This window comes from Stenotrophomonas sp. SI-NJAU-1 (assembly GCF_020883215.1).
Lineage (GTDB): Bacteria > Pseudomonadota > Gammaproteobacteria > Xanthomonadales > Xanthomonadaceae > Stenotrophomonas > Stenotrophomonas indicatrix.
This window is the reverse complement of sequence record NZ_CP086598.1, coordinates 1,571,896-1,686,117: the sequence shown is the minus strand read 5'-3', so window position 1 is coordinate 1,686,117 and position 114,222 is coordinate 1,571,896. Positions and strand designations below refer to the sequence as shown.

Sequence of the window (114,222 nt, the reverse complement as noted above, 5' to 3'; positions counted from 1 at the left end):
GTAGTCGCCAACCTTGGTTGGCGCCTGGCCGGCCGCTCAGACGTCGGCGTGGGCCAGCGCGTGCAGGCGCCCTTCGCGCAGCTCCAGCACCCGGTCCAGGCGTCGTGCCAGCGAGCGGTCATGGGTCACCAGCACCAGGCTGGTATGCCGCGCACGGTTGAGCTCCAGCATCAGCTCGAACACGGTCGCAGCAGTGCGGTCATCCAGGTTGCCGGTCGGCTCGTCGCCCAGCACGCAGGCCGGATGATTGACCAATGCACGCGCCACCGCGGCACGCTGGCGTTCACCGCCGGACAGTTCGCCGGGCTTGTGGTCCAGGCGATGGCCGAGGCCGACCGATTCCAGCAGCGCAGTCGCACGCGTGCTGGCCTCGGCCACCGCAGTACCGGCCAGCATCACCGGCATCATCACGTTTTCCAGCGCGGTGAATTCCGGCAGCAGGTGGTGGAACTGGTAGACGAAACCCAGCGCCTGGTTGCGCAGCAGGCCGCGCGAGGTGTCCGACAGCGCCGACATGCGCTGGCCGGTGACATACACCTCGCCCGCAGTCGGCGTATCCAGCCCGCCCAGCAGGTGCAGCAGCGTGCTCTTGCCGGCACCGGAGGCACCGATGATCGCAACCGTCTCACCTGCAGTCACCGTCAGGTCCAGCCCGTCGAACACCGGGGTCTGCATGCGCCCTTCGGCGTAGGTCTTGCCCAGCCCTTCGGCACGGATCACTTCATCGCCGCGGTTGAAGACCTTATTCATAGCGCAGGGCCTCCGCCGGCTGGGTGCGTGCTGCCCGCCAGGCGGGATACAGAGTGGCCAGGAAGCTCATCAGCAACGCGACCAGGGTGATCACCACGATGTCGCTGGTCTGCATGTCGGTCGGCAGGCCTGTGATGTAGTACACATCCTCCGGCAGCAGCTTGACGTTGAACACCGACTCGATGGCGCCGAGGATGCGTTCCAGGTTCAGGGTCAGGGTGATGCCGCCGATCAGGCCGGCAAGGGTGCCGAAGATGCCGATCAGCGAGCCCTGCACCATGAACACCTGCATCACCCCGCCCGGGGTCAAGCCAAGGGTGCGCAGGATCGCGATATCGGCCTGCTTGTCGGTCACCAGCATCACCTGCGAGGACACCAGATTGAACGCGCCCATGGCGATGATCAGCGAGAGCAGGATGCCCATCACCACTTTTTCCATGCGCAGCGAGTGGTACAGGTTGGCATTCTGCTGGGTCCAGTCGCTGACCCGATAGGCACCGCCGAGGTTCTGCGCCAGGTCCACGCCCACCTCCAGCGAGCGGTCCATGTCATGCAGTTTCAGGCGCACGCCGGTGGCGCCATCCGAACGCAGCACGCGCTCCAGGTCTTTCATGTTGGCAAAACCCACACCGCGATCGACCTCGTTGTAACCGGCCTCGAAGATGCCGCTGACGGTGAAGCGCTTCATCCGCGGCACCGCGCCGGCTGGCGTGCCCTGCACTTCGGCGAAGGTCACCAGCACCTGGTCGCCGACGTCCACGCCCAGCCAGACGGCCAGTTCCTTGCCCAGCAACAGGTTGAAGCTGCCCGGGGTCAGGCTGCCGTAGCTGCCCTTGGTGACCTTCTTGTCGATCACCGACACCTTCGGTTCCAGTGCCGGGTCGATGCCCTGGATGATCGCACCCTGCACGCGCGGGCCGCTGATCATCGACTGGATCTCGATATACGGCGCAGCACCGGCCACGCGCGGATCCTTGCTGGCCACATCGACCACGCGCATCCAGTCCGGCATCGGTTCGCCGTCGCGGCTGATGGTGGTGTGCGCGGTCATCTGCAGCAGGCGGCTGCGGATTTCCTTCTGGAAACCGCTCATGACCGCCAATGTGGTGATCAGCACCGTCACCCCGAGCGCGATGCCCAGGATCGATGCCATCGAAATGAAGGAGATGAAGCCGTTGCGGCGCTTGGCGCGCAGGTAGCGCAGGCCAATGGCCACGGGAATGGGTTTGAACATGCAGGCACGCCGGTCGATTCAGCCTATGGTGCCACCGACCGGGGCCGACGGGAAACGCTTCGTGCGGCCACGGCCAGTCGCAGTTCACGTCGTTGTGCACGATCGAGTACGTCCGGCCAGAACAACAGGCGTCTGCGACGCCAACCCTCGCGCCAGTGCAGCAGCAGCCAGGGCCCGCGCACCACCAGCCGGGGCTCGGCAATATCGCCGCCGTCCAGCCGCAGCAGCGCTGGCAGGGGCGACAGCTGCAGCACGACAGGGCGCCGCCGCAGGCGCCAGGCCAGTTCAGCCAGGCCAAGCGCCCAGACCGCGATCAACGCCGGAAGCAGATGCGCGGACGGCAGATCCGAAGCGCGCAGCAGCCATGGCGCGGCCAGCAGTACCGCCAGCTGGGCGCCGGCCTGCAGCCGCGACGGGCGCCACTCAAGGCTTGAGGGCGAGGATCCTGTGCATGAGGGGGACGGCGTGTGCATGCGGGCAGGCCTCGTAGCCCATGAACCAGCGCCACAACTTATCGTCCTCGCAATCGAGCAGGAACAGGAAAACCTCGCGGTCTTCGGTCGGCGCACTGCTCCATTCGCGGTCCAGGTAGCGACCGAACAACTGGTCCAGTTCACGCATGCCGCGCCGGCACCGCCAGCGCAGCTTCTTCAGCAGGATTTCTTCATCCATTGTGTTTCTCCAGATACAGCAAAGCCACGCATGGCGTGGCTCTGCTGGGGTCATGCAACTACCCGGCACCGTATCAGGCGCGGCGTTCCATCATCAGCTTCTTGATCTCGGCGATCGCCAGCGCCGGGTTCAGGCCCTTCGGGCAGGTCCGGGCGCAGTTCATGATGGTGTGGCAGCGGTACAGCTTGAACGGATCTTCCAGATCGTCCAGGCGCGCACCGGTGTCCTCGTCGCGCGAATCGATGATCCAGCGGTAGGCCTGCAGCAGGATCGCCGGGCCCAGGTAACGCTCGCCGTTCCACCAGTAGCTCGGGCAGCTGGTCGAGCAGCACGCGCACAGGATGCACTCGTACAGGCCATCGAGCTTCCTGCGGTCTTCCGGCGACTGCAGGCGCTCACGGTCCGGCGGTGCCGGGGTCTGGGTGCGGATCCACGGCTTGATCGAGGCGTACTGCGCGTAGAAGTGGGTCAGGTCCGGAACCAGATCCTTGACCACGTTCATGTGCGGCAGCGGGTAGATCGGCACTTCCTTCTTGCCGCAGTCCGAGATGGCCCGGGTGCAGGCCAGGGTGTTGGTGCCGTCGATGTTCATCGCGCACGAACCACAGATGCCTTCGCGGCACGAGCGGCGGAAGGTCAGGGTCGGGTCGATCTCGTTCTTGATCTTGATCAGCGCGTCCAGGACCATCGGACCGCAGGCGTCCAGATCGACGTCATAGGTGTCGGTGCGCGGATTGCTGTCGTCGTCCGGACTCCAGCGATAGATCTTGAAGGTGCGCACGTTCTTGCCGCCGGTCTTGGCGGGGAAGTGCTTGCCCTTCGTGATCTTGGAATTCTTGGGGAGTGAAAACTCGGCCATGGCTGCTCTCGTTGGCTCAGGCGGCCCGCGCCCGAGGGCGCGGATTGCATGTTAGGCGGGGTCGGATCAGTACACGCGCGGCTTCGGCGGCACCACGGACACGTCATCAGTCAACGTGTACATGTGCACCGGACGGTAGTCGAAGCTGCACTTGCCCTTCTCGTCCACGCTGACCAGGGTGTGCTTCTGCCAATTGACGTCGTCGCGGTCCGGGAAGTCCTCGTGCGCGTGTGCGCCGCGGCTTTCCTTGCGCTGCTCGGCCGAGTTGATCGTCGCCACTGCATTCAGCAGCAGGTTGTTCAGCTCGTAGGTCTCGATCAGGTCCGAGTTCCAGACCAGCGAACGGTCGGAGACCTTCACGTCCTGGAACGAATCGAAGATCTTGTCCATCTTCTCGCAACCTTCCTTCAGCGTCTGGCTGGTACGGAAGACCGCCGCGTCGGCCTGCATGGTGCGCTGCATGCGATCGCGGATGACCGAAGTCGGGGTATCGCCGTTGGCGTGGCGCAGCTTGTCCAGCAGGCCCAGCGCCTTGTCGCAGGCGTCGGCCGGCAGGGTCTTGTGCGCCGCGCCCGGGGTGATCGTCGCCGCGCAACGGTTGGCCACCGCACGCCCGAACACCACCAGGTCCAGCAGCGAGTTCGAACCCAGGCGGTTGGCACCGTGCACCGAAACGCAGGCCGCTTCGCCGATGGCGTACAGGCCCGGCACGACCGCATCGGGGTTCTCGCCGTCCTTGCGCACCACTTCACCGTGGTAGTTGGTCGGGATGCCGCCCATGTTGTAGTGCACGGTCGGAATCACCGGGATCGGCTGCTTGTGCACGTCGACGCCGGCGAAGATGCGCGCGCTTTCGGCGATGCCCGGCAGCTTGTCGTCGATCACGCCCGGGCCGAGGTGGGTCAGATCGAGCAGGATGTGGTCCTTGTGCTCGCCCACGCCGCGGCCTTCGCGGATCTCGATGGTCATCGAACGGCTGACCACGTCGCGCGAAGCCAGGTCCTTGTAGTGCGGTGCGTAACGCTCCATGAAGCGCTCGCCGCTGCTGTTGCGCAGGATGCCGCCTTCACCGCGGACACCCTCGGTGATCAGGCAGCCGGCGCCGTAGATGCCGGTCGGGTGGAACTGCACGAACTCCATGTCCTGCATGGCGATGCCGGCGCGCATTGCCAGGCCGCCACCGTCGCCGGTGCAGGTATGCGCCGAGGTGGCGCTGAAGTAGGCGCGGCCGTAGCCGCCGGTGGCCAGCACCACGCCCTGGGCACGGAACAGGTGCAGCGTGCCGTCGGACATGTCCAGCGCGAGCACGCCGCGGCAGGCACCTTCGTCGTCGAAGATCAGGTCGAGCGCGAAGTACTCGATCATGAAGCGTGCGTCGTGCTTCAGCGACTGCTGGTACAGCGTGTGCAGCATCGCGTGGCCGGTACGGTCGGCCGCCGCGCAGGTACGCTGCGCCGCCGGGCCTTCGCCGTACTTGGTGGTCATGCCACCGAACGGACGCTGGTAGATCTTGCCTTCGGCGGTGCGGCTGAACGGCACGCCGTAGTGCTCGAGCTCGATGATCGCCGGAATCGCTTCGCGGCACATGTACTCGATGGCGTCCTGGTCGCCCAGCCAGTCCGAACCCTTGATGGTGTCGAAGAAGTGGTAACGCCAGTCGTCCTCGCCCATGTTGCCGAGCGCGGCGGAGATACCACCCTGGGCAGCAACCGTGTGCGAACGGGTCGGGAAGACCTTGGTCAGGCACACGGTCTGCAGGCCCTTGGCGGCCAGGCCGAACGTGGCACGCAGGCCGGCGCCGCCGGCACCCACCACGACCATGTCGTACTTGTGTTCGGTAATCTTGTAAGCGGACATCTAGTCTGGATTCCTGTCTTGGCGCCTGGGCTCAGGCAACGCCGAGGGCGATGCGGCCCACCGCAAACACACTGACGATCATGCCGAGCACGGCAACGAACTTCACCGCGGTCTGCAGCACCAGGGCCAGCAGCGATTCGTGGATGTAGTCCTCCAGCACGACCTGCAGGCCGAGCTGGGCATGCCAGAACATGGCGATCAGCAGGCCGATCAGCGGAACGGCGTTCCACGGCTTGGCGATCGCGGCGGTGGCGGTCACGTAATCCGAGCCCAGCAGGCCCAGCACGAACACCAGGAACCAGATGCCCAGCACCACCAGCGCGGCGGCGGTCAGGCGCTGATGCACGAAGTGCTCGGTGCCGGTCTTGGCCGAACCGAGACCGCGCACGCCCTTCAACGGGGTACGGAACTTGCTCATGCGGCACCTCCGAACAGCACATAGGCCCACACCGCCAGGGTGATCAGCAGGCTGCCGATCACCGACATCCAGCTGCTGCGGATGAAGGTGGCAATGCGGAATCCGATCGCGAAGTCCTGCACGATATGGCGGATGCCATTGCACAGGTGATAGGCGAACGACCATGTCCACGCGAACAGGAACACGCGGCCATACCAGGCCCCGGCATGACCGGTGAAGCAGTTCCAGGATTCGGGCCCCATCATCAGAGCCAACAGGCCTCCGGCGATGATGAGGGCACCAACAGACAGAAAGACGCCAGTGGCTCGATGCAGGATCGAGGTGGCCATCTGAATCTGCCAGCGATACACCTGAAGGTGCGGAGAAAGGGGACGTTGTCTGGTCGCCATTCGCTGGGCTCGTTGTCTCGGCTGGGCGGCACAAGGCCGCGTTGGCTCAATGCTGATCAAAAATCGATGCAGCGTCCGTTTTTTTCCCAATCGCCATACCGCACCGGATCAAGTCCGCCGCGGCCACCGAATTCCTCTTCCACCTCTGGTTGTTCCACGGGCACAGGGACCGGGGGGACCAGCGGGGCTTCAGCTTCGGCGTCGGGAGTGGGGGTTGTTTGGCCTATCATGATGGGTCTCGCAACGCACAAATTTTAGACCTCGTTCACGTGCCTGACAACCTTCCTCCTGCTTTCGTCGCATATCCGCGCCTGCCCGGCCATCAATTGCTGAGCCTGCAGGGCGTGGATGCAGTGGCTTTTGCCCATGCCCAGTTCAGCAGCGACGTGACCGCCCTGCCCCTGCTGCACTGGCAGTGGAGCGCGTGGCTGAGTGCCAAGGGCCGCACCCTGGCGGTGTTCCAGCTGCTGCGCCTGGCCGATGACCATGTGCTGCTGGTGCTCGCCGACGGCGATGCCGATGCGATTGCGTCGCAACTGCAACGCTTCGTGTTCCGCCGCAAAGTGAAACTGCAGGTACATGCAGACCTGGCCGCGGCCGGTGCCTTTACTGCGCCGGAAGCCGCCGCTGGCGCCGCCATCGCGCTGGCCGGCAGCCAGGGTTGGGAGCTCGATCTGGGCAGCGACGCACTTCCCCGTACGCTGCGCATCGGCCCGGTCGAGGCCTTCCCGGCCGGCGACGCAGCCGAAGATGCCGCCTTCGCCCTGGCCTGGCGCCAGACCGACCTGCGCTTTGGCCTGCCACGCTTGGCAGAGAGCCAGCGCGAGGTGTGGACCCCGCAGCAGCTGGGCCTGGACCGCCTCAATGGCTACAGCGTGAAGAAGGGCTGCTACCCCGGCCAGGAAATCGTCGCGCGCACCCATTTCCTCGGCAAGGCCAAGCGCGCGGTGCAGCTGCTGCATACCGCTGCACCTGCGCAGGCGGGCGATGGCGTGCAGCAGGACGGCATCGCGCTCGGCACCCTGGCCAGCGTGGCCGGCGATCTGGCACTGGCCGTGCTGCCGCTGGAGACCGGCGACAGCGAACTGCAGGTGGGCAACGCGGTCGCGCAGCGGATGCCACTGCTGGACGGCCTGGCGCGCTGAGGCGCCCGCCGGACATGGTCCGGCGCTACCACTGACCTTGTGGGTGCGGAACGTTGATCCGCACCGGATGGGTAGTGCCGGCCGCTGGCCGGCAACCACGCCGGGTTGATGTTGCCGGCCAGCGGCCGGCACTACCGGTTACAGGCGCTCGCCGGTTTCCGGGTTGAAGAAATGCAGGCCCTGCGGGTGGATCGCCACCCGGATGTCCTCGCCCACGCCCGGCAGCGACTGCGGCGCCACGCGCATGGTCAGCGCGTGCTGGCCGCTGCTCATGTTGACGAAGATCTCGTTGCCGACCGGCTCGATGCCCTCGATGCGTGCGGTGAACGCATGCGTGTCTTCGCTGCCTGCCGGCTGCAGGTGCTCGGGGCGCACGCCCACGGCGATCGGCTTCTGCAGCCACGCCGGATCGATCGTCGCCTGCCCCAGCGGAGCACGCCATTGGCCATCGACCACGGTCACGCCACCGGCGTCGCCCTGCAGCGTGCCGCGCAGCACGTTCATCGCCGGGCTGCCGAGGAAGCCGGCCACGAACAGGTTGGCCGGGCGGTCGTACAGCGCCATCGGCGTATCGATCTGCTGGATGATGCCGTCCTTCAGCACCACGATGCGCTGGCCCAGGGTCATCGCCTCGACCTGATCGTGGGTCACGTAGATCATGGTGGTGCCCAGCTTGCGGTGCAGCTGCGCGATCTCGGTGCGCACACTGTGGCGCAGCTTGGCATCCAGGTTCGACAGCGGCTCGTCGAGCAGGAACACCGCCGGCTCACGCACCAGCGCACGGCCCAATGCAACGCGCTGGCGCTGGCCACCGGACATCGCCTTGGGCAGCTTGTCCATCATCTCGGTCAGGCCCAGCGTCTGCGCGGCTTCGCTGATGCGCTTGTCGATGGTCGCCTTGTCGTGCCCGCGCAGCTTCAGGCCAAAGGCCAGGTTCTCGGCCACGGTCATGTGCGGATACAGCGCGTAACTCTGGAACACCATCGCGATGTCGCGATCCTTCGGCGCCACGTCGTTGACCACGCGATCGCCGATGGTCAACGTGCCGCCGCTGATCTCTTCCAGCCCGGCCACCATCCGCAACAGGGTCGACTTGCCACACCCCGACGGACCGACCAGCACCATCAGTTCGCCATCGGCGACCTCGAAGGTGGCGTCCTTCACTGCAACCTGGCCGTTGTCGTAGACCTTGCGCACACCCTGCAACTGCACTTTTGCCATTTCACTCATCCAGTGCGCCCGACGCCGGGCTGTCTTTTGGGACTGCCTCGGCCCTCCCGATGGCAGTGATGATTGCGCGGTCGCCGCATGACGGCGACCACTGCAATCGAATACAGTTGCCCATTCTGCCATGTAAACGTTTTCACGTGGCACTATCCGACTGTCGGTGCGCACCGACCTGCATCGTCGACCGAACGAAGGGTTGCCGCTGTAGTGGTTTCGATTGGAACGGTGCTCCGCCAACCCGGAAAACCGATCCAGATGAGCCTCGGACAGGCAGTTGCGCGGATGTCCCCCGAACCCAGCCATGAAGCGATTGACAACGATGTCACCCGGATCTGAAACTCGAGCGATGCACGACACACTCTTCCTGTTTGGTGCCACAGGTGATCTGGCCCAGCGCTACCTGTTCCCTTCGCTGCTGCGCCTGCTCGGCGACGGCCTGCTGCCGGAGGATTTCCGCATCCGTGCGCTGGCCCTGTCGGGCCACGACACCGAAGCCTTCCATGACATCCTGCGCCCACGCCTGCAGCAGGCCATGCCGATGGCCAGCCAGGAGGACATCGCCTCCCTGCTGCGCCGCATCGACTACCGCTCGGTGGACCTGCGCGACGTCGACTCGGTCGCCGCTGCCGTGTCCGACCTGGTCGACCGCCGCTGCGTGAGCTACCTGGCGATCCCGCCGGGCCTGTACATCTCCACCTGCGAAGGCCTGGCCAAGGGCGGCGCGCTGGCCGCACCCGCGCGCCTGATGCTGGAGAAGCCGATCGGCAGCGACAGCGAAAGCGCCGAGGAGATCATCACCACCATCGGCCAGTGGATCGACGAAGACCGCGTGTTCCGCCTCGATCACTACCTGGGCAAGGCAGCGGTACAGAACCTGATTGCGCTGCGCTTCGGCAACACGCTGCTGGAAGCGGTGTGGAACCGCAATTACATCGAATCGGTGCACATCCTGGTCGCCGAAAGCGAAGGCGTGGATGGCCGCGATGCCTACTACGCACGCTCCGGCGCCCTGCGCGACATGGTGCAGAGCCACATCCTGCAGCTGCTGTGCATGGTGGCGATGGAGCCGCCGGCGTCGCTGGAAGCCGACCGCATCCGCGATGAGAAGGTCAAGGTGCTGCGCGCACTGCGCCCGCTGGATGCCAAGCACGCCGCGCGTGACAGCGTGCGCGGCCGCTATACCGCCGGCAGCATCAACGGCCAGCCCGCACAGGCCTACCAGCCGCCGGAAGGCAGCGACGTGGAGACCTTCGCCGGTGTCACCGCGCACATCGACAACTGGCGCTGGAGCGGCGTGCCGTTCCACCTGGTCACCGGCAAGCGCCTGCCCGAGCGCACCACCCGCGTGGTGGTGACCCTCAAGCCGGTCACGCATTGGTTGTTCGAGCGTCCGCAGCGTGCGCAGGCCGCACCGAACCGCCTGGTGTTCCAGCTGCAGCCGCAGGAGAACATCGAGCTGGGCCTGATGAGCAGCCTGGCCGGCCCGGAATGGGGCGCGCTGGAACTGCAGCCGCTGGAGCTGGAGCTGTCGGTGCCGACCGGCCTGCATCGCCGTATCGCCTACGAGCGCCTGTTCCTGGACGCCTTCAATGGCAACCACACCCTGTTCGTGCGCGATGACGAGGTGCGTGCAGCCTGGGCCTGGATCGACAGCGTTGCCGACGCCTGGAAGGCGGCCAACCTGCCGCTGGAACCCTACCCTGCCGGCCAGTGGGGCCCGGCCAATGCGGTCGATTTCCTGCCGCAGGGCGTGGATGCACCGGACAGCGGAGCGTCGGAATGACTGCCAGCCCGCAACCCGTGCTGGTCGCCGACATCGGTGGTACCAATGCCCGCTTCGCCCTTGCCGACACCTCGCAGGACGCCCCGCTGCTGAAAGAGAGCATCCGCGAGTACGCCGTGGCGGAGTTCCCGTCGCTGGGTGATGCCGCGCGCCACCATCTGGAGCAGATCGGCGCCACCGCAAGCCGTGGCGTGTTCGCAGTGGCCGGTCGTGTCGATGGTGACGAAGCCCGCATCACCAACCATCCGTGGGTGATCTCGCGCAGCCGCACAGCCGCGATGCTCGGTTTCAACGAACTGCACCTGATCAACGACTTCGCCGCGCAGGCGATGGCGATTTCGCTGCTGCAGCCCGATGACGTGGTCCAGGTCGGCGGTGCCGCCTGGGTTCCGGGCAAGCCGGGTCAGCCGCGCAACTACGCAGTGATCGGCCCAGGCACCGGCCTCGGCGTCGGCGGCCTGATCCTTCGCCACGGCCGCTGTTACCCGCTGGAAACCGAGGGCGGCCATGTCAGCTTCCCGCCGGGAACGCCGGAAGAGATCCGCATCCTGGAGATCCTGTCCGAGCAGTTCGGGCGCGTCTCCAACGAGCGGCTGATCTGCGGCCCCGGCCTGGTCAACATCCATCGCGCCATCTGCGAGATGGCGGGTATCGACCCGGGCCAACTGCAACCGGTGGACGTGACCGCCCGCGCCCTGCACGGCGATCCACAGGCGATGCGTACCGTGGATGTGTTCTGCGCGGTGTTCGGCGCCATTGCCGGTGATCTGGTGCTGACCCAGGGCGCCTGGGATGGTGTGTTCCTGACCGGTGGGCTGACTGCGAAGATGCTCGATTCATTGCAGCACTCCGGTTTCCGCCAGCGCTTCGAACACAAGGGCCGGTTCTCTTCGATCATGGCGCGGGTGCCGTCGCTGGCCGTGATGCATCCCCACGCCGGACTGCTGGGCGCCGCTGCCTATGCTGCCGACGCCGAACGTGACGCACCAGGAGTTGCCGCATGACCCCCATTTTCCAGGACGACCGTATCGACTTCATCAACCATGGCGATGCCGATGGCTGGATCGAAGCGGTTGCAGCCGAAATGGCCCAGGCGATCAACCACGACATCACCGAACTGGGCCGCGCACGCATCCTGCTGTCCGGCGGTACTACGCCGGCACCGGTGTACCAGGCGCTGGCCGAGCTGGACGTGCATTGGGACCGCGTTGAAGTGAGCCTGGCCGACGAGCGCTGGTTGTCGCCGCAGGATCGCGACAGCAATGCGTGGCTGGTGCGCGAGAACCTGCTCACGCGTGCCGAAGGTGCGCACTTCGATCCGCTGGTGCGGATCGGCAAGCCGCTGCCCGAATGCGTGTACACCGCCAACCTGCAGGCCCAGCACAGCCAGGCGCCAAGCCTGGTCGCACTGGGCATGGGCAACGACGGCCATACCGCCTCGCTGTTCCCGGGCTCGAAGGACCTGACCCGCGCGCTGGAAAGCACCCTGCCGTACGCCGCGCTGGATGCCACCGGATGCCCCGGTGCCAACCAGTGGCCGCTGCGCATCACCCTGACCCCGCGTGGCCTGGCCCAGTGCCGCCAGCGCCTGCTGCTGCTGCGCGGCAAGCAGAAGCTGCAGGTGCTGCGCCAGGCATTGGACAGCAACGACCCGCAGCAGTATCCGATCCTCAACGCGATCAACCTGGAGGGCGCGCGCCTGCGCGTCCACTGGGCTGATTGATGTCGGCGGCGGCGCCCTGCCGCCGCTTGCCTCTCGCCACCTCGAACGCCGGTAGCCCATGAGCCTCCATCCGCAACTGCAAGCCATCACTGAGCGCGTCATCCGTCGCAGCGCCGCCTCGCGCGCCGCCTATCTGGCAGCGATCGACGCCTCGCTGCGCGATGGCCCGTTCCGCAGCCGCCTCAGCTGCGGCAACCTCGCCCACGGTTTCGCCGCCTGTGGCGGCACCGACAAGAGCCGCCTGCGTGGCGGCGTGACGGCCAACCTGGGCATCATCACCGCCTACAACGACATGCTGTCGGCGCACCAGCCGTTCGAGACCTATCCCGAACAGATCCGTGCGGTGGCCCGCGAACTGGGCGCGACGGCACAGGTGGCCGGCGCTGTGCCGGCGATGTGCGACGGCGTCACCCAGGGCCGTGGCGGCATGGAGCTGTCGCTGTTCTCGCGTGATGTCATTGCCCAGGCCACCGCGATCGGGCTCAGCCACGACATGTTCGATACCACCGTGTACCTCGGTGTGTGCGACAAGATCGTGCCGGGCCTGCTGATCGGCGCCCTCGCCTTCGGCCATCTGCCGGCGGTGTTCGTACCGGCCGGCCCGATGACGCCGGGCATTCCCAACAAGCAGAAGGCCGAAGTGCGCGAGCGCTACGCTGCCGGCGAAGCCACCCGCGAAGAACTGCTGGAAGCCGAATCGGCGTCCTACCACGGCGCCGGCACCTGCACCTTCTACGGCACCGCCAATTCCAACCAGGTGCTGCTGGAAGCGATGGGCGTGCAGCTGCCGGGCGCATCGTTCGTCAATCCGGACACGGCGCTGCGCGATGCACTGACCCGCGAAGCCACCGAGCGCGCACTGGACATCACCGCGCTGGGCGACGACTTCCGTCCGCTGGGCCGGATCATCGACGAGCGCGCGATCATCAACGCGGTCATCGCGCTGATGGCCACCGGCGGCTCGACCAACCACACCATCCACTGGATCGCGGTGGCGCGTGCGGCCGGCATCGTGCTGACCTGGGACGACTTCGACGAGCTGTCGCAGCTGATCCCGCTGCTGGCGCGCGTCTATCCGAATGGCGAGGCCGACGTGAACCGCTTTGCTGCGGCGGGTGGTCCGGCGTTCGTGTTCGGCGAACTGATCAAGGCTGGCCTGATGCATGGTGACCTGGTCAGCGTCGCCCGTGGCGGCATGGCCGACTACGCCCGCGAGCCGCAGCTGCGCGATGGCAAGCTGGTGTACCTGCCGGGCCTGGAGCGCAGCGCCGATGAAGAAGTGGTGCGCAGTGTCGACAACCCGTTCGAGAGCCAGGGCGGCCTGCGCCTGCTGCGCGGCAACCTCGGCAAGTCGCTGATCAAGCTGTCGGCGGTGAAGCCGCAGTACCGCACCATCGAAGCGCCGGCCGTGGTGGTTGATGCGCCGCAGGTGCTGAACAAGCTGCACGCCGGCGGTCTGCTGCCCGAGCATTTCGTCGCGGTAGTGCGTTACCAGGGTCCGCGTGCGAACGGCATGCCGGAACTGCATTCGCTGGCGCCGCTGCTGGGCCTGCTGCAGAACCAGGGCCGGCGCGTGGCGCTGGTCACCGATGGTCGCCTGTCCGGTGCGTCGGGCAAGATTCCCGCCGCCATCCACGTGACGCCGGAAGCTGCACGCGGTGGTCCGCTGGGCAAGGTGCGCGAGGGCGACATCATCCGCCTGGATGGTGAGGCCGGCACGCTTGAAGTGCTGGTGGACGCAGCCGAATGGGCCGCGCGTACACATGCGCCGAATACCGCGCCGGCCGCCAATGACCTGGGCCGCAACCTGTTCGCGATCAACCGGCGTGTGGTGGGTCCGGCCGATCAGGGCGCGATCTCGATTTCGTGCGGTCCGGCGGCGGCTGACGGTGGGCCGTGGGACTACGACGCGGAGTATGAGCTGGGGCACGATGCTGCTGCGGCGGCGGCGCCGCATGAGGCGAAGGACGCCTGAAGCGAAAAGCTGCGGCAGGTTTCCTGGCTTGGGCAGTAGAGCGCCCTGGCCGGGACACGCCGTAAACCCATCCATGGGGGCTCGATCGCGGCATCCACGCCGCTCACGGTCCCGGCCAGGGCGCTCTACTGCCCTTGGATAATTTGCGGCGCTTCATTTGCGCTGCAGCCACTGAATCAAGAAGAGCAAAGGCAAAGGCAAAAGCATGGGTATCGAACAACATCAGGTGCGGGCGGCGGAGTTGTTGCATGCGGCCGGCATCCTGCCGGTGGTGACGATTCATACGCTGGACCAGGCACGTGCGGTCAGCGCGGCGCTGCTGGAAGGCGGATTGCCGGCGATCGAGCTGACGCTGCGTACGCCGGTGGCGATGGAAGCGCTGGCGATGCTCAAGCGTGAGCTGCCGGATGTGGTGGTCGGCGCGGGTACGGTGCTGACGGTGGAGCAGATGCAGCGGTCCATCGATGCGGGCGCCGATTTCCTGGTGACCCCGGGCACGCCGCCACTGCTGGCCGATGCGCTGGCCGCCGCACCGCTGCCGGTAGTGCCGGGTGCGGCGACGCCGACCGAACTGCTGGCGCTCTACGCGCGCGGTTTCCGCGTGTGCAAGCTGTTCCCGGCCACGGCCGTGGGCGGCCTGGCGATGATCAAGGGCGTAGCCGGCCCGATCGCCGACCTCAAGCTGTGCCCGACCGGTGGCATCACCGAGAACACCGCCGCCGAGTACCTGGAGCAGAAGAACGTGGTCTGCATCGGTGGCTCGTGGATGGTGCCGGGCAGCTGGATCGACGCCGGCCAGTGGGACAAGGTGCGCGAAAGCGCCGCGCAGGCCGCGAAGATCGTCAAGCGCGTACGCGGTCACTGACGCACTGCGGGGTCAGAGCCCTTTCCCGCCGGGAAAGGGATCCGCCCCCAAGCGCGCAAAGCGCGCGACCCGCTCCTTCCGTTCCCTTCTTCATTCCGCGGTGGCGACGCACGGAACCTGTCCGTGGCCCTGCGGAGGGATCGCGAAGGGGCGTAAGCGCCATGGATGGCGTGCCCGAGCCTCCAGGGATGGATTCACGGCGTCCCCTGCGCGATCCCTCCGCAGGGCCAACCCCACGAACTCCGTCGCACCACCGCGAGGGGCTGCGCCGTTGGCTGAAATCCTTACAGCGGCCGCGCCGGATCCACCAGCCCGTACTGGCTGGCCATCCGCGCCAACGCGATGTTGTCGTGGATTCCCATCTTCTCGAACAACCGCGCCTTGTGCGTGTTGACCGTCTTCGCGCTCAGGCTCAGACGACGGGCGATATCTTCCTGGCGCAGGCCCTGGGTCAGCAGCAATGCCACTTCCAGCTCACGCGGCGACAGGTTGTCGAACGGCGAGCCATTGCCTTCCACGGTGGACAACGCCAGATTCTGCGCGATGCTCGTGCCCAGGTAGCGCCGTCCGGCAGCTACGTCGCGCACCGCACGCAGCAGTTCCTGCGCATCACAGCCCTTGCCGATGTAACCGGCGGCCCCGGCTTCGAGCAGGCGCTTGGGCAGCGGACCGTCTTCCAGCACCGACACGATCACCACCCGCGTGCTGCGGTGGCCACGGACGATGCGCTCGGTCACTTCCATCCCGCTCACGCCGGGCAGGTGCAGATCACACAGCACCACGTCCGGTTGCAGCTGGCGGATCGCGGGCAGCGCGTCTTCGCCCGTTTCGGCCTCGCCCACCACTTCAATGTCGGTTTCACTCGACAGTATCATTTTCATCCCGGTGCGGACCAACGCATGGTCATCCACCAGGTAGACTCGAATCGTCATTCACGTACCTCTTCGAATGCGGCCAATACGGGTCAACCTAGGCAGGAGCACCTGACCACTGCAAGCGCGGAAGTTGCGCAAATCCGGCGTTCTGCCTTGCGCATCACATTCTTCACGCACTGATCGTGCCCCTTGCCCTGCAGAACCCGTTACAACGAAACAACCCGTCCCTCAGGCAGACGCCCTTGGGAGGGCATCCACGTCACTCCCCTTGCGTGATCGCTTCGCTGGCCGTCGCTGGCGGCGAACCGTGCCGTCGCCATGGATGGCGGCGGCTGAACATGACCAGGTAGCACCCTACCACCCAAACCAGCGCGGCACACCACCCGGCCAGGATGTCGGACGGATAATGCACCCCCAGATAGACCCGGGAAACGCTTACCAGCAGGCTGAACGACGGCGCCAGCAGCAGCACCGGCCAGCGCCAGCGGGTATTCCAGGCCAGCAGCACCAGGGTGACCGCCAGGGTCATCGAGCCCATCGCGTGGCCACTGGGGAAACTGAACGTGGATTCCGGCGCGATCGATTCCCACAGGCTGGGCCGGTCGCGCTGGAAGAACTGCTTGCTGCCCATGTTGAGCAGCGCCGACCCTACGAAGCTCACGGCCACGAAGGTCGCTTCACGCCAACGCCGGTGCCAGGCCAGTGCACCGACAATCAGCACATCGGCCGGGATCAGGAACCACTCGTAGCCCAGCTTCGACAGCAGCACGAACACATGGTCCAGCCACGGCGAATGCAGGCCGTGCATCTGCCACAGCAGCGGCGCATCGAAATGGAAGGATTCGAACTCGTGCACCTCGTCGGCCAGGGCGACGAATCCGGCCAGCGGCAGCAGCACGCCGGCAAACAGCAGCAGCAGCCGCCAGGCATTGCGCGCCATCCAGTGGCGGAAGCCGGAGGCGGGCTCCGGTGCAGCGAGGATCGTCGGCTTACCCGGCGCTTCGGACATAGGTGCGTTCAACGTAATCATCGATCAGGGCGACGAATTCCTGGGCGATGTTCTCGCCACGCAGGGTCACCTTCTTCTCGCCATCGACGAATACTGGTGCCGACGGTGCTTCGCCGGTACCCGGCAGCGAGATACCGATGTTGGCATGCCGCGACTCACCCGGCCCATTGACCACGCAGCCCATCACCGCCAGGGTCATGTTCTCCGCACCCGGGTGCTGGATCTTCCACAGCGGCATCTTTTCGCGCACGTGGTTCTGCACCACCTTGGCCAGCTCCTGGAAGAACTCCGAGGTTGTACGGCCGCAGCCCGGACACGCCGTGACCAGCGGCGTGAAGGCGCGCTGGCCGGTGGTCTGCAGCAGTTCCTGGGCGACGATTACTTCCTGCGTGCGCGACTGGCCCGGTTCGGGCGTCAGCGAAATGCGGATGGTGTCGCCGATGCCTTCCTGCAGCAGCACGCTCAGTGCGGCCGCCGAGGCGACGATGCCCTTGCTGCCGATACCGGCTTCGGTCAGGCCCAGATGCAGGGCGAAGTCCGAACGCTGGGCCAGGTCGCGGTAGACTGCGATCAGCTCCTGCACGCCGCTGACCTTGGCCGACAGGATGATGCGATCACGCGGCAGGCCGATGTCCACGGCCTGCTCGGCCGAATCCAGCGCCGACCGGATCAGCGCCTCGCGCAGCACGCGGCCGGCGTCCCAGGGCTGTTCGCGGTGGTTGTTCTCGTCCATCAGCTTCGCCGCCAGGGCCTGGTCAAGCGAGCCCCAGTTTGCACCGATGCGCACCGGCTTGTTGTAGCGGATGGCGAACTCGATCAGCTGGGCGAACTGCAGGTCCTTCTTCTTGCCGAAGCCCACGTTGCCCGGGTTGATGCGGTACTTGGCCAGTGCTTCGGCACAGGCCGGTTCGGCCGTCAGCAGCTGGTGGCCGTTGTAGTGGAAGTCGCCGATCAGCGGTACGTCGACGCCCATCATCGCCAGCTTGTCGACGATGCGCGGGATCGCCGCGGCCGCTTCGACCGTGTTGACGGTCAGGCGCACCATTTCCGAGCCGGCACGCCAGAGCTCAGCGACCTGCTTGACGCTGGACGCCACGTCGGAGGTGTCGGTATTGGTCATCGACTGCACCACGACCGGCTTGCCACCGCCCACGGTGACTCCACCGATCTGGACCGCTTGGGTCAGGCGACGGGGCCAGGAAGTGGCATCGGAGGGAGCTGTAGGGCGGGTGACGGCGTCATGCATGCGGGCATTCTAACGCCCGCCCCGACCTTCTGGGTGTGTCCCATTCAGGCGACAGTCCGGCTGCGGCCGATTGTCGCAGGCAGCCATCCCCGCGAACGCATACGATGGGCGCGAATGACCGGTCCCGACGCCCCGTTTCTCCGAACCCTGTGCAGCCTGCGCTGGTTGGCCGTGGCTGGCCAGGCGGCGACCATCCTGGTTGCGACCTGGGTGCTGGGACTGCCCTTGCCGCAACTGCCGCTGTGGTCGGGCGTGGCCGTGCTCGCCGTATTCAACCTGTATACGCAGCTGCGCCCGGAGCCGGCCGATACCGCGCCGCTGACCGCCTTCGGCCACATCCTGGTGGACGTGATCATCCTCACCTGGATGGTCAGCTGGAGCGGCGGCATCGCCAATCCGTTCGGCTCGCTGTTCCTGATCCTGATCGCCCTGGCGGCCTTCGCCCTGCCCCTGCGCTGGGCCCTGGCCGTGGCCAGCGCCTGCCTGCTGGGCTACGCCGCCAGCGGACTGTTCGGGCAACCGCTGCCGGCGGGCTATTTCGACGCACTGGACCTCAACCGCTGGGGCGTGATCGCCACCTTCCTGCTGTCCGCTGCGGTCGTCCTGATTTTCTCTACCCGGCTGGCGATCGCGCTGCGCGAGCGCGAGCTGGAACTGTCGGCACTGCGCGAACGCTTCGCGCGCAACGAGGGCATCGTCGCCCTGGCCACGCATGCGGCCTCGGTGGCGCACGAACTGAACACACCGCTGGCGACGATGACCCTGCTCGCCGACGACGTGGCCGAGCGCAGCGAAGAACCGGAAGTGCGCGAGGACATGGAAACCCTGCGCGAACTGCTGGTGCAGTGCCGGGAGCGCGTGCTGGCCCTGGCCGCGCCGGCCTCCAATGACGGCCCCGGGCGCACCCACTCCACGGCCCAGCAGGTGCTGGAGCAATGGCGGCTGGTGCGCCCGACCATCGACCTGCACCGCAACGACGACGCACCGCTGCGCCTGCCGCTGGACCCGGGCGTCGGCCACCTGCTGATGGTGCTGCTGAACAACGCGGCCGATGCCGGCGAGCAGGCCGGCCGACCGCGCGTCGATCTCAGCCTGCGCATCGAAGGCGACAACCTGATCGGCGAAGTACGCGACTACGGCCATGGCTTCAACGCCCGCGCCGCCGTGCTGCCGGGCAAGCTGTTCGGCAGCAGCAAGAGTGAAGGCATGGGCGTCGGTCTTGCCCTGTCCCATGCCACCATCGAACGCCTGGACGGCGAGATGTGGATGCGCCCGGCCCAAGGGGCCGGTAGCCGCGTCGGCTTCCGCCTGCCGTTGGCCCCCCGCGAGGAATGACCATGACTGCTTCCACCCTTGGCCTGCTGGTCGACGACGACGAACTCTACCTGCGCACCCTGCAGCGCAGCCTGGCCCGCAAAGGGCTGGAGACGCAGACCGCGCAGGATGCGGCCAGTGCGCTGGCACTTGCCCGCCAGCACCCACCGGCGTTCGCATTGATCGACCTGAAGCTGGGCAGCGATTCCGGCCTGGCCCTGATACAGCCGCTGCGCGCCCTGCGCGCGGATATGCGGATCCTGCTGGTGACCGGCTATGCCAGCATCGCCACCGCAGTGGAGGCGATCAAGCTGGGCGCCGACGACTACCTGCCGAAGCCATCGACGGTGCCGATGATCCTGCGTGCGCTGGGCGAGGAAGACGATGGCCCCGCCGATGACGGCGAGATGGAAGTGCCCGATGCGATGACCCCGATCAGCCGCCTGCAGTGGGAACACATCCAGCAGGCGATGCATGAAACCGGCGGCAATGTGTCGGCGGCCGCGCGGCTGCTCGGCATGCACCGGCGTTCGCTGCAGCGCAAGCTGGCCAAGCGGCCGAGCCCGGAACGCGATCCGAGCCGGTGATGCGTCGTCGTGTTCGCCGGGCATGGCCCCCGGCGCTTCCGGCATGACGAAGGGTAGCGCCGGGCTATGCCCGGCATTCCCCGCCCGCGTCAGCCCTTCAGCTGAGCCAGCAGCTCACGGGTCAGCGGATCATTGATCTGGACATCCTCGCCCTGCAGGGCCGGCAGCAGGCCACTGGCCAGCTGCTTGCCCAGTTCGACACCGAACTGGTCGAAAGCGTTGATGTTCCAGATCACCGACTGCACGTACACCGCGTGCTCGTACATCGCGATCAAGGCGCCCAGCGCCTGCGGGGTGAGCGCGTCGAGCAGGATCATCGTGCTCGGGCGGCCGCCCGGGTAATCGCGGTGCGGATCGTCGCTGCCCTGGCCATTGGCCAGCGCCTCGGTCTGCGCCAGCAGGTTGGCCATCAGCGCCTGGTGGTTGACCGTATAAGGATCATCGTTGTGCACGCAGCCGATGAAATCGGCCGGGATGATGCTGGTGCCCTGGTGCAGCGCCTGGAAGAAGCTGTGCTGCACATCGGTGCCCGCACCGCCCCACCACACCGGCACGGTGTCGGTGGTGACCGGCTGGCCATCGCGCTGCACGCGCTTGCCCAGGCTTTCCATCACCAGCTGCTGCAGGTAGGCCGGCAGCAGCGCCAGGCGCTGGTCGTAGGTCATCACCGCATGCGTGGCGTGGCCCAGCAGATTGCGGTTCCAGATGTCGGTCAGGCCGTGCAGCACCGGCAGGTTGCGCTCCAACGGCGCGTCCAGTGCATGCGCATCCATCTGCGCGGCACCTTCCAGCAGCTGCTCGAAGCGCTCGAAGCCGATGGCCAGTGCGATCGGGAAACCGACGGCCGACCACAGCGAATAGCGGCCGCCCACCCAGTCCCACATCGGCAGCACGCGCTCGGCGGCAATGGCGAAGGCCTTGGCGGCGCGTTCCGGATTGGCGCTGACCGCGTACAGACGGTCGCTGCCGCCCAGCCAGTCATGCAGGATCTGGCCGTTGAGCAGGGTTTCCTGGGTACCAAAGGTCTTGGAAATGAGGATGCCGGCAGTCTTCGCCGGATCCAGCGTGGCCAGCGTGCGCTGCATGGCGGCGCCGTCCACGTTCGACACGAAATGCACGCGCAGGCGTGCGCCTGTGACCGGGCGCAGCGCATCGGCGACCAGTCGCGGGCCGAGATCGGAACCGCCGATACCGACGCTGACCACATCGGTCACGCCGCTGTCTTCCAGCGCGCGCACCAGCACGCCCATGCGCTGGCGGATGCCGCGCGCGGTGGCATAGGCCTCGGCCGCTACCGGCGCATCGACTACATCACCGCGCAATGCGGTATGCAGCGCAGCGCGGCCTTCGGTCAGGTTGACCTGCTCGCCACGGAACAGGCGCGTGATGGCGCCGCCGACATCACGTTCGGCAGCCAGCGCCAACAGCGCCTGCAACGCTGCGGCATCGTATTTCTGCCGGGCGAAGTTGACATACAACGGACCGACCCGCAGCGCCAGGTCCTGTACACGGCCGGGTTCGGCGGCGAGCAGGCCGGGAATGCTTGCGCCCTTCAGGCGCTGGGCGTGGGAATGCAGCGAGTCGAATCCGTTGTTCGTTGTCATGCGGCCTGGGTCGGGATCGTGTCGTTGGTGTGGGAGATCTGGTTGTTGCCATCCACGTACACCAGCTTCGGCTTGAAGCTGTCGGCTTCCTGCTCGGTCATGCTGGCGAAGGCGGCAATGATGATGATGTCACCGACCTGCACGTGGCGCGCAGCGCCACCATTGAGCGAGACGACACCGCTGCCGGCTTCGGCGCGGATCGCATAGGTCGAGAAGCGCGCACCGTTGGTCACGTCCCAGATGTGCACCTGCTCGAACTCACGGATGCCGGTGGCAGCCAGCAGGTTGTCATCGATGGCGATGGAGCCTTCGTAGTTCAGCTCGGAATGGGTGACGGTGGCGCGGTGGATCTTGGTCTTGAGCAGGGACAGGTGCATGGGGGCGCTGCAACGGCAAAGGAAAGAGCGGATTCTAGCACCCACGCGGCAACCGTCAGGTAGCGGCCGCAGGATGCTGAAGACCGTTCAGCCGGTACGCTGCTGTGCGCCCGGCGATGGCGCCGCGGCACCGGCCAGCACGGCCCGGAACACGGCATGGAACGCCAGTCCGGCCATCAGGCCGAATCCGGCCGCCACCAGTACCGAGAAGGCATAGCTGGCCCAGTCGAAGTTGCCCGCAGAGGACAGCTGGCTCATCAGAGCACCGCCAGAGCCGTCGGGCCAGGCACAGGTGGCCATGGCCAGCGCGCCCAGCCCTGCCCCGACCAGCGCGAACCACACCCAGCGCAGGCGGCCGGAAGACAGCAGGACCAAGTCCATCGGCAGCAGCACCGCCACGGCGTGGGCGAAGGCCAGCACGAACATCAATGCGGCCGCCAGCGCGGCCGTGGCCACTTCCTGGCCGAGACTGAGACCGGCAATCAGGCCACCGATCACCAGCGAAGGCAGCAGCGCGGCGGCGAACACCGCCAGGATCGCCGCCACGGCGCGGCGGCCGGGGCTGGCTGGAAACGAGGTCATATCGGCAGGTCGTCCTTGTCCGGCGAACACCGGGCGCCCACTGCGGGCGCCCTGCACAACCGCGCGGGGCGGTTCAGAACTCCAGGTTGTCGATCAACCGGGTGGTGCCCAGGCGCGCGGCGATCAGGGCCACGCGGCCGCCGCCATCGAAACTCGGCTCGGCCAGCTCCGGAGTGCGCAGTACCGCGTAATCCACCTGGAAGCCCGCTGCCTGCAGCGCAGCGACGGCGTCGGCCTCGATGCGTTCACGCGCGTGCCCGGCCACATAGCCTTCGCGCATGCCCAGCAGGGTGCGGTGAAGGGTGGTCGCCAAGGGGCGCTGATCGGCGCTGAGATACTGGTTGCGCGAGCTCTTGGCCAGGCCATCCTCATCGCGCACGATCTCGGCACCGACGATCTGGATCGGGAACGACAGCTCGGCCACCATCTGCTTGATGACCGCCAACTGCTGGTAGTCCTTGCGGCCGAACACGGCCACATCCGGCTGTACCTGCAGGAACAGCCGCGCCACCACCGTGCACACGCCATCGAAATGGCCCGGGCGGCTGGCGCCTTCCAGCACCTCGCTGACGCCGGGCGCATGCATCTGCGTGGTCTTGTCCACGCCCAGCGGGTACATCGCTTCGACGCTGGGCAGCCACACCGCATCGCAGCCCACCTGCTCCAGCCCGGCCACATCGGCTTCGGGGGTGCGCGGATAGCGGCTGAAATCCTCGTTCGGCCCGAACTGTGTCGGGTTGACGAAGATGCTGGCCACCACCTTGTCGGCGTACTGCTTTGCCAGGGTGACCAGCGCGTGGTGCCCGCCGTGCAGGTTGCCCATGGTCGGCACCAGCGCCACGCGCAGGCCCTCGCCCTTCCACTGCGCGATCTGCGCGCGCAGCGCACCGAGTTCGTTGAAGGTCTGGATCATTGGGCGTACGCGTGTTCTTCGTCGGGGAAGCTGCCATCGCGCACGGCATCGGCGTAGGCACGGGTGGCGCCGGCCACCGAACCGCCTTCAGCCAGGAAGTCCTTGACGAACTTCGGGCGCCGGTGGCCGCTGTCCAGGCCGAGGAAATCGTGCAGCACCAGCACCTGGCCGTCGCACTGCGGACCGGCACCGATACCGATGGTCGGCACAGGCACTGCGGCGGTGACGGCGGCGGCAACCGGGGTCGGTACGCATTCGAGCACCATGATGCTGGCACCCGCTTCAGCCACGGCCTTGGCATCGTCCACCAGCTGGCGCGCGGCATCGCCACGGCCCTGGATCTTGAAGCCACCCAGGCGCAGCACCGATTGCGGGGTCAGCCCCAGGTGCGAACAGACCGGGATCTCGCGCTCGACCAGGTAGCGGATGATGTCGACCTTGAAGCCGGCGCCTTCGATCTTGACCATCTCCGCACCCGCCTGCAGCAGCTGCAGCGAAGCATCCAGCGCGCGTTCCGGGGTGGCATCGGCGCCGAACGGCAGGTCGGCGATCAGCAGCGCACGCTGCAGCACGCGGGCGACTGCGCGGGTGTGGTAGACCATGTCGGCGACGGTCACCGGCAGGGTCGAATCGTGCCCCTGTACGACCATGCCCAGCGAATCGCCGATCAGGATCAGGTCGACGCCATTGGCATCGAAGGTGCGGGCGAAGCCTGCGTCATAGGCGGTCAACATGACCAGCTTCTGGCCATTGCGCTTGGCCTCGGCCAGGGCGGGAACGGTCCAGGGCTTGCTGTCTGCGTGGGTGCTCATGTGCTGATAACCGGGGGAGATAACCCGGGCATTATCACCCTAACGGCGCGATCCCGCAGGCATCCACCCGCATCACTGCATCCCGCACGCGACCGTGGCCGGGAATGGCCAGATCGGCGGCAATCTCGGCCAACGGCACCAACACGAAGGCACGCTCGTGCAGGTAGGGATGCGGCACCTTCAACTCGGGCAGGTCCAGCACCTGCTCGCCGAACAGCAGCAGGTCCAGATCCAGCGCACGCGGCCCCCAGTGCACGGCGGGGTCGCGTACGCGGCCGAAGCGCTGCTCCAGCGCGAGCAGGGCCTGCAGCAGCTCGACGGCGGGCAGATCGGTGTCGACCGAGGCCACTGCGTTGACGAACGGTGGCTGGTCCTGGTTGCCCCATGCCGGCGTCGCGTACAACCGCGATTCCTGCGTCAACCGGGTCCCGGGCAGCTCGTCCAGCGCGGCAATGGCCGCGCGGACGGTGTTGGCTGCGTCGCCAAGATTGGCGCCCAGCCCGATCCAGGCACCGGTCATGGATTACTCGGCAGCACCGGCAGCTGCGCCATCGGGACGACGACGGCGCCGGCGACGCTTGCGCGGCGCTCCACCCTCTTCATCGCCGGCCTCGCTGTGCAGGGAATCCAGCGACGAATCCAGCTCATGCCCGGACTGCGCCTGCGCTTCGCGCCAGAATGCGACGTCGGCTTCGTGCTCTGCCGATGCCGCCTGGCGCAGGGCCAGGAAATCGAAAGCGGCACGGAAACGGGGGTGGCTGAGCGTGCGCATCACACGCTTGCGCTGGCGCGAACTGAAACGCGCCTGCAGCAGCCAGATCTCCTGCATCGGCAGCGAGAAACGGCGCGGCAATGCAATGGTGCTCAGCTGCTGCACGGTGACACGGTCGGCGGCACGACGCTGTGCCTCTTCCGGCGCCACGCCCTGCTTGAGCAGCGTTGCCTGTGCGCGGCAATACGCCGGCCACAGGAGCAACGCGAACAGGAAGGCTGGCGACACGGGCTCGTCATTGGCCACGCGTGCATCGGTGTTGGCCAGGCCCTCGACCAGCATGCGGCGCAGCGCGCCGGTGCGGTTCGACTTCAGCGCCTTGGCGCTTTCCGGGAACAGCACGTCGAACAGGCCGTAGCGTTCCAGTCCTTCGAAGCTGGCAACGCCATGCCCGGACAGGAACAGCTTCAGGACTTCCTCGAACAGGCGCGCCGGTGCGGCTTCGTTGAGCAGGCCGGCCAGCTGCGGGATCGGTGCGGCGGTGCCCTCTTCGATCTGGAAGCCGAGCTTGGCCGCCAGGCGGACCGCACGCAGCATGCGCACCGGATCTTCCTGGTAACGCTGCACCGGGTCGCCGATGAGCTTCATCAGGCGTGCCTGCACGTCTTCGAAGCCGCCGGTGTAGTCACGCACCGAGAAGTCCTCGATGGCGTAATACAGGGCATTGCAGGTGAAGTCGCGGCGGATGGCGTCGTCTTCGATGCTGCCGTACACGTTGTCGCGCACGAGCATGCCGTTTTCCATTTCGCGGTCGCCGCTGCCGTCATCGATGTTGGCACGGAAGGTGGCGACTTCGATGATCTCGCGGCCGAACACAACATGGGCCAGGCGGAAACGGCGGCCGATCAGGCGGCAGTTGCGGAACAACTGCTTGACCTGTTCGGGCGTGGCATCGGTGGCCACGTCGAAATCCTTGGGTTGGCCATTGACCAGCAGATCGCGCACCGCGCCGCCGACAAGGTAGGCGCCGAAGCCGGCATCGCGCAGTCGATAAAGCACGCGCAACGCGTTCGGGCTGATGTCCTTGCGGGAGATCGTGTGCTGGTCGCGCGGGATGACGCGCAGGCTGAACGGTGATGTAGCAGAGGAAATGATGTTGGCGCTTCCGGTTGAAGTTTCGGGATTGCCCAATGGCATCGAGGTGCATATACTAGCGCTCCTGCACCGGCAGCGACACACTGCTCCCTTCGTCTAGTGGTTAGGACGTGGCCCTCTCAAGGCTAAAACAGGGGTTCGAGTCCCCTAGGGAGCACCAGTCGCCGCAGCAGGAACCGAAAAAGCCCGCCTTGTGCGGGCTTTTCTGTTTTCCGGAATCGTGTCGCCGACTGGGCTGGTCGCTTGAGCGCCTCCCTGCTTTCGGCTTGAGCCGGCGGGGTCACCCAGGGCAGGACACGCCGTGAACCCATCCATGGGGTCTCGATGGCGCCATCCATGGCGCCAACGGTCCTGCCCTGGGTGACCCCGCCGGCTCTGGACGGTTTCCCGCGCGCTGCAGCAACAGCCGACCAGCGCTTCAGTGCATCCGCTGGCACCATGAAACTGTCAGGAGGGGGCAGGCCGCCCTCTCCAGGACCGTTGGCGCCATGGATGGCGCCATCGAGCACCATGGATGGGCTTTTGCGTGTCCTGGAGAGGGCGGCCTGCCCCCTCACACCGTGGACAATCAGGCGCCGACGAAATGCAACCGAAGCCAGGCACACGTCAGCCTTCCATCTGCTCCAGTTCCTTGCCCTTGGTCTCGCGCACGTAGCGGATGACGAAGATGATCGAGAGGATCGCGGCCACGGTGTAGATGCCGTACGCACCGGCCAGGCCGATGCCGGCCAGCAGCATCGGGAAGGTCACGGTGATCGCGAAATTCGACGTCCACTGCGCCGCACCGGCCACGGCCAACGCCGGGCCGCGGATCTGGTTCGGGAACATCTCGCCCAGCATCACCCACATCACCGGGCCCCAGGACATGTTGAAGAACACCACATAGACGTTGGCCGCTACCAGCGCCAACCGGCCCATGCCGTCGGACAGCTGCAGGCGCCCCTCGGCCAGGCTGCCGCTGGCGAAGGCCACCACCATCAGCACCAGGGCCACCGACATGCCGACGGAACCGACCCACAGCAGCGGCTTGCGGCCGATGCGATCGATCAGCACCACCGTCAGCAGGCAGGCGCCGATGCTCAGCGCGCCGGACAGGACGTTGATCAGCAGCGCATCGCTTTCCGAGAAACCCACCGCCTGCCACAGCACCGCGCCGTAATAGAACACCACATTGATGCCGACCAGCTGCTGGAACATCGCCAGGCCGATGCCGACCCAGACGATTGGGCGCAGCTTGCCGGTGGCCTTGTTGAGCAGGTCGCCGAATCGCGGCTTGTGCTGGTCCTGGGCCAGGCTTGCTTCGATCTCGGCCTGCTTGTTCACCGCGGCACGTTCGCCGTACAACCGGCCAAGCACCGCCCTCGCCTGCGCCTGCCGGCCCTTCATCACCAGGAAGCGCGGGCTTTCCGGGATCACCAGCAACAACAGCAGGAACAGCAGCGACGGCAGTGCCTGCATCCAGAACATCCAGCGCCAGGCTTCCTGCCCCAGCCAGAGCGGCTCGGTCGACGCACCCGCCGCCCGGGCCAGCAGATAGTTGCTGAGGAACGCGGCGAACAGGCCGCAGATGATCGCCATCTGCTGCACGGTCGCCAGCCGGCCGCGATAGCGCGCAGAGGCGACTTCGGCGATGTAGGCCGGCGACATCACGCTGGCCGCACCGACAGCGAACCCGCCGAGCACGCGTGCGCAGACGAACAACCAGGAGGCATGTGCAGCGCCGGCGCCCAGCGCCGACACCAGGAACATCACGGCCGCCACGATCAGCACGCCGCGACGTCCCAGCCGATCGCCAAGCCAACCGGCCACGAACGCCCCGATCGCGCACCCCAGCAGCATCGAGGCGACCTCGAAGCCGAGCGCGGCCTCGCTCGAGTTGAAGGCCTGGCGCAGGCCGTCGACGGTGCCATTGATGACGCCACTATCGAAGCCGAACAGGAACCCGCCGAGGGTGGCGGCGCAACTGATCAGGACGATGAAGGCAGTGTTCTCACCGCCATTGGAGGCGGCACCGGGCTGGACTGGCGACATGAAGGATCCTGCAAGGAAGGGGGCCGACCGAAGCGGGCCGGCGGCCCTGGCAGCGTCGCACAGGGCGGGCACGCCGCCAAATGGGCCTGCGGGCCACCCATCCGCCCCACTTTCACACGGCAACCGACACCGGGGGCCAACCTGTTCTAGAATTGGCAGGTTCAGAAAGCGATTCGCCCTCTACCCATGCCATTTGTCGTCACCGAAAACTGCATCAAGTGCAAACACACCGATTGCGTGGAAGTGTGTCCCGTGGACTGCTTCCACGAAGGCCCGAACTTCCTGGTGATCGACCCGGACGAGTGCATTGACTGCACCCTCTGCGAACCCGAGTGCCCGGTCAACGCGATCTTCCCGGAAGACGATGTTCCCGCCGGCCAGGAAGGTTTCGTCGCCCTCAATGCAGAACTGGCGAAGGAATGGCCGGTGCTGACCGTGCGCAAGGACCCGCCGGCCGATGCCGGTGAGTGGGATGGCAAGCCGGACAAGCTGAAGCTGCTGGAGCGCTGAGGCGCAGGCACCATGCCCTGGTAGCTGTCAACCTTCGTTGGCACAAAGGCGCCGACCAGGGTCGGCGTCTACCACGGCAGGTACGAACCAGCAGGCAATGAAAAGGGCGCCCAGGGCGCCCTTTTCCGTTCTGGCCCTGGTAGCCGCCAACCTTGGTTGGCACAAAGGCGCCGACCCGGGCCGGCCTCTACCACGGCAGGTGCGAACCAGCAGGGTCCGCACCCGCCCAACCGGCCATTACGGGGCCAGTTTGGCCTTCAGCGCGGCAATCAGCTTCACCGGGGCTTCGGCGGTGGCCGGCAGGCCACGCGGGTCGACCGCGGAAATGTAGGCACCGGCGTCGACGGCGACCACGCGGACCAGGAAGTTGCTGCCTTCATAGGCCACGTCGTACGAACCCAGCAGCTGCGCGCGGGTGGCGATGGTCAGGCCTTCCACGCCTTCCAGCGCGGTACCGACCTTGGCGAAGGCTTCATCCTTGCTGCCGGCAATGGTGAAACCGGTGGCGCTGACGGCGGGGGCAGCGGCGGCCGGGGTGGCCGGCTTGGTCGCCGAGCTCAGGGTCGGCACCTGGTTGTTGCCGGCGCCTGCCGGCAGGTTCAGGTCCGGCGGCACTTCCAGCGGACGCACTTCCGGGGCCAGAGCGTAGTCGCCCTTGACGCCGCGCTTGAAGCAACCGGTGGTGCCGGCTGCGGTGGCCACGGCAAGGAGCGCGAAGGACAGCACGCGGACGGCGGAAACGGATTGGCGCATGTGAATCTCCTGGATCAGACCAAGACGGAAGGTCAGTGGCTGGAAAGGGCTTCGAGGGCGGCGATGTCGCCGGCAAGATGGTCGGCGGCAGGCGCGTGTGCGGGCGAAAGCGGCAGCAGCGGCAGGCGCAGATCGTGACCGATGCCGATCCGACGCAACAGCGCCTTGACCGGAATCGGGTTGGATTCGACACCGCAGAAGTCATGGAACGGCTGCAGGCGCGCGTCCCAGGATTCGACGGCTTCATGGTCGCGGGCAGCGGCCAGGTCGCACATCCGGCGATAGGCGCCGGGCAGCACGTTGGAACCGACCGAGATCAGACCGTCCATGCCGGCCTGGATCGAACGTGCGGCCGTGCCGTCATCGCCGGTGAGCACGGCAAAGGTCGGGCTGCGCAGGTCAAGCAGTGCCCGCACGCGGCCGGTATCGCCCACCGCTTCCTTGATGCCGACGATGTTCGGATGGCTGGCGAGCTCGGCCACGGTCTCCGGCAGCATGTCGCAGCCGGTGCGGCCGGGCACGTTGTACAGCACCACCGGCACTCCGGCCTGGTCGGCGACCGCGCGGTAATGCGCGATCAGGCCAGCCTGGGTCGGCCGCACGTACGGCGGGGTGACCACCAGCGCGTGGGTGGCGCCAAGCGCGGCAGCACGGCGGGTCTGCTCGATGGTTTTGGCGGTGCCGGACAGGCCGGTACCGGCCAGGACCGGAACGCGGCCGGCGATGCGTTCGACCGCGCTGGCCAGCAGCTGGTCGTACTCCGCATCGGACAGGGTGGCTGCCTCGCCGGTGGAGCCGGCAACGACAACGCCTTGGACGCCGCCCTCCAGCTGCAGGTGCAGCAGGCGCTGCCAACCGTCGGGGTCGAGTGCGCCGTCGGCCCGGAAGGGGGTCGCCAGCGCGGTGATGAGGCCGGAAAGGGACAAGGACGTGCTGCTCTTGGCTGGGGAGGGAAAACGTCCGCCACGGAAGGGCGCGGGCGTTCTGAATGTTACTTGCGGCGCGAAAGCACGGGCAAGTATGCTGGACACCGGTGGATCCCCGCCTCTGGCGGGCATTCAGACTAACGCATGCATTACCCGGAATCGCCTTGACCGACACCACCCCGCGCCCAGCGCCGAGCGAAAACCACCTCCTGATCAACGCCTATACGACGCATCCGGAGTCCCCCCTGTTGTCCGTCACCCGCCGCATCGCCGACAGCGGGTGCAATCTGGTGGATGCACGCTTGGCCACCGTGGGCCGCGATGTCTCGGTGACCGCGCTGGCCACCGGCTCCTGGGATTCGGTCGCCAAGCTGGAAGCGATGCTGACCCGGCTCGAGCGCGAGGAAGGCCTGAAGCTGGTGTGGTATCGCACCGAAGCCAAGCAGGCGCAGTCCAACCTGCTGCCGTACATCGTCGAGGTCATCGCCGCCGACAAGCCGGGCATCCTGTTCCAGCTGGCCGATTTCTTCGACCGCCAGGGCATCACCATCGAAACCCTGCAGAGCACGCGCTACCGCGCCATGCAGACCGGTGCGGAAATGTTCAGCGCACAGGTCACCATCGGCGTGCCGGCCAACATGCATATCGCCGCCCTGCGCGATGATTTCCTCGAGTTCTGCGACCACTTGAACCTGGACGCGATCATGGACCCGATGAAGTTCTGATTGAAACCCTGATTCTTCGCGCGCTCCTCACGGGCGCGTGGCGTTTCATGCAATTGTCGTAGAAAGAACCCAGGCTCGACAGAAGGACCTCATGAACAACGGCGATACCCTGGACAGCACCACCCTTTCCCTGCCGCTGGCGCTGTCCGGCGGCGCCCAGGCCACCCTCGGCGATTACGCCGGCCAGTGGCTGGTGTTGTACTTCTACCCCAAGGACAGCACCCCGGGCTGCACCACCGAGGGCATCGACTTCAACGCACTGCTGCCCGACTTCCAGAAGGCGGGCGCGGTCGTGCTTGGCGTCTCCCGCGACTCGGTGAAGTCCCACGACAACTTCTGTGCCAAGCAGGGCTTCGCGTTCCCGCTGGTCAGTGATGCCGACGAAGCGCTGTGCAGCGCCTTCGACGTGATCAAGATGAAGAACATGTACGGCAAGCAGGTACGTGGCGTCGAGCGCAGCACCTTCCTGATTTCCCCCGACAGCCGCATCGTGCAGTCATGGCGCAAGGTCAAGGTCGCCGGCCATGCCGACGCCGTCCTTGCCGAACTGAAGGCCAATCAGTCCAAGTGAGTCCCATCGCCCACTTTGTCCGCCACCACCCTGCCCTGCAGCAGGTCGTGGTGGTTTTTCCCTGTCCGTAACCAGGAACCGATGATGACCCGAGGCAAGCGCATCTACGTGCTGGATACCAACGTGCTGATGCACGATCCCACCGCGCTGTTCAAATTCGAGGAGCACGATGTCTACCTGCCCATGCAGGTGATCGAGGAGCTGGACAACGGCAAGAAGGGCACGACCGAAGCGAGCCGCAATGCGCGCCAGGTCAGCCGCTTCCTCAACGAGCTGGTGCAGGCTTCGGGCCTGGACAACCTGGCCGAGGGCATTCCGCTGCAGCGGCCGCAGGGCCTGCAGCTGCGCGGCAAGCAGAGCGTGGGCCTGCTGCGCTTCCAGACCAGCCATTTCGACGCGGGCAAGAGCTTTGGCAAGGTCATCCCGGACAACGCCATCCTCGGCGCGATCCTGGCGCTGAAGGAAGAAACGCCGGAGATCCCGGTGGTGTTCGTCTCCAAGGACATCAACCTGCGCATCAAGGCGGCCATCGCCGGCATCGTCTCGGAAGACTACGAGAACGACCGCGCGCTGGACGATTTCAGCCTGCTCTACACCGGCGCCACCGAGCTGCCGGAAGACTTCTGGAAGCGCCACGGCGAGGATCTGCGCAGCTGGAGCGACAAGGGCCGCACGCACTACGAAATCCTCGCCCAGGACGGCGAAGAGTGGTACCCGAACCAGTACGTGTACCTGCCGGGCGAAGACGAAGTCGAGCTGCGCGTCAGCAGGATCGTCGGCGATGGCAAGGTGGTGTTGTCGCTGGTCGATGACTTCCGCCACGGCAGCCATGCCGTGTGGGGCATCAGCGCGCGCAACCGCGAGCAGAACTTCGCACTCAACGCACTGATGGATCCGGAGATCGACTTCGTCACCCTGCTCGGTACCGCCGGCACCGGCAAGACCCTGCTGGCACTGGCCGCCGGCCTGGCGCAGACGATGGACCAGCAGCGCTACCGCGAGATCATCATGACCCGCGCCACGGTCAGCGTCGGCGAGGACATCGGCTTCCTGCCGGGTACCGAGGAAGAGAAGATGACGCCTTGGATGGGCGCGCTGACCGACAACCTGGAAGTGCTGACGCACAACCAGGAAGGCGGCACCTGGGGCCGCCAGGCCACCAACGACCTGCTCGCCAGCCGCATCAAGATCCGCTCGATGAACTTCATGCGCGGCCGTACGTTCCTGTCGCGCTACCTGATCCTGGACGAGGCGCAGAACCTGACGCCCAAGCAGATGAAGACGCTGATCACCCGTGCCGGCCCCGGCACCAAGATCGTCTGCCTGGGCAACGTCGAACAGATCGACACCCCGTACCTGACCGAAACCACGTCGGGCCTGACCTACGCCGTGGACCGCTTCAAGAACTGGCCGCACAGCGCGCACATCACGCTGCGCCGCGGTGAACGCTCGCGGCTGGCCGATTACGCCTCGGAGGTGTTGTGAACCGCTGCACCCGTCTGCTGCTGCCATCGTTGGCAGTCGCCATTGCCACGCTGCTCGGAGCCTGCGCGACCACGCAGGGACCGGCCAGCGTGCCGACCACAGAACGCAGTGGCCAGTCCTGGGTGGTCACCCGCCCGATCATCGCCGCGCAGGTGCTCGACACCTGCTCGCGCCCCAGCCCCGGCCGCGAGGCCGGGCGGGTCAGCGGCTACTGGGCACCGAGCCGGCAGCAGGTGGACCAGCTGGAAGCGAAGCTGGCATCGCTGGAAGCGCAGGTGCCACACGTGCTGGATTTCGACCGCCAGTACGTCGGCATCGAGCTGGACGGAAAGCAGGTGATCTACATCAACGCGTTCCATCTGCCTGAAAACAACAGCCTCCGGCCCGCCCGCGAGGCGGTGCGGGCCTGCGATGGCGGCACGCAGTTCTGGGGCGCGGTCTTCGACCCGGCCAACGGGACCTTCAGCGAGCTGCAGTTCAACGGCGGCTTCGGCGGGCCCTGAGGGGCCTGCCATGGGAATCCGCCTGCCCACCTGGGTCTGGATCGGCGCGGTCGCCCTGTCGTGCGTGGCCGGCATGGTCAATGTGGTTGGCTTCCTCGGTTTTGAACACCAGGCGGTCAGCCACATGACCGGCAGCACCAGCCAGCTTGGCATGGCACTGGCGCAAGGTGACTGGCGCGCGGTCGGCCATCTGTGGGGGCTGCTGATCGCGTTTTCGCTGGGCGCGATGGTCAGCGGACTGCTGATCCAGGACAGCGCACTGCAGCTCGGCCGGCGCTACGGCGTGGCGCTGGCATTGGAATCGCTGTTGCTGCTGGCGGCCATTCCGCTGTTCAAGCAGCATCAGATATGGGGCGCATTGGCGGCCGCGATGGCCTGCGGACTGCAGAACGCGATGGCCACCACCTTCAGTGGTGCCGTCGTACGCACCACCCATCTCAGCGGCATGTTCACCGATCTCGGCATCGGCCTGGGCCACCTGCTGCGCGGGCTGCCGCTGCAGGTACGACGCCTGACCCTGAGCGGCCTGATCATCAGCGGCTTCCTTGCTGGCGGCGTGATCGGCGCCTGGCTGTTCGTGCGCTGGCAGTACGACGCCCTGCTGGCCCCTGCCCTGCTGACCGGACTGACCGGGCTGGGCTATGTGTCCTACCGGCAGTGGGCGCGCTGGCGGCGTTGAGCATGGCGTCATCCACGCATGGCGTGGATCTACGTTGTCCATCCGATCTTTTCCGCGATATCCACGCATGGCGTGGATCTACTGACCGTCACCAGGAAGCTATCGAAGGCGGGGCGGTGTCGGATTGCGGGGTGTCCGCGCCATGGATGGCGCGGCCAAGCCTACAAGGACGTACTTGCGGCGTCCCCGCAATCCGACACCGCCCCGCCTCCCCCGCAGAAATCCAGAGCCGCTGTTGCTGTTGCCCCGGCTTCTGCCGGTGCCGGGCGCAGCCCGGCCGGCACTACCCCCTGGCAAGGCAGCACGGCACAATCGCTGCATGAGCCCGACCACCCCCGTTTCCGCCCTGACCATCGCCGGCTCCGATTCCGGCGGCGGCGCCGGCATCCAGGCCGACCTGAAGGCCTTCGCCGCGCATCGCGTGCATGGACTGTCGGTGATTGCCGCACTGACCGCGCAGAACACCCGCGGTGTGCGCGCCGTGCACGTGCCACCGATCGACTTCCTGCGCGCGCAGATCGAAGCCTGCTTCGACGACTTCGACATCCACGCGGTGAAGCTGGGCATGCTGGCCAACGCCGAGGTGATCCACGCGGTGGCCGATGCACTGGAACGCCATCGACCACCGCACGTGGTGCTCGACCCGGTGATGGTGGCCACCAGCGGTGCGCGCCTGCTGGAGGACAGCGCGCTGCAGGCAATGCGCCAACGGCTGCTGCCACTGGCCACCCTGGTCACCCCCAATGCACCCGAAGCGGAGCTGCTGGTCGGCCGCAGCATCGCCGATGGCAACGATGCAGAGCGGGCCGCCGCCTCGCTCCTTGATCTGGGCGCCGGTGCAGTGCTGTTGAAGGGGGGGCACCTGCACGAAGGCAACCGCGTGGTCGACCGCTACTTCGACGGCGTCAGCAGCGAAGAATTCATCCATGCCCGCCTGCCACTGGATGCGCATGGCACCGGCTGCACGCTGGCCTCGGCCATCGCCGCGCAGCTCTGCAACGGGCTGAGCCTGGCCAATGCCTGCGAAGCCGGCATCGACTACGTAGCGCGCGGATTGCAGCAGGGCTATGCGCCCGGCCGCAGCGAGGTGCTGGTACTGGACCACTTCGGCGCGGCGCCCCACGCATGAGCGATTCGCCACGCGCGCTCACCGTGGACAGCGGCGATGGCCACCGTTTCGACGTGATCGCCTGCGTGCCCGCACAGCCGCTGGCACGGGTGTTGTGGCTGCCGGCGCTGGGCGTGGCCGCGCGCCACTACGTACCACTGGCGCAGGCACTTGCAGCCAGGGGCGTGGCGGTCTACCTGCACGAATGGCGTGGCAATGGCAGCAGTTCGCTGCGCCCGTCGCGCAGCCAAGATTGGGGCTACCGGCAGATTCTCGACCACGATCTGCCGGCCAGCCAGGCCCTGCTCGCCGATGCCGATGACGCGCAGGAGGTACTGCCATGGATCATCGGTGGCCACAGCCTGGGCGGGCAGCTGGCCTGCGTGCATGCCGGACGACGGCCACAGGCGTTCGATCGATTGTGGCTGGCCGCCAGCGGCACACCGTTCTGGCGCACGTTCCCGCCACCACGCGGTTGGCTGCTGCCACTGTTCTATCGCTTCCTGCCGTGGATCGCGCGGCGCCAGGGCGTGCTGCACGGGCGCCGGCTCGGTTTCGGCGGCACCGAAGCACGCGGACTGATCGCCGACTGGGCACGCGTAGGGCTGAGCAATCACTACGCCGCCGCAGGCATGGACGAGGAACTGGATGCGCAGATGGCGCGCGTGCACGGCAGTGCGCAGGCGGTGCTGATGGAAGACGATTGGCTGGCGCCAAGCGGATCAATGCAGGCGCTGCTGGCGAAACTGCCGAATGTCGCCTCGGAATTACGCGTGCTTTCTGCGCAGGAGCTGGGTACGCAGGCCGATCACTTCGCGTGGATGAAACACCCGGAGGCTGTCGCAGAGGCGTTTTTCATTCAGTTGGGTGAAAATTTTCACAAAAGCGTTGACGACTCGCGCCGACATCCGCATAATTCCGCTCCTGTCGCAGGGCGCCCGTAGCTCAGTTGGATAGAGTACCTGGCTACGAACCAGGCGGTCGGGAGTTCGAATCTCTCCGGGCGCACCACTCGACAGACCTTCAGCATCCGCCGCTGGAAGTGCAGTAAAATTTGATTGTGTACCGCGCGCCCGTAGCTCAGTTGGATAGAGTACCTGGCTACGAACCAGGCGGTCGGGAGTTCGAATCTCTCCGGGCGCACCACACACGATCAACACAACAAGTTTATGTAATTGGCGCCCGTAGCTCAGTTGGATAGAGTACCTGGCTACGAACCAGGCGGTCGGGAGTTCGAATCTCTCCGGGCGCACCATTACACCGAAACAGCAGGCCTCGGCCTGCTGTTTTTTTATGTGTGTTTTTCGGCAGGGCTGCGCCCTGCACCTGCAGAAGCAACGGCCGGAGCAACAGCAACAGCTGGCATTCCGTGGGGTGGCGGGGCGGTGTCGGACTGCGGGGACGCCGCAAGTACGTCCCTGTAGGCTTGGCAGCCGCATCCATGCGGCTGACACCCCGCACTCCGACACCGCCCCACCTCTGACAGATTCTCGCGATCCGATGGATCCACGCCATGCGTGGATGACTCCATTGAATTCGAATATTTCGACAGTTGAACGAAGGACATCCATGCTTGGCGTGGATCTACGTGTCGACCAAGGTCGACACCCACCAAGAGCAGGCCAAGAGCAGGCCAAGCCATTCCGGCAGATTGCGCAGATCTGTCGAAGGCGGGGTGGGTCCGGTTGCGGGGGCGTGAGCGCCATGGATGGCGCGACCGAGCTTACATGGACGTACTTGCAGCGTCCCCCGCAACCGGACCCACCCCGCCATCCCACGGAATGCCCGCTGTTGCTTTGGCTTTGGCTGTTGCCATTGCCGTTGCCATTGCCGTTGCCGTTGCCGTTGCCGTTGCCGTTGCCGTCGATTCTGCAGGTGCAGGGCGCAGCCCTGCCGAACCCTACCCCTCTGCCATCGCCTGCCACCATTGCGCCAGCAGCTCCGGCCGCCGCAGGCGCTCGCGCCACCAGCGCAGGGCCGCGCCATCCTCGCCCGTGCGCCAGGCCAACCAGAAGGTCTCTTCCGGCTTGTGCTCCTCGACCTCGCGGATCACCAGCTGGCCGCGCGCCACCGCCGCGCGCGCGCAGGGCTCGGGCAGGAAGCCGAATCCCAGCCCCTGGCACTGCAGCTTTAACTTGCTGGCCATGTCCGGCACGGTCAACGTCTCCTGGCCCATCAACAGGCCCACCGTTCGTGGCAGCAGCCGCCGCGCCGAGTCGGACACGGCGATCGCGCAATACGGCGCCAACTGCTCGCGGCCCAGCACACCCGGCACGGACGCCAGCGGATGCCCGGGCGCCACCGCAAACACAAAATCAACGCTGCCCAGCGGCTCGACCACGTAGCCCCCGCCACTGGGACCCTCACCGGGAGCCGCGACCAACAGGTCGGCGCGCCGGTCCAGCAGCGCTTCCCAGGTACCGGACAGTGCTTCGCCAAACAGGCGCAGCCGGGTGGGCGCCGCCACCTCGCGGAACGCGGCAATATCCGGCCCCAACAGCCAGGTCGGAAACACCGAATCCACCGCCAGGGTCAATTCCGCCTCCCAGCCCGAGGCCACCCGCCGCACCCGCAGCTCGAGCTCCCGGGCCGCACGCAGCAGGTGCCTGCCCTCCTCCAGCAGCGCGCGCCCGGCCTCGGTCGGCTCCGCCCGCGGGCCGATCCGGTCGAACAGCTGCACCCCCAGATCCTCTTCCAGCTTGGCCACGGTGTAGGAAATGGTCGAAGGCACCTTGTGCAGGGCCTTGCCGGCGCCGGCAAAGGAGCCTCGGCGGTCGATCGCATCCAGGATCTGCAGGGCATCGAGGCTGAGCTTGAGCATTCGAAATTTTCGATGATGGCTGTCAAAACTATCCGTTTTTCAAACCCAAGGTGCAAGCGGATACTTCTCTTCAACGGGGAAACACAGCGGCTACCCGCCCACCCCGCCCCATCGAAACCATCGAACAAGGAGATTCCATCATGCTGCAGATCCGCAAGAGCGCTACCCGTGGCCTGGCCGAGCATGGCTGGCTGTCCTCGCGCCATACCTTCTCGTTCGCCAGCTACTACGACCCCCGCTATGTGAGCTTCGGCCCGCTGCGGGTCATCAACGAAGACAAGGTGATCGGCGGCCAGGGTTTCGGCACCCACAGCCACAGCAACATGGAGATCGTCTCCTACGTGCTGGGCGGCGCGCTGGAACACAAGGACTCGATGGGCACCGGTTCGGTGCTGCGCTACGGCGACGTGCAGCGCATGAGCGCAGGCAGCGGCGTCAGCCACAGCGAGTTCAATCATTCGGCCAGCGATCCGGTGCATTTCCTGCAGATCTGGATCTTCCCGGAGGCCGAGAACATCGCGCCGTCGTATGAGGAGACCCACTTCACGCCGGAGAGCAAGCGTGGCCAGCTGCGCCTGATCGCCTCGCCGGATGGCGCCGATGGTTCGCTGCACATCCATCAGGATGCGCGCATCTTCGCCACCATCCTCGATGGCGAGCAGAAGCTGCACCACGCCTTGGCTGCCGGCCGCGGCGCGTATGTGCAGGTGGCGCGTGGCCAGCTGCAGGTCAACGGCATCACCCTGGAAGCGGGTGATGCACTGCAGGTCAGCGACGAGGCACAGCTGACCCTGGAAAACGGCAACGACGCCGAAGTGCTGGTGTTCGACCTGAAGCTGTAACCAGCATGCCCGCGATGCCATCCGGCATCGCGGGCATGTCCTGTTGCAACGCGATCAGAACCTGTACGTCACTGCCAGCCGCACGTTGCGCGGCTCGCCCCAGGTGTAGGTGCTGTACCAGCTGAAGATCGTGTAATAGCGCTTGTCCAGCAGGTTGTTGACGTTGACCGTGGCCGACAGGCGATCGTTGAACTGGTACCGGGCCATGGCATCCAGCAGCCAGTATGGCTCGGTGCGATAAACCACCGACGTGCCACTGGCCGGGTTGGTGATGTCGCCGAACGTGGAGTCCTGCCAGCGCGCACCGCCACCGACAGTCAGGCCCTGCCAGTCGCCGCGCAGGCGGTAGCTGGTGTGCAGGCTGAACTGGTTTTCCGGCTCCAGCGTGGTCACCTTGCTGCCGGCCTGGCGGGCGATCTTGTGCGCAAAGCCACCCTGCACCTGCCAGCCCTCGGCCAACTGCCCGGACATCTCCAGTTCGTAGCCCTTGGTGCGTACGCCCATCAGTGCGCGATAGGCGTCTTCTCCGTTGGGCGTTTTGCCGCCTGTAGGCTGGGCGAAATTGTCCTGGTCGAGCTGGAACAGTGCCGCGCTGGCATTGAAGCGGCCGTCGAGGAACTCCGCCTTCAGGCCCATTTCATAGCTGCGGCCTTCCAGCGGATCCAGTGCCTTGCCCTGTTCGTCGCGTTCGCTGTGCGGCTTGAAGATGGTGCTGTAGCTGGCGTACACCGAATAGTGCTGGCCAAGGTCGTAGACCACGCCGGCATACGGCACGAACACGCCGGTCTCGCGCGTCTGCGGCGAACGGTAGCTGGCCAGGCGGCTGCCGACGATCACCTTCAACGGGTCGGCCACGTCGAAGCGACCGACCACGTACAGGCCGTTCTCGCGGGTCACCTCATTGTTGCCATAACCGCGCTGCCATTCCGGCTCCGGGATGTCACCCTTCCAGCTGTTGTAGTCGGCAACGGCGGTCGGGTACCCGGGCTGCGGCGAATAGCCGGTGTTGGTCCAGCGCTTGCGCGAGGCACTGCCGCCGACCACCAGTTCATGCTGGCGACCGAACAGGCCGAAATTGCCGCTCAGATAGAAGTCGGCCGCGTTGCTGACCGTCTTGCCGACATACTTGCCCAGCCACAACGAGACGCCTTCGCCGGTGACCGGATCGGGATTGCCACCGGCCGCACCGGCCAGTGCCGCATCGTAGCCGTTGACCTGATGGTTGAGCTGCAGCTTGGCTACCCAGTCGTTGTCGAAGGTATGTTCCAGCGTGGCAAAACCGGTGCGCACGTATTGGCGCCAACCGCTCCAGTGGGTGCCGTTGTTGAACGAGCGCGGCATGTCGTTGAAATTGCCCTGGCTGTCCAGCAGCGGAATACCGCCCCAGGTCGAGCCCTTGGGATCGCTCTCCAGCACGTCGCCACCGACTGTCAGCAGCGTGCGTTCGCCCAGATCGGCTTCCAGCACGGCATAGCCGACCTTGCTGGTGCGCTGGTAGAAATCCAGAGTGGAATGCTTGTCCTGCCAGGCACCTACCGCACGCCCGCGCACGCGGCCATCGGCAGTCAGCGGGCCGCCGACATCGACTTCGGCACGGTAGTCGTCCCAGCGGCCGACGCCCAGCGTCGCACTGCCAGCAAATTCCCTGCCCGGCTTCTTGCGCACCAGGTTGATGGTCGCGCCGGGGTCGCCCATGCCGGTCAGCAGGCCGGTGGCGCCCTTGAGCACTTCGATGCGGTCGTAGATCGCGGTATCGCTGAGGGTATTGCCGGCCGAGTAGGCCGAGTCGCGCGACATCGGAATGCCGTCGTACTGGAAGTTCTGCACGGCAAAACCCCGTGCGTAGTACTCGGTGCGCTCACTGTCGTAGGTGACGATGCTGATGCCCGGGGTCACCCGCATCACGTCATCGATGCCATCCAGACCGAAGTCGTCCATCTGCGCGCGGGTGATCACACTGATGGTCTGCGGGGTCTGCCGCGGAGTCAGCACCAAGCGGGTGGCGGTGGCGATGGTACCCGGCGTGTAGGCGCCGCTGCCCTCGGTGATGGTGCCCAGCTGGTTGGCGGTGACCTGCACGGTCTGCAGGGTCTGCGAGGCTGTCCTGCCCTCTTCTTCAACCGGCGCCGATTGCGCCGAGGCGGCACCGGCAGTGGCCACTGTGGTCAGCAGAAGACCATTGGCAAGGGCCCTCGCCAATGGGCGGCGACGCAGGGACAGCGGGGAAAAACGAACAGGCACAGACGACACGACGGGACCTCCACGATGGGGTGGGATCCTCTGGCGGCGGCTGGAGGGGACGGGGAATGGCGGCCAAGGGCCGCAGGCGCAGGAGTTTACTCTGCCGGCCCCGGGCTGTCGTCGGTTGCGACCCGATCGGCACCTCTCCGCGCGATGGCCAGCCGCTGACGGCAGCCACCGCTTCCCGGATCAGTGCAACCACGCGGTCGGTGTGATCGATGGCATTGATCAACGGTGACGCATCCGGACCACTGCATTCGTATGCGTCGCCCGATGTCATCCATGGCACTTGCCGATGGCTTCTGAAAACGTTTTCATGAAGAGGATCTTCTGGAGCCTTCCTCGCGCATGACGCCCTCTTCTCCCCGCGCCCAGCAGCACGCGACCCGCGCTGCGTTCTTCATCCCCGGCTTTGCCACCGCTGCCTGGGCGCCGATGGTGCCCTTCGCCAAAGCCAAGGCCGGGTTGTCCGACGCCAGCCTGGGCGGGCTGCTGCTTTGCCTTGGCCTCGGCTCGCTGCTGGCGATGCCGCTGGCCGGTGCGTTGACCGCGCGCCTGGGCTCGCGCCGCTTGATGATCGCGACCACGGCCCTGATCCTGCTCGCCCTGCCACTGCTGACGCTCGCCCCCACGCCGCTGGCACTGGGAGCAACGCTGTTCGTGTTCGGCGCGGGTGTGGGGGCGATGGACTGCACGATGAACATGCAGGCGGTGGCCGTCGAGCGCGATGCAGGGCGGCCGATGATGTCCGGCTTCCACGCGTTCTACAGCATCGGCGGCTTCATCGGCGCCGGCTGCATGACCGGGCTGCTGGTTCTCGGCACGCCCCTGTGGCTGGCGTCATTGGTTGCCGTGGCGGCGATGCTGCTGGTGGCCCTGTTGTCGGCACCGCACTGGCGCCCGCAGCGCATTCTGCATGACGGCCCAATGCTGGCCCTGCCGCACGGCGTGGTGCTGTTCATCAGCGTGCTCGCCTTCGTGGTGTTCCTGGCCGAGGGGTCGATGCTGGACTGGAGCGCGGTGTTCCTGGCCGAAATACGCCACGTGCCGCGCGACCAGGCCGGTGCCGGGTTTGCCGTGTTTACGCTGGCGATGACGGCGATGCGCCTGTTCGGCGATGGCATCGTCGAGCGCCTCGGCCGAACCCGTACCATCGTCATTGGCGGCATCACCGCTGCGGCCGGTTTCGCGCTGGCCACGCTGGTGCCCTCCTTCGCCATGGCGCTGGTCGGCTACGTGCTGGTGGGCCTGGGCTGCGCCAACATCGTGCCCGCCCTGTTCTCGATGGCCGGCCAGCAGCGCGCGATGCCGGAGAGCATTGCGATCACCGCAGTCACCACCCTGGGCTATGCCGGCATTCTTGCAGGCCCCGCCGCGATCGGCGCGCTCGCCCATGCCACCAGCCTGGGCTTTGCCTTCCTGTGCGTGTCAGCGATGCTGCTGGGTGTAGCGGCATCTGCACGTTCGCTGGCCCGCCGCCTGCCCTGAAGCTCAGCCGCGTGCTGGGGTTTTTGCGGGTGTGTCGACGCCATGCACCAGCCATTCGGCCTGGGCCGGCAACTGCGGTGCCGGACACGCGGCTTTCGGATGGTGCTCGTCGCGCGCCATCCAGTCATCGACCACCCCGGCCAGCAGGTCCAGCCGCAGCGGCAGGGTGATGTGATCTTCGCCGCGCATCTCGATGTAGTGCGCACGCGGATTGGCCTGCGCCAGCGCACGCCCTTGGCTGACCGGAATGTGCTGGTCGCCCTGCCCGTGCAGCAGCAGCACGCAGGCGCGGGTATCGGCCAGCGCGCGGGCAACATCCACCTTGTCCAGATCCACGTCGATGCGGCGGCTGGCGGCGGCCACCACCTGGTTGATGTCCTGGCTGCCGTAGCGCCAGCGTGCATACGAAGCGATGGCCTGTGCCTTCAACCCTTCCGGCTGCAGGGCCATCAGATGCGGAATCATGGTGCGGATCGCAACCCCGGCATTGGCGAACGATTCCATCGCCACCACGCCGGCGACCTGGTCGCCCAGCTTGTCGGCGGTGAACAATGCGGTGGCAGCGCCGTAGGAAACACCGAACAGGTACAGCGGGCCGGTCACTTCGCCGCGCGCGCGCAGTTCGGCGATGACATCCACGACATCGTCCGACTCATAGGTGCCGTAGCCGGAGGGACCGGCGCCGGACTGGCCATGGTTGCGCAGGTCCAGGGTGATCACGCGGTAGCCCGACTCGGCCAGCTGCAGCGACCATGGCAGCATCGAATCACCGTTCATCATCCAGCCGTGCAGCAGCACCACGGTGCCGCGCGGTGCCTGCGCGCGGAACGGCTGCGGTACGGACAGGCTCAACCCGGTATCCAGCGGCAGGCCGTTCTGGTGCTGCTGCGGCAGGTAGTGGTAGCGCGCACCGTAGTCGCCCGGATCGAAAGCACGCCAGAAGATCGGCACGCCATCACGGCCCGGGGCGAAGCCATGCCGGTTCGGCAGCGCGGCCACAGCTGCGGCGATGCGCGGTTGATCAAGCAGGGTCGAGACGCCACCGGGCGCGATCAGGCGGTCGCTGAGCGAGGTGGACGAGGCCGTCATCGAGGAAGAGCATGCAGCCAGCCACAGGCCGGCGCACGCCAGCAAAAGCAGCAGCAGGCGCTTCATGGGCAGTCAGGGGAAAAGTGCGACAGCGTGGCAGGTTAGCGGCCACGCCCGGCGCCATCTATCGCAGCTGGATGACGGGTTGATGACAGCGCAGGATCGATTCAGCTTGTCACAATGTCGCGACCGGCCAAAGCATTGATCCGGATCAATGAACGCCATCGCATGAATGGCCACAGTGCCGGCATGCGCACCCCGTTCAAGCTCGCCATTGCCCTGGCCGCCACCTTGGCCGCCGCTTACGGCATCGCCCGCAGTACACCGTATTGGTTCGCCCCACCGCAACAGGCCGAGGTCGACATCCACGACCCGGCCCTGATCGAACAGGGCCGGTACCTGTCGCGTGCTGCCGACTGCGCCGCCTGCCATACCGCACCGGGCGGCAGGCCGTTCGCCGGCGGCCTTGGCATGCAGACCCCGATGGGCACGCTGTACTCGACCAACATCACACCGGACACGGAGACCGGCATCGGCGCATACGACTACGCCGATTTCGAGCGCGCGGTGCGGCGTGGCATCCGCCATGACGGCCAGCCGCTGTATCCGGCCATGCCCTACGCCTCGTACGTGATCGCCAGCGATGCCGAGATCAAGGCGCTGTATGCCTACTTCATGGGTGCGGTGCAGCCGGTCCGGCAGGACAACGCCGACAGCACGATTCCGTGGCCGGCAAACATGCGCTGGCCGCTTGCCTGGTGGCAGCTGTTGTTCGCACGCCCGCGCAGCTTCAGCCCTGATCCCACCCTGGATGCCGGCCAGCAGCGCGGCGCCGAACTGGTTGAAGGCCTGGCCCATTGCGGCGCGTGCCATACCCCGCGCGGGCTGGCCTTCCAGGAAAAGGCGATGGCCGACGATGGCAGCCGCCAGTTCCTGTCCGGCTCGGTGCTGGAAGGCTGGTACGCGAAGAACCTGCGCAATGAACAGACCGGCCTGGCCAGCTGGAGCGAAGCCGAAATCGTCGAGTTCCTGCGCACCGGCCGCACCGATCGCTCCGCGGCTTTCGGCGGCATGGCCGATGTGGTCGAGCACAGCACGCAGTACTTGTCCGACGCCGATCTGCTGGCGATGGCGCGGTACCTGAAGCAGCTGCCGGCCCGCGAAGGGCGCAGCGCGCAGTGGACGCCGGGCACCGACACCACGACCGCCGCACTGCGCGGCGGCGACTACCGGGTGGCCGGTTCGCTGGCCTACGCCGAACACTGCCAGGCCTGCCATCGCGCAGATGGTCGCGGCATGCCACGGGTCTACCCTGCCCTGGCCGGCAACTCCATCGTGTTCGCCGATGATCCCAGCTCGCTGGTGCAGGTAACCCTGACCGGCGGGCGCACGCCACATACCGCGCACGACCGCATGGCATTCACCATGCCGGGCTTCGAGCAGCTGCCCAATGCGCAGCTCGCCGACATCCTCACCTTCATCCGCAACAGCTGGGGCAACCAGGCCAGCGCGGTCACTGAACTGGACGTAGCGCGCATGCGCCGGGTGGTGCGTGACAAGCCGGCGCATGTGGTCCCGCAGGAGACGGCGCAATGAGGCGTTCGAAGAAGCGTTCGACAGCGTTGATCGCCAGCGCGGTCGTTGCGGTGCTGCTGGCCGGTGCTGGCACGCTGCTGTACCAGCACCTGTACCCGGACCTGGACGCGGAAGTCGCGAGGACCCTGGACATCCTCGACAGCCACGGCCAGGTGGTGGGCCAGTACCACGTGCCCAGTGCCGAGGAGATCGCCAGCCTCGGCAACGCCGACGCGGTGATGTTCGGCCGTCGCCTGCTCAACGAGACCGCACGCCTTCTGCCGGACAACGTCGGCAATGATCTGAACTGCAATTCGTGCCACATGGCCGAGGGCAAGCGACCGTTCGGCAACCACTACCTGAACACCGGAGGCGGCAGCTACCCGCGCTACATGCCGCGGCCGGGCAGGGAAATCGGCCTGGCCGAGCGCATCAACGGTTGCCTGCAGCGTTCGATGAACGGCAAACCGCTGGCCAAGGACGCGCCGGAGATGCGTGCGATGCTGGAATACATGGCGTGGCTGAGCCGCCCGGTACCAGAGGGTGCGCGCGTGGCCGCGCCCAGCGAAGGGCCGATCGACAGCACGCTGACACCGGACCCGATACGTGGACAGGCGCTGTATGCCGCGCAGTGCGCCGCCTGCCACGGCGACAACGGCGAAGGCCGGCGCGACGCCAGCGGCGATATCGCGTTCCCGCCGCTGTGGGGCGAGCGCAGCTTCAACATCGGTGCCGGCATGGCGCGGCTGTACAAGGCCGCCGGCTTCGTCAAGCACAACATGCCGCCTGCAATGACCCGTGAACCGCCACTGGGCCAGCAGGTGATGCCCGACCAGGACGCGGTGGATATCGCCAGCTACTTCATCAACCAGCCGCGCCCGGACTTCGCCGGCAAAGCCAAGGACTGGCCGCGCGATCCGAAACCGAAGGACGCGCGCTACTGAGCAATGCCCCGGCCTTGCCGGCCGTCACACAACACACTCCCTGCATCTGCGCGTCACCGCCATGTCATCGGCGCTGCCGACACTCCCGGACTTTCCTCCCTTGAAGGTCCGGTTTCGATGCGAACGATTGCGCGCTTTCCCCGTATCTCGCTGCTTGCCCTGCTGATTGCTCCCGCACTGGATGCCCTGGCTGAAGCACCGCAGGGCGATGTGGCCGATACGCGAAGCGCCGACGCGCGGACCCTGGACCAGGTACAGGTGATCGGCCAGGCCACCAGTTATGCCAAGACCTCGGTGCGCCAGGAAACGTTGAACCGGCAGACCGTGTTGAGCAGCGTCAATGGCGCGCTCAACGAAGTGCCCGGCGTGGTCGTCAGCGAAGCCGATGCCACCGGTTCGTCGGTGTGGGGCACGCAGATCAGCATGCGCGGCTTTGTCACCAACCGCGACACCCAGCAGATCGGCACCACCATCGATGGCCTGCCCAATGGTGGTTCCGGTTATGGCGGCGGCTCGCTGGCCAACCGCTACATCGACACGCTCGACCTGGAAACGGTGGAAGTGAGCCAGGGCACGGCCGATATCTCCTCGCGCTCGAACGAAGCACTCGGTGGCACCCTGAATTTCCTCACCAGCGACCCACTGCAGGAGCAGCGACTGCGCATGGTGGTAGGTGCCGGTGACAATGAAGCGCGCAAGTACTACGTGCGCTACGACACCGGCCTGCTTGCAGGACACACCCGCGCGTGGATCAGCGCATCGTCGGCGCGCGTGCATGACTGGATCGACGGCACCGGCCACACCAGCAACGACAACATCGCCGGCAAGTTCATCACCGAGCTGGACCGCTGGACCCTGACCGGCTACCTGTCCTACAACGATGCCGACGAGCCGGAGTACACCAGCGTTTCGCCAAAGGGGTTCGCCACCAACCCCGACCGCGACGGCCTGGTCGGCACCCTGACCGGCATTCCGTACCTGGACCAGAACTACCGCTCCGGTTCGCGCGCACTGCGCGAGAACACGTTCGGCTACCTGCGCGCCGCCTTCGATGGCGGCAACGGTTTCAAGGCCTCGATGGCCGCCTACGGGCACCGCATGCAGGGCCGCGGTGACTGGCTGCCACCGTACCTGGCCGACGTCAACGACGACGGTGCCGGTCGCCCGCAGTCGGAGTACCTCGGCGGCAGGACCGTCTACGGTGGCAGCAACCGCGGCCAGATCTACTTCGTGAACCCCGACGGCAGTTCCGCCCAGCGCCTGGCCAGCTGCACGCCACGGCTCGGCTTCAGCGCCGAGTACGACCCCAACTGCTACGCCGGCAACGTGCAGGGCGCGCAGTCCTACCGCCACTCCCACTACGACAACGATCGCGTGGGCGTGACCGCCGACGTCGAATGGCGGCAGACCTTCGGCGCCATCGACAACACCGTACGCGGCGGGCTGTGGGTGGAGAAGCTGGACCGTTCCGTGCGCCGCGATTGGCACCGCCTGCTCAACGTCGGCCAGGACATCGCCTTCGACCACCAGCCCTACTGGGTGCAGTTCGAGGACAAGTACAAGGTCGATGAGCAGATGTACTACGTCGAGGACGTGGCCCGCTTCGGCCCGTTCAGCGCGCGCCTGGGCGTAAAGCAGTTCTTCGTCGACCAGTCCCGCCGCCGCGTGATCGGCGCCGCCGAGAATGTGAAGTCCGATTCGAAGTCCGATCCGCTGCTGTCCACCGGCTTCACCTGGGCCCCCGGCGTGGAGGGCATGGAACTGTTCGCCGGCTACTCGCAGAACTTCGCCGCGATCCCGTCCGGCGTGCTGGGTGAAACCGATCCGCAGCGCTTCCGCAACGTCGAACCGGAGACCGCCGACAACATCGAACTGGGCATGCGCATCAGCCGCTGGCCGCTGACCGCCTCGGTCACCCTGTACAACATCAAGTTCGACAACCGCATCGTGTATCTGCCGGCCGGCCTGGTCAGCGGCATCGACTACCTCGGCGAGACCGATGGCGTCTACGAGAACTTCGGCGGCGTGGAGAGCAACGGCCTGGAAGCGGCCTTCGGCTACGGCTGGGACAATGGCTGGCGCATCAATGCGGCCTACACCTACAACCGTTCCAAGTACCTGGGCAGCGGCAACGACGCGCGCGACACGCAGCTGGGCATCGTCGATGGCGCCAAGGTGATCGGCCAGCCGGAGCAGATCCTCGTGGTGTCGGCCGACTGGCAGGGTGAGAACTGGAACTTCGGCCTGTCCGGTCGCTACCTGGGCGAACGCTACCTGGATGCGGCCAACGTCAACAAGCTGCCCTCGGCCACCGTGTTCAACGCCAACATCGGCTTCGACCTGCAGGGCCTGTCGCCGCGCCTGAAGGGCATGGGCGCCAACCTGGTGGTGAGCAACCTGACCGACAAGCGTTATCTTGCAGGGGTGGACGGCCGCGACAACGCCTTCATCGGCGCCCCGCGCACCGTCGGCATCTCCTTCCGCGTGGACCTGTGAGTGTGACCCTGTGACTGATACCGGCCGACGCCGACTGTTGCAGGCCGGCGTCGCCGCCGGCCTTTCGCCGCTGCTGCCCAGCATCGCCCGGGCAGCAGCGATCGCCCCTGCTTCGCGCACGCGCAGCCTGCAGGACCTGCAGCACATCGTGGTGTTCATGCAGGAGAACCGCTCGTTCGACCACTACTTCGGCACGTTGCCGGGCGTGCGTGGCTTCGGTGACCGTTTCGTTGCCCCGGCATCGCCGCTGCCCGGTGGCGACCGCCCGCGCAGCCTGTGGCTGCAGCCCGACGCCAGCGGACAACGCGCCATCGCCCCCTTCCCGTTAAATACCGCTGCGCACTTCGGCTACATGCGGGTGGAAGGCACGCCCCACACCTGGCCTGATGCACAGCAGGCGTGGGACCACGGGCGCATGGCGCACTGGCCCAAGGCCAAGCAGAACCATTCGATGGGCTACTTCCAGCGCAGCGACATGCCGTTCCAGTTCGCCCTGGCCGATGCGTTCACGCTGTGCGATGCCTACCACTGCGCGATGCAGGCCGGCACCAACCCGAACCGCGTGTTCCTGTGGACCGGCCACAACGACGCCCGGGGCCAGGCCGGCGGCCCGGTGATCGCCAATTCGCACGACAATTTCCCCGAGCTGGGCGGCCATCCCGACTCGTACCGCTGGGCCAGCTATGTCGAGCGGCTGCAGCAGGCTGGGGTGTCCTGGCAGATCTACCAGGACATGGCCGACAACTTCACCGACAACCCGCTTGCCGGGTTCGAGACCTTCCGCCAGGCGTACCGCGGCGACCCGGGGCATGACCCGGAGCTGCGCGCGCGCGGCGTCAGTACCCGTGGCCTGGCGCAGCTGCGCGAGGACGCGATCAGCGGCCGCCTGCCGCAGGTCAGTTTCATCATTGCCGACGCAGCCGGCAGCGAGCACCCCGGTCCGTCCAGCCCCGCGCAGGGCGCCGCCTATACTGCGCGCCTGCTGGATGCACTGACCGCCGATCCAGAGGTGTGGAGCCGTACCGCCCTGCTGCTGATGTTCGATGAGAACGATGGCTTCTTCGACCATGTGCCGCCACCCGCACCGCCCTCCCCGCTTGGTGCCGGCTGGGCCGGTGCGTCGGCGGTCAGCACCGAGGGCGAATACCACCGCCACCCGGCACCCGGCGACCAGAAATACGATGCCGCCGAGCTGCGTGGGCGCCCCTATGGGCTTGGCCCGCGCGTACCGTTGTATGTGATTTCACCGTGGAGCCGCGGCGGCTGGGTCGACTCGCAGGTGTACGACCACACGTCGGTGCTGCGTCTGATCGAGCGCCGCTTCGGCGTCGCCGCGCCGGACATCTCGCCGTGGCGGCGTGCGGTCTGCGGTGATCTGAGCAACGCCTTCGACTTCGCCCAGCGCGACACCCGCCCCTTCGCCAAGGCGCTGCCCGATGTCACCGCTGTCGCCGCGCGCGCCGCCGCCCTGCCCGGCCGTACCGTGCCCGCGCTGCCCGATGGCCTGCATCCGGCCCGCCAGGAGCCCGGCGTACGTCCTGCACGGGCACTGCCCTATCGGCCGCACGTGCAGGCCACATCGGTGGATGGCGCTGGCCTCACCCTGCAGCTGGCCAGCGATGGCGCCGCGGCCGTGCTGCATGTCTACGACCGCCTGCGCCTGGACGCCGTTCCGCGCCGTTACACCGTGGTACCAGGTGCCCCGCTGCAGGATCGCTGGCCGCTGGATGCGCAGGGTCGTTACGATCTCTGGCTGCTGGGACCGAATGGATTCCATCGCCATTATCGCGGCGATGGCACGCTCGCGCCGCTGCACGCGCACGTGGAGCGCACGGACGGCCAGATGCGCCTGACACTGCGCAATCCATCGCCTTCGGCGCGGAAGGTCCAGGTGCAGGCCGGCGCCTACGCCGGCCACATGCCCACCCGCGAACTGCAGCTGGTGGCCGGCGCGGAAACCGTACTGGACTGGGATCCCGCACCAACCGCAGGCTGGTACGACCTGATCGTGCGCTCGCAGGGCGTCGAGCAACGCCTCGCCGGACGTGCCGAAGACGGCCGGCCTGGCACCAGCGACCCTGCCATGGGCAGCGAACCGCTGCGCTTCGATCACGGCTGAAAGTGATGCTGTGGAGCCGGGCGCGTGCTCGGCTCCACAGGGTGGAACATCCCGCTCAGGCCTCCTGCAACCCCGGCCGGCCGTGCTCCACGGCATAGCGCTTCCAGCTCTGCAGCGCGCCGTTCGGCTGCATGACCGTATCGAGCGTCTTCATGTCACCGATCCAGGCATCACGGGTGACGTCGCACAGCACATAACCGCGCTTGTCCGTCGTCGCCTTCAGGTGCGGACTGTGCCGCAGCTGGTTCTCTGCGTAGGCATCCACGCCCTGCCCGTCCGCGCCCGACGTGATCGAAGTGGCCAGGAACTCACTGGAAATCACCCCGGAATCGGCATTGTCCTGTACCAGGTCACTGGCATAGTGACGGTGCGCATCGCCACAGGCGGTTACCACGTTGCCGAAGCCCACCTTCTGGATGTGATCGAGCAGGCGCCGGCGGCTGGACAGATAACCGGACCACTGGTCGTCGGAGGCCTGCACCACGCCGTCCTTCTCGCGCAGGTAGTTGCCCAGCGAAACCTGGTGGGCGATGGTGTGCCAGCGCGGCGCGGCGTCGGCCAGGCCGTCGAACAGCCATTGCTCCTGCTTTGCGCCAACAATGCTGCGTTCGGGAGATTCCACTTGCCCGCGCTGCGCGATGTCCACCTGCTTGCTGCGGTACTGGCGGGTATCGAGCAGGTGCAGGTCCAGCAGCGTGCCATAGCGCGCGCGCCGGTACATCTGCATATGGCCGTCGCGCGGGAACGACGAAGCACGCAGCGGCATGTTCTCGTAGTACGCCTGGAACGCCTGTGCGCGGCGCAGCAGGAACACTTCACTGGGCGTGCCGTCCTGGTCCTCGGCGCCGGCCCAGTTGTTGTCCACTTCGTGGTCATCGAACGTGACGAACCACGGCGACGCGGCGTGCGCGGCCTGCAGGTCCGTGTCGGTCCTGTACTGCGCGTAGCGCCGGCGATAGTCGTCGAGCGTGTAGGTCTGCGGGCCAACATGGTTGCGCAGGTTGGTGAACGGCTGGCCGTTCATCCTGCGCACGCCTGGCTGGCTTTCGCCCTCGTAGATGTAGTCGCCGTAATGGAACACGAAGTCGAGCGGCTCCTCGGCAATGTGTCGCCATGCACTGTAGTGCCCCTCCTCGTAGTGCTGGCAACCGGCCACCGCGAAGCGCACGCGGTCGACCTGTGCGTTCGGCGCAGGCAGGGTGCGGGTGCGGCCAACCGCACTGGCATGGCCTCCCACGGTGAAGCGGTACCAGTACGGCCGCCCAGGCGCCAGGCCTTCCAGTTCCACGTGCAGCGCATGGCCAAGCTCGGGGTGGGCCAGCGCGGTGCCCTGCCGCACCACGGTGCGCATGCTCTCGTCGGCGGCCAGCTGCCATGCCACCGCCATCGGCCGGGTTGGCATGCCGCCACCGAACACCAGTGGCTCGGTGGCCAGCCGCGTCCACAGCACCACGCCGTCGGCCGACGGATCACCCGACGCCACGCCGAGAGTGAACGGTGTACTGGCAAAGCGCGGCGATGCGAGCAGATTGCGCGGATTCAGCGCTGCCACATCCTTCTGCGCGGCCAGCGCGCGGGCCGTTCCGGCCCACACACCCAATGCGGAAAGTCCGGACAGGGCAAGGAAACGCCTGCGATTGATCGTATCCAAGACGCCCGCCCTCAGTTGTAGATGATGTGGAAGTAGAAGAAGCGGCCGTAGTCATCGATCTCGGTGCGGAAGCGGCCGTTCGGACCGGTGCTGTAGGTCGGCTGGGTGTTGAACAGGTTCTTGGCCTCGTACTTCAGCGTCACGTGCTTGCTGACCTTGTGGCTGAAGGCCAGGTTGAAGGTCATGTATGGGTCGTAGTACGAATCCAGCCACTGGGTATCGCCGAAGTCGACCAGCATCCGGCTGCGGTAGGTGCCGGATACGCGCAGCTGCGAGCTCTTCCATGGCATGCGCCAGATCACCGAGCCGTTCACCGACCAGTCCGGCTGGTACAGCAGGCGGTCCAGGCGGCGCTCGCTGCCGTCGCTGATGCGGTAGTTGGTCTGCCCGTCCAGGCGGGTGGCATTGAGGTACATGTCGAAGCGGTGGCGGCCCCACTGCAGGTTGCGGTTGGCTACCGCGAACTCGACACCGCGCAGCGTCGACTCATCGGTGTTCATCGGCTGGGTGATCCGGTAGCGGATGTCGCCGACGTTCTCGAACGTGGTCAGGGTATAGATGTCGTCCTTGATGACCTTGTCGAACAACGCCACCGAGACCAGGCCGTTGTTGCCGTTGAAGTACAGGTCCCAGGCAAGATCGAGGTTGGTCGAGCGGCGCGGCTGCAGCGAGGCATTGCCCTGCTTGATGGTGCAGAAGCCTCCGCCCAGCTCGTCGTCGCCGCAGCTGGTGCTGGTGGCCTGGGCGATGTTGCTGGGCGTCGGCCGGCCCAGCGTGCGGCTGGCGGAGAACCTCAGGCGCTGGTCTTCGCTCAGCTTGAAGGTGGCGTTCAGCGACGGCAGCAGGTTGTTGTAGCCGCCACTGCTCTTGCGGAATGCCGATGTGTAGGTGGTGCCACCATCCTCACTGAACGGGCTGAACGCATCGAAGGTGGTGTGGTCGTAGCGCAGGCCGCCGATCAGCAGCAGCCGGTCCCAGGCGTAATGCGCCGACACGTAGGCGTTGGCAATGTCTTCCACGTACTTGTAATCGCTGGTGAAGTCGGCATTCGGGTACGCCGCATCGTTGTTGCCCAGCTTCGGGTAGAGCTCGTCATGCCACTTGCGGTTGTCGATCAACGGGAAACCGGGAACGCTGCCAAGCAGGGTCGAGCCCGGGTACAGATAGTCATTCAAGGTCGCGCTGGTCTTGTAGTAATCGAAATCGATGTCCTGCCAGATCTTCAGGTGGCGATACTCGGCACCGGCAGCCAGACCGAAACCGCGTGCATCGGCATCGATGTTGTAGCTGAAGTCGGCGCGCAGGTTGTCGATGCTTTCCTTGGCGTCGCGCGGCGAGATATAGGCCTGCGCCGGATTGAGCTTGAACGCCGAACTGGTCAGCAGGCTGGAATCGGAAACACCCACGGCGTTCGGAAAGCCATGGCTGTCGTTGGCATAGTCAACGAACAGGTTGCTCGGGTAGGCGCGCACGCCCCAGTAGACCTGGTTGTTGTGGAAGGTCTCTTCGGTGTGGCCGGCACGCAGGGTCAGCCGCGAGAGATCACCGATATCCCAGTTGAAACTGGCGATCGCGCCGCGGTTGCTGCGGTCCCAGCGGTCGTGGCGGTTCTTGATGTAGATGCTGTTGATCTGGCTGGTGCCGCCGTCCTCGCTCTGGTTGCGTATCGGGAACTTGGCGTTGCCATACAGATCGGTCTTGTTCATCGTCGAGTTCTCGTAGAACCGGTACGAGTACAACAGCAGCGAGGCATAGAACGGGTCGTCCGATGGCTTCCATTCCAGCTTGGCCGAGCCACCGAAGTTGGTGATGTAGTTGGTGTAGGTGCCGGTGCTGAAGTTGCCCGGTGCGCGCAGGCCGTTCCAGCCTTTCGCCTCGTCGGGGCCGGTGGTTCCATCGGTGAGGTACTTGCCGGCATCGTTGTAGTAGTAGTTCGATTCCACCCAGCGCTTGACGCTGTTGCGCGAGCGCTGTTCGTAGCGCGCGACCGCGACGATGCCGAACTGATCGTCGCCGCCGAACTGGTTGGAAAACACTGCCTTGGCGCTCTTGCCGAAGTGGCCCAGGGTCTTGTGATCGCCACCCGCGCTGCGCCCCACATTGGTCTCGGCCGTGGAATGGATGCCGGCCACGTCGGCGAACACGTACTTGCCGGAGCGGTCGAAGGCGCTGCGGCTGATGATGTCGATCACACCACCGATGGCATCCGGTGCCTGCTCGGCGCTGAAGCTCTTGTAGATGTCGGTGCGGGTGCCGATGTCGCTGGGAATCAGCTGCAGGTTGTTCATGCGCTCGCCGGAGCCACTGCCGCCCACGCTTGCGATCGCGATGCCGTCGATGGTCGTGTAGTTGAGATTGGCCTGCACGCCGCGCACGGTCACGTAACGCGGTTCGCCCGCATCTTCCACCGCACTCAGGCCGGGCGCGGCCATCAGGCTCTCGGCCAGCGTCTCATCGCCATAGCTGTCCATCTCGTCGTAGATCACAGAATCCTTGATCACCGGCGAGGTCTTCTTCTGGTCGATGACCTCATGGGCGGCGATCACCTTGACCGTGCCCAGGGTCGGGGCCACCACCGCTTCCGGTGGGCGCGATGCAGGTGCGGCCGGCCGGCTTTCCCGCGGGACCGGTGCCGCGTCGATGGCGATCACGTTGCCGTCCACCACCGTGTAGCGCAGGCCGGTGCCGGCCAGAAGCGTGTCCAGCGCCTGCTTGACGGTGGCTCCTCGCGGTACCGCACCCGCCATGGGTGCAGCGCCTGCGCCGGCATATAGGAACTGCACGCCCGAACTGCGTGACAGTTGCTCCAGCGCCTGGCTCAGCGGCTGCGCGGCGATCGCTGCGGTGACCCGGGTCTCAAGCCCATTGGCCGACGCCACCTGTGCATGCGCACCCAGACAGGGAGACAAGGCCAGTACCACCGACAGATAGAGCTTCTTGCGCATCACGGTTCCTTGGAGGAGAGAGGACTGCTGGTACCGCGTCGGCATGCGACGGCGGCTTCTCCCAAGTAAGAGCCGGCATCGGCGGAAGTGGAGAACGCCGATTCGATGAATTTTTTCTGACAGCCCTTCGCCGAACCGCGATCAACGGCTGGACACCCATACCGTGTCCGCTTCGCGGCGGATGACGAAGCGTGCGTCCCGCTGCAGGAATGCCTGCAGCGCTGCGACCCGGTGCGCCTCCAGGCTGCCTGACAGGCGCGCCGCGCGCGCCGCCTCGTCGGTCAGCCGCACCTGTATCTGGTTGTGGCGGTTGAAGGCAGCCGCCACCTCGTCCAGCCGCTCATCGCGGAACGACACCCGGCGCTGTTGCCAGTCCAGCAGCATGGACACCGGTATTTCCAATGGCTGTACCGCATGGCTGCGGTGATCGACCAGGACCACCTTCCCGGCAGGCAACTGCGCCAGCCGTCGTTGCCCGCTGCCGGCGCTCCAGACCTCCACCTCGCCGGACACCACGCCGATGCGCGTACTCTGCAAACGGCGCGAGACATCGAACACGGTGCCGATGTCGCGGATCTGCAGATCGCCAACCTGCACCTCGAACGGCCGGTGATCCGCTGCGATATCGAACGTGGCCTCGCCGCTCAACAGTTCAACCCGACGGCTGAACCAGCCGATGTTCACCCGCAGACGGCTGTCTGCGTTCAGGCGCACCTGCGTCCGGTCAGCCAGCACCACCTCACGCAGTTGCCCGTGGCCGGCGATCAGCATCTGTTCGCGAGGCATCAGCCACGGCACCAGTCCGGCCGCCAGCAACAGGCAGCAGGCCACCGCAGCCACCCGCCTCCAGAGTGGCCGGCGTGATCGCGATGCGATCACGGCGCGCGGCACGGGCACCGGTACGGCAAACAACGGCACGACTTTCGCCGTTGCCGGCAGCTCCGGCAACGCGGCCCTGTCCCCGTGCTCCTGTCCATGCGCCACCATCACCGCGCCTACCTGCCGGTGCACGTGCAGGACATGCAGGTACGCGCGTATGTGTTCGGGAGAGCGCTTCATCCATGCCATGAACTCGATGCGCTGAGCGGCGCTCAGGTCACCCTCGCGGTTGCACAGGAACCAATGCGCGGCCTGCTCGGCCACCTCGTCATCCATTGCTGCAGGCTCCTGCCGGTTCATCCATCCTTCCCGGCGCCGAGCGCCTTCCTGCAGGCATCCAGTCCCTTGCCGATGTGCTTGCGCACCATGTGCACCGACACATCCAGCTGTGCCCCCACCTGCCGGCAATCCAGCCCATCGCGATAGTGCAGCTCCATCACCCGCCGCGTTGTCGGCGGCAGTTGCGCGATGGCGCCGCGGATTCCGCTCCAGCGCTGTGCCCGCTCGAAATCAGCTTCGATGTCCTCCTCGCTGCGCAGCACCTCGGCCAGCAGGTCGACGTCCTCGATCTGTGGCAGGCCGGAGCGCGAGCGTGCCTGTTCACGCGCCAGGTTGGCCGCCACCGTGAACAGATAGGCTTCGGGATTCTCGATCGCCTGGGCATCTTCGCCGGTACTGCGCAGCAGCCGCAGGTAGACCTCCTGGGCCAGGTCCTCGGCATCGGCAGCCTGTGAACCACGCCGAAGGAAGAAGCCACGCAGCAGGCGGCGCCGCAAGGCGTAGCTCTTCTCCCAGATCCTGACGCTGTTCACAACCGACCAACCACCCCGAGGCTGGAAAACCCAGCAGGGTGCACACCAACGATGACATCCGCATTGCAGCGCTGCATGGCCAAGCGAAGGTTCGCGCAGACCCAATCGTCGCCCGTCTACCCGCCAGCCGATACGGCGCCTACGCTTGTCTCCTCGGCAGCCACCACGGCCGCCCCCGCGCCACGGACCTGCCGGCGCGACTCCGCTCCAGAGCTGTCGCCCTGCCGGCGGTGCCGTGCAGGTGCAGAACCGGCGCTCTCTGGAGACGCAGCATGAACCAGGCACACTTCCCTCTCGACGCCGATCCGCAGGAAACCCGCGAATGGCGCGAGTCCCTGCAGGCGGTGATCGAGGCCGGCGGCCGCCCCCGCGCGCACTATCTGCTGGACCAGCTCGATGCACTCGATGTGCAGCAGCATGGCGACCTGCACACCCGCGCGTGGACCGCCTACACCAACACCATCCCGCTCGAACGCCAACCCGCCTACCCGGGTGACTTGGCCATCGAGCGGCGGTTGAACGCGATGATCCGCTGGAACGCCATGGTGATGGTGCTGCGTGCCGGCAGGCATTCCAATGTCGGCGGCCACATCGCCACCTACCAGTCCGCAGCAGTCATGTATGACGTGGGCTTCGACCACTTCTTCCGTGGACGGACCGAAACCTTCGACGGCGACATGATCTACATCCAGGGTCATTCGGCCCCGGGCATCTACGGCCGGGCGTACGTGGAAGGCCGCATCAGTGCCGAGCAGATGGACAACTTCCGCCGCGAAGCCGGACGCGAGGGCCTGTCCTCGTATCCGCACCCGCGGCTGATGCCCGGGTTCTGGCAGTTTCCCACCGTGTCGATGGGCCTGGGCCCGCTGACGGCGGCCTATCAGGCCCGCTACATGCGCTACCTGGAATACCGGGGGCTGAAGCAGCACCAAGGCCGCAAGGTCTGGGCCTTCCTTGGTGACGGCGAAATGGACCAGCCCGAATCGCTGGCGGCCATTTCGCTGGCAGGGCGCGAGCGCCTGGACAACCTGGTGTTCGTGGTCAACTGCAACCTGCAACGCCTGGACGGACCGGTGCGTGGCAACGCCAAGGTGATCCAGGAACTGGAAGGCACCTTCCGCGCCGCCGGCTGGAACGTGATCAAGGTGATCTGGGGCAGCGGCTGGGACGACCTGCTGGCACGCGATCACAGCGGGCTGCTGCGCCAGCGCATGATGGAGTGCGTGGATGGCGACTACCAGACCTTCAAGTCGCAGAGCGGCGCCTACGTGCGCGAGCACTTCTTCGGGCGCTACACGGAGCTGCTGGCGCTGGTGGCGCACATGAGCGACGACGAGATCTGGGCACTGGCACGCGGTGGCCACGATCCGCAGAAGGTGTTCGCCGCCTACCAGCAGGCAGTGAACACCAGCGGTCGCCCGAGCGTGGTGCTGGCCAAGACGGTGAAGGGCTTCGGCATGGGCGAGGCCGGCGAAGGCCAGAACATCAACCACCAGCTGAAGAAGATGAGCGCCGACGCGGTGCGTGCGTTCCGTGACCGCTTCGACCTGCCGGTCAGCGACGGGCAGCTGGAACAGATGCCCTACCTGCGCCCGCAACCGGGCAGTGCCGAGGCGCTCTACTTCGCGCAGCGTCGCCAGGCGCAGGGCGGCCAGCTGCCGGCACGGCTGACCCAGGTCGATCCGTTGCCGCTGCCGCCGCTGTCCACGTTCAACGTCCAGTTGCAGGGCAGCGGTGATCGTGGCCAATCCACCACCATGGGCTTCGTACGCATCCTCACCGCCCTGCTCAAGGATCCCGAACTGGGCAGGCTGGTGATCCCGATCGTGCCCGATGAATCGCGTACCTTCGGCATGGAAGGGCTGTTCCGCCAGATCGGCATCCATTCCTTCCTGGGCCAGCTGTACACCCCGCAGGACGCCGGCCAGCTGAGCTATTACAAGGAGTCCAAGGACGGCCAGATCCTGCAGGAAGGCATCAACGAATCCGGCGCAATCTGTTCGTGGATCGCAGCGGGCACCGCGTACAGCAACCACGGCCTGGCCACGATTCCGTTCTACATCTTCTATTCGATGTTCGGCCTGCAGCGCGTCGGCGACCTGGCCTGGGCAGCGGCCGACGCGCGCACCCGTGGCTTCCTGCTTGGCGCCACCTCCGGCCGCACTACCCTGATGGGCGAAGGCCTGCAGCACGACGATGGCCACAGCCACGTGCTGTCCTCGGTGATTCCAAGCTGCGTGTCCTACGACCCGACCTACAACTTCGAACTGGCAGTGATCATCCACGACGGCCTGCGCCGCATGTATGTGGACCAGGAAGACATCTACTACTACATCACCCTGCTCAACGAGAACTACCCGCACCCTGCACTGCCTGACGGCGCCGAAGCCGGCATCCTGAAGGGGCTCCATCTGCTGCGTCCCGCTGCTGCCGACAGCACGGCACAGCCTCGCGTGCAGCTGATGGGCAGTGGCTCGATCCTGCGCGAGGTGCTGGCCGCCGCCGATCTGCTGCAGCAGGATTTCGCCATCGCAAGCGATGTCTGGAGTGCCACCAGCCTGACCGAACTGCGCCGTGATGGCCTGGCTGCCGAGCGCTGGAACCTGCTGCATCCGGCCGACGAGCCGCGCGTTCCCTACGTGCAGCAGTGCCTGCAGGACCATGCCGGCCCGGTGGTGGTGGCAACCGACTACATGAAGATCGTCGGCGACCAGATCCGCCCCTTCATCAACGACCGGCGCTTCATCGCACTCGGCACCGATGGCTTTGGCCGCTCGGATACACGCGAATCGCTGCGCACGTTCTTCGAAGTCGATCGCCACTTCATCGTGCTGGCGGCACTGAAGGCCCTGGCCGATGACGGGCATGTGGAACGGGGCCTGCTGCAGCAGGCGATCGACCGGTACGGCATCGACACCGGCAAGCGCGATCCCGCCGCGGCATGACAGAACAGCAACGGCACCCGCAGAGCACGCTTCTGCGGGTGCCGCTGCATCACATCACTACGGCAGCCGCTTGAACAGGTTGGTCTGCAGGATCGGCGTGCCGTCATGGCCGAAGAAGGCCTTGGTCTCGGTCATCGTTGAACGATCGGCGGCCACCGTGTACACGCGGGTGGACGCCGGCGCGCCATGATCGACCAGCTGCATCACCAGCGTGTTCGGCGCCGGCAGTTTCAGCGTTGCCTGGTTGGCACCGTAGCTGCCGGTCAGCGCCGCGGGCGTGCCATCCAGTGCCAGCGTACCGTCGGATTTCATGGTCTTGCCGTCATGCAGGACGATGTCCACGTGCGAGCTCCACCTGCCCGCACCGGCATCCTTGAATTCCAGCACGACCTGTTGCGGCCGCTGCGCCTCGGGAAGAGCGGAAGTGGCGATCTCCAGCGACCAGCGGCCGAGCAGGGGCGAAGGCAGAGCGCCGGCCGCCTGCGCCGTCGATGTCGATGCCTGCAGCGAAAGAAGGGACAGCAGCACAGCAGAAAACAGCTTCATGTGAGTCTCCTGTCGAGTGAAGAACCGTCTGCACAACGTGCACGGTGGCCACACTACCCGGACTCTGCAGCCATCGGGGCAGGCGCGTAACGAACCGCATCACAGTCCGGCAGTCCGATCCGGGGCCAGGCCCCACGGAGTGAGCATTCATCGAGGTGATTCCGCCGCGCTCAGCCGTTCCATCCCAGCCCGCGCGGCTCGTTGCTGAAGCCTGCGGCCCGCAGCGCGTCCACCAGCGCACCGCGATGCACCGGCACATCATTGATCCGTTCCAGGGTGAAGGACAGGCGCCGCCCCCGGCGCAATGCCACCGCCAGGGCCTGTGCAGCGGCAACCAGAGTATTGGCCGCATCCTCTGCCCCGCCCTCGATCCAGCTGGACAGTTGCCGCCCGCCCTGCGCCAGGTACAGCAGCAACCGGCCGTTGCCGATCACCACCATCGCGCCGGAGCGCCGCAGCGGACGTGCACCGGCCACCGGCTGCGGCCACGGCAGCAGGCTGCCGAAGGGATTGGCCGGATCCAGCGCTGACAGGGCGACGACCGAAAGCTCACGCGGCACACGCTCGGACAGCTCGCGCAGATGGTCGATGGTGCCGCGCTCTGCAAACTGTGCTCCGCCCAGCCCCGCCACGAAGCGGCCGCGCAGGACCTGCCCGGCATCCTCCATGCCTCGATAGACAGGCTGCAGTGCAGGGAACCCACCGGTTACCGCTTCGGTCATTGCCGCCGCCCGGGTCACCACCCGGTAGCGATCAAGCAGGCCTTCGCCCAGTGCCAGCGCCCGCACCGTGTCGTTGCTGCGCTCGCGGGGCAGCAACGACCATCGCCCCGCCAGGGTCGGCCCGCTGGCAATGGCCGGGTCCAGCGCCGTGGCCCGCGCGTCCAGCATCGGCATGAAGCGGAAACCCCGCGTGCGCCGCGAAGCCGACGCAACGCGCGCCCGCTGCTGGCGCACGCCGGCCAGGGCCCGCAACGGCGACCACAGGTCACTGCTCACTTCGCCCCTCCAGGCCAGCTGCCATAGCGCCAGCTGGAAGTCCTCGGCCGCCGCCGCACTGCCGGCCAGGCGTGACTGCACCTGCGTGGCCAGCTGCCGCGCGAAGTAGGCGCCGCCATCGGCCAGGACCTGCACGATGGCGTCCTGCATCGGTGTACGCAGCGCCGGATCCGCTTCCGCCAGCAGCGGCAACGTTTCGGCGGCATGGTCCTGCAGGTGCAGCGACACCAGGCCGTCGTCGTCACCCAGCCGCCCGTGCCCGGCCCACAGCACCATGCCGGTCGCCAGCAGCTCATCAAGCAGGGCCGGTGCGTAGTCGCGCACCCGGGCCGGCAGGACCTGGTGTTCCCAGACCGAAACCGGCAGCGGCAACCCCGCCAGCTGCTCGACCACACGGGCAACGCCGTCGCTGCCCTCGAGCATGGCCGCAACGGCACCATTGCGGGCACGCCCGGCGCCGCCTTCCAGCAACACCCCCTGCCCCTCCAGCAGCAGGCGCACATAGGCTGCCGGTGGCACCGGCCGGGTGGCTTCACGTGCCGCCTGCAGCGAACGCAGGCGCAGACGCTGCAATACATCTTCGCTGACCCATTCGTGCACTACGTCCGGCGACGGATGCACCCGCTCATTTCCCTGCTGTCGCCGCGCTGCGCCGAAATTGCCACGCAGCACCCGCCCCTGCTCCTGCAGCCTTTCCAGCGCGCCGTCGACCACCGCCACACCCAGCCCGAACCGCTTGGCCAGCGCGCTGCTGGTGAAGGGCGCATGCGTTCGTGCGTGGCGGGCCAGCAGATCGCCGAGGGGATCGGGCATGCCTGCAAGAAACACCTCCGGCAGCCCGCCCGGCAGCGCCGTACCCAACGCATCGCGCACACGTGCGGCGTCCTCCACGGCGACCCACTGCGTGTGGCCGGCAATGGAAACCGGGATCGCGCGCTGCTGCGCCTGCAGCGCTGCCAGGTGCACTTCCACGCATTCCGGATCGGACAGGCGCAGCGCCAGGTCCGATGCAGGCAACGGTCCGAGCTCGCGCAGCAGGTCGGACACGCCCTCCATGCCATGGGCCCTGCGCGCAGGTTCCAGCCGCTGCAGTTCCCATTCAACCTGATCGACCACCCCTGCATCCAGCAGTTCGCCCAGGTCTACCTGGCCCAGCAGCTCGGCGAGCAGGCCACTGTCCAGTGACAGCACCGAAGCGCGGCGCTCGGCCAGCGGCACGTCCGCCTCGTACATGAACTCGGCGACATAGCCGAACAGCAGATTGGCCGCGAACGGCGAAGGCACCTCGGTCGTGACGTCCAGCAACTGCACCTGGCCGCGTTGAACGCGTTGCATCAGCGCGTCCAGCGCATCCAGGTCGTAGACATCCTGCAGGCACTCGCGGGCGGTCTCGATCAGGATCGGGAACTCCGCATGGACCTGCGCGATTTCCAGCAACTGGCCGGCGCGCAGGCGCTGCTGCCACAGCGGCGATCGACGCCCCGGCGTGCGACGCGGCAACAGCAGTGCGCGCGAGGCACACTCACGGAAGCGCGCCGCGAACAGTGCCGAATGGCCGACCGCCGCAGTGATCGTGCGGCGCAACCGTTCCGGTTCGAACACGAACATGTCCGCCCCCGGAACGCGCCCTGTACTGTCGGGAATCCGCGCGATGATGCCATCGTCGCTGGCGACCACGGCCGGGTCGATGCCCCAGCGCTCGCGCAATCGTGCTGCCACCGCCAATGCCCACGGATCATGCACGCGGCGGCCATACGGCGAATGCAGCATCACCCGCCAGTCGCCCAGCTCGTCGCGGCAGCGTTCCACCACCAGGCGCAGATCGGTGGGCAGCACGCCCGTGGCCTGCCGCTGCTCGGCGACCAGGCCGAGCATGTTGCTGATCGCGTTGGCGTCCAGGCCACTGGCCTGCAGGCGTGCGTGCAGCGCCGTCGCAGGGGTCTCACTGCTATCGATGTGCGCCTCCAACGCGGCGAGAAACGCGCCGATGGCCTGTCCCAGTTCGGCAGGGCGGCCGACACCTTCGCCACGCCAGAACGGCAGGCGCGCCGAGCGTCCGGGTGCGGGCGTCACCACCACCTGATCGTGGGTGATCTGGTCGATCCGCCATGAAGTCGCGCCCAGCGTGATCACATCATTCACCCGCGACTCGTGGACCATTTCCTCGTCCAGCTCACCGACGCGACGCGATCCGGCCCGCTCTTCTCCTTCAGGCAGCACCACGCTGTACATGCCACGGTCGGGAATGGTGCCGCCGCTGGTAACCGCCAGTTGCTTCGCACCGGGGCGAGCGCTGAGCTCACCGCTCTGCCGGTTCCATACCAGCCGCGGCCGGAAGCCGGCGAAATCCTCGGACGGGTAGCGGCCGGAAAGCATGTCCAGCACCGCGTCGAAAGCACTGCGCGGGAGTGAGCGGTACGGCGCCGCACGGCGTACCCGCGCATACCAGGCATCGGCCTGCAACGGCTCCATCGCCACCGCCGCCACCGTCTGCTGGGCCAATACATCAAGCGGGTTGCGCGGCGGAGCGATGGCCTCGATGCGTCCGGCCAGCATGCTGTCCACCACCACGGCGGCATCGATCAGGTCGCGCCGCGTACGCGGATACACCAGACCGCGGGACATGCCACCCACCTGGTGGCCGGCGCGACCAACGCGCTGCAGGGCGCTGGCCACCGACGGCGGCGCGGCCACCTGGATCACCAGGTCGACCAGCCCCATGTCGATCCCCAGCTCCAGGCTGGACGTAGCCACCACGCAGCGCAGTGCACCCCATTTCAGCGCCTGCTCGATCTCGCCGCGCTGCTCCTTGGAGACCGATCCGTGATGCGCGCGTGCGATCAGTGTCGGCGCAGCGGAGACCCGGTTGACCGTACTGCCGGTGAAAGAGCCGTAGGCCAATCCGTTGCCCGCCTCGCCCGGGGCTGCGTCGTCTTCGCCACTGCGTCCGGCGTGCAGCTCGTTCAGGCGTGCGGTCAGCTTTTCGGCTACGCCTCGCGAATTGGCAAAGACAATCGTCGAGCGATGGCGCAGCACGTTGTCGAGAATGCTTGCCTCCACATGCGGCCAGATCGAGCCGATCCGCGCGCCGCCGTCGCGCTCCCCGGGCGTGCCCTGCGTAGCCAGGCTGGACATGTCTTCCACCGGCACCACGATGCGCATCTGCAGCTGCCGCGCCGAGCCGGGTTGGACCACGCTCACCGGGCGGTCGCCGCCCAGGAACGCCGCCACCTCGTCGACCGGCCGCACCGTGGCTGACAGGCCGATGCGCTGCGCCGGTTCGTGCAGCAGCGCATCCAGCCGTTCCAGGCTCAGCGCCAGATGCGAACCGCGTTTACCACCGGCCACTGCATGGATTTCATCGAGAATGACGGTCTGCACATCGCGCAGGATCTCGCGTGCCTGCGAGGTCAGCATCAGGTACAGCGACTCGGGCGTAGTGATCAGGATGTCCGGCGGCCGCCGCACCAGGCCTGCACGTTCACTGCTGGAGGTATCGCCGGTACGCAATGCGACGGTCAGCTGCACCGCCGGCTCGCCGCGTCGGGCGCGCTCGTCGGTGATGCCCTGCAGCGGCACCTGCAGGTTGCGCTGCACGTCGCTGCCCAGCGCCTTGATCGGCGACAGGTAAAGCACGCGGGTGCGCCGCACCGGCTTGGCCGACGGCGATTCACGCGCTTGCCGATCACGCTCGGCGAACAGCTGGTCGATGGCATGCAGGAATGCGGCAAGTGTCTTGCCCGATCCGGTTGGCGCGATGACCAGGGTATGTTGGCCAGCACCGATCGACGACCAGGCCTGATCCTGCACCGGCGTGGAGGCGTCGAACGCAGCACGGAACCAGGCCTGCGTCGCGGGATGGAAGCGCTGCAGCGGGTCCTGCGGGGAATCAGGCGGCGTCATGGTGCGTCGATCATACCCAGCTGCGGCCCGTTGGCCGGACCTTCGCAGGCGCTTATTGCATCAGACAGGTGATCCGGGGTCGACAACAAAGGCTCTCAGCGTGACCATCCTGCCGTCACGGAGACGTGCTCCGCTCGGCGGTCATGCTGCGAACCTGGCACCGCGATCGTAGGCCGCAGGTCAACGCGAAGCAAAAAGAAAACGCCCGCGGATCCAGGATCTGCGGGCGTTCTTTTGCATCTGGCGGAGTGAGAGGGATTCGAACCCTCGATAGAGCTTTTGACCCTATACTCCCTTAGCAGGGGAGCCCCTTCAGCCGCTCGGGCATCACTCCGGGGTTTTCTCCGCGTCTGGTGCGTTGCACCTCAGCGGGGCGTGAATCATAACGTTAATCACGCGCGAAGGTAAAGCCTTATTCCGCAGAATTTTCACCACCGGTGCTGCCGGCTTCGTCACCACGCTGGATGCGCTGGTAGATCTCTTCGCGATGCACGGCGACGTCCTTCGGCGCAGTGATGCCGATACGCACCTGGTTACCCTTGACGCCAAGCACGGTGACGCTCACCGAGTCACCGATCATCAGGGTTTCGCCGACGCGGCGAGTCAGGATCAACATTTTTTTAAGTCTCCATGGAACCGTGTGGAAGGGTATCCCCCACCGGCTTGACGCTCCGTCAAGAAGCGCGCCCACGACAAAGGGAAAAGATTCGCAATGGTACCGTCAGCCGTCCCGCTCCTACAAGGAGGGGGACGGCAGGGGTTCATCACAGGCGGGGGCTGACCCATTCGACGACCGCAGCCAGCGCGGTAGCAAGGGCGGGCCCGTCCTCGCCACCACCCTGGGCGAGGTCCGGGCGTCCGCCGCCCTTGCCCCCGATCTGACCGGCGATATGGGACAACAGTTCCCCGGCCTTGACCTTGCCCATTGCACTGCCGTTCACGCCCGCGACCAGGGCCGCCTTGCCGTCCTGGGCACCGGCCAGCACGATCACCGCGTCGCCCAGCTGCTGCTTCAGGCGGTCCATGGCATCGCGCAGGGCCTTGGCGTCGAAGCCTTCCAGTCGGACAGCCAGAACCTTCACACCGGCGACCTCGACGGCCTGGCCGGACAGGTCGGCAGTGGCGCCGGCGGCGACCTTGGCCTTCACGGCCTCCAGCTCGCGCTCCAGCTGCTTCTGGCGCAGGCCCAGCGCACGGATCTTTTCGACCACGTCCGCAGCACTGCCACCCAGCAGCTCGGCGGCCTCGGCCAGGCGGGCCTCCTCGGCATCCACGTAGTCCAGCGCGCCCTGGCCGGTGACGGCCTCGATACGACGCACACCGGCCGAGACGCCGCCTTCGGAAGTGATCTTGAACAGACCGATGTCACCGGTCCGGTTGACGTGGGTGCCACCACACAGCTCGGTGGAGTAGTCGCCCATCTTCAGCACGCGCACGTTCTCGCCGTACTTCTCGCCGAACAGGGCCATCGCGCCGAAGTCCAGCGCTTCCTGCATGCCCATGTTGTGCACTTCGGCGGCGTTGTTGGCGCGCACCTGCTGGTTGACCTTGCGCTCGATGATCGCCAGTTCCTCGGCGCTGATCGGCTGGAAATGCGAGAAGTCGAAGCGCAGGCGGTCCGGCGCCACCAGCGAGCCCTTCTGCTGCACGTGGGTGCCCAGCACTTCGCGCAGGGCAGCATGCAGCAGGTGGGTCGCCGAGTGGTTGAGGATGGTGGCGCCACGGCGCTCGCCATCGACCTGGCCGAACAGCACGTCACCGATCTTCAGGCTGCCCTGGGTGAGCTTGCCGACGTGGCCATGGAACTGGCCCGCGAACTTCTGGGTGTCACTCACCTGCAGCTGTACGCCGGCAGCGGACAAGGTGCCGGTGTCGCCGACCTGGCCACCGGACTCGGCGTAGAACGGGGTCTGGTTGGTCAGCACGATGACCTCGTCACCGGCCTGGGCAGCGTCCACCGGGCGGCCATCCTTGAGGATCGCCACCACGCCGAGGTCGTCGGCCTGCAGGCGGTCATAGCCCAGGAAGACCGTCGGCTTGAGCGTGGCGACCAGATCGGCCGACAGCGTCACGCCACCACCGAACTTGCCGGCGGCACGCGCGGTCTCGCGCTGCGTCTCCATTGCGGCGTTGAAGCCGTCGATGTCCACGGTCAGGTCACGCTCGCGGGCGATGTCCTGGGTCAGGTCGAGCGGGAAGCCGTAGGTGTCGTACAGGCGGAACGCGTCCACGCCCGGGATCACGCCATTGCTGACCTTGGCCGCAACGTCGTCGAAGATCTTCATGCCCGAGTCCAGCGTCTCGGCGAAACGCTCTTCTTCTGCCTGCAGGGCACGCACGACGGTATCGGCCTGTGCGGGCAGTTCCGGGTAGGCCTCGCCCATCTGCTCGACCAGGGTCGGCACCAGCTTGCTGAAGAACGGCTGGCGCACGCCCAGCATCCAGCCGTGCCGAAGTGCGCGGCGGATGATCCGGCGCAGCACGTAGCCGCGGCCTTCGTTGGACGGCAGCACGCCATCGACGATCAGGAACGAACAGGCGCGGATGTGGTCGGCGATCACGCGCAACGACTTGTTTTCCAGATCAGCGGTGCCGGTCAGCTCCGATGCCTTGCGGATCAGCGCCTGGAACAGGTCGATCTCGTAGTTGGTATGCACGTGCTGCAGGATCGCGGCCAGGCGTTCCAGGCCCATGCCGGTGTCCACGCACGGTGCCGGCAGCGGCATCAGCGTGCCGTCCTGCTGGCGATCGAACTGCATGAAGACCAGGTTCCAGATCTCGATGAAACGGTCACCGTCCTCGTCCGGCGAGCCCGGCGGGCCACCGGCGATATGGTCACCGTGATCGTAGAAGATCTCGGTGCACGGACCGCACGGACCGGTGTCGGCCATCTGCCAGAAGTTGTCCGAGGCGAACGGCGCGCCCTTGTTGTCGCCGATGCGGACGATCCGGTCTTCCGGAATGCCGATCATGTCGCGCCACAGTGCGTAGGCCTCGTCGTCGGTCTGGTAGACCGTCACCAGCAGGCGCTCGGCCGGCAGCTTCCAGACCTGGGTCAGCAGCTCCCAGGCCCAGGCGATCGCATCCTTCTTGAAGTAATCGCCGAAGGACCAGTTGCCCAGCATTTCGAAGAAGGTGTGATGGCGGGCGGTGTAACCCACCTGGTCGAGATCGTTGTGCTTGCCACCGGCACGCAGGCAGCGCTGGACGTCGGCCGCGCGCACGTAGCTGCGCTTTTCCGCGCCCAGGAAAACGTCCTTGAACTGCACCATGCCGGAGTTGGTGAACAGCAGGGTCGGATCGTTGCCCGGCACCAGCGGCGCCGACGGCACGATGGTGTGGCCTTTGCCCTTGAAGAATTCAAGGAAGTCGCTGCGGATCTGGGATGTCGTGAATTTGGCGGATGCGTTCATGGGGGCTGGCAGTCTGCGGGCCGGGGCCCGTGCCGCCGGCCGCAGTGGCCAGGGTCGAACGGACCGCCGAAACCCCAAAGGGTATCAGGCCCGGCGCCATCAGTCTCAGTCGTCCGGATCGTAGCGGGTCGCGCGGCGGATGCTGTCGCCATCGAAGCCCCGGCGGGCCAGCAGATCGGCGGCCTTGCGGCGCTGCGCGAGGTCCTGCGGACCGGCCTCACCAAAGCGGCGACGGACCAGATCCCGGGCATTCTCCGTCCAGTCGCCCTCGAAGGTATCCATCGCAGCAGTGATCTGCTCGCTGTCCAGCCCGTGGGTTCCCAGCTCGGCACGTACATGGATGGGGCCATAACCCGTATTGGCGCGCATGCGCACCAGATTCTCGGCAAACCGGGTGTCGTCCTGCCAACCGGCCTCGGTCAGCTTGTCGACCGCCGCCTGCGCAGCCTCGTCCTCGATGCCCCGGGACGTCAGCTTGCGGGTCAGCTCCTTGCGCGAGTGCTCACGACGGACCAGCAGGCCCAGGGCGCGCTGGACAGGCGTCTGTTCGCGTACGCGGCGCTTACGGCCGGGTGCCGGGGCGTCGGAATCGTTCATTCTCGCCTTCAATCAAATGCGCCGTCCCTGGCGCGTCCCCCGTCGGGGAAACCGAATCTGCAGGACAGGGCGACGTCACTGACGGCGCCGCCCTGCCCCACAGCAAGCCTTTACTCGTCGTCGCCTTCGTCTTCGCCTTCCTCACGGACGGCTTCGGTCGGCTGGAACTTCTCGCGCAGCTCAGCCTCAAGCTTGGCGGCAACCTGCGGGTTGTCGCGCAGATAGCCACGGGCGTTGTCCTTGCCCTGGCCGATGCGCTCTTCACCGTAGCTGTACCAGGCGCCGGCCTTCTCGACCAGCTTGGCCTCGACGCCCATATCGATCAGTTCGCCCTCGCGGCTGATGCCTTCGCCGTACAGGATCTCGGTGATGACCTGCTTGAATGGCGGCGCCAGCTTGTTCTTGACGACCTTGATCTTGGTCTGGTTGCCGATGATCTCGTCGCCCTTCTTGATCGCGCCGATACGGCGGATGTCCAGGCGCACCGAGGCATAGAACTTCAGCGCGTTGCCGCCGGTGGTCACTTCCGGGCTCTGGCCCGGCATCATCACTCCGATCTTCATGCGCAGCTGGTTGATGAAGATCACCAGCGTGTTGGAACGCTTGATGTTGCCGGTCAGCTTGCGCAGCGCCTGGCTCATCAGACGCGCCTGCAGGCCCGGCAGCTGGTCACCCATCTCGCCTTCGATTTCGGCCTTGGGGGTCAACGCGGCGACCGAGTCGACCACCAGGATGTCCACCGAGCCAGAGCGCACCAGCATGTCGGCGATTTCAAGCGCCTGCTCACCGGTATCCGGCTGCGACAGCAGCAGATCGTCGACATTGACGCCCAGCTTGCCTGCGTAGATCGGGTCCAGCGCGTGCTCGGCATCGATGAAGGCGGCGGTGCCACCCAGCTTCTGGCACTCGGCGATGGCCTGCAGGGTCAACGTGGTCTTGCCGGAGGATTCCGGACCGTAGATTTCCACCACGCGGCCCTTGGGCAGGCCACCAATGCCCAATGCGATATCCAGCATCAGAGAACCGGTCGGGATCGCCTCGACGGGCTCGACCACGCGGTCGCCCATGCGCATCACCGAGCCCTTGCCGAACTGCTTTTCGATCTGGCCCAGAGCTGCAGCGAGGGCGCGCTTCTTGTTCTCGTCCATCGGATTGGTCCTTGCAGAGGTCACGTCGTTGGAGGTGCTGTCTTTGGAAGTCTTCTTGGCCATGGGTTCACTTTAAGGCTGGCGTATCGCACAGGCTGAGATTCTGCCCGGCGTTCGGAAAAAAATTATCGGACATCCGTACCAACCTCAGCAGAACCAGAGAATCGCCACAAAAGACCGCGGGAATTGCAGGATGAATCGTCAACGGTTCGGTCGCAGCAGCCCGCAGTACAGGCCCTCGATCGAGAAATCCTGGTCCGGAAGCACGTCAATCGGCTTGTAATCGGGATTGCGCGGCAGCAGGCGGATGCGATCCTTGGCGATCTTCAGCAGCTTGACGGTGATCTCGTCATCGATGCGGGCCACCACGATCTGCCCGGAATGGGCATCGCGGGTCCGGTGCACACCGATCAGGTCGCCATCGAAGATGCCTTCGTCGATCATCGAATCGCCCTGCACTTTCAGCAGGTAGTCCGGTGCCGGCGAGAAGAACACCCGGTCCAGCACCACGAAATCATCCGAGCCGATGTCGGCGCCGATCGGCAGACCGGCAGCAACCCGACCCAGGATCGGCAGACGCAGGACGCTGTCGGGCAGGCCCGGTTCGGCAAGCTTCTCCACCGGCGGTGCCTGCACCAGACGGATGCCGCGGGCCTGGCCCGGCACGCGACGGATCGCCCCGGCCTGCTCCAGCGCCTCCAGGTGATACTGCGCTGCGCGTACGCCCTTGAAGCCGAAGGCACGCGCGATTTCAGTCTGCGAAGGGGGGGCGCCTTCGCTCTCGATACGCTCGGCGATCAACTGCAGGATCGCCTGCTGGGTGTCGGTCAGGTCCATGGTTAGTAGTATTACTACTAACTCCCGGAACTGCAAGTGCCGAGGGCGATTCCGGGAGGAGCGAAAGCCGCCGGGCATGGCCCGGCGCTACCGGGAATGCGGCGTGGCAGGTTGGGGGCGGCAAAGCCAGAAGCAGCCGACCCGCGGTAAGCACACTACGTGTGCTTGCCGCTTCTCCAGATCGAGAACAGGATCCACACCCCGCAGAACCCTGCGCCGATGAAACCGCACACGCCCAGCGCCAGCAGCCAACGACTGGAAACGCCGCCTACGCTGTGCATCACGATCGAGGAGCCGATGATCAGGGCTGCCGTGACGATCCCCATCACCAAGCGGTTCGCGGCGCGATTGACCTGGTCGCCGAAGCCCTGCAGCGCGTTGGTCTCGACCTTCAGCTGCAGCCGGCCACGGCGCGCCGCCTGCACCAGCTTGCGCAGGTCCCTTGGCAACTCACCGGCGAAGTCGATCATGCCGAGCAGGCTGCGCCGGCCACGCTTGAACAGCGCCCGCGGCGCATAGCGCTGCAGTACCACCCGCTCCAGGAAGGGACGCGCGGCGCTGGCCATGTCGAAATCCGGGTCGAGCTGGCGGCCCATGCCCTCCAGCGTCAGGAAGGCCTTGATCATCAGCGCCAGATCTGCCGGCAGGGTCAGGTTGTAGCTGCGCAGCAGCTGGGTGATGTCGCCCAGCATCAGGCCGATGCGCAGGTCCTTCAGCGGCACGCCGCGGTACTGGTCGACGAACAGGCTGATGTCATGCTGCAACCGGTTCTCGTCCACTTCCACGCCACCGGCCCAGTCCAGCAACACATCGGCCACGCCCTGCGGATCCTGTTCAACCAGACCGTGCAGCAGCTGCGCGACCTGGAAGCGACGCACCTCCGACAACGCGCCGACCATGCCGAAATCGATCACGCCGATGCGGCCGTCGCGCAGGTAGATGATGTTGCCCGGGTGCGGATCGGCATGGAAACTGCCGTCCTCCAGCACCATCTTCAATACGATGTCGGCGCCACGCCGGGCCAGTTCACGGCGGTCGATGCCGGCCGCATCGACACCGGCCAGATCACGTCCGGCAATGCCGTCGACGAAATCCTGGACATTCAGGCTTTCGCAGGTCCATTGCCAGTGCACCGCCGGAATCAGGATGTCGTCACGGCCCTCGAAGTTGCGCGCGATTCGCTCGGCGTTGCGGCACTCCGCGGCAAAATCCAGCTCGCGGCGCAGCGACACGGTGAACTGCTGCACCACCTCGGCGGGCCGATAACGGCGCAGATCCGGCAGCCGTGCCTCAACGATTTCGGCCAGCCGTGCCAGCAGGCGCAGATCGGCTTCAACCACGTCACGGATACCAGGGCGACGCACCTTCAGCACCACTTCGCGGCCATCACGCAGCCGCGCCCGATGGGCCTGGGCCAAGGACGCGGCCGCCATCGGGGTTTCATCAAGGGAGGCAAACACCTGCGACGGCGGTGCACCGAGATCGGCCTCCAGCTGTTCGCGGATCTTCTCGTAGGGCAATGCCGGGACCGCGTTCTGCAACTCGGAGAGTTCGGCGATCCAGTCCGGCGGCAACAGGTCGACGCGGGTGGCGAGCACCTGGCCCAGCTTCACGAACGTCGGCCCGAGGTCCTGCAGGGCGCTGCGCACGCGCACCGGCGCGGTCATCCGCAGCATTTCCTGCCGCTCCTCGTTCCAGTGCAGCAGGCGGCCGGTACGTTCCAGTACCGTGGCCAGGCCGATGCGCCGCACCACGTCGCCGAAGCCGTAGCGGATCAGGACGGCGGCGATTTCCTGCAGCCGGCCAAGGTCACGGACGGTGCCCAGCGTCTCCCACATCGTTGCCTACTCCGGTTGATTGCCGGAGCAGCATGTCACAGCTGGGCGTCGATGCCGTGCAATGCCGCCGCTACGGTCTGCCGGCGGATGGCTTCACGGTCACCGTCGAACTGGAACAGTTCGGCCCGGGCATAGCCGCCACGGCGCTTCCAGCCGATCCAGACACTGCCTACAGGCTTGTCCGGGCTGCCACCGCCCGGCCCTGCAATACCGGTCACCGCCACCGCGATGCCGGCACCGGAATTGACCAGCGCCCCGGAGACCATCTCCAGCACGGTTTCACGGCTGACCGCGCCGAACTGCTCCAGCGTCTGCGCACGCACGCCGAGCAGGCGCTGCTTGGCTTCATAGCTGTAGACCACCATGCCGCAGTCGAAGAACACCGAGGAACCGGCGATGTCGGTCATGCACTTGGCGATCCAGCCGCCGCTGCAGCTTTCAGCGGTGACCAGCTGCAGCGAAGCCTGCTGCAGGCGCTGGCCCAGGGCAGCGGCCTGGGCATTGAGTTCGGTGTCGGTCGGGAAGGCCATCGGGGTAGCTGGAAGATGAAGAGCCTGCACGTTGTACCGCAGATGGCAGGGCGGTGTCGCGGCCGCAGGACATGCCGGCCAGCGGCCAGCACTCGCTCACCATTCGGGCAGCTTCTCCGGCAGCAGGGCCCGGATCGGCTCGCCGTCGGCTGTGGCGGCCAGCTTCTCGGCCTCGGCGATGGGAAGATCGACCTGCAGCAACCAGCCTTCTTCATCGGCCTGCTCGCTGCGGATCACTTCCAGTTGATGCAGGCGCGCGCGCAGGCGGCCGGCACTGGGCGGCAGGCGCAGCTCGCCGGTGACATGCTGCAGGCCCAACCGCTTGCCGAGCACGGCCTGCAGCAGCTCCATGCCCTGCCCGTCGCGTGCGGAAATCCACACCCGCTCGCGCCGCGATTCATCCGGTACGCCGTCCTGGCCATCGTGGCGCACGTCGGCACCCTCGATGCGGTCGATCTTGTTGAACACCAGCAGCTGCGGCAGATCGCCGGCACCGACCGCGGTCAGCACCTCGTCGACCTGGGCGATGCGCTCCTCGCGATGCGGGTCCGCGGCATCGACGACATGCAGCAGGAAGTCCGCTTCCCGCGCTTCAGACAGGGTCGAGCGGAAGGCCGCCACCAGGTCATGCGGCAGGTCGCGTACGAAACCAACTGTATCGGCCAGCACGACGTTGCCACCGGGCACGGCGATCCGGCGTACGGTCGGATCGAGGGTGGCGAACAACTGGTCGGCCGCATACGCCTCGGCGCCGGTCATCGCATTGAACAAGGTCGATTTGCCGGCGTTGGTGTAGCCCACCAGGGCCACGCGCGGCAGTTCGCTGCGCACACGCGCACGGCGCATCTGGGTGCGCTGTACTTCGACCTTCTCCAGCCGCTTCTGCAGCTGCTCGACCCGCTTCTGCAGCAGGCGGCGATCGGTTTCCAGCTGGGTTTCACCCGGGCCGCGCAGGCCGATCGAACCGCCGCGCTGGCGCTCCAGGTGGGTCCAACCCCGCACCAGGCGGGTCGCCAGATGGCGCAGCTGGGCCAGCTCGACCTGCAGCTTGCCTTCATGGCTGTGCGCACGCTGGGCGAAGATATCCAGGATCAGACCGGTACGGTCGATCACCCGGCGCTCCAGGAAACGTTCCAGATTGCGCTCCTGACCCGGGCTCAACGAATGGTTGACCAGGATCAGGTCGGCTCCGGTCGCCTCGGCCGCAGCCTTGATCTCATCCAGCTTGCCGCTGCCGATCAGGGTTGACGGGTTGGGGCGGTCCAGCCGCGCGGTGATGGTCACCGCGATGCTGGCGCCGGCCGAGCGGGCCAGATCACCGAATTCTTCCAGCACATCGTCTTCCAGCTTGCCGAAATGCGGCTGGATCAACAGGGCGTGTTCGCCCTTTTTCGAGCGGTCAAACATTCACCGCTCCAACATCATTCGTCTGCTTCATCACCCGCCTGACCATCCTCACCTGATTGCACGTACCCGCCACCCGGGCCGACCTTGACGTTGCGCGCCGGCACCACGGTGGAAATGGCGTGCTTGTAGACCATCTGGCTGACGGTGTTGCGCAGCAGAACGACGAACTGATCGAACGATTCGATCGTGCCCTGCAGCTTGATGCCGTTGACCAGGTACACCGAAACCGGCACGCGCTCGCGCCGCAGTGCATTCAAGAAAGGATCCTGCAGCGATTGCCCCTTGGACATTGCACACTCCTGATTATTGTTCTTATTGGTAGCCGGCGGTTGCTGCGGCCCCCGAGCCGCTTGCCGGCCCATGATGGTACACGGCCAGCGCCGGTTCAGCGTGCAACGAAGGTCGACACCGCGCCCGCCAGGCGCTCCCCATCCATATGGGGGTCGAACCAGCGCGCATCAAGCTCGCCGCGCAGCCAGGTAAGCTGGCGCTTGGCCAGTTGCCGGGTGGCGAAAATGGACTTGTCCCGGAAGCGGGCCGCGTCCCCGTCGCCGTCCAGGTACTCCCAGGCCTGGCGATACCCCACCGCGCGGACAGCGGGCAGGTCCAGCGGTGCGGCCACCGCCCGCATTTCCGGCAATGCACGCAGGGCGCGCACTTCGTCGAGGAAGCCCTGCGCGAGCATGGCGTCGAAGCGGGCCTCGATGCGCTGGTGCAGGACGGCGCGGTCGCGCGGCGCCAGAATCAGCTTCAACGTGCGCACCGGCAACGGAGCCACTCCGGGGCGGCGCTGCCATTCACTGATCGGCGTGCCGGTCAGCCGGTAGACCTCCAGCGCCCGCTGGATGCGTTGCGGGTCGGTGGCATGGATGCGTGCCGCGGCGGCGGGGTCAACGGCGGCCAGTTCGGCGTGCAGCGCCGCCCAGCCTCGCTCGGCGGCCTCGGCGCTCAGCACGGCACGTATCGCCGGGTCGGCCTCCGGCATCGGCGACAAACCCTGCAACAGCGCGCGGAAGTACAGGCCCGTGCCGCCGGCCAGGATCGGAGTCTTGCCTCGGGCGGCGATGTCGGCCACCACGCGGGCGGCGTCGGCAGCGAACTCGGCCGCCGAATAGGTCTGCCAGGGATCACGCAGGTCCAGCAGGTGGTGCGGTGCCTGTGCGCGCTCGGCCGCATCCGGCTTGGCCGAACCGATATCCAGGCCGCGATAGACCAGCGCCGAATCGACACTGACGATTTCACCGTCCAGCTGCCGCGCCAGCGCGATCGCGGTGGCGGTCTTGCCGCTGGCGGTCGGCCCCATCACGGCGATCGCCAGCGGCCGCTGATCCACTGCCATCAGTCTTCGTCCGGCCAGCGGAGGGTCGGCTTGGCGTCCACCCGCACGGCAGGTACCGCCTCGACCGCCTGCCAGACCTTCAATGCATCGACCGTCGCTGCCACATCGTGCACGCGCACGATACGGGCGCCGCGCTGCACGGCGATCAGGTGTGCGGCCACCGACGCAGCGACACGCTCTGCCGGCGACTGACGACCGGTCAGCTCGCCCAGGCTGCGCTTGCGCGACAGCCCGGCCAGCATCGGCACGCCCAGTTCAAGGAAACGCTCCGAACGGGCCAGCAGCGTCATGTTGTGGGCCGTGGTCTTGCCGAAGCCGAAGCCGAGGTCGATCACCAGATTCTTCCTGGCGATGCCGGCCATCTCCGCGGCGAACAGCCGCTGCACCAGGAAGCCATGAACCTCAGCGACCACGTCGTCGTACTGCGGGTCGGCCTGCATATGACCCGGTTCGCCCTGCATGTGCATCAGCACCACCGGCACGCCTGCGTCCGCCGCCACCTGCAGCGCACCCTCCTGGCGCAGGCCGAAGATGTCGTTGATCATCCCGGCGCCTGAGGCAACGGCGGCACGCATCACCTCCGGCTTGAAGGTATCGATGCTGATCGGGACCGCCGTGCGCGCTGCCAGCTGCTCGATGACCGGGACGACACGACGCAGTTCCTCGTCGATCGACACCGGCGCCGCGCCCGGACGGGTCGATTCGCCGCCGATGTCGAGCAGGTCGGCGCCCTCCTCCACCAGCTTCAGGCCATGCGCGACCGCCGCCTCGGTGGTGTCATGGGCACCCCCATCGGAGAACGAATCCGGGGTGACGTTGACGATACCCATGACCCGGGCACGGTCCAGGCGCAGGATGCGGCCGGCGCAATCGAGCTGGGGCGAGATGTCGAACATGGTCAATCCTGCGGGCAACGAAGGTTAGTTTAAGACGGCAGGGCTGCGCCCTGCACCCGCAGAGGCGGAAGTGCCGGCCGCTGGCCGGCAAGCTCAACAACAGCAACAGCGGCAACAGCGGGCTATCCGTGGGATGGCGGGACGGTGTCGGATTGCGGGGACGCCGCAAGTACGCCCGTGTAGCAACTGTGTTGCAGGAGGAGCCTGGGCCCCTCCTGCAGACGGGCACGGTAGTGCCGGCCGCTGGCCGGCAGCCTCAGGAGCAACGCCCTCTGGTGCGCTCAGGCGGGGATCGATCCGCCTTGAGCGTCACGCATACGGGCGTTGAGAATCACCAGCATCTTCCGCATCACCGCCACGATGGCCACTTTGCCTTCCTTGCCCCGCGCTCGCAGCGACTGGTAAAAGTCCCGCAGGCGAGGTTCATGCCGCATGGCCGACATGCTGGCCATGTAGAGCACCTGACGGATCTCAGCCCTGCCGCCATGGATGCTTCGTTTGCCACGCATGGTCCCGCTGTCATGGGACATCGGTGCCACACCGACCAGGCTGGCCACGGCCTTGCCACTGATCTTGCCCAGCTCGGGAAGATAGCTGGCCAACACGGCCTGCAGGCCCGGGCCAACACCTTTCATCGACTTCAGGACAGCCAGTTGAGGCTGCTTGGAAACCTGTTCGGAAATCCGCTTTCCCAAACGTTCCACCGTTCTCTGCAAGCAAGTGATGTTGGCCTGAAGCAGTCGGCGTAATTCACGATTACCCACCATTTCCTGCTGCTGCCGCGCGACGGTCAGCGCGTGCATCGCCTGTCGGCGTGCCCGCACGAAGTCACGCATTTCCCGCTGCCAAGGCTCCAGTGGCTGATAGGAACGCAGCTTCACCAGCGCGGCCATCTTGGCCAAGGCATAGGCATCCAAACGGTCGGTCTTGGCCATGTGGCCAAGCCCCTGGGCCAGTTTCCGCGCCCGCAGGGCATTGGCGCGGACCACCGGATGACCAGCGTTGTGCAGGAAGTCCAGCACAGGCTGTTCGTAGCCACCAGTGGCCTCCAGCACGATCTGGACGGCCGGATGCCCTTGCAGCCAGAGGTCCAATTCAGCAAAGCCGGAGCGGCTATTGCTGACCTGCAGGGTCTTTCCGTCTGTCGTGCCAACGTCCAGCTGGCGCTTGCTGACATCAATCCCGATCCCGTTCATCACCGGACTCCGTATAGTCTGGAAGGGTCGAGAGCTCCCCGCTTGCCCAGTCTTATCACTGCGAGTGTCAGCTCCAGCAACTGTTCGGGCGGATCAAGGGAGATTCCGGCGTGGGCGCCAAGCTACATGGCGATCGTTGAGATCCAGGCTTACACGGCGGCCCACGCCGGCTCTCGACACCTACGGTGCCAGATTCCAATCAGATAAGGCTTGGCCGCGCCATCCATGGCGCGGACACCCCGCAATCCGACACCGCCCCGCCTTCGACAATTTCCCCCTGCTGTAGGGCCGCTGTTGGTAGGTGTCGACCTTGGTCGACACGGTAGATCCACGCCATGCGTGGATGCTCTTCGTTCAATTGTCGAGATATTCGATTCCGATGGAGATTCATCCACGCATGGCGTGGATCTACTGGCCACCGGGAAACTCTCGAAGGCGGGGTGGGTCCGATTGCGGGGGCGTGAGCCGCATGGGCCCGAGGCATGCCTCGGGCGGGCTGGGCAGGACGCCCAACCCCGGTCTTGCCGTGTGCGCAGGACAGCGCACACGAGCAAGCGGCGACCGAGCCTACATGGACGTACTTGCAGCGCCCCCCCGCAACCGGACCCACCCCGCCATCCCACGGAATGCTGCGGTTGCTTTTGCTGTTGAGGTTGCCGGCCAGCGGCCGGCACTACCGCTTCGGCAGGTGCAGGGCGCCGCCCTGCCGGCAAACCTCACCGCTGCCGGCGACGCTTCCGGTCCACGTACAGCGTCTTGATGATGCTCAGCAGGATACCCACCGCGATACCCACGCCACAGCCGAGCAGCAGATTGTCCACGGTCAGGCCGACAGTGACGCCGACTACGGTGGCGATCACCATCTCGGTGGTGTGGGAAATCGGTTCAGGCTTGGGGGCGGACATGCGGACTCCAGCGGACTGTCAGGATCGGATGGGCCGGGGCCCGGAAACAACAAGGCCGGGTTGCCCCGGCCTCGTCTTGCATTGCGTACGGCAGGCCGTCAGATCGATTCGGCCGGACCGGCGATCGGCGGCAACGGACGGGCATCGCCGCCCTTGTCGTTGTTGCCGCCATCCTTGTTGGACTTGTTCCAGCCCATCGGCGGCGGCGGATCACGACCTTCCATGATCGCGTCGATCTGCGGCGCATCAATGGTTTCGTACTGCAGCAGCAGCTGCGACATCGTGTGCAGCTTGTCGATGTTCTCGGTCAGCAGCTCGGTGGTGCGGGCGTACGCCTTGTCGAGGATGTTGCGCACTTCCTCGTCGATGCGACGGGCAGTGTCGTTGGACACGCTCTTGTGCTGGGTCACCGAACGACCCAGGAACACCTCATCGTCCTCTTCGCCATAGGCGATCGGGCCGAGCTGCTCGGACAGGCCCCACTTGGTGACCATGTTGCGGGCCATCTTGGTGGCACGCTCGATGTCGTTGGACGCACCGGTGGTGACCTTGTCGGTACCGAAGATCAGTTCTTCGGCCACGCGTCCACCGTACAGCGAGCACAGCTGCGACTGGATCGCCACGCGGTTCATCGAGTACTTGTCGCCTTCCGGCAGGTACATGGTCACGCCCAGCGCACGGCCGCGCGGAATGATCGTGACCTTGTAGACCGGGTCATGCTCCGGCACCAGGCGGCCAACGATGGCATGGCCGGCTTCGTGGTAAGCGGTGAGGGTCTTCTCCTCCTCGCTCATGGCCATCGAGCGGCGCTCGGCACCCATCAGGATCTTGTCGCGGGCGCGATCGAAGTGGTCCATGCGGACCTCCTTCTCGTTGCCACGGGCGGCGAACAGGGCGGCCTCGTTGCAGAGGTTGGCCAGGTCGGCGCCGGAGAAGCCCGGCGTACCACGCGCGATCACCATCGGCACGACATCGTCGGCCAGCGGCAGCTTGCGCATGTGCACCTTGAGGATGTGCTCGCGGCCCTTCACGTCCGGCAGGCCGACCACGACCTGGCGGTCGAAGCGGCCCGGACGCAGCAGCGCCGGGTCCAGTACGTCCGGACGGTTGGTGGCGGCGATCACGATCACGCCTTCACCGCCTTCGAAACCGTCCATCTCGACCAGCAGCTGGTTCAGGGTCTGCTCGCGCTCATCATGACCGCCGCCCAGGCCGGCACCACGGTGGCGACCGACGGCGTCGATCTCATCGATGAAGATGATGCACGGCGCGTGCTTCTTGGCCTGCTCGAACATGTCGCGCACACGGCTGGCGCCGACGCCGACGAACATTTCCACGAAGTCCGAACCGGAGATCGAGAAGAACGGTACCTTGGCTTCACCGGCAATGGCCTTGGCCAGCAGCGTCTTGCCGGTACCCGGCGGGCCTACCATCAATACGCCGCGCGGGATCTTGCCGCCGAGCTTGGTGAACTTGGACGGGTCACGCAGGAAGTCGACCAGTTCGCCGACTTCTTCCTTGGCCTCGTCGCAACCGGCAACATCGGCGAAGGTGACCTTGATCTGGTCTTCACCCTGCAGCTTGGCGCGCGACTTGCCGAAGGACATCGCGCCCTTGGCACCGCCGCCACCGCCCTGCATCTGCCGCATGATGAACAGCCAGAAGCCGATGATCAGGATGACCGGCAGGAAATTCATCAGGATCGCGCCGAGGGAGATGCCGCTGGACGGCTCTTCCTGCACGATCTCGACGTTCTTGGTGCGCAGCACGTTGATCAGGTCGCGATCGAACGGCGCGGTGATGGTGGACGACTGTCCACCACGGGTGGTGTAGGTGATCTGGCTGGTACCGCCGCGCGTATCGCCGCCAAAGGCGACCTTCTGCACGTTGCCGCTATCCACCTGGTCCAGGAACTGCGAATACGAAGCGCCCTGCGCCCCGGCCCCGGAGGTCTTGGGCGAGAAGCTCTGGAAGACCACCATCAGCACGACGGCGACGACCACCCATAGCAGGAGGTTCTTGGTCAAGTCGTTCATCCTCATTGGCTCCGGTGTTCCTCTTAGTGCTGGCGTTGCGTTGGGGTCGAGCTTACGGGGTCGAGCTTACTTCATGTGGGCGCGTTTTCCCTGACCCAAGGCATACACCTCGGGAGAGCGCTTGCGCGAGGCTTCCGGCTTGCGGATGGAAACCTTGTCGTACCGGCGGCGCATCTCGCGCACGTAGTCGTCAAAGCCTTCGCCCTGGAACAGCTTGATCAGGAACGCCCCACCGGTCTTGAGGTGGTTGTCGGCAAAATCCAGCGCCAGCTCCGCCAGGTGCATCATCCGCGGCTGGTCGACCGCGCCCACACCACTCTTATTGGGGGCCATGTCCGACAGCACAAGGTCTACCGGCTGATCCCCGAGCATGGCTTCAAACTGCGATAGGACGGTTTCTTCCCTGAAGTCACCGTGAAGGAACTCCACGCCGGCCAGCGGCGGCATGTCCAGGATGTCGAGAGCGAGCACACGTCCGGTATCGCCGATCTGTCTCCGCACCTGCTGAGACCAGCCACCCGGGGCCGCGCCGAGGTCGACCACCACCATGTGCGGCTTCAGCAGCCGGTCACGTTCGAGCAGTTCTTCAAGCTTGTAGGCCGCACGGGAGCGCATGCCTTCGGCCTGGGCCTTCTTCACGAAGGGATCGGAGAAGTGTTCCTTGAGCCAGCGCTGGCTGCTTTTGCTGCGGGTCGCCATTGGAAATAGGGGCTGATGGGGTCGCCATGATACCCTGATCGTCCCATTCAACCGTGTTTTCTGCATGCCCACTGCCTTGACCCCTTCCCAGACCCGTTTCCTGCGCGGCCAAGCCCACGACCTGAAGGCCCTGCTGCAGACCGGCGGCAAGGGCGTCACTCCGGCCTTCCTGACCGAGCTGAACGAAGTGCTGGAACGCCACGAACTGGTCAAGGTGAAGGTTGCCGCCGAAGACCGTGACGCCCGCGACGTGATGATTGGCGAGATCGTGCAGGCCACCGACAGTGCGCTGGTGCAGCGTATCGGCCATGTGGCCGTGCTGTATCGCCCGAGCAAGGAACACCGCCAGATCGTGCTGCCGCGCGGCTGATCGGACCCTGCCATGCAGCTGAACCATGAACTGCCCGACTACGCCTACAGCCTGCGCGCCGCTGACGGTCGCTCGGCACGGGTGAATGATCGCGTTCTGGGCAACAGCTTCTTCCTGACCCCGGACCAGCTGGTCGAACAGTGGCCGGTGACCGACGTCACGGCGCTGCAGCTGGCTGACCTGGAGCCGATCCTGGCACTGAAGCCGGCGTTGATACTGCTCGGCACCGGCGAGCGCCAGGCGTTCCCGCCGGCGGTCGTCATGGCCGCCTGCCTGTCGCGCGGCATCGGACTGGAAGTGATGAACAATCCGGCTGCCGCACGCACCTTCAACATCCTTGCCGGCGAAGGCCGCAAGGTGGCGGCCGCCTTCATCCTGGAAGGCTGAGGCCCGAGGTCGCCGGGCATGGCCCGGCGCTACCTGAACACGTTGCGCATATGTAAGCGTCCGAGCCCATGCTCGGGCAGTGCTGCATTGCGGCGTACAGCCGCCGGGCATGGCCCGGCGCTACCCGTATCTGCCCGCGCTAGCGCGCAGGCAGATACTGCTGCGGGTCGACCGGCTTGCCGTTGTAGCGGGTGAGCCGAGGGCGCTTGCGGCCCATGGGACGCGCCCTTGGCGAACGCCCGGCGCGCTGCGCCGGGCCGGGGATCCGCCCGGAGAAAGAGCGGCCGGTTACTTCGCAGGCAGATACTGCTGCGGGTCGACCGGCTTGCCGTTGTAGCGGGTGAGCCGAGGGCGCTTGCGGCCCATGGGACGCGCCCTTGGCGAACGCCCGGCGCGCTGCGCCGGGCCGGGGATCCGCCCGGAGAAAGAGCGGCCGGTTACTTCGCCGGCAGATATTGCTGCGGGTCGACCGGCTTGCCGTTGTAGCGGATCTCGAAGTGCAGCATGTCCCGGTTGGCGCCGGTACGGCCCATCTCGGCGATCTGCTCGCCGGCCTTCACGCTCTGCCCTTCATTGACCAGGCGCTTGCGGTTGTGGCCATAGGCCGACAGCCACTGATCGCTATGCTTGATGATGATCAGCTCGCCATAGCCGACCAGGCCGGCGCCGGAATACACCACCACGCCATTGGCCGTGGCCTTCACCGGCGCGCCGCTGGTGCCGGCGATGTCCACGCCCTGCTTGGTCGCATCGCCGGCCACGTAGCGGCCCACGACTGCGCCATCGGCCGGCCAGCGCCAGGCGATGTTGCTCTTGACCGGACCAGCCGGACCCGGCGTCGGCGCGGTACTGCCGCCAGACGTGCTGCCAGCCGGACGCGGCGCGGTGACCACGGTGGTCGGCGCACGGCCGCCACCGGAACCGGCCGGATACAGGCGGATCACCTGCCCCGGGTAAATGGTCGACGGGTTGACCAGGCTGTTCCAGGCGATCAGGTCGGCCGGCGTGATGTCGTGGATGCGGGCCAGCGCATAGATGGTGTCGCCCTTGCGCACGACCACCGTCTGCCCCGGCTTGGGCACCGACGTCTTCGGCGTGCTGACGCCACTGCTGCCGCCGCCACTGGGCCGGACCACGGTGGCGGTGCCACAGGCGGCCAGGGTGGATACCAGCAACGCCAGCGCGCCGATGCGCACTCCCTTGCTCAGACGATCTGCACTCATGCGAACTTCGACCTCCATACAAGCCAGGCGATCAGCACCACCACCAACGCGGTGGCGATCCAGCCCAGCGGTTCAATCCATCGGCGCAGCGCAGCTTCGGCGCGCGCACCACCGATACGGATGACCGCAGCCAGCACGAACACGCGCTTGCCACGACCGATCAACATGCTCAACAGGTACTGCGGCATCGGCACGCCGACGATACCCGATGCCCACGTGAAGACCTTCATCGGAATCGGCATGAAGCCGCCCAGCACCAGGAAGGTGAACACCGCCCAAGGCGACTCCACCATCTTGGCCTGCACGGTAGCGATGCCCTGCTCGATCGCCGGCAGCATGCCCAGCGCCTCGAACATCGGCTTGACCGCTTCAAACGCATAGTGGCCCAGCGCGTAGCCGACCAGCGCGCCGACCATCGAGCCGGCCAGGCTGAGGGTGGCGAACCACCAGCCGCGCCTGGGCTGGGCCACACACATCGGCGCCAGCATCACTTCCGGCATCACCGGGAAGATGATGGCTTCGAAAAAGCTCAGCACCATCAGGTAAGTCGGCGCGCGCTCATGCGCGGCCCACTTCATCGCCCGCTCGTACAGCGGCCCGAAAATCTTCATGCAACCCTGCTCCGTGGATTCAATCGAGCATGCCAGACAGCAGCGGCACGAAGGTGACCGGCGCCAGCACGCGTTGTTCGATGCTGCCGTCGTCCTTGCGGTCGAGCTGCACCAGCGACTGTGCGCCCGCGCCACCGACCGGGGCGACCAGGCGCCCACCTGCGGCCAGCTGCTCGACCAGCGCATCGACCAGTGCCGGGGCGGCGGCGGTAACCACGATGGCGTCGAACGGGCCATGCTCGGCCCAGCCCACGCGGCCGTCGTCGTGCTTGGTGCGGATGTTCATGCCCAGCGCGCGGAAGCGCTTGCGCGCCTGCCGCAGCAGGTCACCGATGCGCTCGACGGTATAGACCTCCAGCCCCAGCGCACCGAGCACGGCGGCCTGGTAGCCCGAGCCGGTACCCACTTCGAGCACCTTCTTCGGCGCCACCTGCAGCACGGCCTCGGTCATCCGCGCGACCACCCACGGCTGGGAAATGGTCTGGCCGTGGCCGATCGGCAGCGCGGTGTCTTCATAGGCGCGCGAGGCCAGGGCCTCATCGATGAACAGATGGCGCGGCACCACCCGGATCGCGTTCAGCGTCGACTCGTCGACGATGCCGGCTTCGCGCAGGCGGTCGACCAGGCGGTCGCGCACGCGCTGCGATGTCATGCCGATGCCGACTGCTTCCGGCTGCAGGCGCAGGCGTGGGCTCATGCCGGCCGGTCCAGCGCGGCGCTGAGGCCGCCGACCCAGCTGGCGACCTTTTCCAGTGCCTGGTAGCGGGTCAGGTCAACCTGGATCGGGGTGATCGAAATGTGGCCGGTGCGTACCGCATGGAAATCGGTGCCCGGGCCGGAGTCCTGCTCGCGGCCGGCCGGACCGATCCAGTACACCTCGTTGCCGCGCGGGTCTTTCTGCGCGATGCAGCCCTCGGCGCGATGACGGTTGCCCAGGCGGGTGACTTCGAAGCCCTTGACCTCGCTCCACGGCAGGTCCGGCACATTGACGTTGAGGATGGTGTCGGCCGGCAGCGGATCGGCCTTGAGGCGGGCAACGATCTCCACCGCAGCACGCGCCGCCGTCTCGAAATGCTTCGGGTCGTGGTTACGGGTCACCAGCGACACCGCTACTGCAGGCAGGCCGAGGAAACGACCTTCCATCGCCGCCGAGACGGTGCCGGAATAGATCACGTCGTCGCCGAGGTTGGCGGCATTGTTGATACCGGACACGACAATGTCAGGCTCGAATTCGAGCAGGCCGGTCAGCGCAAGGTGCACGCAGTCGGTGGGCGTGCCGGCCACCGACACGGTGTAGTGGTCGATGCGCTTGAGCCGGATCGGCAGATCCAGGGTCAGCGAATTGCTGGCGCCGGAGCGATCGCGGTCCGGTGCGACCACCGTGACTTCGTGCCCGGCCTCGCGCAGCACGGATGCAAGCATCCGGATGCCCGCCGCGTCGACACCGTCATCATTGCTGACCAGGATGCGCATCTTCGATTTAACCGCTTGATTTTCCAAGAATTCGATCCCGTCACCTTGCAACGTGGGCGAAGCCGGCCCGTCTCCTCCAGGGAGGCGGCAGCTCCGCAAGTGCGCCGACTATTGTGCCGCAAGCGGGCGCTGGGTCCTACCCTGTCTGCGGTCACGGCCGACATCGAACGGTCATAGGCAGACCCGCGCAGGCGGTTTACCCTGTGCGCATGTCGCACCCTGAAGACGAAGATCCGGCTGCATTGTTCCGTGCCGCCATCGGCGAAGTGACGCCGCTGCGCAAGGAAGTGGAGCCCGCGCCTGCTGCGCCGCGGCCCAGGCCGCGTGCGCGCATGGCCGAGCGCGACGACGCGGAAGCCGCCGGTGAGTTCGCCCGGCTGCTGCGCGACAACGCCCCGCTGGAAGCGGGCGACGTTGCCAGCTACCGGCGCGACAACCTGCCGCCACGCCTGTTCCAGCGCTTGAAGCGCGGACAGTACTCGGTGCAGGACGAACTGGACCTGCACGGCGCCACCGCCGCGCAGGCCGAGATGATGCTGCGCCAGTTCCTGCTGGAGGCGCACGCCCACGAGTACGGCTGCGTGCGCATCATCCACGGCAAGGGCCTGCAGTCCGATGGCAGCGCACCGGTGCTGAAGAACCTGGTGGATCGCCTGCTGCGCCTGCGCAACGACGTGCTGGCGTTCCATTCCGCCCCGACCGGGCAAGGCGGCACCGGCGCCATGCTGGTGCTGCTGGCGCGGCGTTGAGGTAACGCATCCACGCATGGCGTGGATCTACTGTGGCGGGCGGAGGAAAGTGGATCCACGGCATGCGTGGATGCTCTTCGCCTCCGCCACCATTTCCGTCAGGCCTGCGACGCGTCTTCGACCGGGCCGAGCTCGTGCAGAACCGCGGTGGCATAGCAGCCTGGCGGCAGCGCGAAGGACAACTCCAGTACGTCCGCGGCCAGCCACTGGTGCTGCAGCAGCGCTGGACGCAACCGCAGCGCGCGCCGCTCCTGCTTCAGCCGCGCCTCTTCCAGGCCGGTGCGCAGCGCCTTGGATTCGTCATCATCCAGCGCTGCCAGTTCCAGCTCACGGGCGGCGTCGCTGCTGCGCAGCTCACCCTCGCCCCACAACGGAGCACTGGGGTGGATGTCGAAGCGCGCCAGGCGCTCGGCCAGCACGTCGCTGTAGGGCTCGGGGCCGAATACGCTGCGGCTGCCATCAAGCATCCACACTTCGCCCTGCAGCGGCTGGTCCCAGCTGCCCTGCTCCACGCGTGCAGCGAGCACGCGGTTGAACAAGGCCGAACGCGCCGCCGACAACAGCAGCGAACGCTGGTCCTTGCGCATGCGCCGGCCACCGAACATCGCCAACGCAGCGGGAACGTTGCCGCCATCGCGCCCGAAGCGCTGCTCGCCGAACCAGTTCGGCAGGCCGCGCATGGCGATCTGCTGCAGGCGCTCGTCGATTGCCGCAGCGTCACCCTGCACGTCGCGCAGCACCAGCCTGAATCGGTTGCCCGCCAGCGCACCGCGCTGCAGCTTGCGGTTGTGCCAGGTGGAGTCGATCACCTCGATCTCGTCACTGGCCAGCTCGGCCAGATCGGGCGCGACGCGCTTGGGCAGATGTACGCTGAAACGCTGGGTGGTGACCGCATTGCGATCCTTCATGCCGGCATAGCTGACCGCCATTTCCGGCAGGCCTGCCCACTTGGCCAGTACCTTGGCCACGTGCACCGTATTGGCCCCACGCTTGCGGACATGCAGCAGCAGATGCTCGCCTTCACCGGTCGCCTCGAAAGCGGGCAGCTCATCGACCTGGAAATCTTCCGGCGTGGTGCGGATGCGCGCCTGCAGCAGCGGCGCACCGAACGCGAGCGGCAACGGGATCATGCGGCCACCAGCAGCACGACCGCCTGCGCGGCGATGCCTTCGCCACGGCCGGTGAAGCCCAGCTTCTCGGACGTGGTGGCCTTGACGCTCACTGCATTCAACGGCAGCTGCAACAGTTCACCGATGCGCTCGCGCATGGCCAGCGCATGCGGGCCGACCTTGGGCCGTTCGCAGATCACGGTGATGTCGGTGTTGCCGACACGCCAGCCGCGCTCACGCAGCAGGCCATCGCAATGGCGCACGAACTCGCTGCTGTCCGCGCCCTTCCAGCGGTCGTCAGTGGGCGGGAAGTGCTGGCCAATGTCGCCCAGCGCGATCGCACCGAGCATGGCGTCGCACAACGCGTGCAGGATGACGTCGCCGTCGCTGTGCGCAAGCACGCCGCAGCTGTGCGGCACCGCGATGCCACCGAGCATGATGTGGTCGCCTTCACCGAAGGCATGGACGTCGTAGCCCTGGCCGATACGGACGGGCGGGAACGGGGAGGTGCTCATGGATGCAGCCCTTGCAGCAGGGCCGCGCGGGCGTTCAGCCGGCGCGGCGGGAGAGTACGAATTCGAAACGATCGAGATCGGCCGGGGTGGTGACCTTGAAGTTGTCCTCGCTGCCTTCCACCAGCAGCGGGCGCTGGCCCTGGCGCTCCATGGCCATGGCGTCGTCGGTCACATCGATACCTGCGGCTGCGGCCTCGGACAGTGCGCGGATCAGCTGGTGGCGGCGGAACAGCTGCGGCGTCAGTGCGCGCCACAGGCGCTCACGTGGCTCGGTGCCGTCGATGCCACCATCATCACCAGCACGCTTGAGCGTGTCGCGTACCGGCGCGGCCAGGATGGCGCCGACCGGATCGGTGCGACCCACTTCCAGCAGGCGGCCAAGATCGGCCTGCGACAGGTTCGGACGCGCCGCGTCATGCACCAGCACGAATTCATCGGCACGCACGCTGTCCGGCAAGGCCTGCAGCCCCGCCAGCACCGAGGCGGCGCGGGTGGCGCCACCGGTGCAGGTCAACACCGGCTTTCCGGCCCATTCGCTCCAGCCCGGCCAGTCGGCATCGTCCGCACCGATCACCACCATCGCCCCGGCCACGGCCGGGTGTGCCAGCAGTGCGTCCAGGGTGTGGGCGAGCAGGGTCTGCCCGCCCGCCTGCAGGTACTGCTTGGGCAACGGCGCACCAAAACGTGTGCCGCGCCCTGCGGCCGGAACAACCACCCAGATCGCCGCGCTCATGGCACGTCCGCCGGATGGTCACCGGCCGGGGCCGCGACCGGCGCAGGCTGCGCCGGAGGCGTCGGTGCATCTTCCACGACGCGATAGAACTTCTCGCCGGGCTTGATCATGCCCAGCTCGCTGCGCGCGCGTTCTTCGATGGCGGACTGGCCTTCCTTGAGGTCCTTCACTTCGGCAGCAAGCGCATCGTTGCGCTGCTGCAGACCGTCATTGTCCCGCTCCTGGTTGGCGACCTGGGCTTCGAGCATCATCACTTCACCCGAATTGCCCGGGCCGAACCAGAAACGGTACTGCAGCCATGCCAGCAGCAGGGCCAGCAACAACAGCAGCCAGCGCCAGTCGCGCATCGGCTCAGCGCTTCAGCGACACGAACGCGTCGCGACCAGCGTAACGCGCGCCGGCACCGAGGGCTTCCTCGATGCGCAGCAGCTGGTTGTACTTGGCCACGCGATCGCTGCGGCACAGCGAGCCGGTCTTGATCTGGGTAGCGGTGGTCGCCACCGCGATGTCGGCGATGGTGGTGTCCTCGGTTTCACCCGAACGATGCGAGACCACGGCGGCGTAGCCGGCACGGTCGGCCATGGCGATCGCTTCCAGCGTTTCGCTGAGGGTACCGATCTGGTTGACCTTGATCAGGATCGCGTTGGCGGTGCCCGAATCGATGCCTTCCTGGAAGATCTTCGGATTGGTGACGAACAGATCGTCGCCGACCAGCTGCACCTTCTTGCCGATGCGATCGGTCAACAGCTTCCAGCCCGCCCAGTCGTTCTCGGCCAGGCCGTCTTCGATGGTGATGATCGGGTACTGCGCGGCCCAGTCGGCGAGGAAGTCGACGAACTGTTCGGAGGTCAGGCGCTTGTTCTCGCCGACCAGGTTGTACTTGCCGTTCTCGAAGAATTCGCTGGAGGCCACGTCCAGGCCCAGCAGCACGTCTTCACCGGCGGTGTAGCCGGCCTTGCCGATGGCTTCGAGGATGGTGTCCAGCGCTTCGACGTTGCTGCGGAAGTCCGGCGCGAAGCCGCCTTCGTCGCCCACCGCCGTGCTCAGGCCGTGGCCTTTCAGCACCGACTTCAGCGAATGGAAGATTTCGGTACCGGCACGCAGCGCTTCGGAGAACGAGGTGAAGCCGACCGGCAGCACCATGAACTCCTGGAAATCGACGTTGTTGTCGGCGTGCGCGCCGCCGTTGATGATGTTCATCATCGGCACCGGCAGCGACGGGGTCGCGCCGGTCTTGCCGGCCAGGTACTGCCACAGCGCCTGCTTGCTGGAGGCAGCGGCGGCGTGCGCGGCGGCCATGGAAACACCCAGCAGGGCGTTGGCGCCCAGGCGGCCCTTGTTCTCGGTGCCATCCAGATCGATCAGGCGACGGTCCAGGCCGGCCTGGTCGGTAGCCTCGAAGCCCTTCAGTGCGTTGGCGATGGCGCCGTTGACGTTGTCGACGGCCTTGCGCACGCCCTTGCCGAGGTAACGGGTCTTGTCGCCGTCACGCAGCTCCACCGCTTCCTTGGTGCCGGTCGATGCGCCGGAGGGAACCGCGGCGCGACCGAACGAACCGTCCTCCAGGGTGACTTCGGCTTCCAGCGTGGGGTTGCCACGGCTGTCGAGGATTTCACGGGCATGGATGCTGCGGATCGTACTCATGGTCGGGCCGGTTACCTGTATGGAGAGGGGGCGACAAAAACGAATGCCGCGTGATTATCCCCGGCTACCCCTCACTTGCCAAATGGCGTGATGGGCATCAGCCCCAGCTGGACCCGATCACGATCAGCAGCAGCGACACCAGCATCACCAGCAGGGCACCGGCAATGGCCGCGCACACCGGCCCGCGCCGGCGCCGCCAGGCCATCACCATCGCCACCAGGCTGCCCACGAAGGACAGCACCAGCGTGACCAGCGCGCCCAGCATCCAGTACTGCATGGCCTGCACGCCGTTGTTGCCATCCCCCGGCGGACGGAAGCTGGCGGCGAAGGCCAGCACGCCCACGAGCAAGCCGCCCCAGGCGAGCACCGACAGCAACAGGGCGATCAGGCCCCACGGCCAGCTGCGCGAGGGTTCAGGCATCGTATTCATCAAAGAAGATCGTGCAGCAGGATGCCCGCCCACAGCGACAGCACGACCATCGCCAGCGCAGCGGTAACCCTGCCCCGGTTCAGGCGCCAGCCGAGCACCGCGGCGAAAAACCCTGCGGAAATGGTCAGCACTTCGGCCACCGCCAGGGCGATGACGAAGGGCATCAGGTTCACTACCGGACCGCCGGCACTCGACGGGCGCATGCCGGCACCGAACAGCATGCCGATGGCGAATACACCCGACACCGACAGCAATGCCAGGCCGAGTGCGATCGGGCCCCACGGCCACTGCCGCCAGCGCCGGCGACGACGCTGGATCTTCAGCGCCGCCTGCGGGTGCTGGCTCACGGGAAGCGCGAGAAGCAGTTGAAGCCCGTCTGCGCCTGGTGGACCAGGAACGCCAAGGGCCGCATCACATCCACCACCGAGGCCAGTTCATCCGTCGGGGTGTATTCGTGCACGTCGGTAAGCACCGGCACGCCGATCTGCTTCGTGCCCCCTGCCATCACCTTCAGGCCCTCTTCCATGCCCAGGCCACGGAGGGCCGTGCAGGGGGTACGGTTGGCCGTGTCGAAGCTGGACTTGAAGATGAAGTTCCCACCGAGCCTGTCGGTCACTTCCTTCAGCTTGCCGGCGGTATCCAGCTGCAGCTGCATCGATTCGATCACGCAGGAGCCGGCGATCAGGAACAGGGGCTGCGCCGGTCCGGCCTCGAATCCACACAGTTTCATGGTGTTTCCTTGTTGTCCCCTACACCGGCAGTGCCGCTGCGCTGGGAATAGAAGCGAGCAAGATTGGGGGCCGGCGGCCCCCATGACAAGTCAGGCGCGCACTTCCTGCAGCAGCTTGCCACCGGCCTTGCGCTCGCGCGCGGCACGGATGAAGCCGATGAACAGCGGGTGGCCATCACGCGGGGTGGACAGGAATTCCGGATGCGCTTGGCAGGCCAGGAACCACGGATGCTGGTCGCGCGGCAGTTCAACCACTTCCACCAGGGTGTCGTCCATCGACTTGCCGGCGATCACCAGGCCGGCGTCTTCCAGCTGGGTGCGGTAGCGGTTGTTGAATTCGTAACGGTGGCGGTGGCGCTCGGCGACCACGTCCTTGCCGTACAGTTCGCGGGCCAGCGTGCCCGGCTTCAGGCGCTGCTCCTGCAGGCCCAGGCGCATGGTGCCACCCAGGTCACTCTTGTCGTCACGCTTTTCCACGTCGCCGGTGGCCGTGCGCCATTCGGTGATCAGGCCGATCACCGGGTTCGGCGACTGGCGATCATTCTCGGTGCTGTTGGCGTCTTCCAGGCCCACCACGTGGCGCGCGTAGTCGACCACCGCAGCCTGCATGCCGTAGCAGATGCCGAAGTACGGCACCTTGTGCTCACGGGCGTACTGCGAGGTGAGCACCTTGCCTTCGAAGCCACGGTCGCCGAAACCACCCGGCACCAGGATGCCGTCGACATCGGCCAGCGCGGACATGTCGCTGCCTTCCAGGTCCTGCGCTTCCAGCCACTTCAGGGTAACCTTGGTGCGCTGGCGCAGGCCACCGTGCTTGAGCGCTTCGCCGACCGACTTGTAGGCGTCCTGGTGGTCGACGTACTTGCCGACCACCGCGATGGTCACCGCATCCAGCGGATGCAGGGTGGCATCGACGGCGTCTTCCCACATCGACAGGTCGGCCGGGCCGGCCTTGTCGGCCAGCTTCAGCTGGTTGATGACGATCTCGTCCAGGCCCTGTGCGTGCAGGCCCATCGGAATGCGGTACAGCACATCGACGTCGGGCACGCTGATCACCGCGCGCTCGGAGACGTTGGTGAACTGGGCGATCTTGCGACGCTCCGAATCCGGTACAGGCTGTTCCGAACGGCACAGCAGCACGTCCGGCTGGATGCCGATCGAACGCAGTTCCTTCACCGAGTGCTGGGTCGGCTTGGTCTTCAGTTCACCCGCGGCGGCGATGTACGGCACCAGGGTGAGGTGCATGAACAGCGCCTTTTCCGGGCCGCGCTCGGTGCGCACCTGGCGGATCGCCTCCAGGAACGGCAGCGATTCGATGTCGCCGACGGTGCCGCCGATCTCCACCAGTGCCACGTCGAAGCCCTCGGTGGCTTCGTCCATGCAGCGACGGATCTCGTCGGTGATGTGGGGAATGACCTGCACGGTCGCGCCCAGGTAGTCGCCGCGGCGCTCCTTGCGGATCACTTCCTCATAGATGCGACCGGTGGTGACAGAGTTCTTGCGGCTCAGGCGGGTGCGCACGAAGCGCTCGTAGTGGCCCAGGTCGAGGTCGGTCTCGGCGCCGTCGTCGGTGACATACACCTCACCGTGCTGGAACGGGCTCATCGTGCCCGGGTCGACGTTGATGTACGGATCGAGCTTCATCATCGTGACCTTCAGGCCACGCGCTTCGAGAATGGCGGCCAGTGACGCGGCGGCAATACCTTTGCCGAGCGAGGACACCACGCCGCCGGTTACGAAAATCAAGGGAGTCATGGCTGCAAGCATCCTGTCTGGAAATGGAAAACGGCAGCGCCACGCCTGCCCGGGGGGCGGGCGCGGAGCAGAAAGGGGGTTTTCCGGTTCGCTGGAGCAGCGAGGGAGGCGCGGGCCCGGCCAGCGCAATGCGCCAGCGGGGAACCACCCTGCGAGGTCGGGGCGGCCGTGCCGGTCACTTCGACCGTCACCTGCGACCCGCTTTGCTGGAGGCCACGCTTGGCCGTGCCAGCCCATTCGCAAATGGTGGACACGCACTTACTCCCGGAAAGCCATAGTTTACAGATAGATGGCCGCCAACCCAAGGGGCAGATGGCGCCATCGGCAAAAAGAAACGCCCCGCTGGGCGGGGCGTTCGAGGGGGAAACCCTTGTGGCAAGGGCCTCGAAGGGCACAAGAATTACTTCTTCTTGCGTGCCTCTTCCTCTTCTTCCTGCTGCGGCACCGGCTGGCCCTTGGCCTTCATCTCGGCATTGGCCTGCGCGCGGCGCTTGGCCTTGGCCTCGGCTTCGGACTGCGCCTTGTCGGCCTGGTCACCCTGCTGCGGAGCAGGCTGGCCGGCGTTCTGCGCCAGCACCATCGGCACTGCAACAGCGGCGGCAGCCAGGATCGCAATGGTCAGCAACTTCTTCATGGAGTCCTCCTCGCGGTATGGCTCGGATGTGGGGGGCGCCGGTGTTCGGTTCCAGCGGTTGCCATTTTACCCCCTCCCCGCCAACGAGGCTGAACCGCAGGCGTGCAAATTCCCGGTCCAGACCGCACACTTGCCCGTCGCTCCACGCTTTCGAAGACAGATGAACGCCCGCTATAACGCCGCCGATATTGAAGTCCTGTCCGGCCTTGACCCGGTCAAGCGCCGCCCCGGCATGTATACCGACACCGCGCGCCCGAACCACCTGGCGCAGGAAGTGATCGACAACTCGGTGGACGAAGCCCTCGCCGGCCACGCCCGCTCGATCGAGATCACCCTGTTCAAGGACGGCAGCGTGGAGGTCAGCGATGATGGCCGCGGCATGCCGGTGGACATCCATCCGGAAGAGAAGATCCCGGGCGTCGAACTGATCCTGACCCGCCTGCATGCCGGCGGCAAGTTCAACAACAACAACTACACCTTCTCCGGCGGCCTGCATGGCGTCGGCGTCAGCGTGGTCAACGCGCTGTCGACCCTGGTGGAAATCCACATCAAGCGCGACGGTGCCGAACACCGCATCACCTTCCGCAACGGCGACCGCGCCTCGCCGCTGGAAGTGGTCGGCACCGTCGGCAAGAAGAACACCGGTACCCGCCTGCGCTTCTGGCCGGACCCGAAGTACTTCGATACGCCCAAGTTCGCCGTGCGCGCGCTCAAGCACCTGCTGCGCGCCAAGGCCGTGCTGTGCCCGGGCCTGACCGTCAAGCTGACCGACGAAGCCACCGGCGAGGTCGACACCTGGTACTACGAGGATGGCCTGCGCGATTACCTGAAGCTGGAGCTGGGCGATCGCGAGTCGCTGCCGGCTGATCTGTTCGTGGGCAACCTGAAGAAAGACACCGAGATCGTGGACTGGGCCGTGGCCTGGCTGCCGGAAGGCGAGCTGGTGCAGGAAAGCTACGTCAACCTGATTCCCACCGCACAGCATGGCACCCACGCCAACGGCCTGCGCACCGGCCTGACCGAAGCGCTGCGCGAGTTCTGCGACTTCCGCAACCTGCTGCCGCGCGGCGTCAAGCTGGCCCCGGAAGACGTGTGGGACCGCGTGTCGTTCGTGCTGTCGCTGAAGATGACCGACCCGCAGTTCAGCGGCCAGACCAAGGAACGCCTGTCCTCGCGCCAGGCCGCCGGTTTTGTCGAAGGCGCCGCGCACGATGCGTTCAGCCTGCTGCTGAACCAGAACGTAGAGCTGGGCGAGAAGATCGCGCAGATCGCCATCGAGCGCGCCAGTGCGCGCCTGAAGACCGAGAAGCTGGTCGTCCGCAAGAAGGTCACCCAGGGCCCTGCCCTGCCCGGCAAGCTGGCCGACTGCATCAGCCAGGACCTGTCGCGCACCGAACTGTTCCTGGTCGAGGGCGACTCGGCAGGCGGCAGCGCCAAGCAGGCCCGCGACAAGGATTTCCAGGCGATCCTGCCGCTGCGCGGCAAGATCCTCAACACCTGGGAAGTGTCCTCCAACAGCGTGCTGGCCTCGGAGGAAGTGCACAACCTGGCGGTGGCCATCGGCTGTGACCCGGGCAAGGAAGACATCAGCGGCCTGCGCTACGGCAAGGTGATCATCCTGGCCGACGCCGACTCCGACGGCCTGCATATCGCAACGCTGCTGACCGCACTGTTCCTGAAGCACTTCCCGGCGCTGGTCGATGCCGGCCACGTGTTCGTGGCGATGCCGCCGCTGTTCCGCATCGACGTGGGCAAGCAGGTGTTCTACGCCCTGGATGAGGAAGAAAAGCGCTCGATGCTGGACAAGATCGAACGCGAGAAGATCAAGGGCGCCATCAACGTGACCCGCTTCAAGGGCCTGGGCGAGATGAATCCGCCGCAGCTGCGTGAATCCACCATCCATCCGGACACCCGTCGCCTGGTGCAGTTGACCATCGACGATGGCGAGCAGACCCATTCACTGATGGACATGCTGCTGGCCAAGAAGCGTGCGTCGGATCGCAAGGGCTGGCTGGAGAGCAAGGGCGATCTGGCTTCGCTGGAGGTCTGATTCCGGTGCGTCATTGCACGGGGCCGTGGCGACGGCCCCAACCTCGCCGTGCGGGCATTGTTCACTCGGCGCGGGCGATCTGGCTTCGCTGGAAGTCTGATTCCGGTGCGTCATTGCACGGGGCCGTGGCGACGGCCCCAACCTCGCCGTGCGGGCATTGTTCACTCGGCGCGGGCGATCTGGCTTCGCTGGAAGTCTGATTCCCGGACCGGTGGTAGTGCCGGCCGCTGGCCGGCTGCTTTTCTTGAACCACCGGGATACTTGGGTTGCCGGCCAGCGGCCGGCACTACCGGGCCGATGGATCGGCCGCCATCGGCAAACCCTGCGGGTCCATAATGCGCGTTCATCCGCGTGGACGACCCCATTGCCCGCCAACTCACTGCTGTTCCCCGGGCTGCCGCTGCACAGCGCGCGCCTGGTGCTGAGCCCCATTCGCCGCGATGACGCCGCGGCCCTGTTCGCCCTGCAGTCCGACCCGGACGTGATGCACTGGTGGAACCACCCGGCGTGGACGCGTCCGGCCGAAGCACGTGCGCAGATCGACGACGACCTGGCTGCCCAGGCCACCGGCACGCAGTTGAAGCTGGCCCTGCGCGAATCGGTGGACGGCCCGCTGCTGGGCATCTGCGTGGTGTTTGCCCTGGATCGGGATGCGGCGCGCGCGGAAATAGGCTATCTGCTGGCGCCTGCCAGGCAGGGTCACGGCTACATGCACGAAGCGCTGCAGCAGGTGCTGGACTATCTGTTCAATACCCTGCAGCTGCACCGGGTGGAAGCGGAGATCGATCCACGCAACCACGCCTCGGCACGCGTGCTCGAGCGCCTGGGTTTCCACCGCGAAGGCCTGCTGCGGCAGCGCTGGCGTATCCAGGGTGAACTGGCCGACTCGGCCGTGTATGGGCTGCTGGCCGACGACGCGGTGCGCTCAGCCACCGTCGCTTGACCGGATCAGGCCACAACGCTGGCCCATGCCTTTGGACACATACGGTGCGCGGCACCCCGCCCTAGCATCGGGGTCCCTTCCGCTGCCGTTCCGGTGCCATGAAGTTCCTGCTGCACTCTGCCGCGCTCTGCGTCGGCCTGCTGATCGCCCCTGCCTGCGTGCTGGCCGCGCCTGCTGCTGACGGCGCCTCCGAAACGAAAGAAGAAAAGACCGAAGCCGCGCCCCTGCCGGCCGATGCGTCGGCTCGCCAGAGCATGCGCCTGGCTGGGCGCACCCTCGATTACACCGCCACCGTCGGCACCCTGCCGGTACGCGATGCGAAGGGCAAGGTGATCGCCGATGTGGTGTTCACCGCCTACACGATGCCGGGCAAGGACCGGCCGGTGACCTTCGCTCTCAATGGCGGCCCCGGCGCATCTTCTGTGTACCTCAACCTGGGTGCCATCGGCCCGAAGGTGGTGACCTTCGGTTCGGAAGGCGACAGCGCATCGGCGCCGGCGAAGCTGCACGACAATCCCGGCACCTGGCTGGACTTCACCGACCTGGTGTTCATCGATCCGGTCGGAACCGGCTTCAGCCGTGCCCGCATCGGCGATGAGGAGGCGAAGAAGCAGCTGTATACGCCCAGTGCCGATGTCGAGTACCTCTCGCGCACGATCTACGACTGGCTGCTGCGCAACCAGCGCATGGCCTCGCGCAAGTACCTGACCGGCGAGAGCTATGGCGGCTATCGCGGCCCGCGCATCACCCACTTCCTGCAGACGCGGCTGGGCGTGGCGATGAACGGCCTGGTGCTGGTGTCGCCTTACCTGAGCCCGACCCTGGAAGACAACGCCGATGTCTCGCCGATGGCGTGGATGCAGACCCTGCCGTCGATCGCTGCCGCGCACCTGGAGCGCCAGGGCAAGCTGACCGACGCGGCGATGCGCGAGGTGGTCGAATACACCCGCGGCGACTACGCCACCGCGTTGATGAAGGGCCGCAGCGATCCGCAGGCGACCGAGGCGATGCTGCGCCGGGTGACCGAGCTCACCGGGCTGGACCCGCAGTTCGTGCGCCGCGCCGGCGGTCGCCTGGAAACCCAGGCCTACCTGCGCGAGGTGTTCCGCGACAAGGGCACGCTGGGCAGCCGCTACGATTCCAACGTCACTGCGTTCGATCCGTTCCCGAACGATCCGGAGCAGCGCGCCAACGATCCGCTGCTGGACAGCATCATCGCCCCGACCACCACCGCGATGGTCGACTTCGTTACCCGCGAGGTCGGCTGGAAGGTGGATGCGCGCTACCAGGCGCTGAACTACGACGTGAACCGTCTGTGGGATCGCAATGGCGATCTGCGCGAGGGCGCGGTGACCCAGCTGCGCCAGGCCGTGGCGATCGACCCGCACCTGCAGGTGCTGATCGTGCATGGCTGGAATGACCTGTCCTGCCCGTTCATGGGCTCGATCCTGACGGTGGACCAGATGCCGACGATGGGCAGCAACCCGGACCGCGTGCAGGTGCGCAGTTATCCGGGCGGGCACATGTTCTACAGCCGGGCTGACAGCCAGGCGGCGTTCCGCAGGGATGTGCAGGCGTTGTTCCAGCGCAATTGAGGGATTGTCGGCCGGGCCTGCGGCCCGGCACCCGCAGAATCGACGGCAAAGGCAACGACAACGGCAACGTCAAAAGCGGGCTTTCCGTGGGTTGGCGGGGTGGGCCCGGTTGCTGTTGGTGGGTGTCGACTTCCTGCTGCTGTTGGTAGGTGTCGACCTTGGTCGACACTGTAGATCCACGCCATGCGTGGATAACGGAAACCGGATGCTTCATCAAATGAAAAAGCCCGCCGGAATCCGGCGGGCTTTTTGTTTCCAGCGTTGGCGTGGAACTCAGGTCCAGCCGAGCAGCTCGAACAGCTTCAGGATCAGGTAGGCGCAGCCGCCTGCCGCCGGGATGGTCAGGATCCAGGCCCAGACGATGCGTTCGATCACGCCCAGGCGCAGCGAACGCGGGTTCTTGGCGAAGCCTACGCCCATGATCGCGGTGGAGATGCTGTGGGTGGTCGATACCGGCATGCCGAAGTGCGCCGCCAGGGTCAGCACGGTGGCCGAGCTGGTTTCCGCGGCGAAGCCGTGGATCGGGTGCAGCTTGACCATCTTGTGGCCCAGGGTCTTGATGATCTTCCAGCCGCCCGAGGCGGTACCGGCGGCCATCACCACCGCACAGGTCAGCACGATCCACATGGCGATGCCGTCGCCGGCGTGCGCGTCCGGATGCATGAAGGCCAGCCACGACGGCAGGTCGTTCAACGCGCCGGTCGCTTCGGCACCGATCAGGGTCATCGCGATGATGCCCATGGTCTTCTGCGCATCGTTGTGGCCATGGGCAAAGCCCATGTAGGCCGCCGAAGCGATCTGTGCCTTGCCGAAGAACGCATTGACGATGCGCGGACGTGCCAGCCGGCCGATCGCGCCGCCGATCCTGGCCAGGCCTGCGATCAGCGCCCACAACAGCACCATCACGGCGATGCCAAGCAGGAAGCCGGCGATCGGCGAGGTGATCATCGGCACGAACACCTTCCACAGCAGGCCCTTGTTCTGCGCCCAGCTGCCAAGCCGTTCGGACCAGATCAGCGCGTCCCAGTTGTTGTGGGCTGCAGCCAGGCCGGCGCCGCACAGGCCACCGATCAACGCGTGCGAGGACGAGGACGGCAGGCCCTTCCACCAGGTGATCAGGTTCCAGATGATGCCGCCGAGCAGCGCGCACAGGATCACCTGCGGGGTCACGTCGACCACGTTGGTGTTGAGCAGGCCCGACGCGATGGTCAGTGCGACCGCGGTGCCGGTCAGGGCACCGATGAGGTTCATGAAGGCGGCAAGCATCACCGCCCAACCGGGCGACAGTACTTTGGTTGCCACCACGGTAGCGATGGAGTTGGCGGTATCGTGGAAGCCGTTGATGAACTCGAAGACGAGCGCGGCCAGGATCACCACCAGGACTAGGGTGAGCATCGGTACCGGCCCGTCAGCTGTTCTTCAACACGATCTGGTACGCCACCACACCGGCCTCGCGGCAGCGGTCGATGGCCTTCTCCAGGATCTCGAAGAATTCCTTGAGCAGGAACATCTGCAGGTTGTCCAGGCGACCGGAGTAGATGTCGCGGTACAGCTCGAGCATCAGGCGGTCGGCCTCGTTTTCCAGCGAGCGCAGGCGCTCGTTGAGCGCGGTCATCCGGTCCAGGTTCATGTGGCGCAGGTCGGCGACCATCTCCACCACCACGCCAGCGGCCTGCTCCAGCATCGCCGCGCGCGGCGCGAAGTCGATGTGTTCCAGGTGGGTGGTGGCCAGCGAATAGCGATCGGCGAACTTCTCGATCTGCTTGGGAATCTTGTACAGGGCCGAGCCCAGCGCTTCGATGTCTTCGCGCTCGATCGGGGTCATGAAGCTGTCCACCAGCGCCTGGCTGATCTTGTCCGAAGCCGCGCGTTCGCGCAGACGGGCCAGCTTGAAGGCATCCAGGGCGGGCTGGCGATCAGCGTCGCGCAGCATCGAATGCAGTGCCTTGGCGGCGTCGGAAGCCGCGACGGCAGCCTCATCGAGCAGGGTGTAGAACTGTTTGCCGGAACCGAAAATGGTCTGCAGAGAGAACATTGAGAAACCTGTCAGCCGTCGCGGGAAGGACGGCACCAGGGCGAATTATGACGGCTAGATGACCATCACGGGTATCCCTGCCCCTTTCCGGGGGTCGGGACGCCCAAAACTGAACAGGCATTTGCCACCCAGCCACGGCCCTTTGCTAAGATGCCAGCGCGCCTTCGGGCGCACCTTATGGACGACGACCCTTATCCCCCAGCGCCGCGCCGGACCCCGTTCCTGAGCGCCTGCCGCCATCGCAAGCACCCGCCCTCCCTGCCACCAACCGGGGACGATGCCCGTGTTTGAAATGATCCTGATTGTTTTCGCGCTTGTTCTGCTGAACGGCTTCTTTGCCATGTCCGAGATGTCGGTCATGACCTCGCGCAAGAGCCGGCTGAAGCAGCTGGCCGGCACCTCCAAGCGCGCGGCCAAGGCCCTGGAGCTGTCGGAGAAGCCGGAAGCCTTCCTGTCCACCGTCCAGATCGGCATCACCGTGATCGGCGTGCTGACCGGTTTCCTCGGCGGCGAGGCACTGGGTGAAGCCATCGGCGGCTGGATCCAGGGGCTGATGCCGGGCTTCGCCTACGCCGGCGGCATCGGCAAGGCCCTTGCGGTCACCTTCATCACCTTCATCACGCTGATCTTCGGCGAACTGGTGCCCAAGCGCCTGGCCCTGACCCGCTCGGAGGACATCGCCGGCCTGGTGGCGCTGCCGATGAGCTGGCTGGCCAAGCTGGCCTTCCCCTTCGTCTGGCTGCTGTCCAAGACCACCCAGCTGGTGCTGCGCCTGTTCGGCCTGGGCAAGGACGAGGTCGCGTCGGTGACCGAAGAGGAGATCCGCATGCTGGTGGCCGAGAGCCACGAGGCCGGCGTGATCGACAGCCACGAGCGCGACATGATGAACCGCGTGATGCGCTTGGGCGACCGTACCGCCGACAGCCTGATGACCCCGCGCAACCGGATCGCCTGGCTGGATACGCTGGGTGGCTTGGACAAGAATCTGGAGATCATGGCCGAGCACGAGTTCTCGCGGTATCCGGTGTACCGCGACAACGACATGGACGTGGTCGGCGTGCTTGAGCTGAAATCGCTGGCCACGCGGATGGCACGCGGCGACAACGCGCTGTTCCAGACGTTGCGCGAACCGCTTTATGTATCCGAATCCACCCATGCGATGAAGCTGCTGGAGATCTTCCGCGAAGAACAGCAGTCGATGGCGCTGGTGGTGGACGAGTACGGCGAGATCCAGGGCCTGGTGACCATCAGCGATTTGATGGGCGCGGTGGTCGGCCGCCTGCAGGCAACGGAAAATGCCGACGAGGACGCGCTGGTGGTGACCCGTGAGGACGGCTCGCTGCTGGTGGACGGCTCACTGCCGATCGAGGACCTGCGCGAGCTGATCGGCAGCAACGACCTGCCCGACGCCGAGGATGGCGATTACTACACCCTGGCCGGCATGTGCATCCACTTCTTCGGCCGCATCCCGCACGCGGGCGAGTACTTCGACTGGGCCGGCTGGCGCTTCGAGGTGGTCGATCTGGACGGTGCGCGCGTGGACAAGCTGCTGCTTCGCACTCTGTCCGACGAGCAGGCCGATGAGCTCACCGCCTGACGCCGGCCCCGGCGCTGCACCGCCGGAATACCGCAACGAGGGCATCCGCACCCTGCTGGCGATGTTCGCCTTCGGTGACCCGGCCCAGCACATGAAGCTGGGGCAGATCCTGCAGGATCTGCAGCAGAGTGCATTTGGTGTATTCCTGTTCGTCGCCATCCTGCCGGCCTTCATCCCCATCCCCGGGCTGGGGGGTGCCGTCAGCGGTCCGCTGGTGATCCTGATCGGCCTGCAGATGCTGTTCTGCATGCGCAGGCCCTGGCTGCCCGGCTTCATTGCCCGTCGCGGGCCGAAGCGCGGCACCATGCACCGGTTCCTGGATCGCATCGATGGTGCCCTGCGCCGTCTCGACCGCATGCTCAAGCCGCGCATGCCGCAACTGCTGACACCGCCCCCCGCCCACGCCTTCAGCGGTCTGCTGCTGGTGCTGCTGGGCCTGATGCTGTCGTTGCCGATTCCGTTCACCAACTATCTTTTCGGCTTCCAGTTGCTGCTGTTCGCGCTGGCCCTGCTGGAACGCGACGGCGCGCTGATGTTGTTCAACTGGGTGGCTGCGCTGGTGGCGATCGCCTTCTTCGGCTTCAGTTCCGGGCAGCTGGTGGGCTACACCGTCGACCTGTTCCAGCGCTGGTTCTGAGCGCCTGCCGCTGCGCTCGCCGGGCATGGCCCGGCGCTACCCCTGAGCCCCGCCCGGTAGCGCCGGGCCATGCCCGGCGGGTTGCTGCAATCAACGCAGATCGATGAATCCGTTGTCGCCCAACCGTGCCGGCTCATCCTGCACCGCCGACAACACGAAACTCAACGCCGAGCCGAGCAGCGTGCCCGGTCCGTCCCAGTACTCGGCGGTCTCTGCACGCACGTGGATCAAGCGCAGGCTTGGGTCATCCGGGCCGCCCGGGAAGAACAGCTTCATCGCCGGCGACCACAGCTCTTCGACCTTCGCGCGGTCATCGATGATCCGTGCCACGCCAGCTACCGACACATACGTGTTCTTTGAGGGCGAGGCATAGGCCACGTTGACCCGCGGGTCGAGCGCGATCTCGGCCACCTTCGGGCTGTCGGCCGCAGTGGCGAACCACAGGTCGCCATCGAAGGCGACCTGCTGGGTGCCGAGCGGACGGCTGTAGAGGCGCCCATCGACACCACGGGTGGTGAACATCGCCACCTCCACGTCCTTGATCAGTTCAGCCAGCTGGGCAATGTGCTCGGTACGCGATTCGTCCATGGGGGACTCCGGAAGTGGGAGTCCCCATCAGACGCGTCCGCACCGCAAATTGCCGTGACGCAATTGTTCAGCCCGCGTGGCGGGCATGCCAGGCGTGCATTGCCAGCTCGAACGAGCGAAGGCGCGCGCGATGGTCGTACAGGTTGGCAGTGAGCATCAGTTCGTCGGGCTGATGGCGCTCGACAAACGCCGCAATGCCTTCGGCGACCTGCTGCGGATCACCCAGCACGGTGCACGCCAGCGCCCGCTCCACGCCCAGCTTCTCGTGGGGTTCCCAGAACGCTTCGATGTCATCGATCGGCGCCGGAATCTTGCCCGGACGGCCGCGACGCAGGTTGACGAAGCTCTGCTGCTGGCTGGTGAACAATCGCCGCGATTCGGCCTCGCTGTCACTGGCCACCACGTTCAACGCCAGCATCGCGTGCGGCTGCTTGAGCGTGGCCGAAGGGCGGAATTCGCGGCGATACACCGCCAGCGCTTCATCCATGGAATCGGGGGCGAAGTGCGAGGCGAAGGCGTACGGCAGGCCCATCGAGGCGGCCATGCGTGCCCCGAACAGGCTGGAACCGAGGATCCAGGTCGGCACCCGCAGGCCGCCGCCGGGTACGGCCTGCACGGCCTGGCCGGGCTGCACCGGTTCGAAGTAATGCAGCAGTTCGCGCACGTCCTGCGGAAACTGGTCGGCGCTGTCGAAATAGCGGCGCAGGGCGCGGGCGGTCGGCTGGTCGGTACCCGGCGCGCGGCCCAGGCCCAGGTCGATGCGATCGGGGTACAGCGAGGCCAGCGTGCCGAACTGCTCGGCCACCTGCAGCGGTGCATGGTTGGGCAGCATGATGCCGCCGGCGCCGACGCGGATGCGTTGGGTGCCACCGGCCACATGGCCGATCAGCACCGCCGTGGCGGCACTGGCGATGCCAGGCATGTTGTGGTGTTCGGCCAGCCAGTAGCGGCGGTAGCCCAGCGCATCGGCATGCTGGGCGAGCTCAAGCATGTTGGCAAAGGCGGCAGTGGTATCGCTGCCCTCGCAGACCGGGGCCAGGTCGAGAATCGACAACGGGATCATCAGGCGGTTTTCCGTCACAGGATCCCCGTTTGATGGGGTCGCCCTGCCCCCACGGCCAGTGCCGGTGGCGAGACGCTGATTCCTGCCTGGCCGGTTCAGGCCCGCAGGCCAATGTGGAAGCGTCAGAACGCGCTGGGGCGTGGCTCGGGCAACGGCTCATCCACCAACGGCTTCAGTTCGGCATCCAGCGCCACCCGTTCGTCGAACACGAAACAACGACCTTCGTAGCCCTCACCGCCGACTTCCTCGAAGTAACCGAGGATGCCGCCATCGAGCTGCAGCACGTTGTCCATGCCGTCGTTGAGCATCCACAGCGCCGCCTTCTCGCAGCGGATGCCACCGGTGCAGAAACTGACCACGGTGCTGTCCTTCAGCGCTTCACGATGGGGCGCCAGCGCCTCGGGCAGATCGGTGAACTTGTGGATGGGCAATACCAGCGCATCCTTGAAGGTGCCGTACTCGATCTCCTGCAGGTTGCGCGTATCGAGCATCACCACGCGCTTGCCAGCATCATCATGCCCCTGCCGCAGCCAACGCTGGACGGTGGCAGGATCGATGGCCGGCGCGCGCGGGTAGTCCAGCGGCTGGCCATCGTCACGACGGAAGCTGATGATCTCGTCCTTGACCTTGGCCTTCAGCCGCGCGAACGGCTGGTGCTCGCTGAAGCTGGTCTTGACCCGCATCTCGGTAAAGCGCGCATCAGCACGCAGTTCCGCGTAGAAGCCATCGATCGCGGACGGTGCACCCGCCAGGAACAGGTTCAGCCCCTCGCCCGCCACCAGGATCGTCCCCTGCAGGCCGGACGCCTCGGCACGCGCCTGCAGCTGGTCGCACAGGGCCTGCGGAGCGTCGATGACGGCGAAATGATAGGCAGCGGTATTGGCGATCATCCCGCCATTTTAGCGCCTGACCGCCCCCGTATCAGCCTCCACCGTTCATCCACGCATGGCGTGGATCTACCACAGTGTCGACCAGGGTCGACATCTACCGACAGCACCCGGAACGCGTCCGGGGCGGGGCGGTGTGGGCAGGCGGGGGCGCAGAGCGCCATGGGCCCGGGGCATGCGCCGGGCGGGTTGGGCAGGACGCCCAACCCCGGTCTTGCCGTGCGCGCAGGACAGCGCACACGAGCAAGGCGCTCTACGAGGCACGCAGGAGCAGCTTTTGCCGTCCCCCGCCTGCCCACACCGCCCCGCCCACGACGGAACGCCCGCTGTTGCTGTTGCCGTTGCCTCTGCGGGTGCCGGGTGCAACCCGGCCGACCCCCTACCCCCGCAGCAGCATGAACGGCAGCAGCACCAGTGCCGCCGCCACCGCCATGCCCAGCAGTACCAGCACCACGAACACAGGGCGGCGGCGCAACAGGCTGCCAAAGGTCTCGGCAGTGCCGTCGCGCAGGGCCTGTTCGCGCTCGGCACGGACCCGCGCGCCGCGGGCCGCCTGGTAGTCGGCCATCAGCGCCTTGGCACGCGGCTGGTCGGCATCCTCGCGCAGCCACAGGCCACCATTGGAGATGCCCCACGGACTGGGTTCGGTGCGGTACCAGGCGATGCCGTGCTGGTCCAGCAGCGTGCAGACATCGGCATATTCGTCGTTGCCGACATTGCGCAGATTGAGCAGGAGTTTTGCCATGCCACCATGATACCCGGCGCCGATGCGCTAACCTTGCCGCCCTCGACTCATCGCCCCTGGAGACGCCTGATGCGCCGCCTGCTGCTTCCCCTGCTGCTGTCCCTCGCCGCCGTCGGTTGCTCCTCGAAACCGTCCGGCCCGCCGCCGGGAGGCACCATTGCCACGTTCGAGCGCATCGACACCCAGCCGGGCAGCGGTGCCGAGGCCGTGCCGGGCCAGAAGGTCAGCGTGCATTACACCGGCTGGATCTACGACGAGCGCGCCGACAACAAGCACGGCAAGACCTTCGACAGTTCGGTCGAGCGCAGCGAGCCGTTCACCTTCACGCTGGGCGCGGGCCAGGTCATCCGCGGTTGGGACGAAGGCGTCGCCGGCATGAAGGTCGGCGGCAAGCGCACGCTGATGATTCCGCCGGAATTCGGCTATGGCGACCGCCAGGTCGGCCCGATTCCGGCAGGTTCGTCGCTGGTGTTCGACGTCGAGCTGCTCAATGTCCAACAGTGACGTCCGCCCGCCGCACCGCATCGCCGTCATCGGCGGCGGCCCGGCAGGGTTGTTTGCCGCCGAGCGTCTGCGCGCGGCAGGCCTGGATGTCGATCTGTACGAGGCCAAGGGCTCGCCGGGCCGCAAATTCCTGATCGCCGGCAAGGGTGGGCTCAACCTCACCCATTCCGACCCGCGCCCACTGTTCGACAGCCGCTACCGCGAGCAGGCCACCCGCGTCGGCTGCTGGCTGGATGGTTTCGACGCGCAGGCGCTGCGCGACTGGGCCGCTGGCTTCGGTGTGGAAACCTACGTCGGCAGTTCCGGCCGGGTGTTCCCGGTCGACCGCAAGGCGGCACCGTTGCTGCGCGGCTGGGTCCGCCGGCTGAAGGAACAGGGCGTGCGCCTGCACGTCAACCATCGCTGGCTGGGCTGGAGCGACGACGGCGCACTGCGTTTTGCCACCGACAACGGCGAACTGGAGGTGCGTGCCGATGCGACCGTACTGGCACTGGGCGGCGGAAGCTGGCCGCAGCTGGGCAGTGACGGTGCTTGGGTTCCGGCGTTGCAGGCCCGCGCCGTGGACATCGCGCCGCTGCAATCGGCCAACTGCGGATTCGACGTTGCATGGACGCCGTTCTTCGCGCAACGCCATGCGGGCGCACCCCTGAAGCCGGTCGTCGCACATTGGCATGGCCTCGACGGTGAGCCCCGCGCCCTGCAAGGGGAGTGCGTGGCCAGCGAGTACGGTATCGAAGGCAGCCTGATCTACGCCCTGTCGGCCGATCTGCGCGAAACCCTCAACCGCGACGGCCACGCCACACTGTGGCTGGACTTGGTTCCGGGCCGCGACGAGGCACGGCTGCTGGCCGACCTTTCGCAGCCGCGCAAGGGGCGAAGCTTCGGCGAGCACCTGCGTCGCCAGGCTGGACTGGACCCAGTGAAGACCGCACTGGTGTTCGAAACACTGGGCAAGGATGCCGGCAACGATCTGGCCGCGGTGATCGCCACGTTGAAGCGCCTGCCACTGCGCCTGCTGCGCCCGCGGCCGATGGCCGAGGTGATCAGCACGGCCGGCGGCGTGCGCCTGGACGCGCTGGACGAGGGCCTGATGCTGCGTGCCTTGCCCGGCGTGTTCTGCGCCGGAGAGATGCTGGACTGGGAAGCACCGACCGGTGGCTACCTGTTGACGGCGTGCTATGCCAGCGGACTGCGTGCGGCAGAGGGCGTGACCGCGTGGTTGGCCACGCGTTGATCAACGCGCGATAGCGCCGGAAATTTCACCCCGGCCGGCGCATCTTCACCGACGCCAATGCCACGCCACTGGGATGCGGATACAGTTCCTCGCGCTCGGCGACGAAGCCCTGCCGCTGGTAGAACGGCACGGCGTTGAGCGAGGCCGACAGCACCACCTCCCGCGTCGGGTCGGCCAGGGCCAGCAACCGCTGCATCAGCGCCTGGCCGATACCCTGCCCGCCCCGATCCGGATCGACGAACAGCGCATCGATCTCGTTGCCCTCGGCATCGAGCACACCGAACCCCAGCACATTGCCCCGATCATCCTCGGCCACGACGCAGCCGCCCTGCCCCAGCAGCCGCGAATACTGCACCGGCGGCGGCGATGCCGACCAGGGTGCAATCACCTCCGGCGGATAGTGGCTGCTGCACAGCTCACGTACGCAGCGCGTTCGCAGGGCCCACAGTGTGCTCACATCATCGTCGGTACCCGTCCTGAACTGCATGCAGCCTCCTTGTATGAATGGTTTTCGTGCAATCGAGCCTGGGCTCGGTCCTGCAACGCGGGTCACCGCGACTTGCTGGCCCGCAGCGCCTGGATCTTCGGTGGCGGCTGGAACGAATCGCTGCGTGCGTCCGCCCAGAACGAATGGAACACCGCGTGGTCGGGCACCTTGTGCAGCAGCTCGCCCGGTTCCAGGTAACGATACAACGAGGCCAGCGAACGGATCTCGACCGGCGACACCCGGCGCAGGATGTGTTCCGGGCCGAGCTCGGCCGGATCGTTCAAGCCCGCCGCGCACAGCAACTCCTTCAGCGCGTGCAGGGTGTGCTCGTGGAAGCTGTACACGCGCGTGGCCTTGTCCGGTGCATCCAGATGCTTCCAGCGTGCCGGATCCTGGGTCGCGATGCCGGTCGGGCACTTGTCGGTATGGCAGCTGAGCGACTGGATGCAGCCCAGCGCGAACATGAAACCGCGCCCGGCATTGCACCAGTCGGCGCCCATCGCAATGGTGCGGGCGATATCGAACGCGCTGGTGATCTTGCCGGCAGCGCCGATCCGGATGTGCTCGCGCAGGTCCAGGCCGACCAGGGTGTTGTGCACCAGCAGCAACGCTTCGTGCATCGGCACCCCGACGTGATCGACGAATTCGGCCGGTGCCGCGCCGGTACCGCCTTCGGCGCCATCGACGACGATGAAGTCAGGCAGCAGGCCGGTCTCGTGCATCGCCTTGGCAATGCCGAACCATTCCCACGGGTGGCCGATGGCCAGCTTGAAACCAACCGGCTTGCCACCGGACAGTTCACGCAGGCGGGCGACGAACTGCAGCAGTTCAACCGGCGTGGAGAAGGCCGAATGGCGCGATGGCGACACGCAGTCCACGCCCATCGGCACGCCACGCGTCACCGAGATCTCGGCGGTCACCTTCGGCGCCGGCAGCACCCCGCCATGCCCGGGCTTGGCGCCCTGCGACAGCTTGATCTCGATCATCTTCACCTGATCGTGGTTGGCATTGGCAACGAAGCGTTCCTCGCTGAAGCCGCCCTTCTCGTCACGGCACCCGAAGTAGCCCGAGCCGATCTCCCAGACCAGGTCACCGCCCATCTCCCGGTGATACGGCGAAATCGAGCCTTCGCCGGTATCGTGGTAGAAGCCACCCAGGCGTGCGCCTTCGTTCAATGCGCGGATCGCATTGGCCGACAGCGAACCGAAACTCATCGCCGAGATGTTGAACACGCTGGCCGAATAGGGCTTGGCACAGTTCGGACCGATCAGCACGCGGAAATCGTGCTTGGCGATGGTGGTCGGCGCCAGCGAATGGTTGATCCATTCGTAGTCCACCGCATACGTGCTGCGCAGGGTACCGAAGGGCACCGTGTCCATCTGGTTCTTCGCACGCTGGTAGATCAGTGCGCGCTGCTGCCGGGAGAACGGCACATCCTCCAGATCGCTCTGCACGAAGTACTGGCGGATCTCCGGGCCGATCGATTCCAGGCCATAACGGAAGTGCGCCATCACCGGATAGTTGCGGCGCAGGGTGCTGCGCTTCTGCAGCAGGTCCCAGGTCCCCAGTGCCACCATCGCAGCGGTGATGCCGACCCCCCAGTACCAGGCCGGCCAGATCGTGGCCAGCCACAGGCAGATCGGAAACATCAGGATGGCGAGCAGGTAGACGATATACCGGTGCATGGCGTTCCTCGGTTGCAACTGCCCCGAGTCTACCGCGCAAGCATCTACAGGCGATCGTCGACCACGCTGCGCGGCCAGGCGGACTTCACGTCATACACCAGCCCACCGGGCGCCAACAGGCTGCGGATATGGGCATCGTCCATCGCCTTGAAGCTCTCATGCGCCACCGCCAGCACCACCGCGTCGTAGCTGCCGGGCACCGGCTCGGCCAGCCAGTTCACGCCCTCGTCCGCCATGGCAGCCGGCCCCACCCACGGATCGCTGACGTCCACCTGCGCGCCGCTGCCGGCCAGCCGCTGGGCCAGTTCCAGCGCGCGGCTGTTGCGCAGGTCCGGGCAGTCCTCCTTGAAGGTCACGCCCAGCACCAGGATGCGCGAGTGCGCCGGCACGCGACCACGTTCGGCGAGCATCGCCAGCACGCGTTTGGCCACATGTTCGCCCACCCGGTTGTTGACCTGCCGGGCGGTGTGGATGAGGTCGGGGTGGTAGCCCATGCTTTCGGACTTGTGCAGCAGGTAGTACGGGTCCACGCCGATGCAGTGGCCTCCCACCAGCCCCGGCCGGAACGGCAGGAAGTTCCATTTGCTGCCTGCGGCGTCGAGCACATCCTGGGTGTCGATGCCGAGGCGATCGAAGATCAGGGCCAACTCGTTGACCAGCGCGATGTTGACGTCGCGCTGGATGTTCTCCACCACCTTGGCCGCTTCGGCGACCCGCATCGACGGCACCGGGAACGTGCCGGCGGTGATGATCCGCTGGTACAGGCCATCGACCACCGCAGCCACGTCCGGCGTTGAGCCGGAGGTGATCTTGCGGATGTCGGCCAGGCGACGCTGGCGGTCACCCGGGCTGACCCGCTCGGGACTGTAGCCGCAGTAGAAATCCTCGTTGAAGCGCAGGCCCGAGCCCTGTTCCAGCAGCGGCACGCAGACTTCTTCGGTGGTACCCGGGTAGACGGTGGATTCGTAGATCACCAGATCACCGGCGCACAGATGGCTGGCGATCAGTCGCGTCGCCGAGCGCAGCGGCTCCAGATCAGGCTGCTCGTAGGCATCGATCGGCGTAGGCACGGTGACGATGTAGACGTTGCAGGCGTCGAGCTGCGCCGGATCGCCGCTGTAGCGCAGCAGCGACGCGCTGGCCAGTTCGTCCGGCTCCATTTCCAGCGTGTGGTCCTGCCCGCCGGCCAGTTCGGCGATGCGCGCAGCGTCGATGTCGTACCCCAGGGTAGGCAGCTGGCGGCCGAACGCCACTGCCAACGGCAGCCCGACATATCCCAGGCCGATGATGGCCGGGGACGGGCTCTGTGCTGCGCCGATCGGCGCACTCATGCGCGGCATCCAACAGGCGGCAACGGTGTCCACTGGGTCATGCGAGGGTCCGGGTGCAGGCAAACGTGCCGACAAGGTTAACCGCGGCAGCGGCGCCAGACCACGCCCGGATCAGGATCCGAGGCTGACGGCAGCCGGCTCGAGTTCGCCGTGCCGCCCCGTCCAGGCCCGCAACAGCAGGCAGAAGCCATGCTCCGGGGGCGACTGCCCCAGGCTGAAACCATGCCACGGGGCCGCCACGATGCTGCCCAGCGTCGCCGTATCCACGTGTCGGTTGGCCATCGTCCAGCGCGGGAACCAGCGGCTCGGGATCGGGCCTGCGGCAAGCTGGATGATGCTGCCGTGGCGACGCGCGTTGCCGATCCGCGCGTGCACCGAAGCCAGCCCATCCCGTGGGCCTTCGATGTACTGCAGGAAACGGCTGCCATCGAACATCAGTGCCCCGGTCACCCCGGCCATGCGGTTGAACGCGGTCGCATCGGCCAGCAATGCATCGAGCTCGGGCACGTCCAGTCCCTCCCTGGCCGTGCTGACATAGGCGTACGCATGCAACGGCATGTCCATCACTCCCCTCCTGAGTGCAGAGGAATATGACAGGAAGCACGAGGACTTCAAGCGTTGGCTATTCCGGCGGCGACTCCACCTGATAGCCGCGCTGCATCAGCGCATCCAGGTAGCCTTCGCCCAGCAGCAGGCTGACCGGCACCGTGGCAAAGGTGCCTGGGTGACGGGCCAGCGCCGCATCCACGCCCTGCAGCCAGCGCGCGCGCACCTGCTGCGGCATATCGCTCCAGCCGCGGCGGCGCACGAAGGCCGAATCCTGCAGCAGTTCGCGGCAGGCCTGGGCCATCGACGAGCCCGACAGCCGGCGCAGTGCCGCGACATCTCCGAGCGCCCAGGCATTGGCACGCTCGCGCAGCACCGGCGCCTGGAATTCCACGGTGTCGAGCGTGCGTTCGAAGCACGCACGGTCATCGACTTCGGTGGCCTGCAGCTCCTTCAAGGTGCCACGGATGTCGTCGACCTTCAGCTTGACCTGCACGTCTTCCGGTTTCAGGTCGTGCGCCTTGTACGCGCGCCCGAGTGCTTCCCTGACCTGCTTGCCATCGCGCAGGCCGTTGCGCTTGAGGAAAGCCTGGTACAAGCGGCCGGAAGCCACCAGCGGACGGTCCTTTTCCACGCCACGGTCATTGCCCAGATAGGTCTGTTTCAGGCCGAGCCAGCGCGCGTGCGTTGCCGGCGGCAGGATCTGGTCAAGCGTGCGCCCCTGCGGATCGCGCGCGGTCTTCAACGCCAGTGGCAGCAGGGTCAGGCCCTTGAACACACCGATCTTCGCATCGAGGGCGAAACCCGGATCGCCCAGCACATGGTCGACGCTGGCAATGGTCCGCTCCACTTCGTCGGAGCGCCATTGCACACCGCTCGGCAACGGCGAGACCGTGCCCAGGATCCACAGCACATGCCCCTGTGGAGCGGTGACCTTCCAGAGACCGGGGCCGGGTTGTTCGCCGGTCACCTGCACCGTCGCCATGTCCACCACCGCGCCGGTGGGCGCAGGCACCTGCTGCGCGGCGGCCGGGCCGATCGCCAGCATCAGCCCCAGCACGGCACTGCATCCGGCCCATCGCCTGCCACGTGCACGCATATCGCCATTCCCGGGAACGTTGGCGGACTGTACCCAGCGCCGCGCCCGGTTGCGTAAAAGCCGCGTTAGCCGGCGGCGATGGCGGCGATTCCGTTACAATCGGCGCGCGCTGCAGGCCCGGATGGCGAAACTGGTAGACGCATCGGACTTAAAATCCGCCGACCGCAAGGTCATGCCGGTTCGATCCCGGCTCCGGGCACCAAGGCATGTTCTGGGAAGCTTCGCCCGGACTTGCCCCGCTGCTCTCCGCAAAGATACCCCACATGATGCGGCCAGTCGCTTGTAGACCACGATGGTGTGGGGGACGCGCCATATGGCGCGCGC

Annotated in this window: 104 protein-coding genes, 6 tRNA genes and 1 pseudogene; 38 read left to right on the top strand and 73 right to left on the bottom strand. The window is 66.5% G+C overall.

Going from position 1 to position 114,222, the window contains the following annotated elements:
* Positions 1-36: 36 nt before the first annotated feature.
* The 9 genes from lolD to LMF57_RS07825 form a co-directional block, all read right to left on the bottom strand.
* Positions 37-750, bottom strand: a complete 714-nt coding sequence (gene lolD, locus LMF57_RS07865) for a lipoprotein-releasing ABC transporter ATP-binding protein LolD (protein ID WP_032977862.1) — start codon at positions 748-750, stop codon at positions 37-39.
* The gene (locus tag LMF57_RS07860) at positions 743-1,984 is read right to left on the bottom strand and encodes a lipoprotein-releasing ABC transporter permease subunit (protein WP_093819978.1); all 1,242 of its coding nucleotides are present in this window, start codon (positions 1,982-1,984) and stop codon (positions 743-745) included. The genes lolD and LMF57_RS07860 overlap by 8 nt, the downstream gene beginning before the upstream one ends.
* A gap of 23 nt (positions 1,985-2,007) precedes the next feature.
* Complete coding sequence (locus LMF57_RS07855; protein WP_117310113.1) at positions 2,008-2,457, bottom strand: hypothetical protein; 450 nt, start codon at positions 2,455-2,457, stop codon at positions 2,008-2,010.
* Positions 2,408-2,656, bottom strand: coding sequence for a succinate dehydrogenase assembly factor 2 (locus LMF57_RS07850; RefSeq protein WP_025878816.1), 249 nt, complete (start codon positions 2,654-2,656; stop codon positions 2,408-2,410). Before LMF57_RS07850 ends, LMF57_RS07855 begins: the two co-directional genes overlap by 50 nt.
* Before the next feature lie 73 nt (positions 2,657-2,729).
* Entirely contained in the window at positions 2,730-3,515 is a 786-nt protein-coding gene (locus tag LMF57_RS07845) for a succinate dehydrogenase iron-sulfur subunit (RefSeq protein ID WP_117310112.1), read from the bottom strand.
* Positions 3,516-3,581: 66 nt separating this feature from the next.
* The gene (sdhA, locus tag LMF57_RS07840) at positions 3,582-5,372 is read right to left on the bottom strand and encodes a succinate dehydrogenase flavoprotein subunit (RefSeq protein ID WP_080149147.1); all 1,791 of its coding nucleotides are present in this window, start codon (positions 5,370-5,372) and stop codon (positions 3,582-3,584) included.
* A 31-nt stretch (positions 5,373-5,403) separates the two neighbouring features.
* Positions 5,404-5,790, bottom strand: a complete 387-nt coding sequence (sdhD, locus tag LMF57_RS07835; RefSeq protein ID WP_025878813.1) for a succinate dehydrogenase, hydrophobic membrane anchor protein — start codon at positions 5,788-5,790, stop codon at positions 5,404-5,406.
* Positions 5,787-6,179 (bottom strand): succinate dehydrogenase, cytochrome b556 subunit, encoded by a 393-nt coding sequence (sdhC, locus tag LMF57_RS07830; protein WP_025878812.1) that lies wholly within the window; start codon positions 6,177-6,179, stop codon positions 5,787-5,789. Before sdhC ends, sdhD begins: the two co-directional genes overlap by 4 nt.
* Before the next feature lie 56 nt (positions 6,180-6,235).
* Positions 6,236-6,409 carry a DUF1674 domain-containing protein gene (locus tag LMF57_RS07825; RefSeq protein ID WP_080149151.1) on the bottom strand — a complete coding sequence of 58 codons (174 nt, stop codon included), beginning with the start codon at positions 6,407-6,409 and terminating at the stop codon, positions 6,236-6,238.
* 39 nt (positions 6,410-6,448) lie between these two features.
* On the opposite strand from LMF57_RS07825, the gene LMF57_RS07820 reads away from it, so the two are divergent.
* Complete coding sequence (locus LMF57_RS07820; RefSeq protein WP_229291167.1) at positions 6,449-7,324, top strand: folate-binding protein; 876 nt, start codon at positions 6,449-6,451, stop codon at positions 7,322-7,324.
* A gap of 138 nt (positions 7,325-7,462) precedes the next feature.
* On the opposite strand, the gene ugpC is transcribed toward LMF57_RS07820, so the two are convergent.
* The gene (gene ugpC, locus LMF57_RS07815; protein WP_117310110.1) at positions 7,463-8,545 is read right to left on the bottom strand and encodes a sn-glycerol-3-phosphate ABC transporter ATP-binding protein UgpC; all 1,083 of its coding nucleotides are present in this window, start codon (positions 8,543-8,545) and stop codon (positions 7,463-7,465) included.
* 352 nt (positions 8,546-8,897) lie between these two features.
* On the opposite strand from ugpC, the gene zwf reads away from it, so the two are divergent.
* From zwf to eda, 5 genes are all read left to right on the top strand, one after another.
* On the top strand, positions 8,898-10,334 hold the full coding sequence (zwf, locus tag LMF57_RS07810) for a glucose-6-phosphate dehydrogenase (protein WP_025878809.1): 1,437 nt from the start codon (positions 8,898-8,900) through the stop codon (positions 10,332-10,334).
* Positions 10,331-11,338: a glucokinase gene (gene glk / locus LMF57_RS07805; protein WP_229291166.1), complete on the top strand. Its 1,008-nt coding sequence runs from the start codon at positions 10,331-10,333 to the stop codon at positions 11,336-11,338. The genes zwf and glk overlap by 4 nt, the downstream gene beginning before the upstream one ends.
* Complete coding sequence (gene pgl / locus LMF57_RS07800) at positions 11,335-12,057, top strand: 6-phosphogluconolactonase (RefSeq protein ID WP_025878807.1); 723 nt, start codon at positions 11,335-11,337, stop codon at positions 12,055-12,057. Before glk ends, pgl begins: the two co-directional genes overlap by 4 nt.
* A 58-nt stretch (positions 12,058-12,115) precedes the next feature.
* Positions 12,116-14,032 carry a phosphogluconate dehydratase gene (gene edd / locus LMF57_RS07795; RefSeq protein WP_049470389.1) on the top strand — a complete coding sequence of 639 codons (1,917 nt, stop codon included), beginning with the start codon at positions 12,116-12,118 and terminating at the stop codon, positions 14,030-14,032.
* A 205-nt stretch (positions 14,033-14,237) separates the two neighbouring features.
* On the top strand, positions 14,238-14,897 hold the full coding sequence (gene eda, locus LMF57_RS07790; protein WP_117310108.1) for a bifunctional 4-hydroxy-2-oxoglutarate aldolase/2-dehydro-3-deoxy-phosphogluconate aldolase: 660 nt from the start codon (positions 14,238-14,240) through the stop codon (positions 14,895-14,897).
* 284 nt (positions 14,898-15,181) lie between these two features.
* Here eda and LMF57_RS07785 read toward each other — a convergent pair whose 3' ends face one another.
* The 3 genes from LMF57_RS07785 to ispG form a co-directional block, all read right to left on the bottom strand.
* The gene (locus tag LMF57_RS07785; RefSeq protein WP_025878804.1) at positions 15,182-15,829 is read right to left on the bottom strand and encodes a response regulator; all 648 of its coding nucleotides are present in this window, start codon (positions 15,827-15,829) and stop codon (positions 15,182-15,184) included.
* Positions 15,830-16,031: 202 nt separating this feature from the next.
* On the bottom strand, positions 16,032-16,781 hold the full coding sequence (locus LMF57_RS07780; protein ID WP_117310107.1) for a phosphatase PAP2 family protein: 750 nt from the start codon (positions 16,779-16,781) through the stop codon (positions 16,032-16,034).
* Complete coding sequence (gene ispG / locus LMF57_RS07775) at positions 16,762-18,027, bottom strand: flavodoxin-dependent (E)-4-hydroxy-3-methylbut-2-enyl-diphosphate synthase (RefSeq protein ID WP_208082123.1); 1,266 nt, start codon at positions 18,025-18,027, stop codon at positions 16,762-16,764. The genes LMF57_RS07780 and ispG overlap by 20 nt, the downstream gene beginning before the upstream one ends.
* A 114-nt stretch (positions 18,028-18,141) precedes the next feature.
* On the opposite strand from ispG, the gene LMF57_RS07770 reads away from it, so the two are divergent.
* Both LMF57_RS07770 and LMF57_RS07765 read left to right on the top strand, forming a co-directional pair.
* Positions 18,142-19,362, top strand: a complete 1,221-nt coding sequence (locus tag LMF57_RS07770; RefSeq protein ID WP_117310105.1) for an ATP-binding protein — start codon at positions 18,142-18,144, stop codon at positions 19,360-19,362.
* Positions 19,359-19,928: a response regulator transcription factor gene (locus LMF57_RS07765; RefSeq protein ID WP_032952096.1), complete on the top strand. Its 570-nt coding sequence runs from the start codon at positions 19,359-19,361 to the stop codon at positions 19,926-19,928. Before LMF57_RS07770 ends, LMF57_RS07765 begins: the two co-directional genes overlap by 4 nt.
* Positions 19,929-20,017: 89 nt before the next feature.
* Here LMF57_RS07765 and pgi read toward each other — a convergent pair whose 3' ends face one another.
* From pgi to pcnB, 7 genes are all read right to left on the bottom strand, one after another.
* Positions 20,018-21,532 carry a glucose-6-phosphate isomerase gene (gene pgi / locus LMF57_RS07760; RefSeq protein WP_059063792.1) on the bottom strand — a complete coding sequence of 505 codons (1,515 nt, stop codon included), beginning with the start codon at positions 21,530-21,532 and terminating at the stop codon, positions 20,018-20,020.
* The gene (gene panD, locus LMF57_RS07755) at positions 21,529-21,909 is read right to left on the bottom strand and encodes an aspartate 1-decarboxylase (protein ID WP_004153087.1); all 381 of its coding nucleotides are present in this window, start codon (positions 21,907-21,909) and stop codon (positions 21,529-21,531) included. The genes pgi and panD overlap by 4 nt, the downstream gene beginning before the upstream one ends.
* Positions 21,910-21,996: 87 nt before the next feature.
* The gene (locus tag LMF57_RS07750; protein WP_208082122.1) at positions 21,997-22,491 is read right to left on the bottom strand and encodes a hypothetical protein; all 495 of its coding nucleotides are present in this window, start codon (positions 22,489-22,491) and stop codon (positions 21,997-21,999) included.
* Between the two features lie 73 nt (positions 22,492-22,564).
* Positions 22,565-23,404 carry a pantoate--beta-alanine ligase gene (gene panC / locus LMF57_RS07745; RefSeq protein ID WP_208082121.1) on the bottom strand — a complete coding sequence of 280 codons (840 nt, stop codon included), beginning with the start codon at positions 23,402-23,404 and terminating at the stop codon, positions 22,565-22,567.
* Positions 23,401-24,216 carry a 3-methyl-2-oxobutanoate hydroxymethyltransferase gene (gene panB, locus LMF57_RS07740; RefSeq protein WP_025878796.1) on the bottom strand — a complete coding sequence of 272 codons (816 nt, stop codon included), beginning with the start codon at positions 24,214-24,216 and terminating at the stop codon, positions 23,401-23,403. The genes panC and panB overlap by 4 nt, the downstream gene beginning before the upstream one ends.
* Positions 24,217-24,250: 34 nt before the next feature.
* Positions 24,251-24,736 (bottom strand): 2-amino-4-hydroxy-6-hydroxymethyldihydropteridine diphosphokinase, encoded by a 486-nt coding sequence (folK, locus tag LMF57_RS07735; RefSeq protein ID WP_208082120.1) that lies wholly within the window; start codon positions 24,734-24,736, stop codon positions 24,251-24,253.
* Positions 24,737-24,739: 3 nt separating this feature from the next.
* Entirely contained in the window at positions 24,740-26,119 is a 1,380-nt protein-coding gene (pcnB, locus tag LMF57_RS07730; protein WP_229291372.1) for a polynucleotide adenylyltransferase PcnB, read from the bottom strand.
* 49 nt (positions 26,120-26,168) lie between these two features.
* On the opposite strand from pcnB, the gene LMF57_RS07725 reads away from it, so the two are divergent.
* A tRNA-Glu gene (locus tag LMF57_RS07725) sits at positions 26,169-26,243 on the top strand.
* Positions 26,244-26,689: 446 nt separating this feature from the next.
* Here the strand turns inward: LMF57_RS07725 and LMF57_RS07720 are convergent.
* Complete coding sequence (locus LMF57_RS07720; RefSeq protein ID WP_117310098.1) at positions 26,690-28,114, bottom strand: sugar porter family MFS transporter; 1,425 nt, start codon at positions 28,112-28,114, stop codon at positions 26,690-26,692.
* A gap of 186 nt (positions 28,115-28,300) precedes the next feature.
* Between LMF57_RS07720 and fdxA the strand changes: the two genes are divergently transcribed.
* The gene (gene fdxA, locus LMF57_RS07715) at positions 28,301-28,624 is read left to right on the top strand and encodes a ferredoxin FdxA (protein ID WP_005409054.1); all 324 of its coding nucleotides are present in this window, start codon (positions 28,301-28,303) and stop codon (positions 28,622-28,624) included.
* Between the two features lie 237 nt (positions 28,625-28,861).
* On the opposite strand, the gene LMF57_RS07710 is transcribed toward fdxA, so the two are convergent.
* Both LMF57_RS07710 and dapA read right to left on the bottom strand, forming a co-directional pair.
* A complete protein-coding gene (locus tag LMF57_RS07710) occupies positions 28,862-29,377 on the bottom strand; it encodes a hypothetical protein (RefSeq protein WP_025879442.1) in 516 nt (171 codons plus the stop codon).
* 32 nt (positions 29,378-29,409) lie between these two features.
* Complete coding sequence (gene dapA, locus LMF57_RS07705; protein ID WP_229291165.1) at positions 29,410-30,303, bottom strand: 4-hydroxy-tetrahydrodipicolinate synthase; 894 nt, start codon at positions 30,301-30,303, stop codon at positions 29,410-29,412.
* A 164-nt stretch (positions 30,304-30,467) separates the two neighbouring features.
* Here dapA and LMF57_RS07700 point away from each other — a divergent pair, with 164 nt between their 5' ends.
* The 10 genes from LMF57_RS07700 (at position 30,468) to LMF57_RS07655 (ending at position 36,629) form a co-directional block, all read left to right on the top strand.
* Positions 30,468-31,028: a glycine cleavage system protein R gene (locus LMF57_RS07700; protein WP_025879444.1), complete on the top strand. Its 561-nt coding sequence runs from the start codon at positions 30,468-30,470 to the stop codon at positions 31,026-31,028.
* Positions 31,029-31,119: 91 nt separating this feature from the next.
* Positions 31,120-31,599 carry a peroxiredoxin gene (locus tag LMF57_RS07695; protein WP_208082119.1) on the top strand — a complete coding sequence of 160 codons (480 nt, stop codon included), beginning with the start codon at positions 31,120-31,122 and terminating at the stop codon, positions 31,597-31,599.
* A gap of 84 nt (positions 31,600-31,683) precedes the next feature.
* Positions 31,684-33,084, top strand: coding sequence for a PhoH family protein (locus tag LMF57_RS07690; RefSeq protein ID WP_025879446.1), 1,401 nt, complete (start codon positions 31,684-31,686; stop codon positions 33,082-33,084).
* Positions 33,081-33,587 (top strand): hypothetical protein, encoded by a 507-nt coding sequence (locus tag LMF57_RS07685; protein ID WP_208082118.1) that lies wholly within the window; start codon positions 33,081-33,083, stop codon positions 33,585-33,587. The genes LMF57_RS07690 and LMF57_RS07685 overlap by 4 nt, the downstream gene beginning before the upstream one ends.
* A gap of 10 nt (positions 33,588-33,597) precedes the next feature.
* A complete protein-coding gene (locus LMF57_RS07680) occupies positions 33,598-34,266 on the top strand; it encodes a YoaK family protein (protein ID WP_208082117.1) in 669 nt (222 codons plus the stop codon).
* 319 nt (positions 34,267-34,585) lie between these two features.
* A complete protein-coding gene (gene thiD / locus LMF57_RS07675) occupies positions 34,586-35,395 on the top strand; it encodes a bifunctional hydroxymethylpyrimidine kinase/phosphomethylpyrimidine kinase (RefSeq protein WP_032977907.1) in 810 nt (269 codons plus the stop codon).
* The gene (locus LMF57_RS07670; protein WP_208082624.1) at positions 35,392-36,318 is read left to right on the top strand and encodes an alpha/beta fold hydrolase; all 927 of its coding nucleotides are present in this window, start codon (positions 35,392-35,394) and stop codon (positions 36,316-36,318) included. Before thiD ends, LMF57_RS07670 begins: the two co-directional genes overlap by 4 nt.
* Positions 36,309-36,385, top strand: a tRNA-Arg gene (locus tag LMF57_RS07665). Before LMF57_RS07670 ends, LMF57_RS07665 begins: the two co-directional genes overlap by 10 nt.
* A gap of 58 nt (positions 36,386-36,443) precedes the next feature.
* Positions 36,444-36,520, top strand: a tRNA-Arg gene (locus LMF57_RS07660).
* Positions 36,521-36,552: 32 nt separating this feature from the next.
* Positions 36,553-36,629: transfer RNA gene (locus LMF57_RS07655), tRNA-Arg, on the top strand.
* A gap of 645 nt (positions 36,630-37,274) precedes the next feature.
* On the opposite strand, the gene LMF57_RS07650 is transcribed toward LMF57_RS07655, so the two are convergent.
* The gene (locus LMF57_RS07650; RefSeq protein WP_025878941.1) at positions 37,275-38,195 is read right to left on the bottom strand and encodes a LysR family transcriptional regulator; all 921 of its coding nucleotides are present in this window, start codon (positions 38,193-38,195) and stop codon (positions 37,275-37,277) included.
* A gap of 140 nt (positions 38,196-38,335) precedes the next feature.
* Here LMF57_RS07650 and LMF57_RS07645 point away from each other — a divergent pair, with 140 nt between their 5' ends.
* Positions 38,336-39,037 (top strand): pirin family protein, encoded by a 702-nt coding sequence (locus LMF57_RS07645; RefSeq protein ID WP_025878940.1) that lies wholly within the window; start codon positions 38,336-38,338, stop codon positions 39,035-39,037.
* A gap of 54 nt (positions 39,038-39,091) precedes the next feature.
* On the opposite strand, the gene LMF57_RS07640 is transcribed toward LMF57_RS07645, so the two are convergent.
* A complete protein-coding gene (locus LMF57_RS07640) occupies positions 39,092-41,287 on the bottom strand; it encodes a TonB-dependent siderophore receptor (RefSeq protein WP_229291164.1) in 2,196 nt (731 codons plus the stop codon).
* A 339-nt stretch (positions 41,288-41,626) separates the two neighbouring features.
* Here LMF57_RS07640 and LMF57_RS07635 point away from each other — a divergent pair, with 339 nt between their 5' ends.
* Positions 41,627-42,766, top strand: coding sequence for an MFS transporter (locus LMF57_RS07635; RefSeq protein WP_208082815.1), 1,140 nt, complete (start codon positions 41,627-41,629; stop codon positions 42,764-42,766).
* A 3-nt stretch (positions 42,767-42,769) separates the two neighbouring features.
* Here LMF57_RS07635 and LMF57_RS07630 read toward each other — a convergent pair whose 3' ends face one another.
* Positions 42,770-43,921 carry an alpha/beta fold hydrolase gene (locus tag LMF57_RS07630; RefSeq protein ID WP_032976526.1) on the bottom strand — a complete coding sequence of 384 codons (1,152 nt, stop codon included), beginning with the start codon at positions 43,919-43,921 and terminating at the stop codon, positions 42,770-42,772.
* A 183-nt stretch (positions 43,922-44,104) separates the two neighbouring features.
* Between LMF57_RS07630 and LMF57_RS07625 the strand changes: the two genes are divergently transcribed.
* The 4 genes from LMF57_RS07625 to LMF57_RS07610 all read left to right on the top strand — a co-directional run bounded on the left by LMF57_RS07625 (position 44,105) and on the right by LMF57_RS07610 (position 50,989).
* Positions 44,105-45,451: a cytochrome c gene (locus LMF57_RS07625; protein WP_032976535.1), complete on the top strand. Its 1,347-nt coding sequence runs from the start codon at positions 44,105-44,107 to the stop codon at positions 45,449-45,451.
* Positions 45,448-46,374: a c-type cytochrome gene (locus LMF57_RS07620; protein ID WP_208082816.1), complete on the top strand. Its 927-nt coding sequence runs from the start codon at positions 45,448-45,450 to the stop codon at positions 46,372-46,374. The genes LMF57_RS07625 and LMF57_RS07620 overlap by 4 nt, the downstream gene beginning before the upstream one ends.
* Before the next feature lie 117 nt (positions 46,375-46,491).
* Positions 46,492-48,870 carry a TonB-dependent receptor gene (locus LMF57_RS07615; RefSeq protein ID WP_088101371.1) on the top strand — a complete coding sequence of 793 codons (2,379 nt, stop codon included), beginning with the start codon at positions 46,492-46,494 and terminating at the stop codon, positions 48,868-48,870.
* Positions 48,871-48,880: 10 nt separating this feature from the next.
* Positions 48,881-50,989: a phospholipase C, phosphocholine-specific gene (locus LMF57_RS07610; protein WP_208082817.1), complete on the top strand. Its 2,109-nt coding sequence runs from the start codon at positions 48,881-48,883 to the stop codon at positions 50,987-50,989.
* A gap of 55 nt (positions 50,990-51,044) precedes the next feature.
* On the opposite strand, the gene LMF57_RS07605 is transcribed toward LMF57_RS07610, so the two are convergent.
* From LMF57_RS07605 to LMF57_RS07590, 4 genes are all read right to left on the bottom strand, one after another.
* A complete protein-coding gene (locus tag LMF57_RS07605; protein ID WP_208082818.1) occupies positions 51,045-52,640 on the bottom strand; it encodes an alkaline phosphatase D family protein in 1,596 nt (531 codons plus the stop codon).
* A gap of 11 nt (positions 52,641-52,651) precedes the next feature.
* Positions 52,652-55,585 (bottom strand): TonB-dependent receptor, encoded by a 2,934-nt coding sequence (locus LMF57_RS07600; protein WP_208082819.1) that lies wholly within the window; start codon positions 55,583-55,585, stop codon positions 52,652-52,654.
* A 141-nt stretch (positions 55,586-55,726) separates the two neighbouring features.
* Entirely contained in the window at positions 55,727-56,740 is a 1,014-nt protein-coding gene (locus LMF57_RS07595) for a FecR domain-containing protein (protein WP_229291163.1), read from the bottom strand.
* A gap of 20 nt (positions 56,741-56,760) precedes the next feature.
* A complete protein-coding gene (locus tag LMF57_RS07590; protein WP_117310088.1) occupies positions 56,761-57,276 on the bottom strand; it encodes a sigma-70 family RNA polymerase sigma factor in 516 nt (171 codons plus the stop codon).
* A 272-nt stretch (positions 57,277-57,548) separates the two neighbouring features.
* Between LMF57_RS07590 and aceE the strand changes: the two genes are divergently transcribed.
* Complete coding sequence (gene aceE / locus LMF57_RS07585) at positions 57,549-60,221, top strand: pyruvate dehydrogenase (acetyl-transferring), homodimeric type (RefSeq protein ID WP_208082820.1); 2,673 nt, start codon at positions 57,549-57,551, stop codon at positions 60,219-60,221.
* Positions 60,222-60,278: 57 nt separating this feature from the next.
* Here the strand turns inward: aceE and LMF57_RS07580 are convergent, their stop codons facing one another.
* From LMF57_RS07580 to rlmE, 18 genes are all read right to left on the bottom strand, one after another.
* Positions 60,279-60,767 carry a LuxR family transcriptional regulator gene (locus LMF57_RS07580; protein WP_117310086.1) on the bottom strand — a complete coding sequence of 163 codons (489 nt, stop codon included), beginning with the start codon at positions 60,765-60,767 and terminating at the stop codon, positions 60,279-60,281.
* A 170-nt stretch (positions 60,768-60,937) separates the two neighbouring features.
* Entirely contained in the window at positions 60,938-65,668 is a 4,731-nt protein-coding gene (locus LMF57_RS07575; protein ID WP_229291162.1) for an ATP-dependent helicase, read from the bottom strand.
* 241 nt (positions 65,669-65,909) lie between these two features.
* Positions 65,910-66,002, bottom strand: a tRNA-Ser gene (locus tag LMF57_RS07570).
* Between the two features lie 78 nt (positions 66,003-66,080).
* Complete coding sequence (gene csrA, locus LMF57_RS07565) at positions 66,081-66,284, bottom strand: carbon storage regulator CsrA (protein WP_025878924.1); 204 nt, start codon at positions 66,282-66,284, stop codon at positions 66,081-66,083.
* A 148-nt stretch (positions 66,285-66,432) separates the two neighbouring features.
* Positions 66,433-69,081: an alanine--tRNA ligase gene (alaS, locus tag LMF57_RS07560; protein ID WP_229291161.1), complete on the bottom strand. Its 2,649-nt coding sequence runs from the start codon at positions 69,079-69,081 to the stop codon at positions 66,433-66,435.
* 105 nt (positions 69,082-69,186) lie between these two features.
* Positions 69,187-69,678: a recombination regulator RecX gene (recX, locus tag LMF57_RS07555; protein ID WP_025878922.1), complete on the bottom strand. Its 492-nt coding sequence runs from the start codon at positions 69,676-69,678 to the stop codon at positions 69,187-69,189.
* Between the two features lie 110 nt (positions 69,679-69,788).
* Positions 69,789-70,826, bottom strand: coding sequence for a recombinase RecA (recA, locus tag LMF57_RS07550; RefSeq protein WP_117310083.1), 1,038 nt, complete (start codon positions 70,824-70,826; stop codon positions 69,789-69,791).
* Positions 70,827-71,027: 201 nt separating this feature from the next.
* Entirely contained in the window at positions 71,028-71,663 is a 636-nt protein-coding gene (lexA, locus tag LMF57_RS07545) for a transcriptional repressor LexA (RefSeq protein ID WP_025878920.1), read from the bottom strand.
* A gap of 155 nt (positions 71,664-71,818) precedes the next feature.
* Positions 71,819-73,501 (bottom strand): 2-polyprenylphenol 6-hydroxylase, encoded by a 1,683-nt coding sequence (ubiB, locus tag LMF57_RS07540; protein WP_208082927.1) that lies wholly within the window; start codon positions 73,499-73,501, stop codon positions 71,819-71,821.
* Between the two features lie 35 nt (positions 73,502-73,536).
* The gene (locus LMF57_RS07535; RefSeq protein ID WP_208082926.1) at positions 73,537-74,031 is read right to left on the bottom strand and encodes a CinA family protein; all 495 of its coding nucleotides are present in this window, start codon (positions 74,029-74,031) and stop codon (positions 73,537-73,539) included.
* A 96-nt stretch (positions 74,032-74,127) separates the two neighbouring features.
* Positions 74,128-75,438, bottom strand: a complete 1,311-nt coding sequence (hflX, locus tag LMF57_RS07530) for a ribosome rescue GTPase HflX (protein WP_117310080.1) — start codon at positions 75,436-75,438, stop codon at positions 74,128-74,130.
* Between the two features lie 14 nt (positions 75,439-75,452).
* On the bottom strand, positions 75,453-75,728 hold the full coding sequence (gene hfq, locus LMF57_RS07525) for an RNA chaperone Hfq (protein ID WP_025878916.1): 276 nt from the start codon (positions 75,726-75,728) through the stop codon (positions 75,453-75,455).
* 95 nt (positions 75,729-75,823) lie between these two features.
* Positions 75,824-76,777 (bottom strand): tRNA (adenosine(37)-N6)-dimethylallyltransferase MiaA, encoded by a 954-nt coding sequence (gene miaA, locus LMF57_RS07520; protein ID WP_208082925.1) that lies wholly within the window; start codon positions 76,775-76,777, stop codon positions 75,824-75,826.
* The gene (folP, locus tag LMF57_RS07515) at positions 76,777-77,673 is read right to left on the bottom strand and encodes a dihydropteroate synthase (protein ID WP_229291160.1); all 897 of its coding nucleotides are present in this window, start codon (positions 77,671-77,673) and stop codon (positions 76,777-76,779) included. The genes miaA and folP overlap by 1 nt, the downstream gene beginning before the upstream one ends.
* Positions 77,674-77,954: 281 nt before the next feature.
* Positions 77,955-78,869 (bottom strand): IS110 family transposase, encoded by a 915-nt coding sequence (locus LMF57_RS07510; protein WP_117310880.1) that lies wholly within the window; start codon positions 78,867-78,869, stop codon positions 77,955-77,957.
* Positions 78,870-79,585: 716 nt separating this feature from the next.
* The gene (locus LMF57_RS07505) at positions 79,586-79,774 is read right to left on the bottom strand and encodes a hypothetical protein (RefSeq protein WP_229291159.1); all 189 of its coding nucleotides are present in this window, start codon (positions 79,772-79,774) and stop codon (positions 79,586-79,588) included.
* 98 nt (positions 79,775-79,872) lie between these two features.
* Positions 79,873-81,810 (bottom strand): ATP-dependent zinc metalloprotease FtsH, encoded by a 1,938-nt coding sequence (gene ftsH / locus LMF57_RS07500; protein ID WP_162887629.1) that lies wholly within the window; start codon positions 81,808-81,810, stop codon positions 79,873-79,875.
* Between the two features lie 66 nt (positions 81,811-81,876).
* Positions 81,877-82,509, bottom strand: a complete 633-nt coding sequence (gene rlmE, locus LMF57_RS07495; protein WP_008265654.1) for a 23S rRNA (uridine(2552)-2'-O)-methyltransferase RlmE — start codon at positions 82,507-82,509, stop codon at positions 81,877-81,879.
* 64 nt (positions 82,510-82,573) lie between these two features.
* Here rlmE and yhbY point away from each other — a divergent pair, with 64 nt between their 5' ends.
* Positions 82,574-82,879, top strand: a complete 306-nt coding sequence (gene yhbY, locus LMF57_RS07490) for a ribosome assembly RNA-binding protein YhbY (RefSeq protein ID WP_025878910.1) — start codon at positions 82,574-82,576, stop codon at positions 82,877-82,879.
* 12 nt (positions 82,880-82,891) lie between these two features.
* A complete protein-coding gene (locus LMF57_RS07485; protein ID WP_208082923.1) occupies positions 82,892-83,266 on the top strand; it encodes an Mth938-like domain-containing protein in 375 nt (124 codons plus the stop codon).
* A 437-nt stretch (positions 83,267-83,703) separates the two neighbouring features.
* Here the strand turns inward: LMF57_RS07485 and LMF57_RS07480 are convergent, their stop codons facing one another.
* The 4 genes from LMF57_RS07480 to surE are packed head-to-tail and all read right to left on the bottom strand — an operon-like array spanning position 83,704 to position 86,573.
* Positions 83,704-84,489, bottom strand: coding sequence for a peptidoglycan DD-metalloendopeptidase family protein (locus LMF57_RS07480; RefSeq protein WP_117310073.1), 786 nt, complete (start codon positions 84,487-84,489; stop codon positions 83,704-83,706).
* Positions 84,486-85,100: a DedA family protein gene (locus tag LMF57_RS07475; protein ID WP_117310072.1), complete on the bottom strand. Its 615-nt coding sequence runs from the start codon at positions 85,098-85,100 to the stop codon at positions 84,486-84,488. The genes LMF57_RS07480 and LMF57_RS07475 overlap by 4 nt, the downstream gene beginning before the upstream one ends.
* A 19-nt stretch (positions 85,101-85,119) precedes the next feature.
* Positions 85,120-85,797 carry a protein-L-isoaspartate(D-aspartate) O-methyltransferase gene (locus LMF57_RS07470; RefSeq protein ID WP_025878906.1) on the bottom strand — a complete coding sequence of 226 codons (678 nt, stop codon included), beginning with the start codon at positions 85,795-85,797 and terminating at the stop codon, positions 85,120-85,122.
* Complete coding sequence (gene surE, locus LMF57_RS07465; RefSeq protein ID WP_025878905.1) at positions 85,794-86,573, bottom strand: 5'/3'-nucleotidase SurE; 780 nt, start codon at positions 86,571-86,573, stop codon at positions 85,794-85,796. Before surE ends, LMF57_RS07470 begins: the two co-directional genes overlap by 4 nt.
* A 209-nt stretch (positions 86,574-86,782) precedes the next feature.
* Here surE and LMF57_RS07460 point away from each other — a divergent pair, with 209 nt between their 5' ends.
* The gene (locus LMF57_RS07460; protein ID WP_032976509.1) at positions 86,783-87,322 is read left to right on the top strand and encodes a Smr/MutS family protein; all 540 of its coding nucleotides are present in this window, start codon (positions 86,783-86,785) and stop codon (positions 87,320-87,322) included.
* A gap of 98 nt (positions 87,323-87,420) precedes the next feature.
* Here LMF57_RS07460 and truD read toward each other — a convergent pair whose 3' ends face one another.
* From truD to LMF57_RS07410, 10 genes and pseudogenes are all read right to left on the bottom strand, one after another.
* Positions 87,421-88,452, bottom strand: a complete 1,032-nt coding sequence (gene truD / locus LMF57_RS07455; RefSeq protein WP_229291158.1) for a tRNA pseudouridine(13) synthase TruD — start codon at positions 88,450-88,452, stop codon at positions 87,421-87,423.
* Positions 88,449-88,946, bottom strand: a complete 498-nt coding sequence (gene ispF / locus LMF57_RS07450) for a 2-C-methyl-D-erythritol 2,4-cyclodiphosphate synthase (RefSeq protein WP_229291157.1) — start codon at positions 88,944-88,946, stop codon at positions 88,449-88,451. The genes truD and ispF overlap by 4 nt, the downstream gene beginning before the upstream one ends.
* Before the next feature lie 34 nt (positions 88,947-88,980).
* Complete coding sequence (ispD, locus tag LMF57_RS07445; RefSeq protein WP_033830799.1) at positions 88,981-89,679, bottom strand: 2-C-methyl-D-erythritol 4-phosphate cytidylyltransferase; 699 nt, start codon at positions 89,677-89,679, stop codon at positions 88,981-88,983.
* Positions 89,676-90,026, bottom strand: coding sequence for a cell division protein FtsB (gene ftsB / locus LMF57_RS07440; RefSeq protein ID WP_117310070.1), 351 nt, complete (start codon positions 90,024-90,026; stop codon positions 89,676-89,678). Before ftsB ends, ispD begins: the two co-directional genes overlap by 4 nt.
* A 4-nt stretch (positions 90,027-90,030) precedes the next feature.
* Positions 90,031-91,323: a phosphopyruvate hydratase gene (gene eno, locus LMF57_RS07435; protein ID WP_032976506.1), complete on the bottom strand. Its 1,293-nt coding sequence runs from the start codon at positions 91,321-91,323 to the stop codon at positions 90,031-90,033.
* Positions 91,324-91,420: 97 nt separating this feature from the next.
* Positions 91,421-91,753, bottom strand: coding sequence for a hypothetical protein (locus LMF57_RS07430; protein ID WP_117310068.1), 333 nt, complete (start codon positions 91,751-91,753; stop codon positions 91,421-91,423).
* Complete coding sequence (locus LMF57_RS07425) at positions 91,753-92,100, bottom strand: hypothetical protein (protein WP_229291156.1); 348 nt, start codon at positions 92,098-92,100, stop codon at positions 91,753-91,755. The genes LMF57_RS07430 and LMF57_RS07425 overlap by 1 nt, the downstream gene beginning before the upstream one ends.
* A gap of 35 nt (positions 92,101-92,135) precedes the next feature.
* A pseudogene (locus LMF57_RS07420) lies at positions 92,136-92,483 on the bottom strand (3-deoxy-8-phosphooctulonate synthase); the annotation flags it as partial.
* Positions 92,484-92,573: 90 nt separating this feature from the next.
* The gene (locus tag LMF57_RS07415; protein ID WP_117310066.1) at positions 92,574-94,238 is read right to left on the bottom strand and encodes a CTP synthase; all 1,665 of its coding nucleotides are present in this window, start codon (positions 94,236-94,238) and stop codon (positions 92,574-92,576) included.
* Between the two features lie 400 nt (positions 94,239-94,638).
* A complete protein-coding gene (locus LMF57_RS07410; protein ID WP_025878895.1) occupies positions 94,639-94,872 on the bottom strand; it encodes a hypothetical protein in 234 nt (77 codons plus the stop codon).
* Between the two features lie 160 nt (positions 94,873-95,032).
* On the opposite strand from LMF57_RS07410, the gene parE reads away from it, so the two are divergent.
* The 3 genes from parE to LMF57_RS07395 all read left to right on the top strand — a co-directional run bounded on the left by parE (position 95,033) and on the right by LMF57_RS07395 (position 99,460).
* Positions 95,033-96,922, top strand: coding sequence for a DNA topoisomerase IV subunit B (parE, locus tag LMF57_RS07405; RefSeq protein WP_025878894.1), 1,890 nt, complete (start codon positions 95,033-95,035; stop codon positions 96,920-96,922).
* A 364-nt stretch (positions 96,923-97,286) separates the two neighbouring features.
* Positions 97,287-97,865 carry a GNAT family protein gene (locus tag LMF57_RS07400; RefSeq protein WP_229291155.1) on the top strand — a complete coding sequence of 193 codons (579 nt, stop codon included), beginning with the start codon at positions 97,287-97,289 and terminating at the stop codon, positions 97,863-97,865.
* A 98-nt stretch (positions 97,866-97,963) separates the two neighbouring features.
* A complete protein-coding gene (locus tag LMF57_RS07395; protein ID WP_117310064.1) occupies positions 97,964-99,460 on the top strand; it encodes a S10 family peptidase in 1,497 nt (498 codons plus the stop codon).
* 273 nt (positions 99,461-99,733) lie between these two features.
* On the opposite strand, the gene LMF57_RS07390 is transcribed toward LMF57_RS07395, so the two are convergent.
* The gene (locus LMF57_RS07390) at positions 99,734-100,855 is read right to left on the bottom strand and encodes an inorganic phosphate transporter (protein ID WP_049464876.1); all 1,122 of its coding nucleotides are present in this window, start codon (positions 100,853-100,855) and stop codon (positions 99,734-99,736) included.
* 13 nt (positions 100,856-100,868) lie between these two features.
* A complete protein-coding gene (locus LMF57_RS07385; RefSeq protein WP_025878890.1) occupies positions 100,869-101,495 on the bottom strand; it encodes a DUF47 family protein in 627 nt (208 codons plus the stop codon).
* 292 nt (positions 101,496-101,787) lie between these two features.
* On the opposite strand from LMF57_RS07385, the gene LMF57_RS07380 reads away from it, so the two are divergent.
* Together LMF57_RS07380 and LMF57_RS07375 are read left to right on the top strand one after the other, a co-directional pair.
* Positions 101,788-103,092 (top strand): hemolysin family protein, encoded by a 1,305-nt coding sequence (locus tag LMF57_RS07380; RefSeq protein WP_032952108.1) that lies wholly within the window; start codon positions 101,788-101,790, stop codon positions 103,090-103,092.
* The gene (locus tag LMF57_RS07375) at positions 103,076-103,729 is read left to right on the top strand and encodes an exopolysaccharide biosynthesis protein (protein ID WP_117310063.1); all 654 of its coding nucleotides are present in this window, start codon (positions 103,076-103,078) and stop codon (positions 103,727-103,729) included. Before LMF57_RS07380 ends, LMF57_RS07375 begins: the two co-directional genes overlap by 17 nt.
* A gap of 90 nt (positions 103,730-103,819) precedes the next feature.
* Here the strand turns inward: LMF57_RS07375 and LMF57_RS07370 are convergent, their stop codons facing one another.
* The 4 genes from LMF57_RS07370 to LMF57_RS07355 all read right to left on the bottom strand — a co-directional run bounded on the left by LMF57_RS07370 (position 103,820) and on the right by LMF57_RS07355 (position 107,012).
* Positions 103,820-104,317 (bottom strand): pyridoxamine 5'-phosphate oxidase family protein, encoded by a 498-nt coding sequence (locus LMF57_RS07370; RefSeq protein ID WP_025878887.1) that lies wholly within the window; start codon positions 104,315-104,317, stop codon positions 103,820-103,822.
* Positions 104,318-104,384: 67 nt separating this feature from the next.
* Entirely contained in the window at positions 104,385-105,380 is a 996-nt protein-coding gene (locus tag LMF57_RS07365; protein ID WP_117310062.1) for an LLM class flavin-dependent oxidoreductase, read from the bottom strand.
* A 122-nt stretch (positions 105,381-105,502) separates the two neighbouring features.
* Positions 105,503-106,270 (bottom strand): sulfurtransferase, encoded by a 768-nt coding sequence (locus LMF57_RS07360; RefSeq protein WP_117310061.1) that lies wholly within the window; start codon positions 106,268-106,270, stop codon positions 105,503-105,505.
* 376 nt (positions 106,271-106,646) lie between these two features.
* Positions 106,647-107,012 carry a DUF6164 family protein gene (locus LMF57_RS07355; RefSeq protein WP_117310060.1) on the bottom strand — a complete coding sequence of 122 codons (366 nt, stop codon included), beginning with the start codon at positions 107,010-107,012 and terminating at the stop codon, positions 106,647-106,649.
* 69 nt (positions 107,013-107,081) lie between these two features.
* On the opposite strand from LMF57_RS07355, the gene LMF57_RS07350 reads away from it, so the two are divergent.
* Complete coding sequence (locus LMF57_RS07350) at positions 107,082-107,516, top strand: FKBP-type peptidyl-prolyl cis-trans isomerase (protein WP_117310059.1); 435 nt, start codon at positions 107,082-107,084, stop codon at positions 107,514-107,516.
* Entirely contained in the window at positions 107,503-108,750 is a 1,248-nt protein-coding gene (locus LMF57_RS07345; RefSeq protein WP_117310058.1) for a TIGR03862 family flavoprotein, read from the top strand. The genes LMF57_RS07350 and LMF57_RS07345 overlap by 14 nt, the downstream gene beginning before the upstream one ends.
* Positions 108,751-108,775: 25 nt before the next feature.
* On the opposite strand, the gene LMF57_RS07340 is transcribed toward LMF57_RS07345, so the two are convergent.
* The 5 genes from LMF57_RS07340 to LMF57_RS07320 form a co-directional block, all read right to left on the bottom strand.
* Entirely contained in the window at positions 108,776-109,237 is a 462-nt protein-coding gene (locus LMF57_RS07340) for a GNAT family N-acetyltransferase (RefSeq protein WP_117310057.1), read from the bottom strand.
* 62 nt (positions 109,238-109,299) lie between these two features.
* On the bottom strand, positions 109,300-110,922 hold the full coding sequence (locus tag LMF57_RS07335; protein WP_025878880.1) for an FMN-binding glutamate synthase family protein: 1,623 nt from the start codon (positions 110,920-110,922) through the stop codon (positions 109,300-109,302).
* A 44-nt stretch (positions 110,923-110,966) separates the two neighbouring features.
* A complete protein-coding gene (locus tag LMF57_RS07330; protein ID WP_117311881.1) occupies positions 110,967-112,253 on the bottom strand; it encodes a nucleotide sugar dehydrogenase in 1,287 nt (428 codons plus the stop codon).
* 111 nt (positions 112,254-112,364) lie between these two features.
* Complete coding sequence (locus tag LMF57_RS07325) at positions 112,365-112,811, bottom strand: BLUF domain-containing protein (protein ID WP_117311880.1); 447 nt, start codon at positions 112,809-112,811, stop codon at positions 112,365-112,367.
* 64 nt (positions 112,812-112,875) lie between these two features.
* The gene (locus tag LMF57_RS07320) at positions 112,876-113,859 is read right to left on the bottom strand and encodes a TraB/GumN family protein (RefSeq protein ID WP_162887628.1); all 984 of its coding nucleotides are present in this window, start codon (positions 113,857-113,859) and stop codon (positions 112,876-112,878) included.
* A 154-nt stretch (positions 113,860-114,013) separates the two neighbouring features.
* Between LMF57_RS07320 and LMF57_RS07315 the strand changes: the two genes are divergently transcribed.
* Positions 114,014-114,100 (top strand) — tRNA-Leu (locus LMF57_RS07315).
* Positions 114,101-114,222: the final 122 nt, after the last annotated feature.

Coding starts and splice junctions, on each gene's coding strand:
- lolD (WP_032977862.1), bottom strand. CDS start 750: ATGAATAAGGTCTTCAACCGCGGCGATGAAGTGATCCGTGCCGAAGGG.
- LMF57_RS07860 (WP_093819978.1), bottom strand. CDS start 1,984: ATGTTCAAACCCATTCCCGTGGCCATTGGCCTGCGCTACCTGCGCGCC.
- LMF57_RS07855 (WP_117310113.1), bottom strand. CDS start 2,457: ATGCACACGCCGTCCCCCTCATGCACAGGATCCTCGCCCTCAAGCCTT.
- LMF57_RS07850 (WP_025878816.1), bottom strand. CDS start 2,656: ATGGATGAAGAAATCCTGCTGAAGAAGCTGCGCTGGCGGTGCCGGCGC.
- LMF57_RS07845 (WP_117310112.1), bottom strand. CDS start 3,515: ATGGCCGAGTTTTCACTCCCCAAGAATTCCAAGATCACGAAGGGCAAG.
- sdhA (WP_080149147.1), bottom strand. CDS start 5,372: ATGTCCGCTTACAAGATTACCGAACACAAGTACGACATGGTCGTGGTG.
- sdhD (WP_025878813.1), bottom strand. CDS start 5,790: ATGAGCAAGTTCCGTACCCCGTTGAAGGGCGTGCGCGGTCTCGGTTCG.
- sdhC (WP_025878812.1), bottom strand. CDS start 6,179: ATGGCGACCAGACAACGTCCCCTTTCTCCGCACCTTCAGGTGTATCGC.
- LMF57_RS07825 (WP_080149151.1), bottom strand. CDS start 6,409: ATGATAGGCCAAACAACCCCCACTCCCGACGCCGAAGCTGAAGCCCCG.
- ugpC (WP_117310110.1), bottom strand. CDS start 8,545: ATGGCAAAAGTGCAGTTGCAGGGTGTGCGCAAGGTCTACGACAACGGC.
- zwf (WP_025878809.1), top strand. CDS start 8,898: ATGCACGACACACTCTTCCTGTTTGGTGCCACAGGTGATCTGGCCCAG.
- glk (WP_229291166.1), top strand. CDS start 10,331: ATGACTGCCAGCCCGCAACCCGTGCTGGTCGCCGACATCGGTGGTACC.
- pgl (WP_025878807.1), top strand. CDS start 11,335: ATGACCCCCATTTTCCAGGACGACCGTATCGACTTCATCAACCATGGC.
- edd (WP_049470389.1), top strand. CDS start 12,116: ATGAGCCTCCATCCGCAACTGCAAGCCATCACTGAGCGCGTCATCCGT.
- eda (WP_117310108.1), top strand. CDS start 14,238: ATGGGTATCGAACAACATCAGGTGCGGGCGGCGGAGTTGTTGCATGCG.
- LMF57_RS07785 (WP_025878804.1), bottom strand. CDS start 15,829: ATGACGATTCGAGTCTACCTGGTGGATGACCATGCGTTGGTCCGCACC.
- LMF57_RS07780 (WP_117310107.1), bottom strand. CDS start 16,781: ATGTCCGAAGCGCCGGGTAAGCCGACGATCCTCGCTGCACCGGAGCCC.
- ispG (WP_208082123.1), bottom strand. CDS start 18,027: ATGCATGACGCCGTCACCCGCCCTACAGCTCCCTCCGATGCCACTTCC.
- LMF57_RS07770 (WP_117310105.1), top strand. CDS start 18,142: ATGACCGGTCCCGACGCCCCGTTTCTCCGAACCCTGTGCAGCCTGCGC.
- LMF57_RS07765 (WP_032952096.1), top strand. CDS start 19,359: ATGACCATGACTGCTTCCACCCTTGGCCTGCTGGTCGACGACGACGAA.
- pgi (WP_059063792.1), bottom strand. CDS start 21,532: ATGACAACGAACAACGGATTCGACTCGCTGCATTCCCACGCCCAGCGC.
- panD (WP_004153087.1), bottom strand. CDS start 21,909: ATGCACCTGTCCCTGCTCAAGACCAAGATCCACCGCGCCACCGTCACC.
- LMF57_RS07750 (WP_208082122.1), bottom strand. CDS start 22,491: ATGACCTCGTTTCCAGCCAGCCCCGGCCGCCGCGCCGTGGCGGCGATC.
- panC (WP_208082121.1), bottom strand. CDS start 23,404: ATGATCCAGACCTTCAACGAACTCGGTGCGCTGCGCGCGCAGATCGCG.
- panB (WP_025878796.1), bottom strand. CDS start 24,216: ATGAGCACCCACGCAGACAGCAAGCCCTGGACCGTTCCCGCCCTGGCC.
- folK (WP_208082120.1), bottom strand. CDS start 24,736: ATGACCGGTGCCTGGATCGGGCTGGGCGCCAATCTTGGCGACGCAGCC.
- LMF57_RS07720 (WP_117310098.1), bottom strand. CDS start 28,114: ATGTCGCCAGTCCAGCCCGGTGCCGCCTCCAATGGCGGTGAGAACACT.
- fdxA (WP_005409054.1), top strand. CDS start 28,301: ATGCCATTTGTCGTCACCGAAAACTGCATCAAGTGCAAACACACCGAT.
- LMF57_RS07710 (WP_025879442.1), bottom strand. CDS start 29,377: ATGCGCCAATCCGTTTCCGCCGTCCGCGTGCTGTCCTTCGCGCTCCTT.
- LMF57_RS07695 (WP_208082119.1), top strand. CDS start 31,120: ATGAACAACGGCGATACCCTGGACAGCACCACCCTTTCCCTGCCGCTG.
- LMF57_RS07690 (WP_025879446.1), top strand. CDS start 31,684: ATGACCCGAGGCAAGCGCATCTACGTGCTGGATACCAACGTGCTGATG.
- LMF57_RS07680 (WP_208082117.1), top strand. CDS start 33,598: ATGGGAATCCGCCTGCCCACCTGGGTCTGGATCGGCGCGGTCGCCCTG.
- thiD (WP_032977907.1), top strand. CDS start 34,586: ATGAGCCCGACCACCCCCGTTTCCGCCCTGACCATCGCCGGCTCCGAT.
- LMF57_RS07670 (WP_208082624.1), top strand. CDS start 35,392: ATGAGCGATTCGCCACGCGCGCTCACCGTGGACAGCGGCGATGGCCAC.
- LMF57_RS07650 (WP_025878941.1), bottom strand. CDS start 38,195: ATGCTCAAGCTCAGCCTCGATGCCCTGCAGATCCTGGATGCGATCGAC.
- LMF57_RS07645 (WP_025878940.1), top strand. CDS start 38,336: ATGCTGCAGATCCGCAAGAGCGCTACCCGTGGCCTGGCCGAGCATGGC.
- LMF57_RS07635 (WP_208082815.1), top strand. CDS start 41,627: ATGACGCCCTCTTCTCCCCGCGCCCAGCAGCACGCGACCCGCGCTGCG.
- LMF57_RS07630 (WP_032976526.1), bottom strand. CDS start 43,921: ATGAAGCGCCTGCTGCTGCTTTTGCTGGCGTGCGCCGGCCTGTGGCTG.
- LMF57_RS07625 (WP_032976535.1), top strand. CDS start 44,105: ATGCGCACCCCGTTCAAGCTCGCCATTGCCCTGGCCGCCACCTTGGCC.
- LMF57_RS07620 (WP_208082816.1), top strand. CDS start 45,448: ATGAGGCGTTCGAAGAAGCGTTCGACAGCGTTGATCGCCAGCGCGGTC.
- LMF57_RS07615 (WP_088101371.1), top strand. CDS start 46,492: ATGCGAACGATTGCGCGCTTTCCCCGTATCTCGCTGCTTGCCCTGCTG.
- LMF57_RS07600 (WP_208082819.1), bottom strand. CDS start 55,585: ATGCGCAAGAAGCTCTATCTGTCGGTGGTACTGGCCTTGTCTCCCTGT.
- LMF57_RS07595 (WP_229291163.1), bottom strand. CDS start 56,740: ATGGATGACGAGGTGGCCGAGCAGGCCGCGCATTGGTTCCTGTGCAAC.
- aceE (WP_208082820.1), top strand. CDS start 57,549: ATGAACCAGGCACACTTCCCTCTCGACGCCGATCCGCAGGAAACCCGC.
- LMF57_RS07580 (WP_117310086.1), bottom strand. CDS start 60,767: ATGAAGCTGTTTTCTGCTGTGCTGCTGTCCCTTCTTTCGCTGCAGGCA.
- LMF57_RS07575 (WP_229291162.1), bottom strand. CDS start 65,668: ATGACGCCGCCTGATTCCCCGCAGGACCCGCTGCAGCGCTTCCATCCC.
- csrA (WP_025878924.1), bottom strand. CDS start 66,284: ATGTTGATCCTGACTCGCCGCGTCGGCGAAACCCTGATGATCGGTGAC.
- alaS (WP_229291161.1), bottom strand. CDS start 69,081: ATGAACGCATCCGCCAAATTCACGACATCCCAGATCCGCAGCGACTTC.
- recX (WP_025878922.1), bottom strand. CDS start 69,678: ATGAACGATTCCGACGCCCCGGCACCCGGCCGTAAGCGCCGCGTACGC.
- recA (WP_117310083.1), bottom strand. CDS start 70,826: ATGGACGAGAACAAGAAGCGCGCCCTCGCTGCAGCTCTGGGCCAGATC.
- lexA (WP_025878920.1), bottom strand. CDS start 71,663: ATGGACCTGACCGACACCCAGCAGGCGATCCTGCAGTTGATCGCCGAG.
- ubiB (WP_208082927.1), bottom strand. CDS start 73,501: ATGTGGGAGACGCTGGGCACCGTCCGTGACCTTGGCCGGCTGCAGGAA.
- LMF57_RS07535 (WP_208082926.1), bottom strand. CDS start 74,031: ATGGCCTTCCCGACCGACACCGAACTCAATGCCCAGGCCGCTGCCCTG.
- hflX (WP_117310080.1), bottom strand. CDS start 75,438: ATGTTTGACCGCTCGAAAAAGGGCGAACACGCCCTGTTGATCCAGCCG.
- hfq (WP_025878916.1), bottom strand. CDS start 75,728: ATGTCCAAGGGGCAATCGCTGCAGGATCCTTTCTTGAATGCACTGCGG.
- miaA (WP_208082925.1), bottom strand. CDS start 76,777: ATGGCAGTGGATCAGCGGCCGCTGGCGATCGCCGTGATGGGGCCGACC.
- folP (WP_229291160.1), bottom strand. CDS start 77,673: ATGTTCGACATCTCGCCCCAGCTCGATTGCGCCGGCCGCATCCTGCGC.
- LMF57_RS07510 (WP_117310880.1), bottom strand. CDS start 78,869: ATGAACGGGATCGGGATTGATGTCAGCAAGCGCCAGCTGGACGTTGGC.
- LMF57_RS07505 (WP_229291159.1), bottom strand. CDS start 79,774: ATGTCCGCCCCCAAGCCTGAACCGATTTCCCACACCACCGAGATGGTG.
- ftsH (WP_162887629.1), bottom strand. CDS start 81,810: ATGAACGACTTGACCAAGAACCTCCTGCTATGGGTGGTCGTCGCCGTC.
- rlmE (WP_008265654.1), bottom strand. CDS start 82,509: ATGGCGACCCGCAGCAAAAGCAGCCAGCGCTGGCTCAAGGAACACTTC.
- yhbY (WP_025878910.1), top strand. CDS start 82,574: ATGCCCACTGCCTTGACCCCTTCCCAGACCCGTTTCCTGCGCGGCCAA.
- LMF57_RS07485 (WP_208082923.1), top strand. CDS start 82,892: ATGCAGCTGAACCATGAACTGCCCGACTACGCCTACAGCCTGCGCGCC.
- LMF57_RS07480 (WP_117310073.1), bottom strand. CDS start 84,489: ATGAGTGCAGATCGTCTGAGCAAGGGAGTGCGCATCGGCGCGCTGGCG.
- LMF57_RS07475 (WP_117310072.1), bottom strand. CDS start 85,100: ATGAAGATTTTCGGGCCGCTGTACGAGCGGGCGATGAAGTGGGCCGCG.
- LMF57_RS07470 (WP_025878906.1), bottom strand. CDS start 85,797: ATGAGCCCACGCCTGCGCCTGCAGCCGGAAGCAGTCGGCATCGGCATG.
- surE (WP_025878905.1), bottom strand. CDS start 86,573: ATGCGCATCCTGGTCAGCAATGATGACGGTGTCGACGCGGCGGGCATC.
- LMF57_RS07460 (WP_032976509.1), top strand. CDS start 86,783: ATGTCGCACCCTGAAGACGAAGATCCGGCTGCATTGTTCCGTGCCGCC.
- truD (WP_229291158.1), bottom strand. CDS start 88,452: ATGATCCCGTTGCCGCTCGCGTTCGGTGCGCCGCTGCTGCAGGCGCGC.
- ispF (WP_229291157.1), bottom strand. CDS start 88,946: ATGAGCACCTCCCCGTTCCCGCCCGTCCGTATCGGCCAGGGCTACGAC.
- ispD (WP_033830799.1), bottom strand. CDS start 89,679: ATGAGCGCGGCGATCTGGGTGGTTGTTCCGGCCGCAGGGCGCGGCACA.
- ftsB (WP_117310070.1), bottom strand. CDS start 90,026: ATGCGCGACTGGCGCTGGCTGCTGTTGTTGCTGGCCCTGCTGCTGGCA.
- eno (WP_032976506.1), bottom strand. CDS start 91,323: ATGAGTACGATCCGCAGCATCCATGCCCGTGAAATCCTCGACAGCCGT.
- LMF57_RS07430 (WP_117310068.1), bottom strand. CDS start 91,753: ATGAATACGATGCCTGAACCCTCGCGCAGCTGGCCGTGGGGCCTGATC.
- LMF57_RS07415 (WP_117310066.1), bottom strand. CDS start 94,238: ATGACTCCCTTGATTTTCGTAACCGGCGGCGTGGTGTCCTCGCTCGGC.
- LMF57_RS07410 (WP_025878895.1), bottom strand. CDS start 94,872: ATGAAGAAGTTGCTGACCATTGCGATCCTGGCTGCCGCCGCTGTTGCA.
- parE (WP_025878894.1), top strand. CDS start 95,033: ATGAACGCCCGCTATAACGCCGCCGATATTGAAGTCCTGTCCGGCCTT.
- LMF57_RS07395 (WP_117310064.1), top strand. CDS start 97,964: ATGAAGTTCCTGCTGCACTCTGCCGCGCTCTGCGTCGGCCTGCTGATC.
- LMF57_RS07390 (WP_049464876.1), bottom strand. CDS start 100,855: ATGCTCACCCTAGTCCTGGTGGTGATCCTGGCCGCGCTCGTCTTCGAG.
- LMF57_RS07385 (WP_025878890.1), bottom strand. CDS start 101,495: ATGTTCTCTCTGCAGACCATTTTCGGTTCCGGCAAACAGTTCTACACC.
- LMF57_RS07380 (WP_032952108.1), top strand. CDS start 101,788: ATGATCCTGATTGTTTTCGCGCTTGTTCTGCTGAACGGCTTCTTTGCC.
- LMF57_RS07375 (WP_117310063.1), top strand. CDS start 103,076: ATGAGCTCACCGCCTGACGCCGGCCCCGGCGCTGCACCGCCGGAATAC.
- LMF57_RS07370 (WP_025878887.1), bottom strand. CDS start 104,317: ATGGACGAATCGCGTACCGAGCACATTGCCCAGCTGGCTGAACTGATC.
- LMF57_RS07365 (WP_117310062.1), bottom strand. CDS start 105,380: ATGATCCCGTTGTCGATTCTCGACCTGGCCCCGGTCTGCGAGGGCAGC.
- LMF57_RS07360 (WP_117310061.1), bottom strand. CDS start 106,270: ATGATCGCCAATACCGCTGCCTATCATTTCGCCGTCATCGACGCTCCG.
- LMF57_RS07355 (WP_117310060.1), bottom strand. CDS start 107,012: ATGGCAAAACTCCTGCTCAATCTGCGCAATGTCGGCAACGACGAATAT.
- LMF57_RS07350 (WP_117310059.1), top strand. CDS start 107,082: ATGCGCCGCCTGCTGCTTCCCCTGCTGCTGTCCCTCGCCGCCGTCGGT.
- LMF57_RS07345 (WP_117310058.1), top strand. CDS start 107,503: ATGTCCAACAGTGACGTCCGCCCGCCGCACCGCATCGCCGTCATCGGC.
- LMF57_RS07340 (WP_117310057.1), bottom strand. CDS start 109,237: ATGCAGTTCAGGACGGGTACCGACGATGATGTGAGCACACTGTGGGCC.
- LMF57_RS07335 (WP_025878880.1), bottom strand. CDS start 110,922: ATGCACCGGTATATCGTCTACCTGCTCGCCATCCTGATGTTTCCGATC.
- LMF57_RS07330 (WP_117311881.1), bottom strand. CDS start 112,253: ATGAGTGCGCCGATCGGCGCAGCACAGAGCCCGTCCCCGGCCATCATC.
- LMF57_RS07325 (WP_117311880.1), bottom strand. CDS start 112,811: ATGCCGTTGCATGCGTACGCCTATGTCAGCACGGCCAGGGAGGGACTG.